This window comes from Synechococcus sp. UW179B, from assembly GCF_900474245.1.
GTDB lineage: Bacteria > Cyanobacteriota > Cyanobacteriia > PCC-6307 > Cyanobiaceae > Synechococcus_C.
The window spans coordinates 1-115,343 of record NZ_UCNZ01000017.1 but is presented as its reverse complement, the minus strand read 5'-3'; the positions used below and the strand labels follow the sequence as shown (position 1 = coordinate 115,343).

The following is a 115,343-nucleotide window of genomic DNA, read 5'->3' as shown; positions in this document are numbered from 1 at the left end:
CATAGGAGGCACCCTGACGCAGAATGTCATCAGCAGTCTCCACCAAACTGAAATCACCTTTAGCATCATTGCTCAAGGCCCAGAACATCATTCCACCCAGATCTTTCGCTTGAACATAAGTCGCTTTTCCAGCGATTGTGGCGGTGGTCTCGATGGAACTCCATTCATCACCGTTGTAAACAAAGGCCGCTTTGCTGTTGTCATCCCAGTAGAGATCTGTCTGCCCCGTGATCACATCCGTCACGATGTCTTTGTAGTCATAAACCCCAGCTTCAAACGATCCTTCAGCCTCTGCACCCGTCCCTGACTGTTGATAGCCAAAGCTGCCGCCATCCTCGACCCCACCCCAAGCCCGGGTATAGGACGGAGCCCCCAAAACCACTTTGCTGAGCTCCACGCCAGCGTCTTCAAAAACAGACACGGCGGTTGTGACGTCGTAATTGTTGGCATCACCCGTCATCGCGGCCTGATGCCCCGTTTGATTCTCCCAACCACCGTGAAAGTCGTAGGTCATCACATTGTAAAAATCAACGTAAGGATCGATACCAGCAAGATTGAGATTGGCAAGCTTTTCTGAGCCACCTGCTGTCGCAATGGAAACCTCATAGTTTCCACCGGTTTGCGATTCAAGTGCATCAAGCTCAGCGCGCAACTGTTCAAGCACTAAGGCAAAGTTTGTCCCATCGTTTGAACTCGATGCATTACCGGGGTCCCCACCACCACCGGGGTATTCCCAATCAAAATCAATAACACTGAAGAACTCGTAGGTCTTGAAAATATCAACCACATCACCAACAAACTGATTGCGCCCACTCTGAGTTGCAAACGCTGTGCTGAACTCATCGGAGAGCGTCCATCCACCCAAGGCAAACCCAAGCTCAACATTTGGGTTGAGCTCCTTGAAACGACGAAGCTGCTCGAAATTGCCTGCATCCTGGGGACCCGCATCATTCCAACCAACGGGATCACTGGTGACCGTGACCGAATCAGCCGATTCACTGATCGTGTAGCGATCGGAGTTGTAAGCAGCGATCAGAACAGGATCAACCGCTGCATACTCCGCTTTGCTGAACGTACGGCTCACTTGATCTGCTGCATCAAACCGCTTCTCTTGCGCTGCATAAGAATCAAACAGCTGAACAGAGCCATCCACTTTCACATCAAAGAAGCTGTAATTGAGATGGGTCATCGCTTGCCCATTCACATCGGACAGATTGATATCGCGCTCATACACACCCCACTCCTCGAAATAGGTGACGATGCGCTTGTCACCACCCCCATTCGGAGCTTGCACATCCAACGAAGCCTCGATGGAGGACACAACCGAGCCATCTGAAATATCAGCAATCCCTGCAGGATCTAAAACATCAACATCAACATCAACAAAATCAAACACCTCAGCAAGGTTGGTGACCTCACCAGCCGCTTGGTAATAAGACGACTGTGAATCGCCTGGATCTAAGGGTGCAGCCCATGATTTAGGAGAGAGCAAGACGTCGTAGCGTCCATCACTACGCAGCTCAGACTGCACATCAAAGTTGCTGACCGATGTGAGCGGTGCATCCATCACAACAGCAACACGCCAGTCGGTGCCGGCAGAACCATTGCCCAGATTGGTCACGGTGATCTCGCCAGCAAAGACGCCAGACCAACCACCGGTGATCGTTGCCGTTACAGAGAGTCCCTGCGAATCTGCCATCACCGGCGATGGCTCGATAACTGGCGATGACTCAACGACTGGCGATAGCTCAGCAATAGGCGCTGCTTGTTCTGGAGCCACAACATCGGCCCCAGACGCAGCAACAAAAAACAGCGCATTGCTGAGCTCGCCTGAATCCGGTAACCCCACGCTGTTGGCATTAAAGGAAAGCTCAACAGACCCACCAGCTGGAATTTCAAGACCCCAGGCGGGAGGCCTAATCAACACCTGATAGACACCACCACCGAGATCGTTCACAGAGGATTCAGCCGACCAACTCTCAAAATCGGGTTGATTGGTCAAGAAACTGAACGACCAATCCTTCAGCGCAACATTCGATACGTTCGAGAGCGTGAGGGTTCCACCCATTCCCCCGGAATAGAGATTGCCAGCAACCGAGGCCTGCAGCTCACCCGAACTCGATGGCATCGGATGGTTGTGCATGGAGTGGTCAGTCATGGACTGAGACGCGTCCATCGCCATCACGGTGGAGTCGAGATTCAGCATCAAACCAGAACGCACCTGATCGCCATCGGTGGAGGCACCACTGGGAGCTTGGGGTGTAAGGAGACCAGCCCGGCTCACCAGGGAAACCTCATCAGCCGTGAAGCCAAAGGGAACCTCAAGGTTGTCCTCCATCACCTGATCGTGATGAAACTCGAGATTGGCGCCGATCAAATCACTGCGCTGAACTCCTAATAAAAAAACGCTTTGATTCGTGGGCTCAAACTGAATCAGCAATCCCTGATCCGTATCAACCACAGAGAGTCGTTCGCGTGTCCCTGTGTAGAGAAAGTTCAGTTTTTGGGTTAGAGGATCAAAGCCATTAATCACCTCTTGAACGCCAAATTGATGGGAACGCACGTACACAGTCCCAGGCTCACGGGAACCGATGCCTTGCTCCCAAGACAGCACCGCACCAATGTCTTGACGAAGATGTTCATTTCCAACAACCCCAAGGTTATCCAGGCTGAGATCGTTCCAACTCAAGCCCTCAAGGGCTTGCACCTGATCTCCCCAGGGATTAACAATCCCCGCCGTGCCGTCAGGCAAGGAACCAAGAATTAAGCCGTGAACAGAAATCTCTCCAAAATCAAGACGATCTGTTGTTGGATTGAAATTAGTGATATCAGATCCTGCAGGGTTGGCTTGATAGGTCACGCCCCCAATAAAGGAATCAGTCATCATTCAGGCTTGAAGAACAGAAATAAGAGCAAACAAACGAAGATTTCGAATCATGCCAGAACTGATACTTGAGGCAGCAAAATAAACACCAGCTCAAATCAAAGCCAGCATCGATACACTCTCAAAAAAGCAGGCAACAAAGAATCAGCCTCCCTGAAGGAAACCAATAATCAATGAATCATCCTTCAAGCACAGAAGGAAAACCAATTCAAAAACACAACCTTTGAACTCCAAAACTACGTTTACAGATCCAAACCCCTCAACCGTGACCCAACCACATAGCGACTATGACCAATTGCATCTGAGCTCAACTCAGAACAATAAAAAGCACATCACCAATGAAGTAAAAATCTTGGAAGCAAGCAAGAGATGAGTCTTCAAAGCCATCACGAACCAGCATCGATTCTGCGGCTTGAGTCTTGACGGAAACCAAACCATTTGGGTTAGTCAACGGCTCCCTTCTTAGAACGAGTCTTTGGAGCAAAGCCTCTGATCTCGTCAAAAGCAAAACAGCCTTCAAAACGAATATGAAAGGATCAAAGAGCTGTCTTAACTTTTTTCGGCTCCGGGAATCGTTTCCCAATTGGTGTGCGTGGCCCACAGGCCCCAGATCGCCATCGCCCGCAGGTAGTGGCAGGCCCGGAATGTATTCACCGCCGTGATCGCTTCTGGGGTGCGGAATTGCAAGCCACCGGCATACACCTGGGTCACCACTGCGGAGCAGATCGCTTCTGCCGTTGGGCCCTCACCCATCAAGCGGTAATAGCTGGCGATTCCAAAGTTGATCCCCGTCCACACCTCCAAAGGATGGGTGCCATTCGGATCCAAGGGCGTGCCATCGCGGCGCAAACCATTGGCTACCCCGAGCGATCCACCTGCAAAGTTGTCAAAACAGGCTTCCTTCACCGCTTTCAAAGTGCTGCGGCTATGGGCCTCACTCACCACAGGCGGCAAATCCAGCAAGCGCGCATAGAAATCACCACAGAGCTGATCGGCCATCACCACGGGAGTACCGCTTTCGGCATCGATGTCGTAGTACTCACCGTTCCAAAGGAGCGTGTCGAAATTGGCCCGTGATTGCTCCAGCCAGCCACTGAAGGTGTGCTGCTCGTCTCCGGTATCGAGCCCCAGCTCCAGCTGCAGCCGTTGGGCCATCGCTAACGCAGCTTCCAACGCCGCGATCCAGAGGGCACCGCAATAGGCACTCACCCCCTTGAGCGGCCAATCATCAAAGGTTTGATCCGGCGCCCCTCCGTTATCGGGCAGGCCATCGTCATTCACATCAAATTGCTTGAGGTAATGGAGGGCCTGCACCGCCGCAGGCCAGCACTCCGCCAGAAAACTAAGGTCTTCTCCGGTAGGAGCCAATTTGAACGTGCGCCACACCTGCAGCACGTAGTCACTGGCGAGGTCTTTCCAGAGATTGCAGTCCTGATAGGCGGTGTAGTTGGTGGCATCAAACGGCACCTCATTCGGTGCCCCCAAATCATGAGGCGTGGCCCCTTTCACCTTGCGATCCGCTTCCACCCGGCCGCGGCCCTGGGTGAAATACCAACCGATCGGCCGTTGCGTGGCATCGGCTGCGGGAATCGCTCGGGCAAAGCTGCGAATCACCGCCTTATCCAGCTCCGGCCAGAGCTGCAATAGCGCAAAGGAGCCGTACAAACGCACATCAAGGCTTTCGTACCAGGCGTAATCGAGGCACTCCAGCACCCCAAAGCGGCCGTAGGGATCCTTGGAGGTGGCGGCCGTCCAGAGGCTGCCGCCGCTGGCGAGGTCGTAGAGCTCATTGAACAGCGCCATGCGCAGCTCCTCGGGGAGCTCCTTGCGCGCCAACACCGGCGCTTGCCAGGCTTCGATTTGCTCGTGCCAAGAGCGCCAATCGCGCAGGGCTTCTGCCGCAATCGCCGCCGCATGGCAGCCATCGGCGCCATAGAAATCGCTGTAACGGCGCAGGTCCCGCACTCCCGTCGCAAAGCTCGTGACCGGCAGATCCCAGCTGATCGCCACCGGAATCTCGCGGGTTTCCCCTGGCGCCAGGATGAGTTTCACGGCGATCGCCGCACTGGCATGCTCTCCCGCCCGGCTGGCGCGATCGTTGTTGCTATCGGGGATCAGCCCATCAGCGGCAAACGGCTGCCAAAGCTCAGCGCCATCACCGCTGGGATCCCAGCGGCTGCAACGCATCAACTCCACACCATCCAGCCTGTCTGGCAGGGCCAAACACCACTGCCCTTCCCCTTCCGCCAGCGGCGTTGAACGCTTGCCATCAAGCAGCACCCCGCTCAGGCCATCAGCATCAATCCAGCGGTTGCTCTGGCCCTCGCCCACTGCAATCGCCGGGGCGTAATTGTGCTCGGGGCTGCCGTCATCACGGAAATGCACCTCCGCCGAGGAATCGGTATTGGTGAACCAGCCCACCGTGTTGCGCCAACTCAGCAGCAGCGACAGCTCCAAGGGCTTGGTGGTGGGATTGGTGAGGGTCCAGCGGAACACCGCCACCGGATAACTGCTGCGTTGGTAATCCCCAGGAAGAATCGGGCTGAACGCCTCGCAACTCACTTCAGCGCGAAACACCCCCTCGTAATGGTTCCAGCTCAGGGGGTAGCGAGCGGCATAAGTGCCGGTGCTGTTCTCCTCCGTACTGGCGGGATACCACTGCCAGCTGCTGAGCGGCTTGCCTGACTCCGGCCTGGAGTCATCGCGCGTTGGCTCTGTGGCCAAGGCATGGACACGCACCTGATCGTCTTGCTTTTCCCACAGCGCAAATTGGCAATCGGGAATGCTTCCGTACCAATGCTCACCGCCATCGAGGTGCCAGAGGTTGAAATCACCCCGGGAACTACGGCCAATGCAACCGGCCCCAAAGCCCCCTAGGGGCATCCCATGCCAGGGGCCGTCGTCGAGATTGCTGGCGTAGCGCACCGTGAACGGGGACGACCAGCCCAAACCAAAGGAGCGGCTCCAGCTGGCTTCTGGTGGTTGCCAACCCTTCCCTGATGAGCCGCGGCTCAGCCGTGAACGCAATGCGGACAGTCCGAGCGGTGCCATGCAGAGGCCGAAAGTGGACCCAGATTGCCAGAGCTGGCCAGAAGAGCCAGGGCCTTGCTAGGAGCAAGACGACTGAACCCTTCACCCCCGCATCCTTCAAAGGGTCATCGACAGCAACCGCCAGCCCCTTTGGCCGTTGACAAAGACCTGATTGAGAACGCGTGAGAACCCAGTGAGAATTGGCAGTCTGAGGGAATGGCAATCGCTTGCTTGCATCCCCTATCTGGGCATCCTCGCCAGCCTGCAGCTGATCGACCCCAGCGTGGCCAACATCGCCTTGGTGAAAGCCAGCGATGCCCTGCAGATGCATGGCGCTGTGTTGGCCCTGGGCGCGAGCGTCTCCACCTTGGCCCAAGCCGCATCGGTGTTGGTGATGGGCTTTTTCGGCGACCGTTTTGGCAGGCGGCGGGTGCTGGCGGCCTCCCTGCTGCTGGCTCTAGTGGGCAATTTGCTTTCGATGCTGGCTGGCGAGCCCGGCCTGTTTCTGCTCGGCCGGGCCCTCACCGGCATCGCCCTCGGCTCGGTGCTCACCGGCACCTTTGCCAGCGTGCGCTTTGTGACACCCGCCGCTGGCGTGAGCGCCGCCCTGGGCCTCTGGAACCTGCTGATCGTGGTGGGTTTCATCAGCGGCTCGCTGATCGGTGGCTGGATGGCCTCGATCCATTGGCGCTTGGCCTTTTTGCTGGTGCCGATCATTTGCAGCGGCAGTCTGCTGCTCTTGCCCGCCCTGCTGCCAGCGATTCCAGGCAATCGCGCTCTCAAGCCCGACCTCCCCGGCCTAGCGAGCATCGCGATCGCAATGGTGCTGTTTTTATTTGGCATCAACCACGCCGCCTTAGGGCTGCGCAGCCCCAGCTTCTGGCTGCCGGCCTGCAGCGGGCTGCTGTTATTTGTGCTGCACATCACGATTGAGCGCCGCAGCCGCCAACCGATTTTTCCGCCCCGGCTCTACCTCCGTGGTTTCTTTGCCGCCGCAGTGATCAACGGGATCGGCTGGAATGTGGCGCAGGCGGTGGTGCAACTGCAAACCAGCAACTTCTGGCAGCTGGTGCAGGGCTACAACACCAGTGCGGTGGCCTTCGCTCAGCTGCCCTTTCTGATCTGCTTTGGCCTGGCGGGGATCTACGCCGGGCGCTGGATGGGTCCGGGCCGGCGCACCTTGGTCTTGATGGCGGGAGGCAGCCTGGCGCTGGTGCTTGGCCTAGCCCTGATGGCGATCGTGCAGGTGCAAACGCCCTATTGGCAGCTGCTGCCGGCGTTGATGCTGGCTGGCCTCGGGCTGGCCTTTGTGGCGGTGCCGCAATCCGCTTTGTTTGTGCAGGAAGCACCGGAAGATTGCTTTGGATCGGTGCTGGCCTTTCGCACCACCAGCGGCCAGCTGGGCTTTGCCTTTGGGCTCGCCGCCAGCGGAACGATGATCAGCGGCTTTGGGTTTCATGATCTCCACAGCCGCATGCAGGCCGCCGGACTGGGCCTGGAGCATCTGCCGCAACTCGATGAGCAGATTCGTCTGTTTTTGCGCAATAGCCCGATTTCGCTTGAGGGATCGGCGTCGCAGCAACTGCTCACACTGCTGCGGGAGTCCTACACCCAGGGACTAGCAGGAACGATGTTGGTTGTGGCGGTGCTCACGGGACTGCTGTTTGCGATCAGCTTGCTGCTGCTGATCATTGGCCGTGAACAACAACTGCTTCATCAAGAGGGTTCCTGAGCGATGCCATCTTCCGCATCGAGCAAGGCATCGAGCGTGACCGCCGTGCGCACCAGGGCTTGATAACGCTGCAACACCCGTCGATTGCGCTCCAACCAGCGCGCGGCATCGACGGGCGCATCGCGGCTGCCTCCACCCACCAACCCGGAGGGATTATCCGCATCCATCAGCTCTAAATCACCCTGTTGGGCCAGGAGGGCCAACAGGATGTCGTGGAGACGTTGACGACGCTCTTTGATCCCATTGGTGCACATTTTCACCACACCGCTCTCGCTGTGGCCATCTTGAAGGGATGGAGGTCATACGCCTCCGCGCACTCACCCTTTTCATGCTTGTTTCCAAACGAAGCAAGGTGCTGACAGCTCTGCTGGCGCTCTGCAGCGGCCTTGCTGCTCCAGCGGTCATCGCCGAGGAGCTCTACACGATCAACACCACCTGCAGCACCCCAACCTCCCAAAACTTTTCCTGCCAGGTGCAGGCCGTGGATGTGGATGATTCCACGGAGTATCGCCATCGCTTTGGATCGCGCACGGTGAGCTACCGCGTGATGGAAGACCCCTATGTCCGCATCGAAGGTCGGGCCCAGGCCGGCGCACCCTGGACATCGGTGAACAACGCCACCATCAATTTCAAAACCGAACAGCTTTGCTTCAACAGCGAGGCCTTTTGCGTCAACAATCCCACCTTCCTGGCCGATGTTCTGACCCAAGGCGGTCATGCCATTCAAGGCCGCACCCGCCTCGGCATGGCCTTTGCAGGCAACGGCCGCGTGGACGTGGCTTGCTTTGACAACGGTTGTGATCGACTCATGGAGGCCATTCAAAAATGACAAACAAAGCCAGAAAGACAGGCCTAGCGGGAGCGATCGGCGTCCTGCTGATGCTGCAACCGGCAGCAGCCCTCTCCGCCTTTGAGCCCAATGGTGGTCTCATCCTTGAGGCAGCACCAACGTCTGCCACAGAAGAGCTCCTGATCAGCCAACGCGGCGGTGGATCGAGAGGCGGTGGTTCCAGAGGTGGCGGCGGCTCCAGAAGTGGTGGTTCTCGCAGCAGTTCTCGCAGCAGTGGTTCCCGCTCCAGCAGTCGCTCCAGTAGTGGCCGCACCGGTTTCAGTTCCTACAGCGGCAGCCGCCAGGGCACGCGCCAATCCACCAGCAGCAACCGCCAAACCACCCGCAGCAGCACGAGCAGCAATCGGCAAAGCGCGCGTACCGGAACCCGTGATCAGCGTCAAACCAGCCGCGGAGACAACCGGGGAACGCGCCAAAACACGCTCAACAGCAACGTTGATTCCCGTCAGCAGGGACGCACGAGCCGCACAGATACACGCCAAAGCGGCCGCAATGATCGGGTAGACAACCGCTCAGAGACCCGCCGCGATGCCGTGAACAACTGGGATCGCTACGGCAATGGTTGGTACAGCGGATCGAGCTGGTACAACAACCGCCCCTGGAACAACGGTTGGTACGGCGGGTCCTATTACAACAACTGGCGTTGGTACCCCGGCCAAGCAGCTGCCTGGGGTCTTGCTGGGATGGCCACCTTTGCCACCATCAACAACCTGGTGAATTCAGCGCAAACCAGCCAAGTGAGCTACATCGAAGTCCCAAACTCCGATTACTCGCTCTACTACCCAAGCGTGACCGCAACTGGGGATGTGGTGAGCTTTGAAGCCGACAACGGTTACGACACCGTGCGCTTCAACGCCAACTGCCGCGATGGCACGCTGAACGGTGGAACACCGCGGAATGCAAACGAGGCCCAATTGCTGAATGCGGCCTGTCAGGTGGCCTTCGGTCAGTAGAAGATCACGCCGGCTCAGCTGAACAAATCCTGCAGGCGTTGTTCAGCTGCCGGTTCCAAGACGACAGGCTCGGCTTGATACGCCTTGCCCTTGGCAATACGCGCCGCAATCGCACCGCCTGCCATGCTCCATCCGCTGATCCCAAGAGCGCCATAAATCCGCTCCAGGGTGATCAGAGGTGACTGCACCAAATCGTCGTAAGCGATTTCCACCAGCTGCCCCTTGGGGATCAAATGCCGCGAGCGCGCGAAAGCCTCTTGTAATTGGTCGTGGGCTGCCGCTGTTTCCTCCACTTGCCGGAGATTTGATGGAGGCTCTTGCAGACCCACCAACTGCACCAGGCGCTGTTTCACTTGCGTTAAGGAACGAACCGAATCGATCGGGCGACGGTGCAAATAGACAAAACGCGCGCGCGGGAACAAACGGAGCAACAAGCCAACCCGAGCGGTGTGGGCTGAATTTTTGATCACCAGGTGCTTCTTACCAGCTCCCTCGTACAACCAAGTGAGCCGGGTGAACTCCAGCAAGTGACGTTCAAAAGCAGCAGAGCTATTGAGCACACTGCGACGGAAATTCCTTAAGTAGTGCTGTGGGAAGGCAATACCCGCCATGTTGGTGTCCATGGTGAGCCGCGCCAAACCCACCTCATCTTCCTGGGGATCCTCTGGGCCCCAAGGAACCGCATCGATCGGTCGCTGCTGCGACATCGTGCGCTTCAACAAAGCTCGCAACAACGGTTTCAGCACCAATGCAGCCTGCGGTGCCACGGTGAGCTGATTGCGAGCAGTGGCGGCACAGGGATCAGCCGCCAACAACTGATGCAGATAGGTGGTGCCACTGCGCCAATGGCCAATCACCACCACCAGGTCATCAGGGCATGCACAGGCCTGAATCGCGCGGCCGTACCAGAGGGTTTGCAACCAGGCAAACGGTTCCACCAGCAAGCCACTGCCCGACAGCAACAGGGCAACTGCGAAACGCTGAGGGGCCACAGCGCCATGCCTTAAACCCGCCAGCAGCGTGGTGGGGCGAACGCATCCACCGGCCACAAGCACGTCAGAAAGGCTGGATACGGACAAGACCACCTCAGAAAAACAACCCAGGTCAGCAAGAATTTGCAGCTAAACGCGGCGGCAACAGACCTGCAGCCAACGCTGAAACCCGATTGTTTCGCAAATCCGCACTTTTGGGAGCAACTCGTCAGGTTTCAGAAAATTTATGCATAATCTGCCTTAATGTTGCGGAGGGCATCGCGTGTTGCAAGTTGCCAGCGCGACGACCAGCCACCTCTCCATCCCCCCATCAACCTCTCCAAGCCTCAGCTGGAGCACAAGTTTCCGTAGCGCCAGCGAGCTAGCAACAGCCCTGTCGAGGCTGGGCAAAAGCTTTGATGTTCTGCAGCTGTCAGCCGGCCCGCTTCAAGGCCACTTTTCGGTGGTTCATCTCAAAGATCTCAGCATCATCAGCATTCAGACCAATCAGCTGCTCCTACTCAATGGTGAGCGCGGATCAGATTCCATCACTTTCAGCCTAGAAACGAGCGGCAATTTCGACGATCATCGAATCTTCTGCCGGGCTATTGAACCACATTCACTCCATGGATTCAAACCTGATCTCAAAGAAAGCCACTTCCAATTAACAGCAGGTTCAACAACCGTTATTGCGATCACATCAGCCAAAAAATTCTGCAGTTTTCTGGAGTGCTACGGAGAGCTTGAATTACTTGACAATCTCTACACGAGCAATTCGCTCCGACTCAATCCTGAACAATACTCCAAGGTTTCAAAACAGCTTCTCTGGTATTTAAACAACCCATTAAATAATGCAGAATTGCGCTCAATGCACACTGGACATATTTTCACGCTAATGCTTGAAGCGTTCAAATCCACAGACGAGGAAAATTTCAAGTCGTTCGAGATAGCACCACGCCAAAAACTTGTTTACGAACTCATCAACTGGGGATTCGAAAACAGCTCCAATCCCGTCAGACTCGATGAGATCAGCAACATTTTATTTAGCTCACGGCGCACCCTCATACAAGGCTGCAAAGAAAATTTCAACATAGGGCCAATGGAGTTGCTGCGCTTAATTCGATTAGAACAAGTAAATTTTCACCTCAGATGCAGTGAATTACGTGCGGCATTAGATTTAAAGAAAGTAGGTGATATTGCTAATCACTTTGGCTTCTCAAGTCGTGGACATTTTTCAGCAGCTTATCAAAACCACTTTGGCGAAACGCCTAGACAAACGCTATCGAAAGCCAACGCTCAACAGGCAATGGATGTCAAAGCCTGAACCTGAGCTTAATGATCGAGTAATGCAGCAATGAAAGCCCATAAAAAAAAGTTCATCAAATCATATCTGCAAAGAAAAAGTTGATACAATAAACAAATCCAAGGGAAACTCTTGCCTACCAGACTCATCAGCCATGCCAGCCTTGGAAGCTCCGCACAGCCGTCGACTGGTTCCAAGAACATTCATAGCCAAATAACTGCATTTCGCTCTGCCAGCGAACTGAAGCAGCTGTTTCAACAGATAGGCAAAGCATTTGATGCCGTTCAAGTTAGCCGTGGGGCCCTAAACGGGCAGTTCACGCAGACCAATTTAGGCAGCATGTGCCTGCTCGAAATCCGCACCAATCAGAGGTTACTTCTGAATGGGGATAGAGGATTGGACTGCATGAGTTTTTGTTTTGAAGCCACTGGGCTGGCCGATGAACACCTAATGTTCAATAAGCCCATTGCGCCCTACTCCCTCAACGGATTTCGCCAGGGACAAAAGGAATCCCATTTCCAGCTCACAGCCAATACAACCACTTATCTGGTAATACTGTCTGTCAGTCGATTCAATGCATTCATCGCCCATTGCGGAGCAGAAGAGCTCATCGAACACCTCGAAGCCAACAATGCATTGCAAACAACGCCTGCAATGCATGAAAAATTTCGCAAAAAACTTCAAACTCTTCTTGTCACTCCAGTCGTTACAACGCAGCAGCAAAGAGAGATAACGAATCATTTATATCGTTCATTCTTGCATGTTCTTCGAGACAAGTCCAATGTGAATTACCTAAGCTATGCTCCATCTGCCCGGCAGGAACTGGTTAGGGAATTTGTCGATTTTGCCTTTAAGAATTCACGCAACGACTGCAACCTTGATCAAATCAGTGAATCACTGTTTGCATCAAGGCGAACCCTGATCCAGGGCACCAAGGAATCCTTGGGGATGGGTCCGATGGAAATAATGAAACGGGTACGGCTCGAACAAGTGAATTGGATCCTGCGATCAACCGAAGCACGTGCGGCCGAAAACTTCAAAACCATCACCCAAGTTGCTCAACACTATGGCTTTCAAAGTCGAGGTCACTTTGCCAAGGCATACCAACACCTGTTTGCAGAAAGCCCAAGTGAGACCTGGCTGAAGTCAACAACTAGCTGATCAAATAACTGATCATTGCCATCGGTCTCATCCATGGGCAACAATTCAAACATCGAAGGATTGATCATGCCGTTTCCTGCCAAATCGACGGTCAGCAAGGCCGGAACGACTGTGCAGGAGTAGACATATGTAGTCCGCTACCCGATCCCAAAAGGCTGCTAGCCACAAGCACTTTGTGCGGACGGTTCTGGGATTCGATGATTTCTACGGATTCCCCGAAGGTGAGGCCTCTCAATATGAGCCGCATTTAGCTCTTCAGCAACATAAAAAGGAACTGGCCTGGCTGAGAAGCAACAGCTACCACTACCAGGACGAGCCAATTGGAGTGATTGCCTTTCTATTGCTGCTGTCTGGGTTTGTATAGGCCCAAGCCATCTCCACCTCCCTACTCAGTCCACCCTCTCTTCCATGTCATTGCTGATATCTCTAACTCTCTTTTTCATCATGGTGTCCCTGGGCCTCAACCTACCCAGCATCCAATTCGGGCTTCTAAAGCGCAGGCCTGCTTTGCTCATTCGCGTGTTGCTTGCCACATGCGTTGCGATGCCACTCGCAGCACTTCTGCTCCTGCAATCTCCCCTGGGAGAGGGTCTTTCACCTGCGATCAAAACAGCCGTGATGCTGATGGCGATCTGCCCAAGCGCTCCGATGATTGCCTTGAAAAGTCGACAACTCGCTGATAACCCTGAATTAGCGACAAGGCTGCAATTTTGGTCAGCGTGTGCAGCAATCATCAGCGTGCCGCTGTGGGTCAGTCAGCTGCCTAGCGAAGCAGGAGAAACCGTCTGGAGTATTCCCAGTCAAGACGTTGCCTTCCAGATCTTTACCGTGCAGTTAATTCCACTTCTGGTAGGCGTGTCACTCCGCCGATGGCGAAGTGAGTGGGCGGAACGCTGGAATTCGCTTGTTCAAAAAATAGCCACTGTGTTGTTGTTAGCCCTCTTAGTCATCATTCTGATCGTGGCTCTACCAAAGGTAACGCCAATGCTTATTGGCAATCTTAGAGGTGCTTTGGTCATGCTCATTCTGACTTGGATCGGACTGGCTTTAGGCCTTGCTGTAGCGGGTAAAAATAGCGTCGAGCGCAGCACTATTCCGCTAGTGCTTTCCATGCGTAATCCAGGCTTAGCGCTATTAATCATTCAACAGATCGCTCCTCAAGCACTTGATCTCAAAGCCGCAGTTGTGGGATACGTGGTTATCACAGCTGTAGGGTCAGCACCCTTCATGAAATGGCGAAAAAGCCTCATTGCAGGCATCACAAATTGAATATTTTTAAATGATTCCCATGCAAATAGATTCAGACAAAGACACTCAAATCGATTTGAAGCCTCATCAATAGTAAATAATGTTCATCAATATGAGGCTCCACCATTGAATCACTGGCTTTTTTCGGGAAGTCGGGTCGGCATCAATCCAGATGCCGTTGAAGGGCGATCCATCAGAGACTTATTACGCACGCTCAGTGGAACATTGACCGGCGTTTTCGGGGTAATCGTAGGTGTCGCCTTAGTGTTGGGCGGTTTAGAAGAAGCGCGAACGCTCTCAAGCCGTCTCACCACCTCGCCAACCATCATTGTTTCTGGAATGTATCAACGAAATCACTCGCATTAATCCAATCAACACACAAAAAAAATGGTGGTGTTTCTCTAAAAAGGAAACATCACCGCTAGGCAATCAGTGATTCATTCAATCAGCTTTTTGCATCACTCGGCTTGGGATAAATCTCAAGCGTGACCTTATCGATCTGGCCGCCGTAGGCGCTATAGCGACGAGGTCCCACCGATTGAATTGTGACCGCAGAGCCACGGTCAAGACCGACATCAGCACCTTCATCAATGGAGAAGCGCGATGCAATCGTCTTCTCCAAACGGCCCTCCGCGACCACATCGCCGTTGAGTTTCAAGCGAACATCAGCACCTTTGCCGGTACCACCACCGTCGTAATCGAGCTCGAAACGAATCTCTGACTTACCAGAGGGTAATGACTTATTGCTCGTGAACGTAAACAGCTCTCCCATATAGTTGTACGTGTAAACAGGCTTGTTGTTTTCAACGTACAACGACCAACCACCAAATCGACCACCCTGCGAAAAAATCACGCCATCTTCATCGCCCCCTTTCACATCAACAAATGCCGTCACACTGTTCGACACGTTCTTCACATTGAGGATCGAGTCCTCAACCATATTCCAGGCATAGGGATACAAATCCATGGAGGTTCGATCACCTAAAAGTGTTGGCCGCCCTGCAACAGAAGGCACAAGACGCTCGAGAAGACGGTCATCCAGTGGCAACACCTGATTCTCAATCGCCTCCTCCATGAACTTCGCCTTTAGGGCCTCAAGACGATCGGGATATTGCGCAGCAAGATCATTCGAAAGGCTGAAATCAACTGTGGTGTCATACAGCTGCCAACCATCATCTGCCGCAACTGTGTTCATTCTCTTCGGCGCCATCCAGGGATACATGATGGTGGTCCGTGCCATCCAACCATTGTGATAGATGCCGCGATTACCAATAATCTCGAAATACTGCGTGTTGTGCCTTTCTTTAGCGCCTGGATTATCGAATGTATAGAGAAGGCTGGTTCCCTGCATTGGGATCTGTGGGATGCCATTGATCATGGTTGGCATCGGCAGATTGGCCGCCTCAAGAATCGTGGGGGCCACATCATTCACATGCGAGAACTGAGTCCGTACACCACCACCTGTATTGATGCGTTCCGGCCAATGAATCACCGTGCCGTTGCGTGTTCCTCCGAAATCACCGGCAACCTGTTTGGAGAGAGCAAAGGGTGAATTAAAGGCGATCGCCCAGCCCATGTGATACATGGGATAGGTCGTCGGTCCGCCCCACTCATCAAGCTTGGCTTCCTGTTCGTCAGGCGTTTCTGGCACACCATTGAGGTAGTGGTTCCAATTCCAATGTCCACTTCGATCGCCTTCAACACTGGCGCCGTTATCACCAGTGATGTAGATCACCAAAGTGTTGTCTAGCTCGCCAAGATCGTCGATCGCCTGGATCAAACGCCCGGCTTCGTAATCGGAGTGCTCAGTAAAGGCAGCAAAAACTTCTGCTTGACGGGCATAGATTCGTTTCTGCTGAGGCGTGAGGCTATCCCATTTGGGAATACTGTCTGGCGCCTTGGCCATCTGAGTGCCTTCAGGAACAATCCCTGCCTTAATTTGATTCTCAAGATTGCGCTCTCGAAGAACATCCCAGCCCTCATCAAACTTGCCTTTGTATTTGGCAATCCACTCGGGACCCACATGATGCGCGGAGTGTGCACCAGCTGAGGAGTAATAGACAAAAAATGGCTTATCAGGCTTGATTGACTTCTGTTGGCGAACCCAACCGATCGCCTGATCGGTCATGTCTTCTGTGAAGTGATACCGATCTTTCCTCGGAGCATCCACAACAGTGACACCGTCGTGAATGGTGGGTTCCCACATATTGTCTTCCGCTCCAACAAAGCCGTAGAACTTTTCGAAGCCCTGCCGCGTTGGCCAACGGGTCTGAGGGCCGGCGGCAGTGGTCTCACGGCCTGGTGTTTCATGCCACTTCCCGAACGCCGCTGTGTTGTAACCATTGAGCCTCAGAATTTCTGCAACTGGCACGGCATAGTCCGGCACCACGGTGGAATTGCCCGCATAACCCGTTGCAATCTCTGGGATCGATCCCGTATTGACCTTGTGGTGATTACGTCCGGATTTCAAAGCCGCCCGAGTCGGCGCACAGAGGGCTGTGGTGTGGAATTTGTTGTAGCGAAGGCCGTTATTGGCCAGCTTTTCCGCCGTCGGCATGTTCACCGCACCGCCAAAGGCGGAGGGTGCTGCGTAGCCCACATCATCGAGAAGAATGATCACCACATTGGGGGCATCGGCTGGTGCCGTCACCTCCCACTGGGGAGGCAATGGCACCTCTGAAGGGAGAACCTTGGTGACCTTTTCAGGCTTTGGCTCGGCAATCGGGAGCTTGGTTCGATTAAAAACTGCTCTGGAGTTTTGATTGGGTGCGGCTTGGCTCAACGATGCTGTTGAAAGAATCAAAACGCCACCACCCAAAGCAACCTGTCGGGAGAGGCGAGTGAAACGGGATCGAACAGACATGACGAAAGGAAATGAAGAGTGCCCAGCCAAGTCCAGCTAGTAAAAATTCACTTGAACAAAACTTGGTGTCATCGAATGGGATCAGAATCACCGCTCGATCAACATCAAATCCCTTCTCCATCCACTGGGATAGGAAGCATTCAAGCTGAATTTGCTTTCTAGGGTCAGCGTCTAGATATTCGCCCGACTTTTTGAGTCAAATCTGCACGAATAGGGCCAGCCTCAGGGCACCCTGGTAATGGGAGAGATCACATCCGCAGGGTGATGGGCTCAGGGTCTGCGTCCTGCCAACCGTTGCTGTCTCGGCAAGAAACCAAAGGTGTTAAGCGGATGCTGAGGGGGCGCCCCTCGGCAATGTCGACCCGCAGCCCGCTATAGCTATCGCGTCCACCTGCGGCTGGCCAGTTCCGCCCGATAAACAGCTCGCTGGTTGCCACCACCTTGCTGTTGCCATCAACGGTTTGTTCCGTCAGCTCCGCACCTTCCCGCCGCTGAGCTCGCAATCCGTAGCCACTGCCGCCACAAATCACCCAGTTGATGTGGCTGTCTGCATGTCCAGTGTCATGGCTGCGAATCACCTCCAAGCAATGGGCGTGGCCGCTGAGCACAAGATCCACGGGGCGAGCCTGTCCCAGATCCTCCCCAAGAGCCAACACAACGGCATCAAAAACATCGCGCAGTTGTCGTCGAATTGCTTTGGTATCGGCCTGACCACATTTTGTTTTCTCGGTGACATAGGCAGGGTGATGCATCGTCAAAATCCTGCCCCTCACCGATCGATCGCGATGGGATCTGATCAAGCCCTCCTTGAGCCATTCCAGTTGCTCATGATCAGCCCATTCGCTTTGTTTGAGCTGATTCATTTGTTTGATTTGACGCTGAAGATCGAAGCATTCCTCCTGGAGCGTCTCCAACTCATCAAACAGTTCATCCCGGTGGTTTTCATCCAGGCTGCTACTCGCCAATCTCCTGTAGACAACGCTTTGACGTTCTTCAAGCGTCCGCAAATCTCTGCGCAAGTTGCGCTGGTTGTTTGTGGCTTGGTCGGACGTGATCAGGGTGTTCGAATCGAGCGCAAACACATCGACACCGGCATGTTGAAAGCGGTAATAGCGATTCGGCAGGCGCGTGTTCACACCAGGCCTGTATCGCAAACATCGATGTCCATCCCAGACGGCGTTGTAATGCAACTTGAGATGGTCTGAAAGTTTGACTGGCGGTATTCGATGGAGAACATCCAAAAAAACGCAGGCATAGGCCTCTCCTTGCCGAGAACCGCGCCATCCCGCGTCGATATCATCGAACCATTGCAAATGGCGACGAAAGGGAAGGGTGAGGCCCGCAATCAAGGCAACAGGCAGCGAGAGGTCGTAGTAGTCGTGATTGCCAAGAACTGGCAGAAATGGCTGATTAAACATCAAGCCTTCTGGGCTGATGGTTTTCCAATCCTTGCCGTGATGAAGCCATTCCCGGTAAGGCCTTAAAAAGTTGGCGCGGTACTGGTCCATAGCGCCTACCAGGTACACCACATCGCCGGTGTGCAGAAGAAAGGCTGCAGCCGATTTATGGGGAAGCAGTCGTTCAGCAATCCGCCTTGGAGGGCTGTGTAAGCGATGACGACCGGTGCCACTATCGCCTAGCACCAAGAAGTGAAAGGCATCATCGATCCCAACGGTGTCATTGCCCTGGTCGATCACAAGTCGGGTCTGATCAATCCCCTGGCGACTCAGTTCCGGATGGTTCCAGCACACGCGAGCGGCCATCTTGCTGATCTTCCGCTGGATGCTGGGATCGCTGGCGAAATTCAAGATTTCAGGGGGATCGGGGCAACCACCTGCAAGGCTCCTGGGTTCACGCTCAACGTGATGGTTTTCGCATCAAGAACTTCACCATCGATCACAAGTTTCTGCACATCATCCAACTCAATCTGTAATTCCTTGGTTCGAAAACAAGCAATGTTGTTGTTGTGATTCGCGCTGCTGCTCATGATCGCTGACCAGGCAAGACTTGAGAGCACAGAAAGGCCACTGATACGGTCCTTCGGAGAAGCAACGATTACCTCGAGCAATCCATCATCCGGAATCACCTCACCGAAACCCTGAGCCATCAGGGAGGTGGCCGGAGCAGCGTTAGCCATCGTGATCGCGCTGGCATCGAGCCGGTATTCCTTTCCGTCAATTTCCATCGTGGCGTGGAAAGGTTGCTGATCCACCAGTTGCCGAGCACCTGAAAAGATGTAGGCCATCGGTCCGAGGATGTTCTTCAATTCACGGCTCGCTTTATCCACCATTCCTGCCTCAAAGCCCAGGCCAGCCAACAAGATCATCGGTTGGTTATTGCACAGTGCAACATCCACCCGACGCAGGTTGCCGAGTAGCAAATTGGTGCAAGCGGCCTTTAATCCCGTAGGAATTCCCAGCGCAACCGAGAAGGCATTGGCGGTGCCACGGGGAATGATGCCAAGGGGAATATTGCTGTTTTGAAGGGCGCTCGCAACGGCACCAACCGTGCCATCGCCGCCCGAGGCAATGATGATCGAATCTCCTTCCCCTTCAGCATCGAAGGCATTGATCTCCTTGATCAAGTCCTTGGCTTGTTCCGCCGGATCTCGATCGGGTCGCGTCTTCCAAATCTGCAGCATGAACTGCGGTTCGAGATGGGCGCGGATTTCGGCCAGTTCCATTTCAGGATCTCCCTGACCGGAAACTGGATTAAAAATCAGATACCCCCGTCGACTCCTTTTAACGCCCTGCATCAGTGCAGATGCCGTGGCTGGATTCAGGGCGATGGGTAGGTCTTGGAGCAGCGCTGCACGAACCAACGGCTCAGACAGCACATCCCTGGCTTGACGTTCAGGTGGAGAAGGGAAGTGGATGAGACCACTGATCTCACCGTTGAGGATCGTGGCGGCCATCGCAATATCTCCGCCTTGGCGAATCGCCCGAGCCTTAACGATCGATAAGCCCTGCAAGGAATGTCGCTTAGCGAGCTCCTGCAGCACGTCTTCTGCGATGAAGAGTGAAAACCCAGATAGCAGTTGGGTGTTGTTGATGATCCACGTCCCAAGAGCTGGGCAGACGTCTAAATCAGCGTTCAGGACAAGGGTTGAGGGCATGGCTTGGTCATGAAGTAAATCGTCTAGCCCTGAAGGAAGCAATGGCTTCCTCCTGTGCGATCAGGGACGCAACGCCTTCTGGTCGAGCGCGCAGTCAACGCCATTGGCGTTTGGATTCAACGTTTGTTGCGCCTTAACTTCTGCTGCTGCTGCTCGTAAATCTGCGCGAAAGACGGGGTTGGCCTGCAATTGGGCCACGGTTGCTGATCCCATCAAAAGACCGGCCTGAACGTCGCTGTGCCAGTGCACATTGCAGACATTTCGGCTTTTGCCGTACTCCCTACCCCTCTGGAGGATTTGATCCTGTCGATTCGGAATGATTTCACTGAGGATCAGAGCCCAGGCCCAACCCACTGAGGTATGGCCAGAGGGATAGGACCAATCGGTGGTGAGTTCCACCTGATCATCAGGTGAGCAAATCGGCTGCTCATTGTTCAAAAACGGTCTTCGTCGCTGGTAATGCTCCTTCGCTTTGTAGGTCGCAAGCCCCGCATCCGTAAGGGTTCGTCGCAGCAGTGTGTAAAGCCTGGGGGTCTCCTCTTCGGAAATACGAATCCCCGACGCGCACGCAAAGATTCCTGCAGCTGCTGGGAAGTGAAGATCGGCATCACGGGCCGCCAATTGCCAACGCGCACCTCCCTGAACAGCAAGAGTCGCCTGCGCAACGGCTTCGTCCAGAGCAAAGGCTGCCGATCCTGGTGAGGGAGGCGGATCAAGCAGTTTCAGGGAATCGGGCCGTGCGTCTTGTGCCAGATATCCCTCCAGCAGACCACGTTTCAATTCCTTCAGAACGGGAGGGGATCCCACGTTGGATTCGCAGTGGGGTGCTGGTTCAGCAGCTTGAACAGGACCGCTAAGGGGGAGCCCCCCGCCAAGCAAAGCCAATATCAACAGACTGATTTCAAGCCGGGGCATCAAAGAACAAGAACTCCCTTAAGAGTTAGCAACTTGCTTCGAGAGCAGCCATTGGAGCGTGTTAATTGAGCACGAATCGGATCAACGCACATCTCAGGCTGAATCAGCTGCACAACGGAATCCCATATGGCAGGTTGCTGTATCGGTCGTTTGTCCCATCAAAGCCGCTGGCCTAAACCGATGGCAGTAGTTCTCAGCACAAAGGAAAGATCCACCTTTGATGATCCGACGCTCCTGCTCACCTTTAGGAACAGGAAACAAGGTGGAGGTCCACTCCCAAACATTGCCGCACATATCAACAAGGCCGTAGCCATTAGCTGGGAACGATCCCACCGGAGACGTCCAGAACCATCCGTCCGTCTGTTCGTTTGTCCAAGGAAAAAGTCCTTGCCAGACATTGGCAAGCCACTGACCATCAGGAGTCATCTCCGCACCCCAGGCATAGTTCTGCTGAACCAGGCCGCCTCTGGCAGCAACCTCCCATTCATCAGCAGTCGGTAAACGTTTGCCAATCCATTGGGCAAAGGCAAGCGTGTCTTCGTAGGCGAGGTGAACCACAGGGTGATCCATCATGTCGGCGATCGTGGAATCGGGTCCCTGGGGATGCCGCCAATCGGCTCCTTCAATCAAGGCCCACCAAGACATCGGTTGATTTCGATCAACCGATGGAGGCGGAGGAATGAAGACCGCTGATTCTGGCTTTTGTTGATCAGGCGGCAGGTTTGGATATAAGACAGGATCGGGCGGCTTTTCTGAGACCGTGACGTATCCAGTCTCAGAAACAAAACGGGCAAACTCAGCGTTGGTAACTGGAGATTTGTCGATCCCGAAAGACTTGATTTGAATGGAACGAACAGGCGCTTCTTCAGGATAAAAAGAATCCGAACCAAGGATGAAATCACCCGATGGAATGACGACCATCCGATCGAACGTATCATTCATAACATCAAGCCAAGAACGAAAGATTGTTAAAAGCAGCCACACTCACCGCCAAGGATGATGGCAAAAGCATCATTCTTGGCATCAGGCATAGGCTGATGAGATCAACCACCCGTAGGGAATAGGAACTGAACCTGGGCGCGCAATGTCCAATCCCCCATAAGAGTTTCACCCGCCACCTCAGGCTTAATCGCGTTGTAATAAGCGCTAAGCGAAGCATTGATTGGCTGCTTTCCAAGCACAAAGACCCTTCCAAAGCCTGCTCCAACAGGAACTGTCCAACCCTTGTTATCCGGAGTATTCCAATTGGCAGTAATAATTGGAGAGCTTGTCAAATACCAACCCTTGGGAAGGTTGTAATTCAAAAAAGGCTGGATGAGCATTTTATTGACATCATTTCTCTTACCATCGCCAGCAAACGACCAAACATTATTAATCAAACCACCAGCAACAATCTTACCTTTGGTGTAAACCAAAACAGCTGATGGGCCAGCACTCCACTTTCCGGAACTAAGCCTGCTGTCGGTCGCCGTTGGAAGCACCACGGTAGGTCCAACACCCACAGTGAAATTACCCTTCAACGTCGGCACGATGAAAACCGAAGGATTGATATCCCCAAGCGCCTGAATCGATTTTCCTTGAGCCCAGGGCTGGGAGATAAAAGGGACAATCGTGCGTGTAACCAGCGTTAGGTCATCGCTCACCTTGAAAGGAACAACAGGCTGCACATTGACAACATTTTGAGTCCGATTGTGCTTGGCCTTGGGATCTAAAAGATTTGGCGCCCATTGTGTATTTGGAGTGCTATTCCATTGAATGGGCAGGCTGATCAAGCTGGCAATCGGATTTTGGGCGGCCTTCGCCAATGACCCCTCCTCCGCAGCGGTCGATTCACCTGGCGTCACCGTGACCGGTTGATTATCTGTACCAGGAGGTTGATCGTCTGTAGATGCTTGAGCGATCTCACTGTGGACTAGAGGTGTGAAATCAAAATCGCTGGGATCCGAGACCAGAAACTGAGCCTTATCTTGCGCTTCAGCAACGGAAGGAGCCAAGAGAGAGGCACATCCAAGCAGCCAAGCCAGGCCAAAACTCCCACGAAAACGCAAGGTCATCAATCCAATTTCAAATCCACTGAGTTTTATTGCATCAAATCAAATCGCCAAGGGCATCATGCAAAAACCAGCACGGATGGGATCAGATTCAGCAGCAGGAACAGAGAGATGCACCTAAATTTCAGCGAATCTCAATGTTATTCGTGACACGCCTTCTCCCCTTAGCTCTCCTCGCACCACTGAGCACGTTGTGCATGGATGCAGTGACGAGACCAATCCAAGCAGCAGATATTGGTGATAACAGTGAAACTCAGATTGAGACCGAGTTGGCAGCAGGCGCCAATGTTGATATCAGCGAAACTGAAGAAATGGCACCCCTCGTGCTCAGTCAAGCAAGTGATGAAGAGACTCAAATCGACCAGGAACAAGACGAGGAAGACAGTTGGCGGGTTTATCTAGATCTTTATGCATTTTTGGTGCCAACGACTTACAGCTCAACCACCATCGACGGCAACAAAAACAACGCGGAGCTTCCTCTGTCGGATGTGATCGATACCCTCGACGAGGCGCTCACCTTTAAAGCCCAGGTTGAATACGGTCGGTTGGGCTTCATGGCGGGTGTTTATCACGGGAGCCTGTCCAGCAGCGGATCCAAATCCTTCTTCAAAGAAACAACGAACCCCCTACGCAATCAGCTGGGACTTCCTTCCGCACTGAGACAACGCACGATTCGCGTCAAGGGAGATCTCGATGTTGACGTCGATGCCAATCAGACCATCGTGGACCTGGCCTTCCGCTATCGGGCAGGAGCCATTCAGAAGCCACGGATGGAAAAAGGAAGCAGCAGCTTCATTGGCCTACTTGGAGCCCGAGTGATCGATGCCAACATCAACACCAGTTGGTCCGCTCGCAGCAATTCCACCGTCTCAGTGGATGGACAACGCTTGAGTCGTGAAAACACGCGCGAATTAGAGAGAGCCTCTAGCGAAAGCTTTGGCAACACCTGGGTGCAACCGCTGATCGGTGCCTTCGGCACGTATGCCATCAGCGAAGACTGGCAGGCCTTTGCCTACCTGGATGCCGGCGGGTTCGGTTTGAGCGGAGAGCAGGATCTGAGCGGAACGGCCCAGGCAGGCATTGCCTACGCCCTGGGAAATTCAGCCCAGATCTCCCTCTCCTATAAGTATTTCGGGCTTGATTACGCCGGAGGCGGTGGAAACGCCTACAGCGTGGATCAAAGCGGCGTGAACTTAGGTCTGCGCTGGTTCTTCGACTGATCGTTGAGGCTGCTCTTGCCGTTCAAGCGCTGAGAGTCTCAGCCACTTGAACGGCTGTGCGCGAGCCACTGGCAATCGCTCCCTCGATGAACCCACGCCAACCCTGGGCATGGTCGCCAGAGGCAAAGAAAAGATGACCTTCTTGGCGTGGTAGTTCGTCGGTGAATCGAGCAACCGTCCCAGGGCGATAGGTGCACCAACTGCCTCTGGAGAGATCGTCACCACCCCAGTCGTGACCAAAGGTGGAGAGCAGCTTGATCCCCGGAATGAATTCCTCCAAAACGAGCTGCCACTCAGCGACCGACTTCTCCAGAGCGTCTGGTTCAAGGCTGAAGCCAGCAAGCACCGAGTGCTTCTCACCACGCTTGTAGGTGAAACTTCCAATCAGGGGTGAATCCGTAGAACGGGACAGGGTCATCACCGCACCGGGGTCGCCTTCCACTTCAAAAAACACCTTGCAGCCACCCCCGACATGCTTGAGCTTCGAGGCAGCTCCACTGCAAACACATCTCATCCTTGGGCACAACTTGATTAAAAAAAGCCCGGGTTTTAACCCGGGCTTTACTCTCATTGAACGGGCTGAAACTGAGGTGGCGTCCAACTACCATCGAAATACGATTCTGTTGGAGAGTAAACGCGAATGGCCACATTCCAACCAGGATAAATATCAAGGTAATTATCCTGATTCTTATCTCCGCCTAGATGAATAACATATTCACCTTTTTCATTGGCCTTCGCAAAAGCACTGTTGATGTTGTACTTTTCACCGGTTGAAAAACCTTTGGCGTCATACACCGTGACGGACCAGAAAGCCCGAGGATCATTCGGCACATCCTTCATCACAAGAGTATGAGGCTCGATGGAGTCAACAATCTTGGGGAAGGGATACACAGCTCCTTGCTTAGGCAATCCACCCCAACCCACGGCAACGCCGAAATTACGCAGCTCATCGCTGATCTCTCCCCTTTTGCCGAATGCATTCTCCGAGGTCACACCCTCAGGTTCACGGCGACTGTTGTAATCAGCACGCAGATCGAGAATCTCCTGCATGTCATAACGATGGTTAGAGATAAATTCACCTTTGTTGGCCTGCTCCAAGCCAATTTGTTTTTGAACAGCAGCGGCAGCTTGCAAATCAGCAGGATCCTGCATGTTCACCTGTGTGCGCACAAATGCGAACACATAGCGACTACCTATGGCCTCCTTCGTTAACTCGTAACGACCGGGCTTATCGCTAACAACCGGAATCCAATGCTCCTCATCCACCACTTCAAGGATTTGGTAGCGGTCTGTTTCAGGCAAGACAACCGTTGCAGGGCTGTCAAGATCCAGCACGGCAAACGAATACAACGTATCGAAATTGGGCCTCAGGATTGTCCGATCCGCTGGATCCATGGCCTGACTGAGGTGCAGAAACTCTCCAACACCCGTGCCACACGTCCCCTTGGCAATCTTGCGAACGTAATCTTCCAGGATCACCTCCGTCTCAGCGACGGCGTAATTGGCCTTGGTCACCGGTGTGACCACAGTGGCTGTGGTCTCAATCGCCGCTTCCGGACAGGCTTTCCCCTGCGTATGCGGATGCACGCCATCGGCTTTGCCCTGGAAGCCAGCCAAAAGGCCAGCCCCTAGAGCAGAAGCCACCACGAGGCTTCTGCCATGACGCTTGAGCGTACGAAACGCCATTGAGATCTCATCCATTTATGTAAGTGATAGCCATGGGTTCAGTTGAAGCCTCAAGCACAACCAGAAAGCTTGATCTTTCATGCACGATTGGGATCATTTAGACGCCCAAGATTGCAAGATTCATGATCAGCGCACCAACTGTGCGCTGATGGATGCCTGCAATCCACAACTCAAGCGATCACTTCACCTGTAGCTCCGGACGCGTCCAGGAGCCATCAAAATAAGCAGGCGTGGGGTTGTAAATCCTCAAGGTTGCATTCCAACCTGGGTAAATACCAAGGTAATTCTCCTGATTGGAGTCACCACCAAAATTCAGCACCACCTCACCTTGATCATTCGCTGTTACGAAGGCACTGTTGACGTTGTAATTGTCACCAACAGGGAAGCCATCCTTGTCGTAAACAGTTAAAGACCAGAATGCATTGCTTCCATTGGGAACATCTTTGAGAGTGAGCGTTTGAGCCTCATCCGAAGACGGGGTGTAGAAGAGGTATACAGCCCCTTCTTTTGGTAATCCACCAATCCCCACAGCAACGCCCATATTGTTTTGCTCGGGAGAAATAACGCCCTTACGGCCATAGAGATTTTCAGACTTCACACCTTGCTCATTCCGTTCTTGATTGTAAGCAGCGCGCAAGGCAAGCATGTCCTCAAGGTTCCATCGATTGGGCTGCACAAAGACACCACGATTCGCCTGGCTCACCTTTAATTTCTTCTGCAAATCCCGAGCCTTGGCAAGGTCTTCTGGATCATTCATATTGACGCCGGTGCGGAACCCTACCAAGGCATTGCGACTGCCAACATTTTCCTTGGTTAATTCATAATCACCAGGGTTCTTATAGACAGATGTATAACCCTGATCATCCACAATCATGGCGCTTTGATAACGACCACCTGTTTCAGGAAGCGTGATTGTGGCCGGATCATTGAGATCCAAAATCAACCATGAATACAAGGTATCGAAATTGATGCGAATCACCGTTCGATCCTTTGGATCTGCTGCTTTGCTGTCGTTCAACAGCACACCCATACCGCCACTGCAGCTTGCCTTGGCAACGTTGGCGATGTACTTGGCAAACACGGTCTGTGTTTCAGCCGCTGCATAGTTTGCCTTCGTGACAGGTACGACCGCATCACTCTGAACAACAACAGCGGGCTCAGGACAGGTGTTCGAGGGCGCAACCGCTTGTGCTTTCGCGGCAGGGAGCACGGCAACAGAGAGCAGTCCAAGGCTCATTGCAGACGTGAAACCAACCAAGCGCCCTGAAATCGAACCAATACCTTGTGCCATGAGCTCTTTCTTTGCTTTCAACGTCCTAATCACGCCGCCATGGTTTGTCCGGCCGTTCACTCGCACAAGTCTTCCACTGAGCACAATCGGGAGCAAACGTCGGGAACGAAAGGACGTTGTGTTGAACCCTGCACAATGACTTGATGATCGATGTGATCGGCACCGACGCCGGTGCTCCCAGCTCGCTCCCACCCGGAGCTCAACGCTTGGTGGAGCAGGCGCACCTGGTGGCAGCCCCCAAACGGTTGCTCCCCGCACTGCAGCAATGGTCTGCGTGCCCAGCAGGCCAGCGTTGCATTGCCAGTGACAATCCCATCGCTCTAAGCGAAGCGTTGCTTGCCCTTGGCAGCGATCAGCGGGCGGTGGTGCTGGCCAGCGGTGATCCGTTGTGGTTCGGCATCGGCCGGATCTTGATCGAGCGCCTGGGACGCGAACGTCTGCGCTTTCATCCAGGCCCCTCGTCCTTGCAACTGGCGTTTGCGCGCCTGGGGCATCCCTGGCAGAACGCAAAGTGGATCAGCTTGCATGGCCGTGACCCGGCGCCCTTAGCGCAGCGATTGCAGCAACGTCCCATCGCCTTGGCCGTGCTCACCGATCCCAGTCGGGGTGGCGTGGACGAGGTCCGCCAAAGCTTGCGCAGCAGCGGCCTGGAATCGGCCTACGCCCTCTGGCTATGCGAATCGCTTGGCCACAGCAGTGAGCGCGTGCAACGGCTCCACCCATCCCAAGCCACGCCTAGCGATTTGCACCCCCTGCATCTGGTGGTGTTGCTTGCGGAAGATCAAGCAGCGCCACCCGCCGATCAACTGCCACTGTTTGGCCTGGAGGATGGTGTGTTTCTGCAACACGCCGACCGACCTGGCTTGATGACCAAACGGGAGGTGAGGATCCAATTGCTCGCTGAGCTCAACCTTCCTGAGCGGGGCGTGCTCTGGGATCTGGGTGCTGGCACCGGCAGCGTTGGCCTCGAAGCGCTGAGGCTGCGGCCTCAATTGCAATTGCTTTGCATTGAGCAGCGCAGCGGTGGGTCCGCATTGATCGCGGCGAACGCCGCACGCCTCGGCGTTCAACCCGCTGCAGTGCTGGAGGGGGATGCCATGGAAGAACTCAGCAATCTCCCGGCAGACTTAGCCGCCCCCGACCGGGTGCTGATTGGTGGCGGTGGCCGCAAACGTCGATCCTTGCTGGAGAGGGTGATCCAGTGCATGGCCCCCAAGGGTGAAGTGGTGATCCCCCTTGCCACGCTCGAAGCCTTGGCGGAGCTGCGACCCGTGCTCGAAGCCGCCGAGTACACGCTGAAAGTGAGTCAGCAGCAAGCCTGGCGAGGCCAACCCCTGGCCGATGGCACCCGGCTTGCCCCCATGAATCCGGTGTTGATCCTCAAGGGAAGCGCTCCTCGGCAGGACTGAGCCTGACGCGATCGAACGAAAAAGGAGCAGAATCATGCCCTTTAAAGGTGGTCAGGATGTCGATTCGAGAAAGCAAACCGCAGGTGTCACCCCTTCGCCTCAAGATCACTTTGTTTATCGCAGGCGTTGGCCCCCTACTCGCTGTTGGGCTGTGGCTCCAATCCAAAGGGTTCTTCAGCTAGGCACGCGACCGTCACCTAGGCGTACCGCTTATGACACCAGGTCGTGTCTAATCAAGGTTTTGCGTTGGGCCAACAGGGGCGATCGGTTCGATCACAACCGCGTCTCCGATCGCAAGGTCCAGGCGCTTAGCCTCCCCTGCCCCTAGCTCAATCACGCCGTCCGCATCAGCCATCGGCCCAAAGCTCTTGCAGGGCAAGGCAGAACAAATGGGCACCTCAGCCTCGATCGCGATCACCTCGCCTTGGTGCACAAACACCATGTCGAGGGGCGCAAGCGTGTTGAGCATCCAAAAGCGCAACGGCCGTGCCGGCTTAAACGGAAACCACATTCCCCTCAGCGGTGGCAAGGCCGGGCGTCGCATCAAACCCAGCCGTTGCTCCTGGGGCTGATCCGCCACTTCCAAGAGCACACAGGTGTTGTCGCGAACGCACCATTGCGCCTCAAGGGGCAATTGCTGGGGGGGAGATACATCCATCAGGAGCTCTTCAGGAAAGGAACGCCATGGTTCAGGCAATAACCACGGCCACGAATGGTGTGAATCAAGCGGGTGTCACCACCCTCTTCGAGCTTCTGCCGCAAATAGCGGATATACACCTCCACCACATTGCTCGACACCCCCTGCTCATCGTTCCAAACCTCGCGCAAGATTTGCTCACGGCTCACCACCTGGCCCCGCTGCTTGAACAGCAAAAGCATCAACGACGATTCGCGCTCCGTTAAGCCGATGGAGCGGGTGCCACGACGCACCAAACCGCTGCTGACGTCAAGCTGCAAATCAGCCACCACGATCACGGAGCAGAGCTCTTCCCTGCGCTTTTGAAGCGAGAGATGGAGACGCACCCGTTGCAAGAGATCGCTCGGAGCACTGCTGGACAACCAGAAATCATCCGCCCCGGAACTGAAGCAGAGCTCTCGCGCCTCAATGCTGTCTTCGCTCACACCCAACAAAATCGGCAGCGCTCCAAACCACTGGCGGAGCTGCCCCACCTGAGGCAGCTGGCCCGGCGACACAATCGCAGCCATCGGCGGCTGGCCAGCCGTCGCAACGGCCCCATCCCCCGACGCCCACTCCAGAGCTGTGTAACCGGAGGCCTCGAGGCGATCCTGGAGGTGCAGGGCCTCAGCACCAACCAACAACAACACCCCCTGATCGTTCATGGACGATCAGGCTTTGCCACATGGGGCAAGCCCCAACCCAACTTGTTGCGCAACACCTGGAAAAACTCATGGTCCGACAGGCGCACAAAGCGCACGGGATGATCACTCCGCCGGATCAACACCCTGTCTTCAGGCCAGACGTAACAGCCAGCACTGCCATCCACCACCATCATCAGCCGCTCAGGCGTGGCCGGAAACACCGTGACCGGTTCCTGATCGCTAAAAACCAGCGCCCGCGAAGCCAGGGAATGGGCAGCGATGGGGGTGAGCTGCAACACCGGACAATCGGGGGTGATCACAGGACCGCCAGCACTCAGGGCATAGGCCGTCGATCCCGTGGGCGTCGACAGGATCACCCCATCGGCAGAGATATCCACGGGCGCATGCCGGCCGATCGCAATTTCGAAATGACACATGCTGGTGAGTGGCTCACGGTGCAACGCCATCTCGTTGAGAGACAAGGCTTCCCAGCGCCTTTGATCACCGCGCATCACACTCACCACCATGTTGGCGCGCTCTTCGATCGTCCAGCGCTCGGTGAGAATCTGCTCGAGCGCCTTGTCGAGATCACCGAGGTAAGCCTCGGCAAGAAAGCCGAGATGACCAGTGTTGATCGTTAAAATCGGCACCCCAATCGGTGCTGTTTGGCGGGCTGCTGACAGCACGGTGCCATCGCCTCCCAACACAATCGCCAGCACCATCGAGGCATCAAATCCCTCCGGCACACAGGCGTTGTACCCGAGCATGCGCAGGTGCTGGTCTGGGTTGGCGAAACCCACCATTCCTCCAGAACTGCTGGCCCGCACCACCTCGTGGCCGGCGAGTTCCAGCCGCTCCTGAATCGTTTGAGCGGTCTCAACGGCAAGTGACTTCCCGTCATTCACGATCAGTCCGACCCTGGGCACCGATCGCGCTTCAAAAGAACGGCATCACTTTATGAGAAAAATCGGCGCCCAGCAGCGTCGGGTTGTTTTTTGAATCCAGACCCTCCCCTCAGCCCCTCCCCTGAGAGCCGGCCCTGCGTAGCGTTTCGTTCACCCCCTGAGGCGAGCCCAAGCGATGCCAAGCAACACCCCGTCCCATGTGGTTGTGATCGGAGCGGGATGGGCTGGCTGGGGCGCCGCCAAATCCCTCTGCCAGGCCGGGGTGCGCGTGACCCTGATCGACGGGGTAAAGGATCCAACCGGCAGCACGCCGCTCACCACCCCAAGCGGCAAACCCTTCGAGGCCGGGACGCGGGGATTTTGGAAGGACTATCCCAACATCAACGCCCTCACGGAAGAGCTCCAGCTCGGCGAGATTTTCACCGAATTCACCACCAGCGCCTTCTGGTCTCCCGATGGCTTAGAAGCCACAGCGCCGGTGTTTGGTGATGGCCCTCAGCTACCCAGCCCTCTGGGCCAGGCCTTCGCCACCTTCAACAACTTCAAGCGGTTGCCGGTCGCCGATCGACTCAGCATCGCCGGGCTGCTGGTCGCCATGCTCGATTTAAACCGCAACGACGCGGTGTACCAGCAGTACGACGGCATCGATGCCCTCACGCTGTTCAAGCAGTTACGGATCAGCGATCGGATGATCAATGAGTTCCTGCGGCCAATCCTGCTGGTGGGGCTGTTCAAGCCACCGGAAGAGCTCTCAGCGGCGGTGACGATGGAGTTGCTGTACTACTACGCCTTGGCACATCAGGATTCTTTTGATGTGCGCTGGATCAAGCGCAAGAGCATCGCAGAGCAACTGTTGGCTCCACTCAGTCAGCGCTTGCGCCACCAACATCATCTGAAAGTCCTCGGCGGAACGTTGGCATCACGCCTGAACGTCTCCCCCAATGGAACATCGGTGACCTCGGTGGAGACCCTCTCGGTCAGCACGGGCCGTAGCGCTGTGATCAAGGCTGTGGATGCCGTGGTGCTGGCGGTGGGCACCAAGGGGATGGGGGCGCTGATGGCCAACTCACCGGAGTGCGCGGCTCTGTCCCCGGAGCTGGTGCAAGCCGGCCATCTCAACGCCATTGATGTGGTGTCCGTGCGCTTGTGGCTTGATCGCAAGGTGCCGGTTGCCGATCCCGCCAATGTGTTGTCGCGTTTTCCGGCCCTTCAAGGATCCGGCGCCACCTTCTTCATGCTGGATCAGCTGCAAGCGGACAGTCAGCAGGAGCTCTGGGGTGCTGATCCCGTGCAAGGGTCTGTGGTTGCAAGCGATTTTTATAACGCCTCGGCGATTGCCGCACAAAGCGATCACGAGATTGTCGATTCCCTGATGCAGGAGTTGTTGCCGATGGTGCAGCCGGCCTTCCGCACAGCCCAGGTGGTGGATCAGGAGGTGCGGCGTTATCCGGGGTCGGTGTCGCTGTTTTCCCCGGGAAGTTTCCAGCAGCGTCCACCCCTGGAAACCTCCGTGGCCTCGATCGTCTGCGCGGGCGACTGGGTGCGAATGGGAGATCGGGAATTCGGCGCCAAAGGGCTCTGCCAGGAGCGTGCCTATGCCTGTGGTTTAGAAGCCGGAAATTCACTGCTCAGACGCGAGATCATCTCCGGAACAACGCCATCTCAGGCCCTTCCACACCCTGTGATCCCGATTCGCGCCGACGAGCCGCAGGTTGTGCTCGGGCGCACCATCAACAAACGCGTGATGGATCAACTGGATCTCTTTGGACTCAAATACCCCTGGCTGATGGGCTTGTCCTGATCGCACTCATCGACGACTCGAGCGCAGCAACGACACGATCAACCAGAGGCCAAACAGAGTGGCCCCAACAAATAACCCCTCGCTGACATCCCTCAGCAGAGGTTGTTGGGCCAAGGTGGCCATCACCGTGGCACTCAGCAACAGCGATGCCACAAGAATCGCCAACGACACCCGTTGCGACATCCGGTCCAAGCTGGCGCGCATGGCGTCAAGCCCCTCCAGCTGAATGGCAAACACCAATTCATCACTGCTAAAGCGCCGCAACAGTTGACTCAACTGCCGCGGAGAATCAATCGTGAGATTGCGTAAATCAAGGCCAAACTGCATCAGCCGTTCTTGAGGCAGCATCACGGCACGGGCCAGGAGCTGGGCCACCAACGGCTGCATCTCCCCGGTGAAACTGAAGGCCGGGTTCAAAGAATTGCCCACCCCTTCCAAGTTGGTGACGGACTTCACAAACAGGCCCAGGGTTCCCGGCACCCGTAACCCAGAGCGATTCGCCAGCTGCAGCAAGGAAGCGAGGAACAGGGCGAAATTCAATTCCTCCAAGGGCTTGGAAAAACTGAGGGCAATCAGCTGATCCAGCTGGCGCTGCAAATGCTGACGATCCACTTTTCCCCCCCGTGCCGGTGGCGCAATTTGCTCCAACACATCGGTTGCACGGGCACCGTCCTGATTGATCAGCGCCAAGACAAGATCCAGCAGGTTGCTGCGCGTGCGCGGATCAAACTGACCCACCATGCCCGCATCCAGCAGGATCACCTTGCCATCGGCGAGCACTTTGAGATTGCCGGGATGGGGATCGGCATGAAAGAACCCATCCACGAAGTATTGCTGCACAAAAGCGCCAAGCAGGGCCGTGGTGGTGGCCACCAAGCCAGGCCCAGCCTCGAGGGCCTCCCGACCTGCAGGGCTGAGGATCGATGCGCCCTCGATCCACTCGAGCACCAAAACGCTGCGGCCCGACAAGGACTTCACCACCTGAGGAAGGCGAATCTGTCCGTTTGGAACAAAATTCGATTCCTCCAAACTGCGCTGCAACCGCAAGGTGTTGGAGGCCTCAATTCTGAAATCGAGCTCGCGCACCAAGGCCTCCAGCACCTGGTCGGCAAGACCGACAAAGTCGTACAAACTGCCGAGAGACGTGGCTGCAGCAAGGGCGGCAATCTTGCGCAGCAAGCGACCGTCTTCTTCCACCTGGGCAGCAATCCCGGGCCGCAAGGCCTTCACCGCCACGGCACCCAGCTCCGGCAAGGTCGCCCTGTACACCTGCCCCACACTTCCAGCCGCAATCGGCGTTTCATCGAAGGTTGAGAAGGCCTCGTCAACAGAGCAGCCCAGCTCTTGCTCCAATTGGGGTTTCAATTGCTCCCAGGGCACAGCCGGAACATCCGCCTGCAATTGGCTCAACGCCGCGATGTAGTCGTCCCCCAGGAGATCGGGGCGTGTGCTCAACAGCTGGCCCAGCTTCACGTAAACGGGGCCCAATTCCGTCAGGATGTTGCACAGCACCGAGGGCAGGGGCAGCCGCGTTTCAGAGGCATCGCCTCGGTTGAGGAGCTGAGAGAGAAACGACCACTCATGGCGGGAGACGATTCGAACGATCTCCAAGGCTCTTGAGGAACCGTCGAACACCGAAAGAACAGACATCGGCGCAGGCTCAGACAACCGTATGGAGTCTCACCGCAATTGCATAGCTCGGCAGCATATTCATCCAGAAAGTGATCGATTCGTAGTAAAGCGGTTTAGTTGTAATCGCCAAAGCCAATCCTCAACAACACCTGAAATAGCGATCGTCCACAGCGATGGCATTGAGCCAAACCATGCAACTATTAGAATTAACAGAAAGTCAAAGAATTGAATATATTACTCAGGGCTAGCAAATTACTTGAAGGCGGGTCCTAAATATACGAAATCCTCAGCGATGTTATTAGCAATGCCGGCGCAAATCCTAATCCTCACCTGGGAGCCACGATGATTAGTACCGCAGGCAATAAAAGCTCTCAAGACACAATATAAAAGCAGGTCTTATTGAGGAAGTGACAGTTTACATCTTTTTTGTAAAGCACTTAGGCTTCAGAATGATTAAACAAAGGCCAGACGCTAAGATAAGGAATAGGAGCAAAAGCAAGATGACCCGGTTTTCCAAAGTCTCGTTCTTGGTGGGATTACTTCTCGCACTCCCCAGTGCAGTACGTTGTGAGCCGCTACTCGCTCGACAAGAAGTCCTCGGCAATGCAGAGGTGATCGCGACAATTGAAGGAGCGATGCCAACGGGCATTGCAGTGGCAGATTCCGGTCGAATTTTTATTAACTACCCGCGATGGGGAGATGACGTCATTCACACAGTGGCAGAGGTCGTAGATGGCATTCCTATCCCGTACCCAAATCGCGCGATTAACAATTACGAGGCTGGCAAAGATCCGAGCAAGCATCTTGTTGCGGCACAGAGTGTCGTGGTCGATTCCTCTGGCCAAAAGCTATGGGTGTTGGATACAGGCACTGTGCAATCGAAATCAGTGGGATTCGGAGGCCCCAAATTAGTAGCGATCGATCTTGCTACAAATGAAGTCGTACAAACCATTTTATTTCCTCCGGACGTCGTCTCTCCAACAACGTATCTCAATGATGTTCGTTTTGACATGAGTCGAGGCGAGAACGGAATCGCATTCATCACAGATTCCTCGCAACAGGGTGGGTTGATTGTGGTGGATCTTGCATCTGGAAAAAGCAAAAGACGTCTAACGGGCCATTCATCTGTGATGTCTGATCCAACATTTGTTCCCATCGTGGAAGGTCAAGCCCTCAGGCTGCGCCCTGAAGATGAAGGGTCAAAACCCTTCGAAGTCGGTTCAGATGGAATTGCCATTAGCCCGGATGGTGAAACGTTGTACTACCGCTCACTCACCAGTCGTCATTTCTATAGCATTCCCATTGATGACCTCATCAATCAGTCGATGAGTGATCAAGAACTAGCTCTAAAAATCCATGATCATGGCCAAATTAGTGGGGCATCGGATGGATTAGAGAGCGACACCTTGGGACGCATTTATCTGACTGATTATGAACATAATGCCATCCACCGTGTTGTACCTGGAGGCGAATTAGAGACCTTAATGGTAGACCCAAGAGCCTTATGGCCAGATACTTTATCACTTGCTAACGATGGCTATTTATACTTCACATCTAATCAGTTGCATCGGCGGGCAATCTTTCATCAAGGAGTAGACAAGCGAGATCAGCCCTATGGCTTGATGCGGATAAAAGTAGATGCGAAGCCTATTCGCTTCTAAATCCAATCCGACATCATATATTTTCCGCGTATCTCCAATACACTTAAAATTCAAACAGTACAGAAAACGGGCTTAAGAGTGCTATTACCTTGATCTCAAAAACTTCATTTCAATCAACATACTAAGCACACAATTAAGATCTACTACCCAACTATTTTTTTCAAAATATCTTTATGATCACTTAGAACCAGATGATCTCAACACAGCATTCGACCTTCATCAACACAAAAATCATCCGTTAATCACCGACAGCAATCCCTGTGTCCTACAAACTTTGGAGCAAAGATAAGATGCGTTGATCCAATGAACAATTGCCTCACGATCAGAAAATAAACCTGCTCTGATTGCGGGCAAAAAATCGAGACAAACAAGTCATCAGGTTTTACGGCAGTAGGGCTAGCGCGTCAATCACCCTCTTCGTTTCGAATCAAAACTGATCGAGAAAGCGCAGATCACTGGTGTAAAGGCGGCGGATGTCATCGATGCCATGACGCACCATGCAAAACCGTTCCACCCCCAAACCGGCAGCAAATCCGCTCCAACGATCGGGATCAAGGCCTAACCCCTCCAACACGGCCGGATCCACCATTCCGCACCCCATCACTTCCAACCAACGCCCTCGCCATTGGACGTCCACCTCCGCAGAGGGTTCTGTGAACGGGAAGTAACTGGCGCGAAAGCGCACCGGTAGGTCGCCAAAGAACGCCTTGAGGAACTGCATCACCGTTCCGCGCAGGTGGCTGAAATCCAAGCCCTCATCAATCGCTAGCACCTCCACCTGATGAAACACAGGCGAATGGGTGGCATCCACCGCATCCCGCCGATACACCCGGCCTGGAGCCACGATGCGCACCGGTGGTGGATTGGTTTCCAGGTGTCGGATCTGCACCGGCGAGGTGTGGGTGCGCAACAACAGGTTGTCCTGCAGATAAAACGTGTCCTGCATGTCTCGCGCAGGGTGCTCGGGCGGAATATTCAAGGCCGTGAAGTTGTGGTGATCCGTCTCCACCTCAGGACCTTCCTCCACCTGATACCCAAGGCCGCAGAACAGATCAACAATCTCCTCCGTGGTGGTGATCAACGGATGCCGGTGCCCCATCGGCACGCCCAGCGGAGCCGCCGTGACATCCAGGGTTTCCGCTGCAATTCTTGTGGCCATCGCAGCACTGTTCACCGCCTCAAGGCGCTCAGACAGCAGCTGCTGCACCAACGTTTTCAGCACATTGGCGCGCTGGCCTACCAACGGCCGTTCATCTCCCGGCAGCTTGCCCATCGCCCCGAGCACGGCTGACAGCCGCCCCTTCTTGCCCAACAGGCCCACCCGAAGCTGCTCGAGGGCAGCGGCATCGGCGGCCGCCTGGATTTCAACCGCCGCCTCCGCCTCGAGGGCATCGAGCTGATCAGTGAGCTGCTGCAGGGAGATCGTGGCGCTCAAGGCATTGGTTTCGCGGCAATGACTGTAGGCAGCCATCACGACTAGGTTCCAACCAACGCTTACCAACCCTTCGGATGGCTCCCCTGCGGATACTGATCAGCAACGACGACGGCGTATTTGCCGACGGCATCCGCACCCTGGCGGCAGCGGCCGCAACGGCCGGGCATGAGGTCACCGTTGTGTGTCCCGACCAGGAGCGATCCGCCACCGGCCACGGCCTCACCCTTCAAACCCCCATCCGTGCCGAACGCGCCGATGAACTGTTTGAGCCTGGAATCAAAGCCTGGGCCTGCAGCGGCACCCCAGCCGATTGCATGAAATTGGCCCTGTTTGAGCTGCTGCCTGAAAAGCCCGATCTGGTGCTTTCGGGGATCAACCACGGCCCCAACCTCGGCACAGATGTGTTTTGCTCCGGAACCGTGGCAGCAGCAATGGAGGGCACGCTGGAGGGCCTGCCGGCGATGGCCGTGAGCAGCGCCTGTTTTCAGTGGAGAGAATTCCAAGCCGCCGCCAACTTGGCCATCGAGGTGGCGGAAGCAGCCCTGGCCGATCGCTGGCCAGAGAATCTCTTGCTCAATCTCAACGTTCCCCCCTGCAAGCCGGAGGCCATGGGGAAACTGAGCTGGACCCGCCTGTCGATCCGCCGCTACGACGAACAGTTCAGTCCACGGGTCGACCCCCGCGGACGCACCTACTACTGGTTGGCCGGTGAAGCGGTCGAAGATTTCGAGTCGGGCGGCGATGGCCCCCGCGACTGGCCCACGGATGTGGCCCAAATTCAAGCCAATGCCCCATCGCTCACCCCCATCCAACCGGAGCTTTTCTGGCGAGGAGGTCTCTCCTCCCTACCCCAACTGCACCTCAATCAGTAGTTCAGCTCGTGCGGTAGATCCTCTGCAGCATCCACAGCGAAAAAATCAAGCCGATCACATGGGCAAACAGCACCTGGGTGTTGCTCAGCACCGAGAGCATTTCCAGGGAGGTGATCGCCATGTTTTCACTCGCCCCTCTGGCACCAATGGCAATGCCTGGCGTCTGCTGCGACGCCTGCACAAACAAGGCCCCGGCGAGGGATTGGTACCCAACAGCAGCGAGCACCAAGCCCAACAGATCCGCCAACAAACTGCGCTTGATCGTGCGGCTCGCCTCCCCCCGACTTGGTCGCGCACCACTATCAAGAGCGCGGCCGAGCCGCACCACCAACCAGCCCTGCCAAAGGCTGAACAGCAACACCAAAAACGACAGCGTGGTGAGCGACAGCCCCGGACCCAATCCCAAGGCTTTATCGGCGTTTCTGCTCAAACTTCCGCCGATGTTGTTGAACGTCAACACCCCCAAAATCACAATCCCAAGCCCGGTTTGGGTCCAAAAGCGGATCCAGGCGGATCGGCGCAAGCCAAGGGCAAGCAGTTGGAGATCGAGCCGATCGGCCATGCGATGTAGGAGGTCTGTCGTCCAAACTTGCCATCAACCACTGATCCGTGCACAACGCCGTTGATTCCTCTCTGCTCCCCACAGCAGGCCAAAACCCCCACCACCCTGGCGTTGGGCAGCTTCGATGGCCTGCATGCGGGCCATCGGCGGGTGATCGCGTCTGTGACCGAAACGGATCACCCTGAGGCCATTCCCACGGTGGTGAGCTTCTGGCCCCATCCACGCGAAGTGCTGCACGGTGAACCCCGCCTGCGCCTCGATCTCCCAGAGGAAAAGCTCGAGCTCCTCGAGCCCCTCGGCATCCAGCAGCTGGTTTTGGTGCCCTTCAATCGCCAACTGGCCCAGCTCAGCGCCGCTGACTTTGTCGAGCAGGTGCTGCTCGGTTGCCTCAAGGCGCGCCAAATTGCCGTGGGGGCCAACTTCCGATTCGGTCGGGGCCGTGAGGGCGACACCGACACCTTGCGGGCCCTAGCGGAAGACGCTGGGGTGCAGGTGTCGGTGTTGCCGATCTTGGAGGATGCCGGCGGACGGATGAGCAGCAGCCGCATTCGCGCAGCGCTCTCGAATGGCGACCTCCAAAGCGCCAGCGAACTGCTCGGCCGTCCTTACCGCTTCCGGGGAACGGTGGTTCGCGGTCGCGGCTTGGGTCGCGATTTGGGCTGGCCCACCGCCAATCTGCAAGTGGATGGGCGCAAATTTTTGCCAGGGCTTGGCGTCTATGCCGCCCGCGCCTGGACACAGCGTGATGGCGAAGGGAGAGATAGCGAAAGAAAGGGCGAAGCCTTACCGGCCGTGATGAATCTCGGCCCCCAGCCCACGGTGGACCCCAACTCGCCTTCCGCCGTTGAGGTGCACCTGCTCGATAGACGCATTGAACTGGTGGGCCAGGAGCTGGTCGTGGAGCCGGTGGAACGGCTGCGCGGACAACAACGCTTTTCAGGCCTCGAGGAGCTCAGTGCACAAATCGGTCAGGACGCCGAAGCAGCTCGTCAACGGCTTCAGGCCCCGGCGGGGTAAGCATTCGAGAGTCCCCAGACGATGAACACACCAATGCCGCCCAGGAGGATGATTCCCCAAACCAACACGTGCATGGTGCTCTCGGATCCGCTGTTGTCCATGGCCGCCGGGGAGCATGCGATCCTTCACAGACTGCCATGGAGCCGATGGTTGTCGAAGCAGACGCCAACCTGCGAGTGGCGCGGCTGATCGATGCCAACCTCGATCGCGCACGGGAAGGGCTGCGTGTCATTGAAGACTGGTGCCGCTTTGGACTCGATCGGGACGATCTCGTCGTGCCGCTCAAAGACTGGAGGCAGCGCCTCGGGCAACAGCATCACGATCGTTACCGCCGGGCCCGCTCCAGCGCCACAGACGTTGCCGCCGGCCTAGGCCATCCCGCTCAAGCGAGTCGTTGCTCTGCCCCAGCGATTGTCAAAGCCAATGCCAGCCGGGTGCAGGAAGCCCTGCGCGTGTTGGAGGAATTTGCTCGCAATCTCGATCCAGACCTGGCCAGCACCGCCGCCGAGATCCGCTACGGGCTCTATGACCTCGAAGTGAGCATTCTCGAAGCCTGCTGGCGTCAACACAGGCAGGAACGCCTCGAGGCCGCCAAGCTTTGCCTGATTACGGATCCCGATCGAGACAACGATCTTGAGCGGTTGCTGCAGGGAGTTGAAGCCGCTCTGCTGGCCGGCGTCAGTCTGGTTCAGTACCGCCGCAAACAGGGCCATGACCAACAACGCCTGCGGGAAGCGCAAGCCCTCAAAGCCCTTTGCAGGCGCTTTGATGCCCTGTTCATCATCAATGACCGCATCGATCTTGCGCTGTTGGTGGATGCCGATGGCGTCCATCTCGGCCAGGACGACCTCCCCCTCTCAGAAGCGAGACAGCTGCTCGGCCCAGAGCGCTTGCTGGGACGCAGCACCCACCGCCTCGAGCACCTGCTCGCGGCCCAGCAAGAGGGCGCTGATTATCTCGGCGTTGGCCCCGTGTTTGCCACCCAGACCAAACGCGATCGCAGCCCAGCCGGCCTGAGCTGGGTGACAGAAGCCAGTCGTCACGCGACCGTGCCCTGGTTTGCCATCGGTGGCATCGATGCGGAAACGATCGGCTCGGTTCGCGCTGCTGGCGCTGAGCGCGTCGCCGTTGTGAGCGCGATCATGGGATCCAATGATCCGGAAGCAGCCAGCCGGACCCTGCTCCAAACCCTCACGTAACCCCCCCCCTTGCTTTGGTGCCATGCAATTCACGGTGAACGGCGAACGGCACAGCCTGGATCCATCCGCCGCAAGGCTGGATCAAGTGATCCAGCAGCTGGGCCATCACCCGCGGCTGGTTGTTGTGGAATACAACGGCTTGATCCTGACGCCGGAACGCTGGGCAGCTCAGCAGGTCCAAGACGGTGACAACCTCGAGATCGTCACCATCGTGGGCGGTGGTTCCTAGAGTTACCGGAGTGTGATATGCCGTCTTGGCCTCCTCCAAACTCCGCCCCCAGGTTGGTCAAATCAGACACTGGCTCTCGGGATTGCTGGTGCCAGTCCTGGTTGTTGGCCTATTGGTCCTTCATCCCCAACCCAGCGAGGCCGCCCGTGGTGGTCGGATCGGGGGTGGCAGCTTCCGTGCCCCGTCCATGCCCAGAAGCGGGGGATACAGCCGTAGCTACGGAGGCGGTGGATATGGCCGCGGCTATGGGGGTGGGATGGGCTTTCCGTTCATCATCCCAATCTTTGGATTTGGCGGAGGCAGCCTCTTTGGCTTGTTAATTCTCATGGCACTCGCGGGTGTGGTGGTAAATGCGGTGCGCAATGGCGGCGGTGGCGGCGGCCCTGCGATCGGTGGGGGTTATCGAGCCCCCCGGGAGCTGTCCACAGGACCCGTATCGATGCTGCAAATGCAGATCGGACTGCTCGCCAGCGCCAAAGCGCTGCAAACCGACCTGCGTCAGCTCGCCGCATCCGCGGACACCAGCACCTCCTCTGGTCTGCAACGGGTGCTGCAGGAAACAACCCTCGCCCTCCTGCGCCAGCCCGAGCTCTGGGTGTACGCCAACGTGGAATCAGGCAGCGTTCCCTTCAACGCTTCAGAGTCGACATTCAACCGTTTGTCGATGACCGAACGCAGCAAGTTGCACGCTGAAATCACCACCAATGTGGGCGGGGTGCGCAATGGCAATGCCGCGGAATTGAGCAGCAGCGGTGATGCCGATGCCACCAACGAATTCATCGTGGTGACGGTGCTCGTAGCAAGCCGCCAAAGCGTGAAGCTCAAGCAAGCCAACAGCGGTGAAGACCTACGCGAAACGCTGCGCATCCTTGGCTCCACATCCTCCTCAGACCTGATGGCTCTTGAGGTGATTTGGCAACCGGATGGGAGCGGCGACGTTCTCAGCGCCGATGAGCTGGTGATGGCCTATCCAAACCTTCAGCACCTCTGAAGTCTGATTTAAGAAAATCTTCCGCCCATTTCGCGACATCAAACAAGCGGTCAGGGTTTCAACTCAATAGGTTTAAATCACTACTCACCGTGTTGAGCCTTGACCTCCACTGCACCACGCTTAGACCCCAGGGCCATGCAGTGGCAGACCAACGGTGAGCTCGATCAAGGTGACCTGATCGAACTGGTTTGCCATCTCCGCAATGTGGAATGCGACCAGCACAGTGATGAGCTGTCACGCTTAGGGCATAAGCACAAGGAACAGCCCTAAACCGTTGTCCCCGCGCTGAAGTAGCTGATCTGGATCAGACGCGTCGTTGCAAAATTCGCAACGCCGCCATGGCGGCGCCGTAACCATTGTCGATATTGACCACCGCAAGGCCTGGAGCACAGCTCGCAAGCATTCCATCGAGAGCGGCCCGGCCCCCCGCACTCACGCCATAGCCCACCGACACGGGAACACCGATCACCGGTTGGGGCAACAGGCCCGCAAGCACGGTGGGTAGGGCTCCTTCCATACCAGCGCAAGCAATCAAAACCGACGACTGCTGAAGTTTCGGGAGTTGATCCAAGAGCCGATGCAACCCGGCAACCCCCACATCCAGCAACAGCTCTGCCTGAATGCCATGCCACTGCAAGGCCAGCTGCGCTTCTGCAGCGACCGGGAGATCGCTGGTGCCGCCACTGAGAACCGTCACGGTCCCAAGCTCCGGTCGCAACGCCGGCGGAGTTCCCGACGTTAAACATCGGGCCCGGGCCTCAAAACGGACAAGCGTTGTGTTGCATCGCTTGAGGACCGCCTCGGCCTTGGCCTCATCCACTCGCGTCACCAGTGCTGGCTGATCCCTGGCCGCAAAGGCTTCAAGAATGGCCACGATCTGGTCCACCGTTTTATGCAGACCCCAGATCGCTTCGCTGATGCCGAGTCGATCGCTCCGCTGCCAGTCGAGGCGGACGTCAGCGCTGCTCATGGGGGCAACAGCTCTCCTTCAAAGACCAGAGGGAAGGGATTATCCATCGCCTGAGGCAGCGCCATGGCGTCGCGCGCGAGCTGCTCAAAACGAGCCTGAACCTCTTCCACCTGGTCGCTGGGGATGGCCTTCCAAGCCTGCCGACTCGACCAGCGAATCAAAAGCGTGCCCTCTTCCGTTTCAGGGTCCCAAAGCAAATCGCGACCGAGAAATCCCGTCTGTTGCGCCAACCAAGGCTCCCAGCTGCCACGCTCCGCCTCCAGCCACGCCTTGCGCCCATGGGAGGGAACAGAGATGCGCAGGTGCTCAATCACCGCAACGTCGTAACCACCCTCTGGATCCGCAAACGCAGCAAACCGCACATCCGCCGTTTGACCCACCAGCACCAAAACAACGCATATCAGGGTGGTGACCCTAATCATTAGCGGCTGGAATCGCTGCGGAAGGCTTGGCATCAAAGCGCCTGCAAAAGGGCCACGGCCTGACATGAGATTCCCTCTTCCCGGCCTTCAGGGCCCAACTGTTCGTTTGTAGTGGCTTTCACACCCACCTGGTCTGGAGCAATCCCAATCCTGAGGGCAATCGCCGATCGCATCGCCTCAATATGGGGCTTGAGCTTGGGCCGCTCGGCGATCAACACCGCGTCCACATTGACCACACCCCAACCGCGTGCCTTCACCAAAGCCACAACCTGCTCCAAGAGCACGAGGCTGTCGGCTCCTTTCCATTGGGGATCACTGGGAGGGAAATATTTGCCAATGTCACCCAAAGACAACGCCCCCAACAGGGCGTCCATGATCGCGTGCACCAACACATCTGCATCGCTGTGACCATCGAGGCCTAGCCCTGCTGGATGCTCCAGCTGCTGACCGCCAAGAATCAGGGGTCGACCCGGCACCAAACGGTGGATGTCGTAGCCGTTACCAATTCGAATAGTAGGAACCGAAGAGGCCATCAAGAGAGTGCAAAACGGGACGAATCAAGCTGACTCAGCCGCATAACAACAGGAGAACAGCTCTGTGAAGGTTGATATTACGAGCAACACAAATTGCGCGAAGCGAACCAAAAGAGACACGAAAGCGATTACAAGAAAATCAAGGCAGCTTCAAACGTTTGAGAAATAGAAATAATACGGGGCGAGGAATCACCGAAACAGCCAACTCGTAATTGAACCAAATAGAAAGACCAGCGAATCAGAGAATCGCTCAAAGATGCGTCAAAGTGCCTCTTCCCCAACGACATCATCTTCCACAGACTACAAAACCGATGATCAACAGGCCAGACGCTGACAAGCAACGAGGAGCCAGAAATTTGGGTTTTCAGAATCCGGTTGGCATAAGAAATAGCGCCTCATTGCTGTATTTCATCTGCAACTCCTAATGAATCAACAAAAGGTGCTGATACCAGCTGGCAACAATCCTCCCTTCTGCAAATGAGGACTCACTAGCTTACCAATTAGCGTGGAATCAGGGAGAAAGCGAAATTAAATTCTATCAATGTTTAAAACAGCATTAGCTCTTTTGGCCATGCAGACACTTCGCCAGTTTAATTCTAAAAAAAGAAACAAGCTAACGCTGAATCCGCAATCGATAGTACTGAAGAGAACTTTGTCACATTAAAAATCTGACATTGCCGCTAGGCCTTCATAAGACCCATGAAGCGGATGATCATGATGCTGCCTACCTTCAGCATAATAAAGCTTTTCAATAAGAAGATCGGGCAATTTTTCATCCCCGAAGATCAAATCCAGCACAAGCCTGATTGGGGAGCGATTTTGATTCAGTTGTTTCTTTGCTGTGGATTCGATTACCTCCAGATCACCCTTCGAAAGATTGAGCTCCTGAATGAGTTCTTGGTAAACTCGTCGCTCATCAGAGTTGATCTTGCTGCGATCACGGGGCTGCATTGAAACAGCAGCAACGAGATAGGCCACTCGTGCAGCAAGACAACGATTCTCATGGCTTGATAACGCCCCAGCAATCTCCTTGATACTGAGCGATGAACTTTTAATAGGGAAAGCAAGTTCATTCTCAATCGTATTGGCAAATATCTGCTCAGGCAGGCTGAGAATCAGTTGCTCTTCTTCTTTTGAAATATTTCCATCACTTAAGGCAATTAATTTAGCAATTTCAAGCAACGCTCTGATTGCTTCCTTCGACATCCTGCTGTCAGTCATCACCGTAGCCCAAGCACACTTCCTTCAACAATTGATAGCACGCGACTATTTCAGCCAACACAGCCAAGCGTCTATTTAGAATAATATTTCATAGAAGCTTCCGTCAATCTGCACGACCAAGAAGCAAGAGTTCCTCTTTACAGTAGCAAATACTGAGAAAGACTATTAATCTATTCCATTATTGGATACATTAAGATTATGAACCTCTCGACAGAATTTGGGATCAATAAAAAAGAAGTTTTCTCGCCTTGAGAATGTCCTCTAGCGCGCACAGCATGCCCACAAACAGACAGCCCCCTCCAAGCAGCTTTGTCCATTCCTCTAAATGATGCATAATCGGAATCAATCCGTCAACCAGTCCAAACCCTTTACTGTCGCAAAAGACCATCAAAACCGAAAGCAAAAAAGCGGATTTAGCGTAATTTATAAATCTTGAAGAAAAGGCAAAATAGCTCCTTTTCAAGAGAATAAAAGTCATGCCCAACAACCCGTACGCTCCAACAAGAATGTCATCAATCCGGTCACTCAACCGAGTCTCCTCCCATCCAAATAGTGAGTGAATCAATTTATCGAATCGTTCGTGATACATAAATGCATCATCCATTGCTAGAAAAGCACATCCAAAGGCAAGGACAACCCACACAGAAACTGCGGAGAAATTCAGAGAATTTTTCTGAAAAAATATAGCTATTGCAATAATCGAACCAACCATAGAGCACAAAGCTAATTGCAAAGTAGAGACATCAGTGACTACAGATTTTTCTCCATACGAAGTGGCCGTAAGCAGAACCACAGCAAGAAAAACAATATAGGAAGTCAAGGCAACAAATTTTATTTTTTTAGCATGCATATTCAAAAAAACTCAAATGCCAGATCGTGCAAATCATATGATATCGCACAGTTGATGCATTGTAGCTCAGGCCGGCAATGAAATAACAAGGAGATTGATCACTGGTAGAATTGATTCATAATCATTCCCAGAAAAATTCCTTCCATTTAACTGAAAAGCGAGCGCAGGTTTCCCCTTTCAGTGAGTCTCGGGAGGAGACATACGGAGATTTTTTGTAACTGATACTTGATGAGACGAAGAGCGATCCTCCGGCAAGAGTCCAAAGAGCGAGCGCTTTTCAATTCAGCAATTAACTTCTGACAGTGATTCAGACACTTCAGAGCGGCGAATAAAATGCCGGCTTCCCCTCCAGAGCCGCGCGGCCTGGACTACTGTTATCTCGTGAGAGTGCATTAATCAAAGTGCGTCGTAACGACTGATCCGTGCGAATCAACGCAAAGAGAATGTATTGGCCTTAGCAGCTAATTTGTTGGCGCGTTTTGACAGGCCTTGGGTTTGGGAGCTAGGCCTGCATGCATTTGGGTAGTGAGCCCTAGATGAGCGCCCACTCTCCAAGTGCAAGGAGGGGGCGACGAATACTGGGTCTAGATTGCTTGGCTAATTCTTGTACTAGTTGAACGACGATCGGTTGAGCTACTGATAAGGAACTCGATAGAGCTTCCTTTCAGTGAAGGCCTCCATGAAGAGAGGCCGCCCCTCCCAGATAGGAAAGACGGCCTAACTCGCTCGTTTATGCATATCGCAGACCATTAATCAGTGAATCTGTATCGCGGAAGCCTGAACCTCGTATCGAAAACAGTGAACTGAAAGAGTGGTGCGAAGCGACTGTCTGCAGGATCACCTGGGGCCGGGGCTCTAGGTGTGGGGTCGTTTTCTCCTTGGGGCACCTAGGACGGTGCAGTTGGAGCATCGATTGGCGTGGCGCGCAAGGCATTGCCTACCAAAGGAACAACCCACGTCTTGTTGAGACTGTTGGAGCAGGGACCTGAAGTCAGCTTGCTTCTGCTGATAACTCAGGTGGAGTGTCGTCTGTCAAAGCGCCTCCGATCTCGATGCCCATAGTTTGCGGCAGCCGTGCAGCGTTGCCATCGGTGTAAAGGCGCATTGCCTTCACAGCAGAAACCACCGAAATTAGGAATGGCGTGCCTCATCAGCAGGGGGCGGTGGATTTTGAACCTGCTGCCAACGGCTCCATAGATCTGGCCGACGCTCCTGGGTGCGCTGCTCGCGCTGCTGCTGACGCCACAGCGCAACGGCACCATGATCCCCGCTGCGCAGCACATCAGGCACGGTCATGCCACGGAAATCCGCCGGGCGGGTGTAATGCGAATGCTCAAGCAACAGATCGCTATGACTTTCCTCCACTAAGGATTCCGGCGTTCCCACCGTGCCTGGCAGCAAGCGCACCACCCCATTGATGATCGTCATCGCCGGGAGTTCACCGCCCGTGAGCACGAAATCCCCGATGGACACCTCCTCATCAGCCAAGGAACGAATCCGTTCATCAAACCCTTCGTAGTGCCCACAGAGAAACACCAACTGGTCGTAATCCTTGGACCAGCGCTGTAAATCAACCTGACGCAATGGTTGCCCCTGGGGGGACATCAACAGCACCCGCCGTCGTGGGCAAACCGGTACCGACTCAAAGGCCGCAAACACTGGTTCCGGCTTTAGAACCATGCCGGCCCCACCCCCATAAGGCAGATCGTCCACCTTGCGGTAACGGTCGATGGCGTAATCGCGAGGATTGTGAAGGTGCAGCTCCGCAATCTCGGCCCCAAAGGCACGACCGATCACCCCAACCTCCAGCAATGGCGCAAAGGCCTGCGGCGCCAAGCTGATCACATCGAGGCGATAGGGAGCCATCAGATCTCAGCTCTGCGGACGACTGACGCGCCTTATCTCCGAGCAAAAACTGCCCTGCCTGGGCTGGCCATCCTCACCAACCGCCGTGGTGCTGCGCAGGCGCAAATTGGGTTTGGTGAACCAAATACGCTCCAGCACCTGGTCGCCATTCTTGGCTTGGACGCGGAGCTCGAGACTGGCATCAGGAAGCAGCTGCCAACGCCCGGTCTGCTCGGTGCCGCCTGCCTCGATCGCAAGACACCCATCGGCTTGAAACGCGAGGGTGCTCTTGCCACCCTCGGCGGGCGTCACGTCCAAACAGGGCACGCCAGAGGCCACGGAAGCCGACACCTCAACCTCGCCCCGTTCACTGCTATGCCATTCCTGCTCGGAGGCATTGATCAGAAAGCGGCTACGCAAGCTCATCCAACGGCCCACGCAGAGGGCAAGAAAACCGTCGAGATCTGACGGAGGGAACGGAGTTTGATCGCTCATGCTTTGCATCTTCGCAGGCGCAGCAACCAGCACTTAATCGCCCACGTATCCCAACTCCGCCAGTCGGGCCGGCTTGCTTCGCCAATCGGGAACCACTTTCACGAACAGCTCCAAATACACCGGACCATCGATCAAGGTCTGCATCTGCAAGCGAGCGCCCTGGCCGATCGTTTTGAGCATGGCTCCCCCTTTGCCAATCAGGATTCCCTTCTGGCTTTTGCGCTCCACCAACACCGTTGCCAACACGGCCGTTCGCCCAGAGCCCTTGCCCTTGGCAGGCATCTCCTCAATCCGATCAATGCTCACGGCAACGCTGTGGGGCACCTCTTCGCGCGTATTCAGCAACACCTGTTCACGGATCAGCTCTCCCATCAGCAAACGTTCGGGCTGATCGCTCACCATGTCCGATGGATACAGCTGGGGCCCCTCGGGCATCAACGAACTGATCGCTTTCACCAACTCGGGGCAGCCGTCTCCGCTGAGAGCACTACAACGATGCAGCGGCCAATCGGTGTCAGCCAATAGCTCTCGATAGGCCGCATCGGCCGCATCCTTCTGCTCCAGTGGGACCAGATCCCACTTATTAAGCAGGACCTGCACCGGCAAGGATTGCTGACGCAGCAGTTGGACGATGAAGGCATCACCCCGTCCTGGGGCCTCGTTTCCCTCCAGCAAGAGCAGCACCTGATCCACCTCTCCAATCGCTGAGCGAGCACTGCGAACAAGCCGCTCCCCCAGGAGGTGATGGGGCTTATGTATGCCGGGCGTATCCACCAGAATCAGCTGGGCTTCATCGGTTGTGAGGATCGCGCGCAGCCGATTGCGGGTGGTTTGAGCCACGGGCGAGGTGATCGCAATCTTGTCGCCGATGAGCTGGTTCACCAGCGTGGACTTCCCCACATTGGGCCGGCCGATCAGGGCCACAAAACCAGAGCGAAATCCCTCAGGCGTACTGCTTGTGAACGAACGAGAGGAAGACTCAACCATGGGTTAAGTCTGCGCTTTCATCAGCTGATTGCTGGGGTTTGGTTTCTGCGGTGTGGAGTTGCTCGCTGATGTCACGGGAGAGATCAGCCTCAAGAAACTCTTTGGTTTCTGGAAGCGCCAACCGGAGATTCGATTGAAAGTCCAGTTCAACGTTCAACGAATCCGCTTTCACATCCAAGACATGACCACCGCTGCCGTGATCGTCGGATAAAAAATGAAAGTGATACCCAGGGATGTTCAAGCTGGTGGTGTGCGCAGGGCTCCAAAACCCCACCAACGTTCCAGACACCTTTTCCAGGCGGACCATGGTTTGGTTTTTTGAAGCCTCGAGTAGGCCCATCCCTTCAGGCACCCTCGACACCGATCGCATTTCCACCTGTTCAAACAAGCCTTGGATCTTGATCGCCACGAACAAGTTGGCGCCAGGGCGAACCGGATCGATGCGGCCGCCGAGATCCTCAATGCTGCCGATGTCAGAGACACGCATCTGATGCTCAGCCTGAAAATGGGTCGCCACCCAAAAAGGAATGGCCTCCTCAGGCGGGGCCTGGATCAGGCTGCCATCGGCCCTCGCCTGCCAACAGACGCCATCGAGAAGAACCCCCTCGCCATCGAGTTGTTCAAAGGTGCCCAGACCAAAGTCGCCGTGGTCGATCAGGTCTTTCACCAGCAGGGCACCCCCAAAAACCCCTTCCACAACAGCGGTGGAAGTGGAGAGCTGCCAAAGGGTGTGATGGTCGAGGTCGAGGTAATCGGCCAACGCTTTGCGAACCACGGCGCTCAGCGTCTCGCCGCTTTGCTGACAATGACGCTGCAACGCCTGCCAATGCCCAGCAGGCAGCCTGAGATTCAGATCATGACCTTGTTGCTCTTCCACTCTTCATCAACGGCTTGTCCTTACTTTGGCGAGAAGGAACGTCTGCACAAGCCTTGTCTTCCTAATCTGCTGGGAGCTCTCACCTCCGCACCATGACTGATCAGGACTCGACTGTTCCGTCAGAAACAGAGCCACACGTTTCGGATTCCGTGCCAGCGCCCAGCTTTCAACAAGCGATGGAGATCGCCGCTGTCTGGCTCCAGCAATGGGATCAAGAAGAAATCAGTGATGAAGTGATTGCCGATCGGGTCGGGGAGCTTGTGGCCAGTCGCGATGGAGCGCGGGGCTTTTTTGTGGTCAGCCTGGCTGGAGACAGTGCCCTGATGGATCGATTGCCTGAAGCCCTTGTGGGCAAACTGCGTTCCTGTGGTGAAGGAGTGGTGGATCTCACCGCTCGCAATCTCGCCATGAGTGCCGCGATGGTGGTGCACCACCGCAAGCAATCGGATGACTTGCAAGCTGCAGGTTCGGAGCGCGTCAACCTGCGCTGCACCGAGTTGTTACGCCAACTCGAACCCCACAGCGTCAAGGCACGCTTAGAAACCTTGTTGGCAGCAGCAAGCCACGATCAAGGACAGGATGTGGCTTTTCTCGATCGCTGGGGATACGACGCAAACCAGAAGAAAGCGATTGCACGGGCGATTGAAGCGGTCGCCGACTAAGTCGTGACGTTCAAATGCGTGACGTTTAAATGCGTGACGTTTAAATCAGAACAAGAAAGACATTTGCATCCCGAACACCAACGCATCCGGCACCGAACCCGTCCCTGAAGGATTGAACACCCATTGAAGGTTTGGCTGAAGGGTCACGTTGTCACCTAAAGCAACCTGATACCCCAATTCAACAATTGATTCCCAGACCTGATCTGTCGGCACCGATGGACTCCAGCTGGCATGGGAGAAGCCCAGCACCACCGTGTCATCGGGGCGATTCCGAAATAATCCTTTCCCAACCCAACCACCGGCATAAAACATCGGAATCTGCTGCACATCGGAATTCAATCCAAGCGATGCATTCGCCCAAAGCTGTCCGTCCAACACCAAGTTGTTGAGGGTCATGGGCACAGACACCAGTCCATAAACGCCATTGTTGTCCTTAGAGATTTGGAGCGGATCCTTCACAAGAGGAAAATCCCATCGCCCTAACCAACCACCCAACTGCAGCCCGGGGGTCGGGAGGCCCGACACATAATCGAAATCCTTCTCATCTTCAGGAACACTTTCTAAATGACCATTTTCTAATTTCTTAACGGGAATGGAGGATCGCTTTGCAAAGGGAATATCAACCTGTAGAAACTGAGCAAGACCATTGGCAGACGGTGAAATCTGCAAGTCAGCACCATGATATCCAGGCTCAAATCCTTTCGGATTCATTTGATAAATTCCATAGCGCAAGGTATGACGCTCCTTATCACCTAAATGGAGCACCGCTCCATACTGATTAGCGGGATAAGCCGCCACGGGGAGTGAATTAGGGACACCCCAGATTTGGCCACAAAAGCCATTATTGCTGTAGTAACAGAGCAGCGGTGATGAAGCAAAGTCATCAAATGTTGCCATTTTTCCAAGCTTTACTTTGAGCAAGCCTGGTTCGCTTTGATTGCGCTCAACCCAAAGACCAGCGAGTCGGAACGTTTGCCCATAGCCAAAAATTTGCTGAACAGACTGCGCATTCGGGATCTTTTCAGACAGGCTTGTACCGGAACGTTGAGACGCATTGATCACCAACTTCCATGCATCAAATTCATCCCATTCAGATTCTGGACGACGAAACCCAGAGGAAAAGCTTGTGTTTAAAGAAAGATTGTGCGTGTAGGTAGCGCTCTGCTGCAAACCTCCGAAAGGATTGCCATTGATTTCATTGACATATCCCAACGAAATCGAAACCCAGTCAGGGAGATCCAACCAGTGATGCAACAACGGTTGAGGCCTCACTTGCCAGACTTCATCCGTGGAGTTTTTAGGCTCTTCCGCCCAGAAAAGCTGAGGTTCCAGTGGAGACAGCAGTGCCAAGGCAGCCACAAGAAACGCTCTGCCACAACCTGTGAAACCACGCAAAGCCAAGGGAACCCTCATCCAAAAGACAAAACCGGTCAGACCATATCCTCCAGTTCCCGGCCCTTGGTTTCCCGCACCATGAATAGAACAAAGAAAAACGAAATCGCCGCAGCCGTGGCATATAGGCCATAGGCCAGAGAGGGTCCTGACGACTCAAGGAAGACAGGGAAGGTGGTGGAGATCACAAAATTGGCCAACCAATTCACGGTGGCAGACAAACCCAGGGCGAGGGCACGAATGCGGTTATTGAACATCTCTCCCAAGAGGACCCACATCACCGGTCCCCAAGAGAAGCCAAAAGCAAAGACGAAAACATTGGCTGAAATCAAGGCCACCCATGAGGAAGCCCCTGAAAGCACAGGCGCACCATTCACGATCGGAGCTCCAGCAAAAGCCCAACTCATCAGCCCCAAGCTGATCGTGATCACGACGGACCCCATTAACAACAGGGGACGACGCCCCAATCGATCAATCGTGAGGATCGCCAGGAATGTCGTCACGACATTCGTGACTGAAGTGATCACCGTGATAATCAAGCTATCTGTGGTACTGAAACCCACCGACTTCCACAAGGCGCTTGAGTAATAAAAGATGACATTAATTCCCACAAACTGCTGAAACATCGCCAACAATATCCCTGTCCAAATAATCGGTAAAAACAATGTTCGCCTGGAAAAAAGATCAGCAATGGAGCTCCCTTCATGGTTGCCAAGACTGAACTGAATCCGATCAATGACTGGCTGTGTTGGCTCACCCAGGGTTTTGCAAATCACCACACGGGCCTGCTCAATTCGACCTTTTTGCACCAGATAGCGAGGACTTTCTGGTATCTGCAACACCAAGGCTCCATAAATCACTGCAGGAACCAGCTCTGAGATCAACATCCATCTCCACGCCGCCATCGGCCCCAAATTCGACAGGGGGTTCTGATCCGGAGTGGCAAGGACCAATAAATAGTCACTGAGAAGCGCGATAAAAATCCCCAGCACAATCGCCAATTGCTGCAAAGAGCCCGTGCGGCCCCGCATCTCCGCTGGAGAAATCTCAGCGATGTAGGCCGGCGCAAGCACACTCGCAAAACCCACCGCCACACCGCCAATCACGCGCCATGCCACCAGATCAATCAATCGGGGCGCCAAGGCAGAGCCCAGGGCACTCACCACAAACAAAATCGCCGCAAGCCACATGCTTCGGCGACGTCCAATCCCATCCGCCAGCCAACCAGCACCCAAAGCACCGGCTGCAGACCCCAGCAGTGCTGACGACACGGCAAGTCCAAGATTCACCGCCGACGCATTAAAGGTGGACTGAATGGCAGACACCGCCCCATTGATCACGGCCGTGTCATAACCAAACAAAAAGCCGCCTAAGGCGGCAGCAATGGCGATTCGCAGAATGAATTGGACCCGTGGATTCCCTTGATGATTCCCTTGATCATTTGGCGTTAGCTCGGCACTGCTGTTGCGCATGAATGGCCTCGCCAAGCTCGAACTCTCAATAGAGCAAAGGGGCGTTCCCGGCGCCTTGATTCCTTACAGGCCGACACACACTGTCCATAAAAAATCCCGGACGAAGCCGGGATGAAACAAACAGCGTGAAATGACCCTTGATCAGTCAAGGCCAATCAGTCGCGACGACCACCACCCTGAAGAGCAATGATCAGGCGCAAGATGAAGATGAACAGGTTGATATAAGTGAGATACATTCCCAACGCACCTGCCAGATACTGATCATCGCGATAGGTGCGAGGCATCGTGTAGAAGTCCACGAAGGCCATTCCCACAAACAACACGGTTCCGAAACCGGCAATTAACAATTCAAAGCCCGAACCTCCGAAGCCACCTCCGGTGAAAAGGCCTCCAACCACCTGAACCACCATGGCGATGATCAGACCAATCAGACCAATGCCAACGACTCCAGTGAGTGCCTGGCCAACGCTGTCGCTCATGCGACGGCCGACGACTGAAGCAATTACAAAGGTAATGCCAGTGGCTAACGCCGCGCTTCCAACTGCTGTAACTCCAGCCAAGGCATTACCAGGATTAGCAGCTCCAACAACAGCGACGGCTTGAAGGACTAAACCCGTAAGGGTGAAACCCGTGAGCAAACTGAACGTGGCAAGTAAGGGGAGAGCAGTTGAATTATTCCCTTTTTTTGCCGCATTTTGTGCAACAAAAAAGAGGATGAACCAGGGGATGATCGCAACCAACGAGAGAGTTTGAAATGCCTGGATCCCCATAGCGCTCAAGGTGGACATACCACCAAGAACACCTGCGGCGGTGAGAACCATGCCGCCGCCTACATAAGGCAGGGCTTTATTGACAACATTGGGGCCAACAAGAGCACTGGATTGTGCCTCGCGGATGGCCTCTTGAAAATTACTGCTGGCTGGCATGCCTTTCACTGAAGACTCCCTATATCTTGCCAGCGAGAAAAGGGAATGGCCTGCTGCAGAAGTGTGGATCCCCCTATCAATTCCAAACAGGTGGAACAAACAACGTGCCGTTGTTGATCCCTACTCAGGGCCCTCGAGCGGGCTCAAATCAGCGCCTCTTTGTGGGTGAGATTGTTCATCAAAGCTGGCATAGGCCTCCACCACGCGTTGCACCAACGGGTGGCGCACCACATCAGCCGCGGTGAGATGGCAAACGGCAACACCAGGCACCCCATCCATCACCTGGGCCGCTTCCACCAAGCCACTCAACTGCCCAGACGGTAAATCCTGCTGCGTGACATCACCTGTCACCACCATGCGTGAGCGCTCCCCTAAACGCGTGAGCACCATCCGCATCTGGGCCGGTGTGGTGTTTTGAGCCTCATCAAGAATCACAAACGCGCCGGCGAGGGTGCGGCCTCGCATATAGGCCAAAGGAGCCACTTCGATCACACCTCTCTCGAGTAGAGAGGTGGTTTTTTCGGGTCCAAGCAGGGCATGCAGGGAGTCGTAGAGGGGCCTGAGATAGGGGTCAATTTTTTGCTGCAAGTCGCCAGGAAGAAAGCCAAGCCGCTCACCGGCCTCAACCGCTGGCCGGGTCAGAATCAAGCGCTCAACCTTGCGCTCCGTGAGCATGCGCACGGCCAACACGGCGGCGAGAAACGTTTTTCCCGTACCAGCTGGACCGAGCGCAAAGGTGAGGTCGTGGCGCTCCATCGCATCCACGTACTTCTTCTGACGCAAGGTGCGCGGACGCAGAAGGTTGCCCTTTTGGTTTCGGGCAAGCACCTGATCGCCCATCGCGACGTGATCCTCGCCTTGGCCCGTGTTTAAAGCACCGAGAGCCGACTGCAAATCAATCTGAGACACCGCCTGGCCGTCCTGCCAAATCGGGCGGACCAACTCAACCACCGCAGCGGCGCGTTCGATCTGGACGAGATGGCCAGACATTTCAAGTTGAAGACCCCGCATCACAAGGGACGCACCGGTGAGTGCCTCCAATTGATGCAGGGTCTGTTCAGCCGATCCTGCTAACGCGAGAGCGGCTTCAGAGTGAGGTAGATCAAGGACGAAGCGACCTGTTGCGGCAGCTTCGGGCATGGGTTTGATCAGCTTTCGGTTGATTCGGTAGCTGAATCATCAGCTTCACTGGCCGCTGCTGCCTCTGCAGCCTTGGCTTCTGCCGCATCTTTGGCAGCCTGCTTCACAGCCGCTTCGCGAGCAGCAGCTTGCTTCAACTTGCCGATGGTCTCAGCAGGTCGCACAGACTTTTCGAGCAGTCCGCCCTTCTCGAGCAAGAAGCGAACGGCATCGGTGGGCTGAGCACCCTGGCTGAGGCGCACGCGAAGAGCCTCGGCGTCTAGACGAGTCTCCTTGGTGCGTGGGTTGTAAAAACCCAGCTCCTGCAGGGGGCGGCCATCTCGGCGTGACGTGCTGTTGCAGGCCACGAGGCGGAAACTCGCTTCCCGCTTCTTACCGAACCGCTTCAGGCGGAGCTTGATCATCGTGGCGCTTGCTTAATGGTGGAATTCAGCGCAGCAAAAAGTTGCCCTGAGCTACCAACTTACCGTGCCGTTGACTCAAAGCTGACCAAACCCCTTCTTCTTCTTGTAGGGGCGCTGCCGGCGGGGAGCTGCTCCAGGCTGCCCAGCGGGCATTCCACCACCCATGCCAGGCATTCCAGGCATGCCCGGCATGCCTGGCATCCCTCCACCCATTCCGGGAAAACCACCTCCACCCATTCCTGGCATTCCGGGCATCCCGCCCCCTTTGGTCATCTGCTGCATCACCCCGCGCATCTTTTGGAAATCAGCCAGCACTTTGTCGACATCAGCCGCTTGATAGCCACAGCCGGAGGCAATCCGTCGGCGCCTTGAGGGCTGAGCGGCCAGCAACTCGGGCTGCGTGCGTTCCGCCTCTGTCATCGAACCGATCATCGCTTCGATTTTCTTGAGCTGCTGCTCTCCCTGCTTGAGCATGCCATCGTCGATTTTGTTCATTCCCGGGATCATTTTCATCAGCCCCCCCAGGGAGCCCATGCGCTTGATCAAGCGCATTTGCTGCACGAAGTCGGAAAAATCAAACGACGCCTCCTGCAGCTTTTTCTGCATTTTTTCAACGTCTGCGAGTTCAACCTCTTTCTGCGCCTTCTCCACCAGCGTGAGCACATCCCCCATCCCGAGGATGCGACTCGCCATCCGCTCAGGGTGGAAAGGCTGGAGAGCCTCCACTTTTTCGCCCGTGCCGATGAATTTGATCGGCTGACCGCTCACCTTGCGAATCGATAGCGCCGCACCACCGCGGGAATCACCATCGAGCTTGGTGAGCACGGCGCCGGTGATCCCCACCTGATCATGGAAGGCGCGGGTGAGCTCGGCCGCCTCCTGGCCGATCATCGAATCCACCACCAACAGCACCTCATCGGGCTGCACGGCGCTGCGAATCCGGACCATCTCCTCCATCATCTCGGAGTCGATTTGCAGACGGCCAGCGGTATCGACCAAGAGGGTGTCGTACCCCTCCTGTTTCGCCTTCGCCAAGCCGGCCGCAGCGATGTCCTCAGGCTTGGCCTCAATCCCAAGACTGAAGACATCCACACCGATCTGACCGCCGAGGGTCTTCAACTGCTCAATGGCAGCAGGGCGGTACACATCCGCCCCCACCATCAGGGCCTTGCGTCCCTGATCCTTTAAATGAAGCCCCAACTTGGCCGTCGCCGTGGTTTTGCCTGCCCCCTGCAAGCCAGCCATCAACACCACCGTGGGCGCTTGGTCGGCCTTCGCGAGCGGAGCATTGCCGCCGCCCATCACGTCGACCAGCTGCTCATGCACAACCTGAATGAACTTCTGGTCGGGTGTTACACCACGAACAACCTCAGCACCAACTGCTTTCTCGCGGACTTCGGAGACAAAATCCTTGACCACCGGCAGACTCACGTCCGCATCAAGAAGCGCCCGACGGACCTCCTTCAGCGCCCCCTCCACATTCGTTTCGGAGATGGAGTCCTGGCCTCTCAGACCTTTGACGGCATCTTCAAAACGGGCTGAAAGCTCGTCAAACATGGAGGGCGTCCGCGCAGCACTTCAACCAACTGTAAAAGTCCTGCTTCTTGGATGAAAGTGCAGGGTTGAAAGTGAAGGGCTGAAAGGAAAGGGTTAGCCAGGGATGTAGGCCTGCAAACGCCAGCCCTCAGGATCTCGGCCAAGGATGTACGTCACCGGCAAGTTGCCTGCTGGAGTCTCATCCACCACTTCCCCCTGATCGTTCATGGTCTGATCGCGATAGGTGAGTTGTGCCCTCACTTCAATGCGAGATGGCGTTGAACTCACCGTCTGAATCGAGGTGATCGACGCTTGAACCTTTTGGACGAGGCCATCCCTTGATAAGGCGGCTTGCTGATCACGCACGCGACCGACAAGCACAGGACGGGCCACCTCTGCAAGAGATTCCGTACCCCCCTCTTGGAGCAACGCCGTCGCTTTGAGATCCAGCCATGCCTGGAGGAGAGCTTGCAACTGAACCTCACTGGGAGTTTTCACATCCAGGGGCGCCATCAGCGCATTGGCCTTAGGGGTCTCCTGCTTGAGGGTGGCCTTCGGCTGAGAAGACAGCGCATCAGAAGACAGCGCATCAGCGGTGGGAGTTGCTGTTGGGCTGGATGCCGTCTCCTGCTGGGCCTCCCGCCTCAGCCCCACCAGGCTGAATCCCACCACCACGAGAACCGCAACCACCCCGGAGCCGATCAACACAGAACGCCTGGATTCGGGCAATGAGGGCCTCTTCATCGACAGCCGAGAAAGCGAGAGCTGGGGCAGAGACAGCCGAGACATGGACAGTCGTGACATCGACAGCCGGGACATCGACAAACGCGACAGGGACGGACGGCGGAGCTTCAGGTTTGTCCAGGCCGCGGGAATCATCCGGCGCAACCCACGCCCCCTTGTCTCCTCCCCCCCGGGATTGGCGCTGTCCTCAGAGAAGGGTTCCGCCTCCCCGAGTGAAAGGGGCATGGTGCCCTCAGGATCCAGCCCGAGTGGAGGGAGATTGCCAAAGTTCCAATCCGTGTCTGCGTCCGTTGCGGCAGGCGGATCGGGCGTAAGGGGGCTTCTCCCCTCCTTGCGCTCAAGGCGTTCCACATAGGCCTGCACATCGCGATCGGCAAACCACGCCTCCAGGTCAACAACCTGGGCATCCACATCGCGATAGCCGGGGAGGACATCCCGGCCAAGCCAACTGCGGCAGTAATCGAACAGGGCCGCGAGATCGTCACTGGGGTGGTTCTCCAGCCATTCCTGCAACTCCACATCCGGACTGGCATGCACGTGCTCCAACGCCCGCTCCACATCACCGAGCAGGAGATCCATGCAACCCAGCATTGGATTGAGATCTAACCCCACGAGAACCAGGGCTTGAAGTTTTCCGCGTGCGTCCTGAACCCGCTCAGGCTTGCGTTGGGAAAATCCAGCGGCTGCCAAGGCCATCACGGAAAGGAAACTGGCATCAGAGGAGCCAAACCGCTCCCAACGTCCATACAAATCAACTTGCTCTTGAACCGTGAGAAAGCGTCGAATCTGCTGAAAAAACAACTCAAAACTGCCCTGGTCCATGCCAGACGTTGTGAATTCAGCAGCACCCCCCTCCAGGCCACCGCGATTTTGGACAAAGGTTTCCAACATCACCAGTCCCTCTTGCCGGGCTGATTGCTCCGCCAGATCACGGCTCAGCAGATCCAAAATTCGATAAGGAGTGAGCTGCTCTAAGTCCGTTTCAAGCCGCCGCCTTTGATCGGGAAGCTTGCCCATGCGCTGGAGCAACTGCAGTCCCTCGGTGAGAAGCCCGGCGGCGGATTCATAGCGGCGCTGCTCCTGGTCTTGGCGAGCTGCATCACGGCAAGACAAGGCCGCCAATAGGGCCAGGTCCGATTCTCGACCACTACCCAGGGCAGGTGCCTGCGGGGGTTGCAGCACCTGGCGGGTGAGCTGAAAGGTTTCGTGCGGGGCGTGGGCCTCCCAGAGCAACATCAAACCGGCAACCTCACGGCTGGAAGGCATTTCCAGACCCGCCGTCTCTTCGGGATGCTCACGACTCAATTTGAGCAAGGTGCTCTCGTAGTCCTGCCGTCGCGCCGCATCGCTTAAGAGGTCGGCAGAGAGCCTCAACAATTCAGCCCTCTGCATGAGGACCTCATGGGTGAAGCCCTGATCGGGGCAGCGATCAAGACGCAACTGCAGCGTCCGCAACACCGACTCTGTTTCGGCTGAAGGGCTCACCCCCAACAGGCGGAAATGATCGATGGGCAATTCCACCAGCGTTGCGCTCATTAGCAGAGAAACTTTAGGCAGCGAAAGGGGTTTTGCCCATTGCCTCAACACGGCCCCTTAAAGTTCGTCTCAAATAGGTGGTGCCATGAGTCAGGACATCGCAGTAGGCGCAGCGGCAGGCATCGATCAAAAGCTTGCCAATGGGGCATCCCCGATGGGAGCGCACGCCGAGCGCTTGTCGTCTCTGGTGACGACCAAAAGAGCCAGCGTGGACCGCGAGACGGGCCTGAGGCTCTACCGGGACATGACCCTGGGTCGCCGTTTTGAGGACAAGTGCGCGGAGATGTACTACCGCGGCAAGATGTTTGGTTTCGTTCACCTCTATAACGGCCAAGAAGCGGTGAGTACAGGCGTGATCGGCGCCATGAAGCGTCAGCACGATTGGTTTTGCAGCACCTACCGCGATCACGTGCATGCCTTGAGCGCAGGCGTCCCAGCCCGCGAGGTGATGAGTGAGCTCTTTGGCAAAGAAACCGGCTGCAGCAAAGGGCGTGGCGGCTCGATGCACCTGTTTTCCAAAGCCCATCACCTCTTGGGCGGCTTTGCCTTTATCGGCGAGGGAATTCCCGTGGCCCTAGGCGCTGCCTTCACCAGCCGCTACAAGCGTGATGCCATGGGTGATTCCAGTAGCGACTCCGTCACTGCAGCCTTTTTCGGAGATGGAACCTGCAACAACGGGCAATTCTTTGAATGCCTAAACATGGCCCAGCTTTGGAAGCTGCCGATCTTGTTTGTGGTGGAGAACAACAAATGGGCGATCGGCATGGCCCATGACCGCGCCACCAGCGATCCAGAAATCTGGCGCAAAGCGGCTGCCTTCGGCATGGCTGGAGAAGAGGTAGATGGTATGGATGTGCTCGCCGTTCGGGCCGCTGCAGAACGGGCCATCGAACGGGCGCGGGCTGGGGAAGGGCCAACCGTTCTCGAATGCCTCACCTATCGCTTTAGGGGCCACTCATTGGCCGACCCTGATGAGCTCCGCGCCGAGGAGGAAAAGCAATTCTGGGCCAAGCGCGATCCGCTCAAAGCCTTCGAACGCGATCTTGTTGGCGAAGGATTGGTGAGCGCTGATGAACTTCGTGCGATCGAAAAAGAGATCGATGCTGAGGTTCAGGACTGCGTGGAGTTTGCCCTCAATGCCCCCGAGCCCGATAGCTCAGAACTGACGCGTTACATCTGGGCCGAAGACTGAAAACTGATCCCAGTGGCCCTAAAGACCATGCAATCGCGCCTGGTCGGCAGCAGCACGAAACACCAGTGAATGACGCCTCACCAGAGGGTCAAGATCGTCGTAGCCACCGCCAATCACGCTGGCGACTGGGATCTGTCGCCTTAGGCAGGCATCAAACACGAGGTGATCGCGTTGCAATAGGCCCATATCGGACAAGCAAAGCCTTCCGAGGCGATCGTCTCGATGCGGATCCACTCCAGCGTTGTAGAGCACCAGCTCAGGTTTGAAGCGGTCGAGAAGTGAGGGCAGTGCCTCACCAACGGCAGCCAAATACCCCTGATCCTCAACGCCATCCTCGAAGGGCAGATCGCAATCACTGCATTGCTTCCGGGCTGGGAAGTTAGAGGCAGCATGAGCAGAAAAGGTGAAAACCCGTGGGTCATCGGCAAAGATCAACGCCGTGGCATCGCCTTGATGCACATCCAGATCCACGATCATCAAGCGCGCCAGGCGCCCCTCATCCAGCAGGACCCTTACTGACACAGCAAAGTCATTAAAGATGCAAAAGCCACTGCCGTAATCGGGAAAGGCATGGTGCGTGCCACCCGCGAGATGGCACGACACACCATGCTCAAGAGCCAATCGGGCCGTGAGCAATGTTCCGCCCACAGCTAACCAGGTGCGTTGCACCAACGGTGTGGTGGCCGGAAGACCAATCCTGCGTTGCGCTTGACGATCAAGGGTGCCGCGCGCAAAGGCCTCGTGATAGCGGCGCTGATGAACTGTTTCGAGCCAGCGGCGAGGAATCGGAAGAGGAGCGTGAATCTGATTGGATTCGGCTAAGCCCAAAGCGTTGAGAGCCGAAAACAACATCTTGAACTTCGCCATCGGGAAGCGATGGCTCGAAGGCAGAGGTGCGCTGTAGGCCTGGTGATAAACGAGGGGGATAGCCACTAACTTTCAATTCTTCTCAATATTTTTTGATTGAAATCAAACAACCGTATCAACCAACTGTGTTGTAGCTAAGAGTGGATGAAGATAGCTTGATTGGCTGCCTGATGCGCACTCTTCTCTTCGTAGCACTGAGCCTATCGTCGATCGCCTCAACGATGACTGCAGATGCTTCGATGCAGGCACAAGTTCAGAGCTACGCAGAGATGGTTTGCGGGACAAATCTGAAAACAGGCAATGCTGAAAAACCTTCAGCGAAGAAGCGCTGTATCTCTGGGTTAATGAAGCTAGGCAAAAATGCTTTTAAACTCGCTGCACCAAGCATCCAAAAATGCAAGCAAGAAACTAATTTCTTTTCACGCATTAAAGGACACACAACAGATAGAGCCGGGATCAAGCAAGCAGCTAGGGAGCATGGACAGGAAATCAAAACCATGTCTAAGACCCCTCACCATCTCGACAGTCCGAGACTTGAAAAGCTAGGGGAAGCAATCCAACAAGTCCTTGGACAAAGATCTATTCTTTGGTCCAATAACTCTAAAACCTGGGGATGCAAAGGCAGAAGCTTATATGGATATTACCGAATTAAAAACGAATTAATCGTGATGTGCCAGGGGTTTCACAATGGTGATCTTGTTGAATTAATTGACACCCTTAAGCACGAAGGATGGCATGCAGTGCAACACCGCTGCCGCAATAGAGCGCCTTATCTTGATGATCAGCAAATCGCAGAACGCCTTCCACAAAGTGATGCCATCAATGTACACAACTATCACCCGAAACAACGACGATTGGAAAGCGAGGCAAGGGTGATGGCAAAAATCAATGATGCCCAGTGGATTCAATTAGTGAAAGATCAATGCAAAGGGAAAGAGAAAAGACCATATAAGCCTGATCTAGGCTTTCCCTACTCAACATTTTAAACACCAAAAGAAGCGAGCAAAATCAATACAATCGACATTAATAGAATATCAGCAATCAATGAACACCTATAAAAATCATGAAGTGAACGAATCAACGATCTGCTCTTTAAAGAGCCGGATGGTCACGACTTTGTCCAGCCCTTCATGGGCGCAGCTTGAGCAGACAGCCGTTTTTACACGTTTGAAATGCAGAGGGATGGGAACAGGCGTTGAGCAGATGCGACAGGGGAGTTGATCTCTCATGACAAGAACATTTTCTTTCAGCTGAACTTTGAAATCCACATTCCTTCGATGAGGTCGTCATCTAGATCACAGTGCTGACGCACGAACTCCTCAGCCTCACTCCTGCTGGGCTCTATCTCTAGTCGCCTGTTCGCCAGCATCAACAAATTGGAAGCCAAGTGGCTAACGAGAGAGTCTCTCGATTCGGCATACCCATCAGCATTGCTGGGTTTCATGCCATTTTGGTATTCCTGTTTGATCTGGAACCGCAGGTTCCTGTCAAAGACAAGCTCTGAAGCTTCACGCCAAGCCGCGGTGCTTTTGCTGGCAGCACGTCGCTGTCTGAATTGATCAATCAGATATGCAAGAGCTGCCGAAAAGACAAGACACGCAAGAGCACTCATCAGATCCCAGTATTACCACCAATGTGATCAACTGCTTGATCAGTGTCAGTCTTGAAGGACTGCTCCAGATGCTCGACAGAGCGCTCAAATACATCCTTTCGGCGCTGTAGATTTAGCTCCTGCTGATGGGTGACATCATCCATTTGTTGCTGACCACCATTCATCATTTCCGTATAAGTGAGCGCTCTGGGCTTTCTGGGCTGATTGGGTTCGTTCAAATGCTTCTTAGAGATACGAGTCAGGAATGTCTGAAAGAATATTCCTTGATGAATGGATCCGGAAACACTCCCGCAGGTACTGATGCCTGAATAAGTAGCCAAAGAGACTCTCTCAAAATCCCCTCTTAAAGCCCCTACACCCTTAAAAGATCGCCTTCGATAGGGCGATAGCGGTTAGCCCTGAAACCGGGTGAGACAAAGAAAGCATTCCAACACTGAGTTGCATCGACCCAGTTTTGGAACTCATCAAACAATCAAAACGTCGGAGACATCCGACGGGTGAGATTGCGCAGCTTGCGCAGCGACTTCAATTCCACCTGACGGACGCGTTCACGCGAGACATCGAGCAAACGACCAATTTGAGCCAGGGTGTGACGCTCGTTGCCGTTTAAACCAAATCGCAACGTAAGCACGTGTTGCTCCTGCTCACTGAGATGGCTCAACCAGCGACCAAGTTGCTCGTGGTGAATGCGCTGCTCAACCTTGTCGAGTGGCTCCTCTGCAGAAGAATCAGCAATCAGATCGCCAAGGAAGCTGCGGCCATCCTCTCCATTCACAGGAGCATCCAGACTGCTGGTGGTGAGTGCCTGCCGAAGCAGGGAGTCGAGCTCTTCCACAGGCATGTCCAGCGCTTCCGAAATCTCGAGGCGGCTAGGCATCGCACCAAGCTTGTGGGCAAGGTCCAAACTCACTTTGCGGATGGTGGTGAGACGTTCGCTCAAGTGCACCGGCAAGCGAATGGTGCGGGACTGACAAGCAATCGCCCGGGTCATGCTTTGGCGAATCCACCAAAAGGCGTAAGTAGAAAATTTGTAGCCGCGGGTGGGGTCAAATTTCTCAACCGCCCGTTCCAAGCCCAGAGATCCCTCTTGGATGAGATCGAGAAGCTCAAGGCCTTTGCCTTGATATTTCTTCGCGACACTCACCACCAAACGGAGGTTCGCTTTCATCATCCGCTGTTTGGCGCGCTGGCCAACGCGAATCATGCGCCGATCCTTGGAGCTGAACTCTTCGCTGTCAGCAGAGACCGAACCGTCCTGCGTCAGCTCCATGAACTTCTGAACCTGGTTGCCAAGCTCGATTTCTTCAGCCGCCGTTAGCAGGGGTATTCGGCCGATGGTCGCCAAATACCAACTAATCGGATCACTGCTTCTGCGTCTCTGAGTCTCGGAGGTCCGAGCTGTTGAGGAAACCATGGCAACTCGTCTCTTGGGCGTGGAGAGACTTTCCTATGAAAAAACGATAAACCCAAATGTTTTCAGCAACCCTTCAGATTCGTGAAAGGAAAACGACACATTTGCGCGTTTTGAATTGTGTGCATTTTAAGACTTCATCAATTTTTTAATAATTAATTTCCGCAAATCCGCCGGGTGAGCTCAGCAAGGGTTTTCGCAATTTCACTGGCATCACTGGCGTTTTCAGTGGTTCGTGACGCCTCGGCATGCAGCAAAGCAGCGGCGGCAAGAACTTGTCCCTGCGGCTGATTTCCACAAGCCCCGTAGCGCGCCCCCCAGCCAAGAGCAAATCCAGCCAACAGATCTCCCAAGCCCGTACGAGCCACCTGCACCGATGTATCAACCAGTTGATGCACCACACCCTTCGGATCGGCAATGACCGAGTGGGCACCCTTGAGCAACACAACGGCTCCGCTCTCTGCTGCGGCCCCTTGGGCGCTCTCCAGCGGTTCCCGCCCCCTGAAATCAGGAAACAGCCTTTCAAATTCACTCTGATGCGGGGTAATCCAGGTTGGAAACGCACGCTGGCAAAGCCAGCGCCAGCCTTGCTTTGAAGCGGCCAAGGCATTGAGCCCATCGGCATCCAGCACAAGCAGTCCTTCGAAGGACAGCAAGGGCTCTGCCCAGGCCTCCCACGGCGCGCTGAACCCTCCAATCCCAGGCCCCAGCAACAGCGCATCCAAACGGGACAGATCTGCCTGAGCCAGCCATGGTCCCCAAGCCAATCCTCCCGATGCGGTCGCTGGCAACCCAGCCGAGAGCACCAACTCGGGAATCCATTGCCAGATGCGCTCGGCCACGGCCTCTGGCAACGCAGCTTTCAGGCTTCCCACACCACTTGCCATGGCCCCTTGTGCGGCCAGGAGTGCTGCGCCGCGATAGCGCTCGCTGCCGGCGAGCAGCATGACGCAGCCACGCTGATACTTCATTGCCGTTGGCGGGTCTTGAGGAACCGGCAAAGTCGCTAGATCTTTTGCCATCACCCGCAAGACAACAGGTCCCGCCAGTGAATCGATCAACTGGTGAGGAACGCCAGGATCCAAGCGATGCAAACAACCCACGTTGGCGAGGGCTGCGTCCTGTACCAACCCGCGTTTCACCAGACCCACGCACAACGTGTCGGAAGCCACCGCCCCACCTCCGGCCTGCATCCGTCCGTGATTGGAATGCATCCCTGCAGGCACATCCAGACTGATCATCCGACCGGGCTGAACACGCTCGCGTTCGCCGAGCAAAAGCGCCAAGCCTTTAGGAAGAGGCCGATGTTGTCCCAACCCAAACAGAGCTTCCACCCAGAGAGCGGAATCCTCCGGATCCGGATCCGTCTCCAGAACCGTTGCCCCAAGCCACTCGAGATGACGCCAATGCTCTTGGGTGAGCGCTTGCCGAATCGGCAGAGGGGCCCACAGCCTCACCTCCACTCCGGCATGCATCAGCCGTCTTGCTACCACCAACCCATCACCACCGTTGTGGCCGGGTCCCACCAACACCAACACGCCCTGCTCCAGACGCTTCCGGCGCTGAAGACACCAATCAGCCATCGCCTGACCGACGGCCTCCATCAAGGCAGCAACGGGCAAACCACTCGTCAGCCATTCCTGCTCCAAGGCCAGCATTTGCTCTGCACTGACAAGCCAGTGCTCCGCATCAAAAGGAGGCCAGACCAAGCCAAAAACACCCGGGCCCTCACTATGGAGTCAGACAGCGATGCCCGCCCATGTCGGCCGAGGCCAAGATGACGACCCTCACAGCAACCCCAGCCGGTGCCGAGGCCCTAGAGCGATTGCGCCAATGGCCCGGTGAGCATCGTGTGGCCGTCGGCCTTTCGGGTGGTGTAGACAGCTCCCTCACCGCAGCCCTGATGGTGGAGGCCGGCTGGGAGGTGGAGGGCCTCACGCTCTGGCTGATGAGTGGGAAAGGAGCGTGTTGCGCCGAAGGCTTGGTGGATGCTGCCGGAATCTGTGAACAGCTCGGCGTGCCCCACCACGTGGTGGATTCAAGAGACACCTTCGTTCGTGAAATCGTTCAAGGCTTGGTTGACGGCTACCGGGCTGGCATCACACCTCTGCCCTGCTCCAAGTGCAACCGGTCGGTGAAATTCGGACCGATGCTCGCCTGGGCCGAACGGGAACGCCATCTCCCCAGGATCGCCACTGGCCATTACGCCCGCATCCGTCTGGACGGAGACGACGGTCGCTGGAAGCTGCTGCGAGGCCTGGACAGCCGCAAAGACCAGAGTTACTTCCTCTATGACCTCCCCCAGAACGTTTTGGCGCGCGTGGTCTTTCCACTCGGCGAACTCACCAAGGCCGACACCCGTCTTGAGGCAGCCCGCCACGGATTACGCACGGCAGACAAGCCAGAAAGTCAGGACCTCTGCCTGGCCGATCACCACGGGTCCATGCGCGCTTTCCTCGATGCCTACCTTCCCCCACGGGACGGTGAAATCGTGCTGCAAGACGGAACGGTGGTTGGACAGCACGACGGCATCGAACACTTCACCATCGGCCAGCGCAAGGGATTAGGCATTGCCTGGAGTGAGCCGCTCCACGTGGTGAAACTCGATGCCGCCATGAACCAGGTGGTCGTCGCCACGAGGGCAGAAGCCGGTCGTACTGGCTGCGAGGTGGGCGCTGTGAATTGGGTCTCAATCGCCCCGCCCCCACTCGGTTCAGCCATGGAGGTGGAGGTGCAAGTGCGTTATCGCAGCGAACCCGTGGCGGCCTATCTCACCTGTATCGAAGCCAATGCCGCCGATCGGGCCGGAGAGCGCCCTCATCGCTGCAAGCTCAGCTTTCGAGAGCCACAGTTTTCGATCACTCCTGGTCAAGGGGCGGTGTTTTACGACGGCGAGGTCGTGCTGGGCGGAGGCCTGATCGACTCGCCGATCTGACCAACAGCAGCGACGACACGCCGACCATCAACCACAGAGGCGCCTCTCCCCAGCGCACGTATCCCGTCAAACCCTTGCGAGGTTGCAACGGCACCAGCAAAAGACCTGGATCAAACGCGGCCAGGCGTTCTGCGATCTGACCGTCAGCTCGAATCATGGCCGTTGGCCCTGTATTCGCCGTTGACAAGAGCGGTCTGGCCGATTCCAAACTGCGCAGCTGGGCCAAAGCCAAATACTGCTGCTGAAGGAGGCTTGGGTAGGGGTCCAGGTTGGCTGCCGCAAGGATCCACTCCGCCCCCTCAGCAACGGCGCGAGCCAAGGCCGCTCCGTTGCTGATCTCGTAGCAGATGGCCACAGCAGCGGGTGGACCGCCCCAGCGCCAAAGCCGGGAGGGCTCACCCGCCTCCAGGCCACCGATGGCAGAGAGGCCGCTGAGACCTGGCCAGGCCGGCACCCACTCCCCCAATGGCACCAAGCGATGCTTATCAAGCGAGGACACCGGAGTGGTGCCGCCAGCCTCCACCAAAACCATGGCGCTGTGCTGACGTCCCCGCGACCAGCGAAACCCTCCACTCATCAGTGGAATCGGGGCCGGTGCCATCAGGGAACCATGAAGTGGCAACGTGCCCTCAGGTGCCATCAGCCAGTCCGCACCAGCGGCATCGGCCTCTTGAAGCGCCGCTTGAAGCCGTTTGGGCAGATCCCGTTGGCGTTGCGCAGAAAATTTTTCGCGGGTGGGAATCGCCGGTTGCCAGAGCCCAACGCTGAATTCGGCTCGATCGGATTCAGCGCCCAGCCTGACTGGGTTCTGCAGCAGCCAGGCCCCCAGCCCATGCAGAACCAACAGGCTCAGCAAGCCGCCCGCCAGCAGTCTCGGCCAACCCGACTCACGCCGGGACAGCGTCAGCAAACGCCACAGCCACCAGCCGAGCAGCAATTGCAGGGCCGCCAGTCCGCCCTCACCGATCCAGCGACTCAGGGCAGCCAACGGGGGGTCGGCCGGGAGCACGCTGCCACCGACACCGATCCAAAACACAGGACTTTGCGATAGGGCCACTTCCACCAATCCCCACACAGCCGCGGCCAAGACGGCATCGGTGAAGCTGCCTCGCGAGGGCAGGCGATTCACAAGGGCACTCCAACAGGCCAATAGCAGCGCTGCCAGTAGGGCGCAGGCCAACCAGATCCCAACCGCCACCGGCAGGCTGAGCCAAGCGGGAACACCGATCCACATCAGGGGGTGTAACGCCAGCAACCAGCGGTGACTCACCAGGACAGCCACTCCACCCCAGATCGCCGAGGCGAGAGAACTGCGGGACGCAGCCCAGAGCAGCGCCAGGGCCGGCAGCATCCACCAAGGGCCCGACAGGGTGAGGGCAACCCCTGCAAGCAGTCCCCCCAACAGCCCCTGCAGAAGCACCAGGGATCGGTCATTGCCCATGGTCAGTGGCGGGAGATCAAGCCATCCTGAATCGGAATGCACCCGTACGGCTATGGATACCGCTAATCCCCTGCAACAGCTCCTTCTTCGCGGGCTCGGCACCACCACCCTGGTTGCCGATCGGCTCCGTTACGTCACCCAGGAATGGGTCAGCAGCGGCCGCCTTGATTCAACCCATGCCTCGGCCTTAGTGGACGATGTGCTGAAGGCTTTGCGCGGCGAAACCCCAGAACTCGAACAGCAGATGGGCCGCAACCTTGAACGCAACCGAGACCACATCATTCAAGACCTCGGCTTAGCCAGTCAGCGAGAACTGGATGAGCTGCGGGGACGAATCGATCGCCTTGAGCAGCAGTTGCGCCAAAAAGAGCGCGAGGAATGAACTGCCAGACTTGGATTCAATCGAGCAAAAATCTGTGCGCGAGATCTTGATCAGCACCGCTGTGTTTGTGTCCTTTCTGATGGTGGCGTTCATCAGTCAACTGGTGTCGCCTTCCACGGTGATCGCGGCAACGCCATCCACCATGGCCAGCAGCAATGCGACGAATGTCCAAGCGGCTGTCGTTCAGGCCGTGGCCAATCCGATGGAACTCGACCCCGACAACCCCAACCCCACCTTGTTTGCGATGGCTCCCGATACCAACATCGCTGATGCCTCAGCGCTCGGCGGACCGATGGAAGCCGAGAAGCCTCAAGTCACCGCGAGTGGCCTGAAAATCACCGACCTCGTTGTAGGCACTGGTGATGTGGCGAGCTCGGGACAGAACGTGGTGGTGAACTACCGCGGCACTCTCGAAGACGGCACACAATTTGATGCCAGCTACGACCGCGGCACCCCGTTTGAGTTTCCGCTGGGGGCCGGCCGGGTGATTAAGGGTTGGGATGAGGGCGTCCAAGGCATGAAAGTGGGCGGAAAGCGCAAGCTGGTCATTCCCCCCGATCTCGGCTACGGCAAGCGTGGTGCAGGCCGCGTGATTCCTCCGAACGCAACCCTGATTTTTGAAGTCGAGCTACTGGACATCAAAAGGTGAGCCATTGGACGGTGATCCATAGGTAGGCTTGTCGAACCGAAAATTCTGTTTCAAACCGGATGCTTCGCTCGGCTCTATCAGCGTTCGTTCGCTCCTTGCCCGCCTCCACCGTTGAAGCCCACTGCGACGGACCCTGCGGCGTCTATGACCCTGCTTCAGCTCGTGTCGCCGCTGAAGCAGTGCTCTCGATGACCAAAAAGCTCAAAGCGTTGGAAGCCCCTGCTGCTGGAAATGCGGCAGCTCTTGCCACCTACAACAACACCTTCTCCCGCTTCGTTGCCATCAAGGAAGAAGAGGCACAGAAGACCAAGAAAGAACTCTTGATCCTTTGGACCGACTACTTCAAGCCTGAGCACCTGGCGACATTCCCCGACCTTCACGACACCTTCTGGAAAGCAGCAAAGCTCTGCAGCGCCTGCAAGGTGCACATCGATCAAGGCAAGGCTGAGGAGTTGATGGCCGCTGTTGAGAAAATCCACGGCATGTTCTGGCAGTCCAAAGGCCGCACGGACGCTTGGGTCACCGCCTCCTGAGTCGGGTTCTGAGCTTTTCATCAGACTTTCAACAACCCCTGGCAGCAGTTGGTCTTCTCGACCTACTGCTGCTTTTTTGTGGGCGTCGACGGGTGATGCAAGTAGAGGGATATTCGATGTGGCCAACGCTGAAGCCCAAGGACCGCGTCATCGTGCGGCCCCTCGATCAGCACGCAGCCTTCCCCGCCATCGGTGCCATCGTCGTTTGCCTTCATCCGCAGCAGCCTTCACGCCAGGTGATCAAACGCTTGCACGCTGTGGAGGACACCCAGCTCACCATCCTTGGTGACTGCCCAGACGCCAGCACAGACAGCCGGCAATGGGGACGTGTTTCTAAGGAATACTTGGTCGGAGAAGTGGTGGCACTCGTGACCACAGCATCAGAACAAGACCGCTGATGTTTTTTGGAGCCAAATCGCTCCGGTCACGATCGACAGCCCGCCGGTGCAGCCCACCAAAAGCGGCAGGAAACGGGCGCTGCTCCGCATCGTGAGCATGGAGAGTGAGCTCACCACAGCGAGCATGGCGCCCATCGATCCGCACAAATAGGCCAGCAAATACAGAATCGCCCCATGAACCGGCAAGGCAAGCGCTGGGATCACGGCCAACAGATGCCCGGCACCCGCCAGTCCATGGAGCAATCCAAGGCCCGATGCCGCATGCGCATGGCGGCGATGGTTGTTCTGACCGCGGAGGTGCACATGAAGATGGCGATGCAAGGCCGAACCATCGTGGTGATGGTCATGGGTGTGCAACTCCAAGCCAAACGCGGTTCGAATCGCAAGAGCGCCAATCACAAGCAACGAGACCCCCACTAAAAATTCAGCCCATGCCGACATGCTTTCGACGTGGATCAGATCTTTAAAAAAAATCGCAACAACGCCGAGCAACACCACTCCAAGGGAATGACCTCCGCCCCAAGCCATTCCTGACTTCACGGCCTGCAACGGACGCCTCAGCGAAAAGGGGGCCATCGCGACCAGATGATCAGCACCACCAACCACGTGCACAGCACCTGCCGCGAAGCCCGTCAGAACACTGATCAGCAAGTCGTGACCCCAAGATCTAGCAATTCTGCCAGACGGAGATCGGGGGCAACCGATTCACGGATGGCTAGTGCTGATTCAACCATGGATCAAGGCTTGGAGTGCTGCCTCCACATCCGCTTGGCGCATCAGGGCTTCACCCACCAAAACAGCCTGGGCTCCAGCGGTTTGAACCCGATCGAGATCAGCGCGATGGAACAGTCCCGATTCACTTACCAACAAGATCCGCTGCTCCGCCAGTTGCGCAGAGAACTGAGCCGTAAGCGTTTCGGTGGTCGCCAAATCGGTTTCAAAACTGGCGAGATCCCGATTGTTGATTCCGATCAAAGGGAATCCACCTAGGGCCAGCACCCGCTGCAACTCTTCCGCGTCATGCACCTCCACCAAAACCGTGAGACCAAGGGCTGCGGCCACCTTGGAGAAGTAGGCCAGATCTTGATCGGACAGGATCGCTGCAATCAGAAGGGCAGCATCGGCTCCCGCCGCCCGCGCCTGATACAGCTGATAAGGGCTAAGGATGAAGTCCTTACAAAGCAGGGGCAGGTCCACGGCATCGCGCACCTCAATCAACACATTGAAACCACCCTGAAAGAAGGCTTTATCGGTGAGCACCGAAAGACAGCTCGCTCCACCGGCTGCATAAGCCTTGGCAATCGCCACTGGATCGAAATCCTCTCGAATCACACCTTTGCTGGGACTGGCTTTTTTCACCTCAGCAATCACGGCAGGCGTGACGGCTGCAGTCCTTAAAGCGGCCAGGAAATCACGGGCTGGAGGCAATTCAGCCACCTTGCGGCGCAACTGCTCCAAGGGCATGCGCTCACGGGCAATAGCGATCTCGCGATCTTTCTCCCAGACGATTTTTTCCAGGATGTTGCGAGGTTCGCCGTCCTGATCAGGAACGGCGTACTCCAGATGCGCCACTTGCACCTTGGGATTGGGCGGACGACGACGGATCTCCATCACTCAGGCCCCCACCGCTGAAGCCGCCTGCTTGTAGGCCACTTCCACCACTTCACTCAGCGTTGGATGCGTGTGCACCTCATTGGCGAGTTGGGTCACGCTTTGACGGCGGGACACCGCATTCGCAATCTCCTGGATCAAATCAGCGGCATGCAAACCGTAGATATGCGCCCCCAGGACCTCCCCGCTGGTTTTGTTGAACAGCAACTTCATCAGGCCATCACTTTCCAATTCGGCAAGCGCTTTGGAATTGGCTTTGAAATAGCTGCGAACCGTGCCCAGCTCAAAGCCTTCCTCTCCTGCAAGCTCCTTGGCATCGGCTTCCGATAAGCCCACAGAACTGATCTCAGGGTGCGTGAAGGTCGCGGCCGGGATGCTGCGGTAATCAATTTGCCTGGGATGACCAAGAATGTTGTCGACAGCCACCGAGCCTTGTGCAGCGGCCGTGTGAGCGAGCATCAACTTGCCGGTGACATCACCAACGGCCCAGAGGTGGGCCTGCGGAGCACCGTTCACCAACACGCGCATGCTGTCGTCCACGGGAATAAATCCCCGATTGGTCTCCACTCCCACGGATTCGAGGTTGAGATGCTTGCTGCTGGGCACACGCCCTGTCGCCACGAGCACCGCATCCACTTCCAAGGTCTCAACCGGCTCTCTGGTTTTCATATCAACCAGCTCAATTTGCACGGGGGATCCGGGTTGAATCGATTTCGCCAAAACCCCAGAGCGCGCATCAATATCGCGGCCATCGATCAATTTGCGGGCTGCAATCTTGGCGATATCAGGGTCAAAGGTGGGCATCACCCGATCCAAGGCCTCGATCATCGTGACTTCACAGCCCAAAGCTGTGTAGACATCGGCAAATTCCAGTCCGATATAGCCACTCCCAATAATGGCAATCCAACGCGGCAGCCATTCCAGATTGACCGCCTCGTCGCTGGTGAACACGCTGCGCCCATCCGTTTCGATGCCCGGGGGGACAAACGGATCCGAGCCCGTAGCCAAGATCACATCCCGTGCCGTTAAGACCCGGTCCACCCCGCTGAGCTCACGCACCCCAACGCGTTGAGGTCCCTCAAGCCGACCTTGACCACGAAGGATCGTGACCCCTGCCCTCTCCAAGGTTTTGGTGAGATTGGCCCGAATCGTGGCCACCAATTGATTGGCGTGATCAGCAATCTTCTTGCGCTCAAAACGCACGGGAGCCGCATGGATGCCAAACCCTGCGAGATGCTCAGCATCCGCCAGCTCGCGCACGCGACCACTGGCTGCCAACAGGGCTTTTGAGGGGACACAGCCACGGTTCACGCAGGTGCCTCCCATGTCGCGGGATTCAAGGACGGCCACTTTGAGGCCATGATCGGCTGCATGTTTGGCTGCATCAAAGCCGCCATATCCGGCGCCAATGACAATCACATCGAAGTCGAAACTGGCGTCGCTCACCCGATCTTCTGCGTTGAAGGCGTCATTCTCGCCCGTCGCCTCTCCAAAAGCAGAGGGACCGCAGCAGCCGCCACATTGAGAGATTCCACAGCGGCGCTGTGGGGCAGGGTCACACCAGCGGAGCAGCAGTCCTGTAACAACGGGTCCAGACCGGCTCCTTCGTTGCCGAGCAGGAGCACCGTGGGCAGCGTCCAGTCCAGCTCCCAGTAGGGCTGAACGCGTCGGTCTGCCGCCGCATCTGGCACCAAAGTGGCCACGATTTGAAGTCCTGCATCGCGCGCTTGCTTCAGGCGTTCCGCGAGTTGAACGACGCCTTCCGTCGGATCAGGGCCAAAGCGCTCGACCGGCAAGCTCAAGATTGCACCAGCCGAGGATCGCACCACCTTTGGGGCCAAAGGATCAGCACCGGAGGCACACCAAACCTGCTGGATGTCGGCGGCCCGTGCGGTGCGCAGCAGGGTTCCGAGGTTGCCTGGATCCTGAATGCGATCCAGCGCAAGCACAAACTCGGGAGCAGCTACTGCTGAAGGCAAGCAAGACAACGGCAGCAAACAGGCCACACCATCCGGCTGAACCGTGGTTAAGCCCGCTTGCAGGGCTTCAGCACTCATCCGCTGCACACGCACAGATCCCGGCAAAGCGCGAATCAAGCTGGCATGGGTGTTCAACCAAGCGGGAGTGGCCACAACATCAAGGACAACAGAATCCGGCCAAACATGGGTCCGAAGTTCTTGTATTTGATGCGTTCCCTCCAGCAAGACAACACCATGTTCATCTCTCCCTGAACGGGAGGACAACGAACGAAGTCTTCGCACCAAAGGATTGCGGCGACTTGTGATCAGCTCCTCTGACTGATCGTCAAAAGACACGGAATCAGAAGCTGGTGTGCTTACGCACCTTCATTCCATCGTGAAGATTCAGATCATTGCCGTTGAGGTCAATGCCTTGAACCGCAGCGATCTCTCCCTTAATCCCTTCAGCCGCCAAATTCTCAACCAACTTCTTAATGACTTGGTCTTCCACCGTGGATTGATCCACAGAATCTGGAGTCAAAAGTTCGATGAACTTGCCAACTTTGGAAGCCACTACCTCCGATGAGTTGGAGATCTTGAGCACAATCATGAAGGAGTTGGGAGTCCTGACCCAATCACGTTAATGCGGTTAGGGAGACTTGAACTCCCACGTCCGAAGACACATGTACCTGAAACATGCGCGTCTACCAATTCCGCCACAACCGCTGGCGTCACAAACGTGACCTGATGACCATACGACATCAGCTTTGGAGTGACAGACACGATCTGGGCTCTACAGAACCAGTTTGAGGGCCGGCCGTCTAGACGGTCTCATCCTTGATGGTCAAGATGGTCGTGAATTTAGTAACCACGGGCATGAAGGCAGCGGCTCTTGCGTCTCAAGACATTCTCAAGCCGCACCTCGTGATCGATGGTGGAGAAAAGTTGAGTGGAGAGCTCCGCGTCAGCGGTGCGAAAAATTCAGCTCTCGTGCTGATGACCGCTTCACTCCTCACCGAAGAGCCCCTCACCCTCCGCAACGTTCCCCCGCTCACCGATATCGGCGGAATGACGGACATTCTCTCTTCCCTGGGCGTGAACGTTCAACGCAGCGGAGAGGTGGTGCATCTTCATGCCAATCAAATGATGGGAGCAGAGCCTCCCTACGAATTGGTGAACGGCCTACGCGCCAGCTTTTTTGCGATCGGCCCACTTCTCGCCCGCATGGGACATGCGCGGGTGCCCTTGCCAGGGGGATGCCGCATTGGTGCGCGTCCCGTTGTGGAACACATCCGTGGGTTGAAGGCCCTAGGTGCGGTGGTGAACGTGGAGCACGGCATCATTGCCGCCTCGATCCCAGGCGTGGAACAACGCCTTAAAGGGGCTGAGATTGTTTTGGATTGCCCCAGCGTGGGCGCGACAGAAACGATTTTGATGGCCGCAGCCTTGGCGAAAGGCACGAGCGTGATTTCCAATGCTGCTCAAGAACCAGAGGTTCAGGATCTCGCCAACTTGCTGATTGCCATGGGGGCCAAGATCAGCGGAGCGGGCGGACCCACCATCACCGTGGAAGGTGTGGATCAACTCCACGGTTGCGAATACACGGTGATTCCCGACCGCATTGAGGCCGGAACCTTCCTGCTCGCTGCTGCCATCACCCGCTCAAAACTGAGAGTGGCTCCTGTCATCCCCGACCATCTCAGTGCCGTTCTGCAAAAGCTGCGCGACTGCGGCTGCAAACTCGACATCGATGACGAAGGGATCACGATCACACCCGGCGACATCCGGGGCATCGACATCACCACCCAACCGTTCCCTGGTTTTCCCACCGATCTACAAGCACCGTTCATGGCCTTACTGGCCACAGCACAGGGAACCAGTGTGATTACGGAGAAGATCTACGAGAACCGTATGCAGCACGTCGCAGAGCTGCAGCGCATGGGTGCCTCCATCAGGGTTCAAAGCAACACCGCCGTGGTGGAAGGGGTCTCAACTCTCAGCGGCGCTCCAGTGAATGGAACCGATCTCAGAGCTTCAGCCGCCATGGTGTTGGCAGCGCTCGTGGCGAAGGGGACGTCTCAAGTGAGCGGACTCGAGCACCTCGACCGTGGGTATGCCGATATCGAAGCCAAGCTGGGCCGGGCTGGAGCCAAATTGACCAGGCGCTCATAGGGCCTAGGGGCAAAACGTGTAGGGTATTAAGAGTCCTCAATCCCTTGAAGGACCTTGAGCGTCAGAAGACGCGAACTAGCAGGTGTGGCGGAATTGGTAGACGCACCGCACTCAAAATGCGGCGGGGCAACCCTTGTCGGTTCAAGTCCGACCACCTGTATGAATGAAGCGGTCAGCTTCAATAGAAGCGCGAAGGCCACGGGTCAACCGTCGGGCGAAATGGTAAAAACTCCCCCCCAAACCACTGGCATCACTGATCCGCCTCCCACTGCTGTGATGGGGACCTACAACCGCTACCCGCTCACCCTGGTGCGTGGGAAAGGCTGTTGGGTCAGTGACCACAAAGGCGATCGCTACCTCGATGCCGTCGCTGGAATTGCCACCTGCACCCTCGGCCATAGCAACCGCGCCATGCGCCGGGCATTGAAGGATCAGCTCAGCCGCCTGCAGCACGTCTCCAATCTTTATCAGATTCCTGAGCAGGAAGAGCTAGCCCGCTGGCTTGTGAACAACAGCTGCGCCGACAGTGTGTTCTTCTGCAATTCCGGGGCGGAAGCCAATGAAGCCGCCATCAAATTGGCACGCAAGCATGGCCATCAACGGCGGGGGATCGAGCGGCCCGTCATCCTCACGGCGGCAGCAAGCTTCCATGGCCGCACGTTGGCAGCGGTAAGCGCCACTGGACAACCTCGCTACCACGTGGGGTTTGAGCCGATGGTGGAGGGATTTGAGACCTTTACCTACAACGACATCCAGAGCTTTGAACAGCTTCTAAACCGCCTGGAGGCCCATGGCCCACGGGTTTGCGCTGTGCTGATCGAACCGCTCCAAGGCGAGGGCGGTGTGAATCCTGGCGATCCCGATGTCTTCGGTGCGATTCGTCGCCACTGCGATGAACGCAACATCCTGTTGATCTTTGACGAAGTTCAAGTGGGAATGGGTCGTAGCGGCCGGCTCTGGGGCTACGAGCAACTGAATGTCCAACCCGATGTGATCACCTTGGCGAAGGGGCTCGGAGGTGGCCATGCGATCGGGGCCCTGCTGACCAGCCAACACGCCGACCTGTTCGCACCTGGAGATCACGCCAGCACGTTTGGAGGCAACCCCTTTGCTTGTCGCGCTGGCCTCACCGTCGCCCGCGAATTGGAACGGAGGCAGCTGCTGCGCAACGTGTCAGAACGGGGCGAGCAATTAAGCGCAGGACTCCACCAGCTCATTCAACGCTTTCCTCAACAACTCCAGGACGCCCGAGGGTGGGGCTTGCTGCAGGGTTTGGTCCTACGGGAAGACTGCGATCTCACTGCTGCTGACGTTGTCAAAGCAGCGTTAGCTCAAAAACTGTTGCTCGTTCCAGCTGGAGCGAAAGTGGTGCGGATGGTTCCTCCCCTCGTGATCGATCGCCGGGAGGTGAAGGCGCTGCTCTCCCGCCTGGAACGCACGCTGGAACTCTTGAACGCGTGACCCGCTCCAAGGCTGATCCCAACACTGATCCCATCGATGAGTTAGCGGACCTGATCTCCCCCTTTGAGCAGCGGGGCATGGATCTATCCCTTGAGCGAATGCAGAGGGCACTTGCTGATCTAGCCAACCCCTGCGCTGATGTTCCCGCCGTTCAGGTGGTGGGCACCAATGGCAAAGGCTCGATCGCCTGCATGATTCACAGCGGCCTGACAGCAGCAGGTCTGAACTCTGGCCTCACCACCTCTCCCCATCTGATCAGTTGGTGTGAGCGGATTTGCATCAACAAGCAGCCGATCGAACTCCCCCAACTGCGCCAACGTTTAAAACAACTCCAAGCGTTGGCGCGCCAGCACAACCTGACCCCGTTCGAGCAGCTGATCACCGCGGCCTTGGTCCACTTTGAAGCCAACGCACTCGATTGGCTCGTCCTGGAAGCAGGTCTTGGAGGGCGGCTGGATGCCACAACGGCCCATCCCAATCGACCTCTGATCGCCATTGGCTCGATCGGCATGGATCACTGCGAGCATCTCGGACACTCCTTAACGGCAATCAGCAGCGAAAAAGCAGCGGTGATCGGCCCTGGGGCCCACGTAGTCAGTGCCCCTCAACACGAGGCGGTCGCCCAGGTCTTGGAGGCACGCAGCCAAGAGATGGGCGCAACCCTGGAGTGGGTAGAGCCCCTCTCCGAGGAGTGGGAACTAGGGCTGGCTGGATACCTGCAACGGCGAAACGGAGCCGTGGCCCGTGCAGCACTGCGACGCATGAATGCGCTTGGCAGCTCGATTTCAGAGGAGCAGATCCGGCGGGGGCTGGCCCAAGCCCGTTGGCCTGGTCGGCTTCAAACGCTGCAGTGGAAGCACCACTCTGTACGTGTAGATGGGGCCCACAACCCCGATGCCGCTCAGCAGCTCGCGCGCGAGCGCAGTGGCTGGAGCCCGCCAGGGCAGAAGCAGATCTGGATTCTTGGCATTCAACGCCACAAGGAAGCTCCAGAGATGCTCAACCTGTTGTTGGAGCCAGACGATGAAGCCTGGATCGTGCCGGTGCCAGGGCATGTGAGCTGGACAGCCGACACGTTGAGCGAGATCTGCCCAAGGCATGCGCAGCAACTGAGGAGCGCCTCAAGCGTGGAGGACGTGCTGATCAGCCTGTCGAAGAAGACTGCAGACAGGCCGATGCCAACGCCTGTGATTGCAGGCTCCTTGTATTTGATTGGCGCGTTGTTGGCGGAAGGGGTGCTGAAAGAGCCCTAGAGGTTCAGGGCTCGCTTCAGAACGAACGGAGGAACGGCAGAGTGAGGTCAGCTTTCGATGCACCCGTCATGCGCCACCAGATTCTGGGCTCCCTCTTCGCGCTAGCTCTCCTGGCGCTCATGACAGCTCTGCCTTTCCCCGTGATCGCTCTCGACACCTCCACCGGTGTGGGGCTTCAGGATCGAGCGCTCTTTCAAGAGCGGGTGGATTACACCCTGACCAACCAGAGCGGCGGTGACTTCCACGGGCAAAACCTCGTCAACACATCCTTCGCCGGTGCGACGGGCAGGGGTGCTGATTTCAGCGACGCCAATCTCCAGGGAACAATCTTTACGCAAGCGGAATTCCCAGAAGCCAATTTCCATGGCGCCAATCTCAGTGATGCACTGATGGATCGTGCCGATTTCTCCAAAACGGATCTTCGCGATGCCTTGCTCCAGGGCGTGATTGCTGCCGGGAGCAGCTTTGCCGGCGCAGACATCGAAGGGGCTGATTTCACCGATGCCTTGTTGGATCGGGAAGATCAGCGCCGCCTCTGTCAGGACGCTGATGGCGTCAATCCCAGCAGCGGTGTCGCCACCCGCGACAGCCTGGACTGCTGATCATGCGGGAAAACCACCAAGCTTCCCCGGGTTGAGCAAGCCATCAGGATCGTGGCGATGCTTCGCTGCGACCTGATCGCCATCAATCACACCCAGGCCGCCTCCCTCCACGGTGATCACATGGGGGTTGAACACAAAGGCCCCCTGGGCCAGACAGTCATCGATTAAGTCCTGAAGAGCCTGTGCCCCTCTCCAGTAGACCAACGGCAGAGCCGCCAATCGAAAGGCCCCCTGCTGACGCACGGCCTCGAGATGCCACACGAGATCATCTCCCCAGCGCTTCTGGAGCGCCTGCATACAGCCCAGTTCAGGCTGGGGTAAAAGCATCTGCAGATAGGTCCAATTCGGATCGTGATTGCGCAGATGCAGGGTTGTGTGATTCCAGCTCAACTCCCGCAGACCATTGCCCTGATGGTCGTCCTCTTGGCCAAGCACGTGCATCTCCGCCTGCACAGAGTGCGCCAGGCGTTCAATCGTGCTCACTCCATCGGGGGCGACTAACAACAGCAGCCGGTGCTGTCCGCGCGGGGAACCACTCCACGAGGGCAGATGCTCAACGATGGACGACTGCAACACAGTGCAGAGGTTCAACTCAACGGCCGCTCGACCGCAACGCTGGGCCAGCTCCACCGCCGTCGTCCAGTCGGCACAATCCACCACAACTTCCTGCCACGCCACCCGCGCCGCCGAGGAGAGGGTGAGCGCCGTGATGATGCCATTGGTGCCGTAGGCGTGATTCAAGGCTTCCGCCTCCGCGGCTTCCAGTTGCAACAGCCGTGGCGAGGCCTCCATCGTCACCACCTCCAGGCCGAGGAGGTGGCCAGGATCGCGCAAAAATCCCCAGCGCACCGAACCGATCCCCCCGGATCCGCCGCCGATAAAGCCGCCGATCGTGGCACTGCGCCAGGTGCTTGGAAACAGCCTTAACTGCCGGCCATGAACGGCCAAAGCGCGGTCGAGGTCACGCATCAAACAACCGCATTCCACCGTCACCACACCCGAAACCGGATCGATGGAACGCACCTCGCGCAAGGCATCCATCAAGAGCACCACGCCCCCTTTCAGGGGCACGCTTTGGCCGTAATTCCCCGTGCCCGCTCCCCGCAAGGTCAACGGCACGCCATGGCGATGGCACGCCGCGGCCACCGCTTGCACCGCCTGCACGGAAGCCGCACTGGCAACAAGATCGGCGCGGCATTGGCTGAGCTGTTCCCGCAGCACCGGTGAGTAGTCGTAGGCGTCGCGGGAATAGCGATCTAAATCCGCTGGGCTGATCAGCAAGCTGAGATCGGCAATGGCTGCCAGCTCGTGGTGCAAAGCATCGAAACCCATGGCGATTCAGAACTGGCTTGGAATGAGAGAGGGGCTGTTGCTCAAGAAAACTGCTGTGGTGGAGGGTGGTGAATTGTCCTTAGCTTCAATCCTGCACCCACACCCCACGCACCAACAGCCGGCGCTGCGGAGGTGCCGCCAAGGCTTCGGCCCAGCTTTGAACGGGGAGCTGCATCGCATCAGCAGGGGCACCCGCCCGGATCACCCCATCCCACTCCATCTGCATCAATCGAGCTGCCGCCGTTGTGAAGGGCGAAAGCCCCAAGCGCTCCCAAGGCGCCAACTGGGCCTGGGCCAAGCTCGCTGCGATCAACGCCAAGGGGTCGAAGTTGCCAGCCGGGAACCATGGATCCTGCACGTTGTCACCGCCGACAGCCACACACACACCCGCCCGCTGCAACTGACGAATCGGAGCCAATGGTCGCCGAAGAGGCGTTGCGAAATCCTGCCGACCCAATAACCAGCCATTGGTCAGGGGGAGAGCCACCACTTGAACGTTGTGATGCGCCATCCGTTCAGCAAGCCGCTGCAAGGTAGGAGCTCTTAGGAGCGACAGGCTGCTGGCATGGCTACAGGTGATCGGCACGGAAACGGTCATCCGCTTGAGCACGCGCATCAGCTGAAACAAGCCGGCAGCCGGCTCAGAACTGGCTTCATCGATATGCAAATCCACCCCGCATCCATGCCGATCAGCAAGCGCCAAGAGGTTGCGGAGTGCCTGGCGAGGCGCACGCCCCGAGCAGGGGGGGCTGATCACACCACCCAGCAAGCCACCGGCCGCCGCCACCCGAGCCGCCAGCTGTTTCCCTTCTGTGCTACCCCAATGCTCCACCGGAACCAGCGCCACCGGCTGAACCGTGACCCGGTCTTGCCAACGGGACGCTCCTTCAAGAATGGCGTCCCAGCTGCACTCAGCTCCAGGCCCAAGGCTATCGATGTGGGTGCGCACAGCGCGCAGACCATGGCGCCAAACCAATGACATGGCGCGCTCAAAGCGCTCTTGAACCACCTCCAGGGTTCGGCTCTGATGTTCCCTGAGGTTGGCCGCCATCGCTCCGGCGTAGGTGCCACTGAGGTTGGGGTAGCCGCTCCAGCTAAACGCTTTATCAAGGTGTGCATGCGGTTCCAGCAGACGGGGAAGCAACATCCCCTCCGGTTCCGCTGAGCCGTCAACAAGCGGCTGCACTTGCACAATCCGCCCTTCATGCCAGGACACCTGCAAGGGACACAGGCCATCGGCGCGCGTGATCGGTGCTGGCGTCCCAACCCCCTCATGATCCAGTTCGACCAGTCCCCTTGGAATCCAGGCACGGAGCGTGCCATCTCCAAAACGAGGAATCATTCGATCTTGCCGTCATCACTGCTGGAGTGCAGGATGACAAATTGCCCGGCGATTCCGAGGGTCGTGACCGAATACTCAGGAAGTCGCAAGGTGGGGAGCAAGTCCTGTCCACCAAGCTCAGTGGTGTAGACGCTGGCCAGGCCAAGGTTGAGACGACGGCTGAATTGACCCGCAAGCTCCGCCAACGCCGGCTCCTGATCACGAATCAAGCGGGGGCAATCTTTCACCCAAAGCTGCAGCACCATCGGCAGTGCACCACCACATAACTCGTCGCTGATCACGGAGACGAGTTGAGCTCCTGCATAGCTCTTGAACTCTTCTGAAGAGGGGTTGGAAAGGGCGAGTGCCACGCCAGAGGCGGCGAATGCGAGAACGGCTGCCACTGCATTGGCCGATGGCTTGCGGAAAGGGCCGATGAGCGTCTCCAGAAGGGTTTGGGTGAATTGGTAGATTCTTACCCGACACGGCGGGTGTCGCCAAGTGGTTAAGGCAGCGGCTTGTGGTGCCGCCATCCGGGGGTTCGAATCCCCTCATCCGCCCTCAACGCTTCAAAAACACCTTGAGCAGGCCGTCCGCCTGATGGCGGATGGGATCGTCGCAGGGAAGGCCAAGGGCCTGTTCACACGCGTAGATCGATCTCTGCGCCTCCTCTGGCGATAACTCAGCTGTATTGAGAGCAACGGCTTGGACTTTCGGTGGGGGGCCTGAGCCTCGCGGGCGGGCGACCGCCGCCAACGACTCACAAAGGCTGATGCACTCCTTCAACGGGGGCAGGAGCACCTCAGGCAAACGCCCGATCGTGGACTGATCCGCCCGATGCACCATCAGCAAGGCCGTTGGCTGACTGCCGCGCATCAAGGGAAGCGTGGCACTCGAGCCTGGGTGACACAGGGAACCTTGCCCTTCCACCACCAATAAATCCTGTGCTGACAACCCCAACCCGGCTTCAAGAACAGCCGCTTCCACCGCACCGGCCGCATAGTCGACCCGCACCGCATCCAAAGGCACACCCCGACCGCTGATCAAAATTCCAGCCTGACCCGTTCCCACAAAACGGCACTCCAGCATCTGGCGTTCTGCCGCCGATTGAAGGGCCAAACAGGCACTCATCTTTCCCACCGCCATATCGGTTCCCACGGCTAAAACGCGCTGGCAGGAGAGCGCGGCAGCTCGTGCCTGACCCACCTGCAGGCTGGGGGGCTCCTGGCGTAAATCCCAGATCCATTGGCCGGCATGACAGGCCGCCTTGAAGTCCGGATCCTCTGCCAACTGCGTGTGCAAACCACTGGCCAGGCTTAACCCGGCCTGCAGCGCGGCCAAGGCATCCCGTCGCACCGGGTCGGGCAACACTCCACCGGAGGGAGCCAAGCCCACCACGGCAACCGCGGGGCGATAAGGCAAGGCCGCAGCCAGGTCGCGCACAATCGGCACCTTGCGCGCAATGCCTGTGATCTCCTCAAGGGAGCCGTTGGCATGGTCAGGATCAATGACCGCTGCGATCGGCCCCCGTCGATGTCGCAACATGGCAAGGCCTGTCTTGCCTGTGAGGGACGACAGACCACCGTGCTGAAGAAGCAGCACAGGCAACTGTTCAAACCCCTCAGGACAGTGCTGATTCACGCCAATTCCGTTGCCATGACGACCAGAGTTGAGCAGAACTTTATTCAGAACGTTGAGCTGAACAAAGCTGCCAACTCTTGCTTACGCCTTTAGCAAGACTTTGCAGCAACAACGCACAAGTGAGGGGTTTAAAACGCGGCTTTAAGAGCAGGTTTAAGAGCAGGTTTAAGAGGACGTGCTTGTTGTCATGAGGCGCGGCTGATCCCCAACCCAGCCGCCTTTGGCGCTCGCAGTTGATCTCCTACGAGGTCGAGCCCCTGATAGGGGTCATCCACAAGATTGAGATGGCTGTCGAGATCGGGCCAGCGGATCAAGGGCAGCAGCTGGGCGGCCGCCCCATTGAGCAAAACGCTGTCGGAATAACAGCCAATCATCAGATCCAGATCCAAGCGCTGAGCCACCTGAGCCATCAGCCACGCCTCACTGAGCCCGCCACTTTTCAACAACTTGAGATTCACCCCATCCACGTGGGGGGCAAGGCGCAACAGATCCTGTAAGTCCCAACAGCTTTCATCGGCCACAAGGGCCATGGCGCAATGGGGCTTGAGCGCCGCAAAAGCAGCCGTATCTCGATCGGGGTCGCGCACGGCCGCCATCGGCTGCTCCAGCAACACCACCCCTGCCTGGTGCAGGGATGTCTGCATCGCCTTTGCCTGATCGAGAGTCCAGCCCCCGTTGGCATCCACTTGAAGCTCCATCGGCTGCTGCTGCTGTTGGGCCTGCTCCTGCAGGGCCTGGGCCACGGCCTCCAACAACGCTCGATCGTGATCGCAGCCATCAGCACTGCCAAGTTTGAGCTTGATGCGTGTTGCCGGTAGCTGCCGCCACCAACGATGAAGGCGGCTGAGGACCGCGTCGACCGAACCAAGCCCCAAGGTCACGCTGGTGGCCACAGGACGATGGCCATCGAGACCGAACAGGCGCCAAACCGGTTGTTCGAGCCGTTGGCCCCACCAATCCCAAAGGGCGAGATCCACCGCACAACGGGCCGGGGGCGACAACGGCTGCAGCAAAGGAGCGAGTTGCTGGCGATCAGCAGGGTCCACATCGCCCAGTTTTGGCAGCAAAGCCTCAAGCTCCAAGGCCAGCTGATCGGTGCTGAAGGCCCGATGCCCCGTATCAAATCCCCCCGTTTCGCCGCGGCCGCTATAGCCATCCATGCTGAAGGTGAGCTCGAGGTGCTCCACCTGGGCTGTGGTTCCGCGGCTAATCGCGAGCGGTACCGCTTTGGTGAGAGAAAAGCGCCGAAGAGACCAGCCCATCGCTCGAATACGCCAATCCCCAAGCTGGCACAAGCTGGCCGTGGCCCACACTAAAAGAAGATTTCACCGTCGTCGGTCTCCAGGATCGCCACCCGCTTTGGCCCTCTCCAGTCCCGTCAGCCCCAGTCTTGCCAAGACCCCTGCATCCTCCACTCAGGACGAGCTGCAACGCGGTAGCTACTGGATCACCACGTTTGGCTGCCAGATGAACAAGGCCGATTCTGAGCGGATGGCAGGAATCCTGGAAACCATGGGCTACCAGGAAGCCGATGCAGAACTGGACGCCGACCTCGTTCTGTACAACACCTGCACCATTCGCGACAACGCCGAACAGAAGGTGTACAGCTACTTAGGTCGTCAAGCCATCCGCAAGCGGACCAATCCGAATCTCACCTTGATCGTGGCTGGCTGCGTCGCGCAACAAGAGGGCGAATCCCTGCTGCGCCGAGTGCCAGAGCTGGATTTGGTCATGGGACCCCAGCATGCCAACCGCCTAGAGACCCTGCTCACGCAAGTCCAGACGGGACAACAGGTGGTCGCGACCGAAGAGCATCACATCCTTGAAGACCTCACCACCGCCAGGCGCGACAGCAGCACCTGCGCTTGGGTGAATGTGATTTATGGCTGTAACGAACGTTGCACCTATTGCGTGGTGCCCTCGGTGCGTGGCAAGGAGCAATCCCGGCTTCCGAACTCGATCATTTTGGAGATGGAGGGCTTGGCCGCTCGTGGGTTCAAAGAGATCACCCTGCTCGGCCAAAACATCGATGCCTATGGCCGCGATCTACCGGGCATCACCGCCGAGGGCCGTCGCCAACACACCCTCACGGATCTCCTCTACCAGGTGCACGACGTGGAGGGCATCGAACGCCTGCGCTTTGCCACGAGTCACCCGAGGTATTTCACCGAGCGCTTGATTGATGCCTGTGCTGATCTGCCGAAAGTATGCGAACACTTTCATATCCCCTTTCAAAGCGGTGATAACGAGCTTCTAAAAGCGATGGCCCGGGGGTACACCGTTGAGCGTTACCGGCGCATCATTGATCGCATTCGCGAACGCATGCCCGATGCCGCCATCAGTGCGGATGTGATCGTGGCGTTCCCCGGAGAAACCGATGCGCAATACAGACGCACCCTGGCGTTAATTGAAGAAATTGGCTTCGACCAAGTGAACACAGCCGCCTATTCACCAAGACCCAACACACCAGCGGCGGACTGGAACAACCAGCTCTCGGAAGACGTCAAAGTGGCACGTCTTCAAGAGATCAATGCGCTTGTGGAATCCACGGCAAAAGAGCGGAACGCTCGCTACGCCGGTCGGATCGAGCAAGTGCTGGCCGAGGGAATCAATCCCAAAGATCCCAGCCAACTGATGGGGCGGACGCGCACCAACAGGCTGACCTTTTTCTCAGCTGAATCCGCCAATGGCATCACGCATCGTGCAGGAGATCTGGTCGATGTCCGCATCGATCAAGTTCGCTCGTTCTCCCTCACTGGCACACCGGTGAGCAACTGATACCTTTCGGGTTCATTTGTTGAATAAACGGCCACACCATGCCCTCGTCTCCCCTTCGCATTGGTGTGGTGTTCGGAGGAGCATCCGGTGAGCATGCCGTGTCGATTCGCTCGGCCATCACGGTGATCAACGCCCTTCAAGCGGGGAGAAATCGAGATCACTTTGAGGTGGTTCCGCTGTACATCGATCAGGCGGGACGTTGGTGGCCCGAGCGCATTGCCCTCAGCGTTCTTGAGCAAAAGCAAGCACCTGCAGAGGAAAGCCTTCCCCAGCCCCTACCGCCAGCGGGCTTCCGTTCCCTGCCGATCGGCAACGATCGCGTGGATGTTTGGTACCCGGTGCTGCATGGTCCCAATGGAGAAGACGGCACCGTGCAAGGGTTGTTCACCCTGATGGGGCAGCCCTATGTGGGCTCCGGCGTGCTCGGTTCAGCCGTTGGAATGGACAAACTTGCGATGAAAGCCGCTTTCGCCGCCGCAGGCCTCCCCCAAGTCCCCTACGTGGGTCTGAACGCTGCAGACCTCCATCACCCTGAACAGCAAAACAAGTTGGTCGCCAGGATCGAAGCGGAATTGGGATATCCGTGTTTTGTCAAACCAGCAAACATGGGCTCATCGGTAGGGATCAGCAAAGCCCGTGATCGAGACCAACTGCTTGCAGGCTTGCGGGAAGCGGCACGCCATGACAGCCGACTCGTCGTGGAGCGTGGCGTCTCCGCTCGCGAGTTGGAATGCGCCGTCCTCGGACGGCAACAGCTCAAGGCTTCCGTGGTGGGCGAAATCAGCTTTGAGGCCGATTGGTATGACTACGACACCAAATACACCGAGGGCTGCAGCCAAACGCTGATTCCAGCCCCACTTCCCGACCAGGTGAGCGCTCAAATTCAAGCGATTGCCCTGCAAGCCTGTAGGGCTGTCCACGCCTATGGATTGGCACGCGTGGATGTTTTTTACGACGAACGCACCGGTGAGGTCTGGCTCAACGAGATCAACACCCTGCCTGGATTCACCTCCCAAAGCATGTACCCCATGCTTTGGGAGGCCAGTGGTGTCGCTTTACCCGACCTAGTGGCCCAGCTGGTCCACACAGCGCGAGAATGAATCAACATCCAGACAAGCGATGATTGAAGGTCTGCTCTGGCTTCCGCTGCTCGTCGCCTTTGTGCTGCTTGTAGCACTGGGGTGGCTTGAGCGCCGTCGTCAAAATCTGTTCCGAACCTGGAGCGAAGGGTCGGAGTTAGCCAAACTTGATGGCTGCGGCGCAGCACTTCTCAAGGATGGAGAACTGCGCTGGAGCAGCTTCAGTGCTGGATCTTTTCAAGAGGAGGGGCACTTTGTGATCAAGGGCCTTGAATTGGTCGAATTAATGGCCTTGGCCTCAGGGGAGGCCCCGCTGGCCAGCGAATCGCAAGGACGCTGCCGTCTCAGGCTGATTGGGGATGGTCGTCAGCTCGACGTGCCTTTTGCAGATGCCGATCGTGCCCGACGTTGGATGGATCAGCTCATGTCTCGAGCACGCTGCGACTTGTGAGCCCAGACGCTTCCAGAAAGAAAGGCTTCAAGCTCGGCAAACGCAACAGCCAAGGCCCTCTCCCCCCTGGCGTGGAACGGCGTCGAAGGCTGCGTCAGGAGCGCCGGCAGGAACGCCTGATTCAATTGTGGAGACTTGTTTTTTTTCTCCTCACCTCCACGGGATTGAGTTGGTTATTGCTGACCCTGGGCTGGAGCCTGCGATCCGCTACTCAAATCCAGATCAGCGGAAGCGCGCGGATGAACGAAAACGTGGTGGTGAAGGCTGCAGGCCTCTCCTTTCCGCAATCACTGCTAAGCCTTGAGCCGCGTCAGATCGAGACCAAATTGATGCAGGAGCTGCCCGTGCAGGAGGTGTCCGTTCAACGGCGTCTTCTCCCTCCAGGCCTCGACATCCAACTCGTTGAACGCCGACCCATCGCGGCTGCCACCCGCGTGGGCCCCGATGGAATCGAGCGAGGAATGGTGGACCTGGAGGCTCAGTGGATGCCGATGGACATGGCCAGGCAGGGAGAGAAGCCTGCAAGCGCTGTGATAGTCGAAGGCTGGATTTCCAATCGACGGGCCGTCATCGCCCGCATCCTTCAACAACGAGACCAACTCGGTCGACCACTGAAAACAATTGTTGTAGAGCCCGCCGGTGGCGTCAGTCTGCGCATTGAGACCCTTGGCCTTGTTTATCTCGGCGCCAATGACGCCCTCTTAGATCAGCAATTCAAAACCATTGCCCAACTCACGCAAAGCCTTCCTCCCAGCCTGGGCGGCGTTGCCAGCGAAGGGCTGGATCTCAGTGACCCAAGCCAACCTGAACTGAAGTTACGGCCGAAGCCCAAACCTGCAGCTCCGTAAAAAGTCAGCGTTCGTTGACCTGATCGGGCCAAAAATGATGGTGACAATCAAGTTCCTGTATCGCTTTTGTCGGCAAAAGCGATACACAGCACCATAATGCAACCGATTACAGCGGTTCAAGCTCGGATAATGGAGATTGTGAGCAGTGAGATGTCCTCAGCCATGAATCCAGAGGGCATCTCGCCTAGCCAATCAGCCCGCATCGAAGTGATCGGTGTTGGAGGGGGTGGCAGCAACGCTGTTAATCGCATGATTTTGAGCGATCTGGAAGGGGTTGCTTACCGGGTCTTAAACACCGATGCACAAGCGCTGATTCAATCGGCTGCTGACAACCGGGTCCAGCTGGGCCAAACCCTTACCCGCGGTCTTGGAGCGGGCGGAAATCCAAGCATTGGCCAAAAAGCGGCGGAAGAGTCGCGCGCTGATCTTCAACAGGCGCTCCAAGGCGCAGATCTGGTCTTCATCGCTGCGGGGATGGGTGGAGGCACCGGAACTGGGGCGGCTCCGGTGGTTGCAGAAGTTGCCAAAGAAAGCGGTGCTCTCACCGTTGGCATCGTCACGAAACCCTTCAGTTTCGAAGGTCGCCGCAGGATGCGTCAGGCCGATGAAGGCATCGCCCGCCTTGCAGAACACGTGGACACCTTGATCGTGATCCCCAACGATCGGCTTCGCGATGCCATCGCTGGAGCCCCCCTTCAGGAAGCGTTCCGCAGCGCCGATGACGTTCTGCGCATGGGAGTGAAGGGAATCAGCGACATCATTACCCTTCCTGGCCTTGTCAACGTTGACTTTGCTGACGTTCGCTCCGTCATGACCGAAGCCGGCACCGCCCTACTCGGGATCGGTGTGGGCTCAGGCCGATCACGGGCGGTTGAAGCGGCACAAACCGCGATTAATAGCCCCTTGCTCGAGGCCGCGCGCATCGATGGTGCCAATGGCTGCGTGATCAACATCAGCGGTGGCCGGGACATGACCCTGGAGGACATGACCACCGCATCTGAGGTGATTTACGACGTCGTGGATCCAGAAGCCAACATCATTGTTGGTGCTGTGGTGGATGAACGCCTCGAGGGAGAGATCCACGTGACCGTGATTGCCACAGGCTTTGAAGACGGCAACCCTTACCGCTCAGAGCGCAGCACGCTTCGCCCCGCTGTTTCAGCCTTCGAGCCCAGGACACCGACCAACATCGCCCCTGAAAGCGGAGCACGGATCCCCGATTTCCTCAGGCAGCGTCAACAACGCCAGAGCGACAGTTAAAGGTTGGTGACCCGGAGTCCACGCCTGCCCAGAGCATCCCGTGTGGCTGCTCCCTTCCGGTTCTGACCAGGTTTGGGCGTCTGGACCGCATGGATCCGAATCGATGTCATGTTAGCAATGAACCTCTTTCACGGCGGAAGGGCGGATGCGCCCAGCTGAATTGATTCGCTTCAAGCAATCAGGGAGAGCGATCACGATGCTCACCGCCTGGGATGGCCTCAGTGCTGCCCTGGTGGAAGAAGCCGGCGCCGACGTGGTCTTGGTGGGTGATTCGCTTGCGATGGTGGTTCTAGGCCATGCCACCACCCTTCCGGTCACGCTGGAACAGATGCTGCATCACAGCCAGGCCGTATGCCGCGGCCTCAACAAACCTCTTGCCGAGCGCCCGCTGGTGGTGTGCGATCTGCCATTTCTGAGTTATCAGTGCGGCCTCGATCGCGCCGTCGCCGCTGCAGGCACCATCCTCAAAGAGTCGGATGCCGCCGCCGTCAAGCTTGAAGGCGGCGAACCAGAGGTGGTTGCCGTTGTCGATCGCCTCGTGCGTATGGGCATCCCCGTCATGGGCCATCTCGGACTCACGCCTCAGGCGGTGCATCGACTCGGCTACCGACGTCAAGCCATCGATCCGCGCAGCCAGGACAAACTGCAGCGCCAAGCACAAGCTCTAGAGGACGCCGGTTGTTTTTCACTGGTGGTGGAGCATGTCCCCTCCGAACTCGCCGGTCGGTTGCGACGCAACTTGTCGATCCCGGTGATCGGCATCGGCGCCGGATCCGATTGCGACGGACAGGTCAGCGTGACCGCGGACCTGCTGGGACTGACGCCAAGCCAGCCACCCTTCAGCCCGGCCCGGATGCAAGGCCGTGAACTCAGCATCAGTGCTCTCAAAAGCTGGCTGACGGAGCAACGGGATCAGGGAGCAACTCCCACCACTCCACCACCTCCACAAGCACCTGATTGCTAACGGCCATTCCCTCGGGATCGCTGAGGCGCCAACGGCGGCCAAAACGTTCCATCAGACCCCTCTCTAAGAAGGGTTGCCAGCGCGCTTCTAGGTCAGGTAAGTCACGGCTGCAACGACGTTCGTTCCAGCCGCAGCGTCTCGCAAGCTCCCACAGGTTGACGCCTTCGTGGCAGCGCAGCCCCACCAGCAGCCGATCGTCCAGTGGCAAGCTCTCGGCTGACCCTCGAATCAAACTCGAATCCAGTTTTGGACCCTGCTCCTTCAACCAGGAGGCATAGGCCTCTCGGGTGCGAGGACGGGCCATCCGCTCCCCCCAGGGAGCACTGGTCGCGCCTAGTCCAAAGGCCCACCATCCCGCACCACTCCAGTACACGCGGTTGTGCCTGGAGGCATGCCCTGGCCAAGCGAAATTTGAGATTTCATAGCGGCAGTAACCGGCGCGGCGCAGCCTGCTGGTGGTGAAGGCGATCCGGTCGGCGGCAGCATCTTCCTCAGGGATCGCCAGCTCGCCTCGCTTCTCGCGCCAAGCAAACACCGTGCCTGGCTCCACGCTGAGGTCGTAGATCGATAGGTGGGGGGCCTGCAGCACAACGGCCTGCTCCAGCTGCGCCTCCCATTCCTGATCCCCTTGGTCTGGAAGGTTTCGGATCAGATCCAAGCTCCAGCTCTGCAATCCACCAGCCTGCAAACACTCTTGGAGCCAATGGCAGGCCTCAAGCAAATCCTTTCGGCGATGTCGGCGCCCCAGGGCCGCGAGCCTGACATCGTCAAAACTTTGCCCTCCCAAGCTCACGCGGGTCACGCCCGCAGCGACCAGGGCGTGAAGATCCCTGCGCTCAAACGTGGCTGGATCCATCTCAAGGGTGATTTCGGCACCGTCCTGGAAGCCAAAGCGGCCTCTGAGCTGCTGCAGCAACGCTGCAAGTTGATCGGGCCTCAACAGGGATGGCGTACCACCGCCGACATACACGGTGGCCAGTGGAGGTCCTGGGGGAGAGAGGTGGATCTCTGCGCTGAGCTGCGCCAGGTAGGTCTCGATCGAACCGCTACCAGACCCTCCATCCGCATCAGCCCGATCGCCGAGGGGCACCACCGCGAAGTCGCAATAAAAACAACGCCGATGGCAAAAAGGAATGTGTAAATAGGCGCTGCGAGGTGCAGATGCGGTCATCTGCGCAGGCAGAGCGACGGAAGATGATGCATGCTGCCTTCATACGGAGTGAACGGCCACGACCGATTGCCATGGTTGAAGTTCTCATCCTGGTCCTATTTCTGATCTCCGGTGGAGCCACCGGCTGGATGGGAGTTCATCTCCTTCCACAAGAGATGCTGGACGATGTCACCGATGTCCAACGGGTGCGCCTCGGGCTCACCGGCCTTGGCGCGGCCATAGGCCTCGTAGCAGGCCTCGTTTTTAAGCGGCTGCGTCTGCAACTCATGCAGCAGGTGCGCACGATGCCCACCGATTTGTTGATCAGTCGATCGGTGGGACTGATTCTTGGTCTGCTGGTCGCCAACCTGTTGCTAGCGCCCATCCTGCTGCTCCCACTCGCCGGTGGCGTAACGCTGGTCAAACCGCTGGCTGCGGTGCTCAGCAATGTGTTTTTTGGCGTTCTGGGATACAACCTCGCCGAGGTGCACGGACGCACGCTTCTGCGTCTGTTCAACCCCACCAGCACGGAAGCGCTGTTGGTCGCAGACGGTGTGCTCACCCCTGCAACCCCGAAGATCCTCGATACCAGCGTGATCATTGATGGGCGAATCCGCGGCATGTTGGCCTGCGGTTTGCTGGAAGGTCAGGCCATCGTTGCTCAAACGGTGATCGACGAGATGCAGCAATTGGCCGACTCCACCAACTTGGAGAAGCGAGCCAAGGGACGTCGTGGCCTGAAACTTCTGCGCGATCTACGCGACACCTACGGCCGTCGACTGGTGATCAACAGCACCCGTTATGAAGGAACGGGCACCGACGATCGCCTTCTTCTGCTCGCAGGCGACACGGGCGGCACGCTTGTGACCGCCGACTTCAACCTGGCCCAGGTCGCCGAAGTGAAGGAGATCAAGGTGATGAATCTGAGCGAATTGGTGATCGCCCTACGCCCTGAGGTGCAGCCCGGAGATGAGCTGTTGCTCAAGATCGTGCGAGAAGGCAAAGAGGAGAGTCAGGGAGTGGGCTACCTCGAAGACGGAACGATGGTGGTGGTTGAGGAGGGCCGGAGCCTGATCGGATCCCGTCAACCCGTTGTGGTGACCGGTGCACTGCAGACCCCAACAGGGCGCATGGTGTTTGCTCGCCGTGACAAAAACGGTGCACGAAACAACCGCAGCAGCAAGAGCAGCAAGGGCAAGGCTGCACGCACGGACAGCGCTGAGGAGCAGCCATCCTCGTGACCCCGCTAGGCTCCCTCCACGACAGGGATGCTCAGAGGAATGACCACATCAGCGCCTTATTACGGCGACTCAGGCGTGATGCGCACACCCCCGCCTGACCTGCCCTCTTTGATGCTCAAAGAGCGGATTGTGTATCTGGGCCTTCCGCTGTTTTCAGACGGAGACACCAAGCGTCAGCTCGGCTTGGACGTGACCGAGCTGATCATTGCCCAGCTCCTCTTTTTGGAGTTCGACAACCCAGACAAGCCGATTTATTTCTATATCAACTCCACGGGTACAAGTTGGTATTCGGGCGAGTCGATTGGCTTCGAGACAGAAGCCTTTGCCATCTGCGACACGCTTCGCTACGTGAAGCCACCGGTGCACACGATTTGCATCGGTCAGGCGATGGGAACGGCTGCCGTCATCCTTTCCGCTGGCACCAAAGGGCAAAGAGCGGCCCTACCCCATGCCTCGATTGTGTTGCATCAGCCCCGCAGCGGCGCGCGCGGCCAGGCCACGGACATTCAGATCCGCGCCAAAGAGGTGCTGCATAACAAGCGGGCCATGCTCGAAATCCTTTCGACCAACACCGGTCGCAGCGTGGAAGAACTCTCCGCCGATTCAGACAGAATGAGTTATCTCACCCCTCAAGAAGCCGTGTCCTACGGCCTGATTGACAGGGTTCTCGATAGCCGCAAGGACCTACCTGCAGCGGTGGGTTAAGGACTCATCCAGCATCAACCGCGCCTGTCATTGAAAACACAACGCTGTTGAACCAGCCGTGGTTGTCTAAACAGACCATTTTTTTTACTTCAACCCTTCCTAGGACCCATGCCGATCGGTACCCCCAGCGTTCCCTACCGCCTCCCCGGCAGCCAAATGGAGCGCTGGGTCGACATCTACACCCGTCTTGGCGTTGAGAGGATTTTGTTCCTCGGCTCTGATGTGAATGACGGGGTTGCGAACAGCCTCGTTGCCCAGATGCTGTATCTCGATTCCGAAGACAGCAGCAAGCCCATCTACCTGTACATCAACTCCCCAGGTGGATCGGTCACCGCTGGCTTGGCGATCTACGACACCATGCAATACGTGAAGAGTGACGTCGTCACCATCTGCGTCGGGCTGGCCGCATCGATGGGTGCCTTCCTGCTGACGGCAGGCACGAAAGGCAAGCGCCTGGCCTTGCCCCATAGCCGGATCATGATCCACCAGCCTCTTGGGGGAACGGCGCAACGACAGGCAAGCGATATCGAAATCGAAGCCAGGGAAATCTTGCGGATGAAGGAAATGCTCAACCGCTCCATGGCCGATATGACAGGGCAGAGTTTTGAAAAAATCGAGAAAGACACTGACAGGGACTATTTCCTGAGTGCGGAAGAGGCCAAGGATTACGGCTTGATCGATCGGGTGATTTCCCACCCCAACGAAGCTTGAGGGTCAATCCGGCCCATCCGTAAACTTCAGTATTGTCTTCAGCAGGTTCAGACCGGATGGCTCAGCTTTTCTATGACTCAGACGCCGATCTCTCGCTGCTGAGCGGCAAGACGGTAGCCATCATCGGTTATGGATCCCAGGGCCATGCCCACGCCCTGAACCTCAAGGACAGTGGCATCAATGTGGTGGTTGGTCTTTATGACGGCAGCCGCTCAGCCGAGAAAGCCAAAGCCGACGGCCTCGAAGTGCTGAGCGTGGCGGATGCATCCGCCAAGGCCGACTGGATCATGGTGCTGCTGCCCGACGAGTTTCAGAAAGAGGTGTATGAGAAAGAGATTGCCCCTCACCTCAGTGCTGGCAAGGTTTTAAGTTTTGCTCACGGCTTCAACATTCGCTTTGAGCTGATCAAGCCACCGGCCGATGTGGACGTGTTGATGATCGCTCCGAAAGGGCCCGGTCACACCGTGCGCTGGGAGTATCAGAACGGTCAGGGGGTTCCTGCCCTGTTCGCCATCGAACAGGACGCTTCCGGGAATGCGCGTGGCCTGGCCATGGCCTACGCCAAAGGCATTGGCGGCACCCGCGCGGGCATCCTCGAAACCAACTTCAAGGAAGAAACCGAAACCGACCTGTTTGGAGAGCAAGCGGTTCTCTGCGGTGGCCTCTCGGAACTGGTCAAAGCTGGATTCGAGACCCTTGTGGAAGCCGGCTATCAGCCTGAGCTCGCTTATTTCGAGTGCCTGCACGAAGTGAAGTTGATCGTCGACCTGATGGTGAAGGGCGGTCTCTCCTCCATGCGCGACTCGATCTCGAATACGGCGGAATACGGGGACTACGTCAGTGGCCCGCGTCTGATCACCGCTGACACCAAAGCGGAGATGAAAAAGATCCTCTCCGACATTCAAGACGGAACCTTTGCCAAGAACTTCGTTGCGGAATGCGCAGCCGGCAAGCCTGAGATGAACAAAGTTCGCGCGCGTGATGCCGAGCATCCAATCGAGAAAGTTGGCAAGGGACTGCGCTCGATGTTCAGCTGGCTGAAGACGGCCTGAGCGATCCCTTTCTGCTGGTGATCGTCGCCGCAGGCCTTGACCTGTTGGTCGGCGATCCCCGCTGGAGCCCTCATCCAGTGGTCGCCATGGGGCGCGTGATCACTGGACTTCGCCACTGGGTCGAACGCGGGGCCGGAGACCGGCCCTTGCCACTGCGCGCCGGTGGGGCCCTGATCACGCTGGTTTTGGTGGTGGGCAGCGGCGGAACGGGCTGGCTGCTGGAACGGCTGATCTTGCCCCAGTCTCCGTTGCCCCATCCCTTGGCGGCAATGTTGCTGGTTCTTGCCCTGGCGAGTGCTCTGGCAGCTCGCAGCCTTCGTGACAGCGTGCTGGCCGTCCTTCATGCCCTCCCGGACCTCCCCTCGGCCAGGGATCGCCTCAGTTGGATTGTGGGCCGTGATGTGAGCCAATTGGATCAAGACGACATCCTCCGGGCCAGCGCGGAAACAGCCAGTGAAAATTCAGTGGATGGACTGTTTGCCCCGCTGTTTTGGATGTTGATCGGAGCTGGCCTCTGGCAGGCGGGCTTCAGCCAAGGTCCAGGCCCCCTGGCCTTGGCGTGGGCGTTCAAAGCCAGCAGCACCCTTGATTCGATGCTTGGGTACAAGCATGGACGCTTGCGCTGGCTCGGGACTGCTGGGGCCAGGCTCGACGACCTATTGACCTGGTTGCCCTGCCGGTTGGTGCTGATCACGCTTCCGCTTGTGAGCTTGCCCTGGACCCAGTGGCCAACAACAGTGCGGGCCGCCACCGCCGATGGGAGACCTGATCCCTCCCCCAACGCAGGACTCTCAGAATCAATTTTTGCCCAGTGCGCCGATGTGCAGATGGGAGGGCTCAATCGCTACGGCAACACTTGGATCAGCAAACCAGTGCTTTCTCCCCAATCAGGCAAGGCCACGGCTGAAGGCGTGCACAAGCTGCTGAACCTAAGCCTCAAACTTGAAGCGTCCTGGTTGGTGGCTGCAGCTGGCTGGTCGTTGCTTCAGTAAGCACCACGGTCCATGGGAAGCAGAAGCACTCCAAACGTGCGCAGGATGATCGCCAAATCCAGAAGGAAAGAGCGGCCTCTCGAGTAAGCCAAATCGAGCCTCACCCGCTTGGGGTAGCTGAGATTGTTCCGGCCACTCACCTGCCACAACCCCGTTAAACCAGGCCGCACAGCCAACACTTCATCCATGAAGGGGCCGTAGCGCTCAATTTCCTTGTCCACAATCGGCCGTGGTCCTACCACGCTCATCTCCCCTCGGAGGACATTAAGGAACTGAGGGAGTTCATCCAGGCTGGAACGCCTTAAGAAACGGCCGATCGGAGTGATGCGAGGGTCTTGGCGGAGCTTGAAATCTCGCTCAAATTCAGCGCGCATTTCTGGTGACTCAGCCAACACGCGTTGCAAAACAGCGTCGGCATCCGCACGCATGGTGCGGAATTTGATGCATCCAAAATGGCGGTATCGACGACCAACACGCTTCTGCACATAAAACACAGGTCCGGGCGAACTCAAGCTCACCAGGGCCGCGATCAACAAAAAAGCTGGTGATCCAAGCCCTAAGGCCAGCAACGAGAAAGCAATATCACCACTTCGCTTGAGTGAGCGTCCCAACCGGCTCTGCTTACGAACCAGTGCCACGGATGTGAGCACCGAGGGAGGGGCTGACAACAACTCGAGATGCCGCTTCGTCGCACGCCGACTCAGGCTGGATCCACCGGCCTGAAGCGACGTTCGACGCAGACTGACTTGCATCAAGTGTCCCTCGAGTCTCAACCTACTGAACCGCAACAGGGCACAACCAAAAGGCTGAAAGGGCCACTCACCGCAACGGCACAGGAACAACTGCTGCTTCCCGACCTACGAAGCAGCGAGCCGAAACCAGCAGATAACAGCATTTGCTGACAGAAACAGGTCAAGAAGTCTCTCAGCCAATTGCAGCACAGAGCAAAAATTCCGAAGCTGGGGCATGACTTCCACCGACACATCTATTAGCACCCTTCTCGAAGAAGCTCTCCAAGAACCCACGATTGGAGACACAGGGAGCTTTCGGTGGCACGCCACGGCGATTGGAATCGCGGCGCTGTGGATCGACGCGTCACCGCCTTCCACTCCACCGTTTGAGAAGGCTTTAAAGGAAGGGTTGGAGATTGGCTTGGATCTAAGCCGAGAAGAACGTGAATTTCATCAAGTCAGCGAAGGACTTGTTCTTCTTTTTCACTCCTAATCTCCTCACCAAGCAAAGAAATTATCAAGAAAACCCTGCCCAAAGCACATAAGCAATCAAATCACTTGAACAAACATCTGCTCACCGTTGCTAAATACTGGCTTGGAGGATTCACAGCTTTTATGCTTCTATTTTACGCGATCATTTCCATCAAATAACAAAACCATTGACCAGCACCCATCCAAAGAATTCAAAGCGCATCTCAATCACTGAAATCAAATCCTTGAAAAATTAATTGCTTTTTAATATTGCGCCATTCCAAAGGGGATGCGACAAGATCGCCATCAATTCATCGAGAAGTCTCGTCTGAGCTTCGTTTGTCCATCCACGATCAATAACCTGAATTAAATATTCATGCTGGACACCATCACCGCGCTGGCGAGAGCAAACGATGACGACATCATCATAAGAAATTGGAAAATCAGCCGTTAAAACATGCCCAAGAACGCCTTCTGAGATGAATAATAAAAAATCACATACAACCTGGCTCAAATACTCCTCTCCCTCAGCAAGATCTCCGCAGGCAATCATCTGCTCTTTCGTCTGTGGGGTGTAAGTGACAAACGAGAAAAAGAATGGGGCAGTCGTTTTCTGCAAATACAAACCTTTGAATGGTCGATCCATCTTCACCACGCCTTGAATGGCATTTTCTCTTCAGTCCTTAGAGACAATCAAAAAAATGTAATCAATGATCGACCCTCCTGACAGAGACAAAATCAAAAGAGTACCTCTGATTAAGGCGAACCTTGAAGGCACTTTAGTCCTTACAAATCAAGGGCTCAAACCTTTAATCCCCGACGAACGATATCAATCCCAAACCGCAGCGACTTTTAGGATTAGAACGTTCAGCTCACAAGGGCCAGAGGAACAAATAGATCCTTGAAGCCTTCTCGATGATTAAAACGGAGAGGGTGGGATTCGAACCCACGAGGGTGTTACCCCTACACGATTTCGAGTCGTGCGCATTCAACCGGGCTCTGCCACCTCTCCAAACGCTTCACCAGCGTGATCCCATCTTAAAGCGCCACGGCCTGATTGCTTAAGACGATGGAGCTGCGCATTCACGCGCAACTGCCAAAGCCTGTCTTGGCCTGGCAGAGGACGCAACATCAAACCAGGGCTTTGCAGACGTTGACCTTGAAGCAAGGGAGGTTGGCCTTGATGCTCCGCCCGCAAGGTATGGGCCAAAGGCATCCAACAACTGATGTGATCACTCGCCACTGGGTCCATCACCACCAGCCAATCCAAGCGGCGGTGTCCGTAACCCTGCGCAAGCTGCTGAGCCAACTGGCAACTAAGCAAATCGCCATGACTGCTCATCAGTGCAGCACGCCCTTGATGACGAGCCAGTAGCCACTGCCTTCCCCACTGCTGCACCAACACCACCTCATCGCTGAGCTGAACACCCGCCTGCAACAGCGTGGCCAAGAGAAAAAGAGGAAACGCTCTCCAGCGCCAGCGTTGCAGTGCGGGCAAGGCCCAAGGGAGAAAAGCCAGCACAACAACCAACACAACCCAAGGCTGCGGATGTCCCGTCAGCAGCTGGGCATGGGGCCAGGCGCTCATCCACCCCACCAAAGCGATCAACAACGCTGCCAACTGCTGCACCGGCCAAACCAACACCGGCATCACGAGTGCAGCGATTGCCGTTGGCAGCACCAACGTCAGCAATGCCAAGGTCATCGCCGCAAGGGTGAGCGGTGCCAGCAGAGGTGCAGCCATCAGGTTGCTCATTAGCGAGTACAAAGGAACAGAGCCAAAATGCAGGATCTGCAAGGGAAGGGTCCAAAGCAGCGCCGCCATCGGCACCGATAGGGCAGGGGCCAGAACCGTTATCCACCTCTGCGGACAACGCTGAGAACCATGCTGGAGAAGCCACTGCTCTAAGGGCTGCGCACTGAGCACTAAACCCGCTGTTGCAGCAGCACTGAGCTGGAAGCCAATGGAACGTGCCCAGGCAGGGTTCAGCACCAGCATCACCACCAAGGTGCTGAGCAGCACGCCCAAGGGTTGGACGCGAGAGCCCCGTTCCCGGATCAAGAGCGCAGCAGCGCCCATCAACACGGCACGAACCACGGATGGCTGCCCGCCCGCCAGCGCAAGAAACACAGCCATCGCGCCCACTCCAGCCGCCAATCGCAAGGGCATGCAACCCCTGCGCGTCAGGGCAAGTGTGGCTCCCAACAACACGGAAAGATGAAATCCGGAAGCGGCCAAGGCGTGGGATAAACCCGCAACACGAAAAGCCTCTCGCAACTCCGAGCTGAGCTCAACGTGGGCTCCGCCCAGCACCAGCGCCGCCAACAGACCACCTGAATGCTCTCCTGCTAGCTCTTGAAAGCGAGCCGCGATCTGACGCCGCCGATCAGCCAGGGGGGTGTGATCTTGATGGATCAGCTCCACTGTCTTGGTACGGAATTGGGTCCAACAGCCACGAGCCGCCAACCGTTCCGCCGGGTTGGGAAGCAAGGGATGGGTTGCGACAGCAGGCATCACGAGCTGACCCTGAGCCCTCACCCAGGAACCTTTGCGCACCAACTGAGGGCAGGGATCCACCACCAACTCCGTGCGACCATCGCGTACCTGCCCCGCCAAATGGTGCACCTGCAGCAGGGCTTGGCAGCGACCCCGGCGAACAGGTGCATCAGCCAGAGCACGGCCTTCAATCACCAGCTGCTGCGCATCTGAACCGCTTGGCACAAGCTGCAGCGGATCCAGGGGGGTGGGCGTGGCCACTTGCCCTATTGAGGAGCGCAGCAACAAGCCACACAACACGACCACAAGAACAAACAGCTTCCAACCTGAAAGCGCAAACCGGCGGCAGATCAGCAGCACAGCCGCAGCCAGCCCAACCAAGACCACACACCAGTGCTGAATCCCCTGGGGAAAGGCCGCCCCCAGTTGGGTGGCAAGCATCAAAAGAACCAGCCAAAGAGCAACGTTCATCCACGCTGTGCGATCAAGCTGGTTGAAGCATTCCCCTAAAAAACAAAAGCAAAAATCCAGTCAGAGCGAGCTAGAGAAACAATCCACTATCTATGTGTTTTGACTCACTAAAGCCACAACACATAGCTTGAAAATATATTCAAGCTTCGAATCAATACCGCTTCATTGATGCAATCAGAGCAAGCTCAATGATCAACCGCCGCGGCCACTTTTGACTGCAGCAAAGGGAACCCCAGGGCCTCCCGTTCTGCTAACCAAGCCTCCGCCACTTTTCGGGCCAAATTGCGAATCCGTCCAATTGTGGCAGTCCGTTCCGTCACCGAAATCACGCCACGAGCTTCCAGGAGATTGAAGGTGTGGCTGCACTTCAGAACAAAGTCGAGAGCAGGAGCTGGCAAGTTGTGTTCAATCAGATCCGTGGCTTCTGCCTCATAAATGGCAAACAACTGCTTGAGACGATCAGGGTTGGATGCCTCAAAATTAAATTGACATTGCCCCTTCTCGAAAGGAAGCCAAATATCTCCATAGCTGCGTTCAGCATTCCAGCTCAAATCCCAGATGCTTTCCACATCCTGTAAGTACATCGCTAGGCGCTCCAAGCCATAGGTGATCTCAATCGATACAGGCTTGCAGTCGATGCCGCCACATTGCTGGAAGTACGTGAACTGGGTGACCTCCATACCGTCTAACCACACCTCCCAGCCCACACCCCAAGCGCCAAGTGTTGGCGACTCCCAGTTGTCCTCCACAAAACGAATGTCGTGATCGGCAGCGCAAATCCCTAGGGCCGCAAGGGAGGCCAGATAGGTTTCCTGGATGCCATCGGGAGAGGGCTTAATCAGCACCTGATATTGGAAATAGTGCTGCGCCCGATTGGGGTTATCGCCATAACGACCATCGGTGGGACGACGGCAAGGTTCTGGATAAGCAACAGCCCAAGGCTCTGGTCCAATCGCCCGAAGCACCGTATGCGGGCTCATGGTTCCAGCACCTTTTTCTGTGTCATAGGGCTGCAACAACACACAACCCTGCTCACCCCAAAAGCGATTCAGCGTGCTGATGATGTCCTGGAAGTGCACTGGCCTTGCTGCGACTTGGATTTGCCCTTGCGGGAAGTTGGACGGTCGTTAGACACGAAGCACAATAGTGTTGCTGCGTTAGACACGTCAGTACTTCTGTCTAAGCGAGTTAGACAGAAGTACTGACAATTCTCTCAACCAACGCGTTTGTCCAACCCTCAGAAGCGCCCAGGAGAAGAACAGACAAACTACCTAAACAGATTCAAAGCGAGAAAACCCAAGGAGTGTTCACACGGAGACAAAACCAATAGAAGCCTTTTGCTCACTGCCGAACAGACACAAAACTCAACAGACGAAGCGACACGCAAGGAATCAGACGATACGAAGAGCGTCAGGACTGATTAACAACAAACGAAAGGAACTAAAAGGATTCAAAAAAATTAAAACCACATATAAAGATCAAAAAAAGATAGATGTATATTATGGAGCAATTAAATACACCACTTAGGGAGTAAACCTGCTCAGAGATTTTTCCATTTCTCAAATAAGCTCAACATCGATAAGATGTTTGCGGAAGCGCCAACTTAAAAAGAGAATGAGAAGGGCAGGCTGCATACAAGTATATCAATGACGCTTTACGATGGCAAAATACTTTCAATACATTTCATATTTTTTCTAATAATAGCAATACTGATCTACTTGACAAGTGGCCCTAACGGCTTAGTCAAGGATTTACAAGAATAACAATGGTGAAGCATCGGCATCTCCAAAAAGCTGTTGCTCCGTAAACTCCCCCCTGAGAAAAACAACTTTATCGGTGTCACTGGCAAGAACAAAAGTCGCACCACCAAAGGCAAAGACGCTGTAATCGTCATCCGACTGAAAAACAAGCTTATCCTGGCCATCCGTAAAGTCGTTTATTGTTAAATAGCCATTCGCATTGAGCGGATCGATGTAGAAGCTGTCCTCACCATCTCCCCCGCTAGCAAAATCAAATCCACCCTTGTATAAGTACTTGTCGTTCCCGTCACCTCCATGCCAGGTGTCATCGCTTTGATCACCGACATACAAATCTGGACCCGATAAACCTGTGATGTAGTCGCGACTCTGATTTTCAAGCGAATCAAGGTAGGAAGGCCTTCCACCAATTGCAGTCGTTGTTAGCCCAAATACATCGGCCTTTCGAAGGCTTTTGCCGGACGCACTAGCAAGATCCTCTGAACCTCCGAACGATTGCCATATATACCTATAAGCATTTTCATCCGACTCTGTCAGATCAGATCCCATGGGATTAATTCTATTGTAGCTCATGATTGAGTCCTTATAATTATAGGCAGAGTTATAGCCATCGCCTGCATGCGAACCCGTGTACTCAGATGCCAGGTCGTATGGATGACTGAAGCCAATTGTATGACCCATCTCATGAACAATGGTATTTTTAATTGTGGCCGAGCCAGTGAGGCCTTCAGCACCACCACTGTTGTAAAAGATATTCCTCCATTTGCCGCCGATGCCATTAGTAGCGTCAGTGGACATCCCCAGCAAAGTACCACCTTCTGGCAGGACAACCTCCTTTGAATAATAAAAGGAAATTGTCGCAAGATCATCATCATTAACTTCCTCGAATCTTACCGTCCCTCCCGTTAATGCTTCGTATTCGGCCATTGTCTGTCGAATAAATTCGACAATATCTTCTCCAGGCGTGATTGTAAGCTGATTAGAAAATGGGTTGGTCTCGGTGGGATCTCCATTGAACGGAAGGTTTCCGCCTCTATCAATAAAGAATGTGAGGGTGTTGTTATCTGCACCGAACTGGTAGAGCATATCCCTCGCCCACGCCTGAAATTCTTTCGCGCCAGCAGCCTCGGAACTAGTAAGCGCGCGTGGATCGGTATTAGACAGACGCTTTATCTCAGCAAAACTTATATCAGGGTAGAGTTCGAGTGTTTCTGCAACTGAACTAAGCGATATTCCATGCATTTCGTTGGCAGAGACACCCTTACCATTCAGCTCCAACCAGTTATGAGCATCCTGAAGAGAAATGTGCGACATGATTGAATTTACCGATCATCAATAAGGTAAATTCAATAAACACAAACCTCCCGGGTTGTCAATCATTTCTTAATTTTTGCGTCTCCAAATGTCACTGCTCATTGCGGAGTAGCCACTAGAATTTGTCCTAAAATGCATACCAAGCAGGGACCTAGTGTGGGCGATTGGACTTGCTCACAGGGTTCTGCGCTATCGCAAACTTTAAAACACATACCGAACGATTGCGAGACGGGCCAGCATTGCAGAGAACTTGTGGAGGTAAAAGGCTAGTCGAGCACAGGCTTCTGGCCTGAAGACGGAAGCACGCTTTCGCCACAGACTGATTTAGTAGCGACTCGCTCACCATTTCGTCATACTTCCGCTTGCTCCAAAGCCAAAGTGAAAAGGCGAAAGCAAGGCGCATTGAGAGGGGTTGAGAGCCCTCTCATTTTTTATGGCGCCAGGGCAGCGAAACCACGACGCCTGTTAACGACGCCTGATCACGATGGAACCTTTTCACTCAGTCACGATCAGGATCCCTGAGCCATCCCTCTGAATGCAACCAATCAGAACTTTTCAGGGCTTTAACGCAAACGGCCCCTTTTCCTCTTTCCAATTCAGCAAAGGATCAAACTTAGGAATCAGACTTAGGAATCAGTGAGTTCTTAATAACGAAACTGTTGAAAGGCCTTAATGGGTATCGACTTTTTATCACTAGGGCGACTCACAACGGCATCACGAGCAACATCGAGCTCAATGCATTCGAAAGACTGCAACTCCTGATCGTCGCTGCATTCACGACGCTGATATTCAACTTTTTTCAATTCCTGATCTTTTACGATCTTTTTCCGGGGGATCTTGGCATCATCTCCAGCGATGACTTTACGCGGACCAAACGAACACAGCTCTTTCGCTAGATCAGTCTCAGCTTTCTCGAGACAATCACTATATTCAGCCTCAATTCTTTGCCTCATCGACTGATTATTTTGAGACTTCAATCTCTTCTTTTCAAGGGCCGTTAGAGGCACCGTGCGCCGAACCGTGGCAAGCGTCTCCACAAAATAAACGCCTCCAAGGGAGATCCACTCATTCGCCGCATTCTCAGCTTCCTGCTTAGATTGAAAGATGGATTGATCAATCTCGTCGGGCGTAGGAATTGTGCGCTTAGCGTTGGAGTAAAAAATACCCGCATAAACCAGCATCCCAACCAAGCCACTGCCAACAACAGCGATGAACAACGCGAGCGTGGAGGGCCCTTTCAATCAATAACAAGCAAGCATTAAAAATCTAGCAGGCATCAGCCAGGCAAGAAGAATCAATGATCTAAGCAAAAAACAAAGATCCCAATTCAATGGATTCAGATCAGAACAAAGCCAAAGATTGAGGCCCAGATCCAATCTTCCTCAAGGATCTACCCCTTCGCGAAGCAGCGATCCAGGTGAGCGACCGCATGCTGATGCCGGGAGCGCGAACGCGACACGCTGGGGCTAATGATCCCCAACCAAAAGCGCCCGTCTCCCTGGACAACCAACACGGGCTTGCTCGCCCGCTTTCCTTGGGACTTGAGCAGCGACAGGCTGAGCTTGTCCGCGACCTCTGCACCTCGCGGCTTTGATCGCAGCCTGGCCAGCACAGGATTCACCTGAGCCACAGGAAGAAAGGTGGCCTCTTGGCTCTCAGTCACCAGGATCATCCCGTCTAGCCATGCCACCTCCACCAAGAGATCTTCAATCGAAGCCAGCAAGGAGGGGAGGGGGAAGGCCAAACGGACAGCTCCGTTTCTTAATGTTTTCTTCCTAATCCCTTTTTGGGCTCACCGCGCAAGGGCCTCAACAGGCCTCAACCATCCTTAACGAATTCAATCAACGAATTAAGAGCAGCACACCCATCTGTCCGCCGACCAAAGGTCGATGCTGTGCAGCGGTGAAACCAGCGGCAACAGCCTCCCGCTCCTGCTCCTCTCCCGTGAGGAATTGCTCCACGCTCGTTTCCAGATAGGCGTACTGATCGGCAAGCCCCATGCCAGCGGCGACAGGGACCACCACCCGGCGCAGGTAGGTGCGCTGAAAAGCAGCTGCTGCACTGCCTTGTGGCAACCGATTGAAGTCCAAAACAGCGGCGCGCCCGCCAGGCTTCAGCAGCCTTGCCATCTCCTGAAAACCCAACAACGGGTCCGCCAGGTTGCGCAACCCATACGCCATCACCACCCCATCGAAGTCCTGATCCGGCAACCCGGTTTCCAGCGCATCCGCTTGGATCCATTGCACCGGCAACCAGGGCTCGCGGCCTGCGCGTTCCGCCGCCAGCAACAGCGGTGCAGCGGCGGCATCCAACCCCAAAACCGAGCCCTCCGGCCTCAACTTGCGTGCCAAAGCAAGGGCGAGATCCCCCGTTCCACAACAAAGATCAAGCCAACGCTCAGGCGATTGCGGGCTCAGCCAGGACAGGAGTTGACGCTTCCACTGCCTGTGCAGCCCCAAACTGAGCAGATCATTCAGGCGGTCGTAACGGGGAGCAACGGCGTTAAACAACGCCTCCACCGCAGCTGGGTCACGAGGTTTCACAAGCAGCTCAAACCAGCAGTCCGTTCAACGTCATCACCATCACCGTGGCCAAACCAACGGCAGCTGAACACACCAAGCAGCCCGCGAGCATCAACGAAAATTCCTGTTGATCGATCGCCGCTTGCATCAATTGCAGGGCCCAGGCCAGCAACGCAATCACCACCGCAACCAAAAGGATCCCCACAGGCAAGGCCTGATGACGGGTCATAAATGGCAAACCACCCAGCAACAATCGCCCCTCTAAGTCTCCCCAATTTAAGGCGCCAGCTCAGGCTCCAAGGGCCTGATCAGCAAACCGCGTCCCTGCAAATCCAGCTTGATTTGCTCAACGCTGAGAACACCGTCATGGAGGAGTGAGGCCAACAAGGCCGCCGATGCCTGGCCGCCCTCTGGCCCGGCATCGAGGGCGGCAGCGATGTGATCCATGCACCCCGCCCCACCCGAGGCGATCACTGGAACTGCAACGGCCTGAGCCACCGCCCTGGTAAGCGCCAAGTCGTAACCCGCTTGGGTTCCGTCTCCATCCATTGAAGTGAGCAGGATCTCCCCCGCCCCAAGGTCCGCAACCCGACGGGCCCAGGCCACCGCATCCAATCCGGTGTTTTCGCGGCCGCCTTTCACATAGACATCCCAGCCCCCGCTCGAGCGGCGCCTCGCATCAATCGCCACAACAATGCACTGACAGCCGAAACGCTCAGCCCCCTCAGACACCAGTTCAGGGCGGCGAACAGCCGAAGAATTCAGGCTCACCTTGTCGGCACCGGCACGCAGCAGTTCCGTGATGCCCTCCACGGAAGCGATTCCGCCCCCCACCGTGAAGGGGATCGTCACACTCGCAGCCGTACGACGCACGAGGTCCACCAAGGTGGCGCGTCCCTCATGGCTGGCCGCAATGTCAAGGAACACCAGTTCATCGGCTCCGGCCTCGCTGTAACGACAGGCCAATTCCACCGGATCGCCTGCGTCACGCAGGCCCACAAAATTGACACCTTTCACCACCCGGCCGTTGGCCACGTCGAGGCAGGGAATCAAACGAAGAGCGACCATGTCAATTGAAAAGAGGCTGTTAGTGTTGCGGCCACTTCTCAAGCCTCGCAGGCCATGTCACAGCAGACGTCAGTCACGATCGACATCGGCTCGAAAGTCCGGGTCACCCGGGTCCGTGATCGCATTTCCGGTGCGCTGGTGGAATTGCTCAAGAAAGACGCCATCGGCACCGTGGTTGATTTCCGCACTGTCGATGGGAAAGGAATCGGCGTGGTCGTTCAGCTCAGTGATGGCTCAACCAGCTGGTTCTTCGAAGACGAAATCGCTCCCGGCTGAGGATTGACCTAGTGAGTGACGCCCGTCAGCTGCTCGGCATGAAAGGTGCCAGTGGCACCTCCAACATTTGGAAGCTGCGCTTGCAGCTGATGAAACCAGTCACCTGGATCCCCTTGATCTGGGGGGTGGTGTGTGGTGCTGCCGCTAGTGGCAATTACGAATGGCGTTTTGACCATGTAGCCGCTGCGCTGGCCTGCATGGTGATGAGTGGCCCTCTTCTCGCGGGCTACACCCAAACCATCAACGACTACTACGACCGCGAGATCGATGCGATCAACGAGCCCTACCGACCGATCCCTTCGGGTGCGATCAGCCTCGGCCAAGTGAAGGTTCAGATCTGGGGCCTCTTGATCGCCGGCTTAGCGGTGTCTTGGGGTTTGGACGTTTGGGCTGGACACAGCACCCCCGTGCTGTTCCTGCTCGCCCTTGGCGGCTCGTTTGTGAGCTTTATCTATTCAGCTCCTCCCCTCAAACTGAAACAGAACGGTTGGTTGGGCAATTACGCCCTTGGGGCCAGTTACATCGCCCTTCCCTGGTGGGCGGGTCAGGCCCTATTTGGCCAACTCACCTGGGCGACGGCACTGCTCACGCTTGCCTACAGCCTCGCCGGCTTGGGAATTGCCGTGGTCAACGACTTCAAAAGTGTGGAAGGTGATCGCGCTCTCGGCCTTCAGTCACTCCCTGTTGCATTTGGGATTGGGCCCGCAAGCTGGATCAGTGCTGGGATGATCGACCTCTTCCAGCTCTTGATGGTTGCAGTTCTGATCGCAATCGGGCAGCATTTTGCAGCCGTCCTGCTGGTGTTGTTGATCGTGCCTCAGATCACTTTTCAAGACATCTGGCTGCTTCGCGACCCCGTTGAATTCGACGTGAAATATCAAGCCAGTGCCCAGCCCTTTCTCGTGCTTGGAATGCTGGTCACAGCGTTGGCGATCGGCCACAGTCCCCTGACGCAGGGAATGTGAATCGCACCCGTCGTCACTGGCTCCTGATCGCGGGTGTCGCCGCTGCAATTGGCAGTGGTGCTGCCCTCGGGCAGGCCGCCATCACACGCGCGATTGATGCGACCCTGCCAGATGCCAGAGGGGTCAATCTCTTCAATCGGCCTGGCACGATCACGCTCCTCTCGAGCAACGGCAAGGTGATCCAAAAACTCGGGCCAGCCACCCGGGAAAAGATCAAACCAGGGCAAATGCCCCAGCTGGTGATGCAATCGTTCATCGCAGCGGAAGACCGTCGCTTCTTTGAGCATGACGGCGTTGATCTCTGGGGGATCGGACGGGCCGTTGTCACGAATTTGAAGCAGGGCTCGGTGCGCGAAGGAGCAAGCACGATCACCCAGCAACTGGCCCGCACGGTGTTCTTGAGCCAGGACCGGACGGTGACGCGCAAACTCAAGGAAGCAGCGCTGGCCTACAAGCTCGAGCGTCAACTGAGCAAGGAGCAGATCCTCGAGCAATACCTCAATTTTGTGTATCTCGGATCCAGCGCCTATGGCGTCTCCGATGCGGCTTGGGTGTATTTCTCCAAGCAACCGGAGGAACTGACCCTCCCAGAAGCGGCTCTCATCGCTGGCATGCCACCAGCCCCCTCGCTCTACTCCCCGCTGGTGAACCCCGAGATTGCCCTGCAAAGGCGCAGCATCGTGATCAGCCGCATGGAGCAGGAAGGATTCATCACCTCCGGCGAAGCGGAAGCAGCTCGCAACAGCCCACTGGCCCTCAAGCCCGCGATCCCGAAGTACTACAACAGCACCGCTCCCTACTTCACAACCTGGGTCGCCCAACAGTTGCCCACCTTGCTCACCCCAGAACAACTGGAAGTGGGAGGCCTCAAGATTCGCACCAGCCTGAATCTCGATTGGCAGCGCAAAGCCCAGAAGGTGGTGCGTGAAATCGCTCCGAATGGAACAGAAGGTGTGATCGTTTCGATCGCCCCTGGCACCGGATTAGTGCGGGTGATGGTGGGAGGAAAAAACTTTTATTCCAGCCAGTTCAACCGCGCCACCCAGGCCCTGAGATCACCGGGGTCCACCTTCAAACTGTTTCCCTACAGCGCAGCGATTAATGCGGGCGTTAAAGCAGAAGACATCTTCCTGGACAAACCGCGCTGCTGGAACGGTTACTGCCCCAAAAACTTTGGCAAAAAATACTTTGGCAACATCTCTCTCGCCGACGCCTTAAAGAATTCGCTCAACACGGTTGCGGTGCAATTGCAAGACAAGGTTGGCTTTGACCCGATTATTGCGATGGCCAACAATCTCGGCATTGGCAACCAGCGACCTCTCGGCCGCTATTACCCGATGGCCATCGGTGCCTATGAGCAAACCGTTCTGGACATGACGGCTGCCTATTCCGCCGTCACCAATCGCGGTGTGTACGTGAAGCCCACGGCCTTTGAAGAGATCCGAGGTCCTGGAGGCGATGTGCTTTGGAGCCGCAGGCTCGATGGCGATCGCGGCAAGCGTGCCATGGATAGCGACGTTGCAGACACCATGAATTGGATGCTGCAGCGGGTGGTGAGCGGCGGCACTGGAGTGGCAGCCAAGCTTGATGATCGCCCTGTGGCAGGAAAAACGGGAACCTCGGAGGGGGGGCGCGATCTCTGGTTCATCGGCTCAATTCCCCAACTCACCACGGCCGTTTGGTTTGGTCACGACAACAACGCGGAGACCAAGAGCAACAGTGGCGAATCCGCATGGGCCTGGAAACAATTCATGAATCAAATTAAGTCGGAATTTCCGGCACAGAAGTTTCCCGCCAAGCCCAACGTTGTGCGGCCGGTTCTTCAACGACCTGGCAAAAAGAAAGCGAGCAACCCCAATCAACCGAACCCTGGAGACGGGCCTCTTCCCGATCGTGATCTGTTTGGTGAAATGGATGATCCATCCAATGACAACGCAGCCACTCCGAAACCCGCACCTACTCCGCGGTACGTGAGCCCATCTGGAGGCCCCCCGGTGGATGAATTCTTTAGGCCTTTACCGGTGCAGTGACAACGAAGGAAAGACAATAAGAACGCAGATTTGGGAGGGACTGAGCGAATCAAGAGAGGGCGAAAGCTCAAAGTCACCGCTTCTTTCTTATCAATTCAATCAACAGAACAAACGCGGAAATTAAAATTAATACTAACCAGCGACAGCGAATGACCTAAAATACCAAGACCAAAATCGTGGACACAAATCATCGCCTTATTTCAATCACCGCAGCCGCAAGCATAACGATAAAATTTACACTTTTCTCATTTAAAGGGCACATATCAGCCACACACACAATTGCTTTCAATTAGTCGATCATGTTATTTTTCTTGCTTCTCTCATTTTTTTCACTTTCAAATAGCTCTGTGGCTGCCGAGCAAGTACGTCCTGATTGTTCACAGCCTCAGACGTCTGGCACTGCATCGACATTTTGCGATCAGGTCAGAGCAGATTCGATCACGAGGGAAGTTCGATCAAAGTTTGGCGCATCAACCTCGAAACAATGGAATAATGCAGTTCAGTCTGCATGCCAGGAGATCTATCAACCTTGGCTGCACACGACAGGCTGGAAAAGCGGCGAAGCAAATTGCTCTTCTCGCCTCAATAAAGCCCTTCTCAAGGAATTGAATTCAATACAACGACCGAATCACTAGGGCTACTAACAAGTGTCAACAACAAGAACAATAGTACAGCCATTCTCAACACCAAGAATGAATCAATGCTCTTGAATCAGTTGACATGATTTACCTCTAGCCATCCTATAGGGATCAGCCTGCTTCAACTCTTTAATGCGATAGGCATTGTTTCGCTGTCAAAAAGAAAGGGCATAGATCTTCAGGGAGAGCTTGTAACGCATCCACAACAGCACGGTCCGCAACAAGGGAAACTTTGCACCTAGGCCCAAATGAATAGTGCTGTTTTATTTGACCGATCATTTATTCAATAGAAATAAAAAAAATGTCAATCTAATTGATCCAGTCAGTGACGTTTCTATTGACCCGGTGCAGTGATCACCGCGGTGTAAAACCCATCCCCTCCTTCTGGGTCTGGCCAACGCTGCTGCTCAGACTCCAACTGAAAATCAGCATGCTCCTGAAGCAGCTTGTTGACTTGCGCAAGATTCTCGGCGGGATGAATCGTGCAAGTTGCGTACACCAATCGACCACCAGGAGCGAGCAAGGGCAGCATCGCCGCCAGCAATTGCGTTTGCAGCGGCAACAGCTCCTCCACCGTGACAGGCGTGACGCGCCAACGGGCATCGGGATGACGGGACAAGGTCCCCAGTCCCGAGCAGGGAACATCGAGCAGGATGCGATGAAAGAAACCGCGCCATTCCGGCTGTTGCGCAAGGAGGTTGGTCGCATCCGCTGCCAGAGCATGGATCGAACCGCAGCCCAAGCGTGCCGCGTTGGCAGCCACTCGCTTTAAGCGACCAGCGGAGCGATCCACCGCCCAGATCTCACCGACATCCCCCATCAGCTCCGCCAGGTGGGTTGCCTTACCTCCAGGAGCGGCACAAGCATCAAGAATTCGATCTCCAGGCTGAGGCAGTAACAGCGGAGCAACACCCTGTGCAGATCGATCCTGCACGCTCCAATGCCCCTGATCAAAACCAGGCCAACGTCGCAAATCTCCCGCAGGCGCAAGCACCTGCAAGCCATCTGGGCAACCATCGATCGGTTTTGTCGGCACCCCCGCCTCGGCTAATTCAGCCACCACCACGTCAGGCGTGCTGCACAAGCGATTCACGCGCAGATCCAAGGGGGGCACTTGATTACAGGCGACAGCCACACGCTCGGCCTGGTCTGGACCAGACCAGCTCAACAAGCTTTCAGCAAACCAAAGAGGAAGGGAGTGGCACAACGCCAGACGTTGGGCGGGTGGCTCAGGCACAGGCAGGGTCTCGCCGGCTTCCTTGGCGCGAAGGGCGGAGCGAAGCACACCATTTACTACCGGCGACAGCTTGGAGAGCCGGTGGCGCTTGGCGAGCTCAACAGTGGTGTCCACCGCTGCAGCAGCCGGGATGCGCTGCATCCGCAGCACTTGATAGAGGCCGAGATGCAACAGCCAACGCAACCGTGGCGGTTGTTTATGGGCTGGAACTTTGCCGAGACGATCCAGCCAACCATCCAGCCATTGACGCCAGCGAATGCATCCGTAGGCCAGCTCAGTGGCCAGGCCGCGATCCGCTGGAGACAGGGGATTTTGACGAACAGCCCTCTCTAGGGCCACATCGGCATAGGCACCCGCAGCTACGGCCTCCAGCACCTCCCAGGCCAAACGACGCGCCGGTAAACCAATTTTGGCGCCGTTGACTTCAGGCTCACTCACGGGCAATGGCGAATTGGTGGATCTCTAGAGCTAGCGCCTCGAGGTCAGGCATCCAAAGAAATCTCTTCAAAGGGAGCCGGCCTTCTGCATCCACAGGGATTGCCTCTGCGATCAAAAGCTGACGCTGCATCCAATCGGACCCCTCGCGACTCAGGCTCATCGAAATCCGTCCTTTGGCATTGACAACCCGCTGCCATGGCACCTCAGTCGGCAACGTCAGCCGGCGCAAAGCCCATCCCACCTGACGAGCACAGCCCCAGGCCCCGATCCAGTCAGCCACCTGGCCATAGGTGGCCACATGGCCATGGGGAATCAAGCTGACCGCATGCCAAACCAGCTCATCGAAGCTCCTATCGCTGCTGAGAAGAATCAATACTCGTAATGTCCCGCCATTGAGCGCTTCGCAATCAACAGTTTGATGCACCCCTTCAAGTCAATTTCCAACTCCTGGGTGGGAGCCTCTCGTATCGCGATTGCCTTCGGAATTGTTGCCGCCACAGTGCTTGAACCAGCGAAGGCTGAATTGGAGCAGCTCGAGATATCGACCAAGACCACTGAGCTGAACATCAACGGAGTGTCTGACTACTCCGCCAGCTCTGCATCGAACA

108 protein-coding genes, 4 tRNA genes and 1 other RNA gene (1 of these 113 running past the window's edge) are annotated in these 115,343 nt (G+C 56.3%); 45 read left to right on the top strand and 68 right to left on the bottom strand.

Annotated features, from left to right (window positions below):
- From DXY38_RS07235 to DXY38_RS07225, 3 genes are all read right to left on the bottom strand, one after another.
- Positions 1-2,884, bottom strand: partial view of a glycosyl hydrolase family 18 protein gene (locus tag DXY38_RS07235; RefSeq protein WP_115071054.1) — the 5' portion only. 89 nt of this gene lie to the left of the window's left edge; the window shows 2,884 of its 2,973 coding nt (coding positions 1-2,884); the start codon lies at positions 2,882-2,884; its stop codon lies off the left edge, out of view.
- Positions 2,885-3,191: 307 nt separating this feature from the next.
- Positions 3,192-3,404, bottom strand: a complete 213-nt coding sequence (locus tag DXY38_RS13880) for a hypothetical protein (RefSeq protein WP_115071053.1) — start codon at positions 3,402-3,404, stop codon at positions 3,192-3,194.
- A gap of 29 nt (positions 3,405-3,433) precedes the next feature.
- On the bottom strand, positions 3,434-5,935 hold the full coding sequence (locus DXY38_RS07225; protein WP_115071052.1) for a GH116 family glycosyl hydrolase: 2,502 nt from the start codon (positions 5,933-5,935) through the stop codon (positions 3,434-3,436).
- Between the two features lie 172 nt (positions 5,936-6,107).
- Here DXY38_RS07225 and DXY38_RS07220 point away from each other — a divergent pair, with 172 nt between their 5' ends.
- Complete coding sequence (locus DXY38_RS07220) at positions 6,108-7,646, top strand: MFS transporter (RefSeq protein ID WP_115071051.1); 1,539 nt, start codon at positions 6,108-6,110, stop codon at positions 7,644-7,646.
- On the opposite strand, the gene DXY38_RS07215 is transcribed toward DXY38_RS07220, so the two are convergent.
- Positions 7,631-7,900: a hypothetical protein gene (locus tag DXY38_RS07215; RefSeq protein ID WP_115071050.1), complete on the bottom strand. Its 270-nt coding sequence runs from the start codon at positions 7,898-7,900 to the stop codon at positions 7,631-7,633. The two genes, DXY38_RS07220 and DXY38_RS07215, sit on opposite strands and share 16 nt — an antisense overlap.
- A gap of 38 nt (positions 7,901-7,938) precedes the next feature.
- Between DXY38_RS07215 and DXY38_RS07210 the strand changes: the two genes are divergently transcribed.
- Together DXY38_RS07210 and DXY38_RS07205 are read left to right on the top strand one after the other, a co-directional pair.
- Positions 7,939-8,475 carry a hypothetical protein gene (locus DXY38_RS07210; RefSeq protein ID WP_244279043.1) on the top strand — a complete coding sequence of 179 codons (537 nt, stop codon included), beginning with the start codon at positions 7,939-7,941 and terminating at the stop codon, positions 8,473-8,475.
- Positions 8,472-9,449, top strand: a complete 978-nt coding sequence (locus DXY38_RS07205; RefSeq protein ID WP_115071049.1) for a hypothetical protein — start codon at positions 8,472-8,474, stop codon at positions 9,447-9,449. Before DXY38_RS07210 ends, DXY38_RS07205 begins: the two co-directional genes overlap by 4 nt.
- Positions 9,450-9,463: 14 nt before the next feature.
- Here the strand turns inward: DXY38_RS07205 and DXY38_RS07200 are convergent, their stop codons facing one another.
- The gene (locus DXY38_RS07200) at positions 9,464-10,534 is read right to left on the bottom strand and encodes a sulfotransferase (RefSeq protein WP_115071048.1); all 1,071 of its coding nucleotides are present in this window, start codon (positions 10,532-10,534) and stop codon (positions 9,464-9,466) included.
- A gap of 169 nt (positions 10,535-10,703) precedes the next feature.
- Between DXY38_RS07200 and DXY38_RS07195 the strand changes: the two genes are divergently transcribed.
- From DXY38_RS07195 to DXY38_RS07180, 3 genes are all read left to right on the top strand, one after another.
- Positions 10,704-11,744: a helix-turn-helix transcriptional regulator gene (locus DXY38_RS07195; RefSeq protein WP_115071047.1), complete on the top strand. Its 1,041-nt coding sequence runs from the start codon at positions 10,704-10,706 to the stop codon at positions 11,742-11,744.
- 111 nt (positions 11,745-11,855) lie between these two features.
- Positions 11,856-12,884: a helix-turn-helix transcriptional regulator gene (locus tag DXY38_RS07190; RefSeq protein WP_115071046.1), complete on the top strand. Its 1,029-nt coding sequence runs from the start codon at positions 11,856-11,858 to the stop codon at positions 12,882-12,884.
- Between the two features lie 408 nt (positions 12,885-13,292).
- Complete coding sequence (locus tag DXY38_RS07180) at positions 13,293-14,153, top strand: bile acid:sodium symporter family protein (RefSeq protein WP_115071044.1); 861 nt, start codon at positions 13,293-13,295, stop codon at positions 14,151-14,153.
- Between the two features lie 424 nt (positions 14,154-14,577).
- Here DXY38_RS07180 and DXY38_RS07170 read toward each other — a convergent pair whose 3' ends face one another.
- From DXY38_RS07170 to DXY38_RS07145, 6 genes are all read right to left on the bottom strand, one after another.
- Positions 14,578-16,995, bottom strand: coding sequence for an arylsulfatase (locus DXY38_RS07170; protein ID WP_115071042.1), 2,418 nt, complete (start codon positions 16,993-16,995; stop codon positions 14,578-14,580).
- Positions 16,996-17,243: 248 nt separating this feature from the next.
- A complete protein-coding gene (locus DXY38_RS07165) occupies positions 17,244-18,758 on the bottom strand; it encodes a metallophosphoesterase (protein ID WP_115071081.1) in 1,515 nt (504 codons plus the stop codon).
- A gap of 41 nt (positions 18,759-18,799) precedes the next feature.
- Positions 18,800-20,110, bottom strand: a complete 1,311-nt coding sequence (locus tag DXY38_RS07160; protein ID WP_115071041.1) for a diacylglycerol kinase family protein — start codon at positions 20,108-20,110, stop codon at positions 18,800-18,802.
- Positions 20,111-20,170: 60 nt separating this feature from the next.
- On the bottom strand, positions 20,171-21,025 hold the full coding sequence (locus DXY38_RS07155; RefSeq protein ID WP_115071040.1) for a phosphatase PAP2 family protein: 855 nt from the start codon (positions 21,023-21,025) through the stop codon (positions 20,171-20,173).
- A 93-nt stretch (positions 21,026-21,118) separates the two neighbouring features.
- Positions 21,119-21,967: a formylglycine-generating enzyme family protein gene (locus DXY38_RS07150; RefSeq protein ID WP_115071039.1), complete on the bottom strand. Its 849-nt coding sequence runs from the start codon at positions 21,965-21,967 to the stop codon at positions 21,119-21,121.
- A gap of 101 nt (positions 21,968-22,068) precedes the next feature.
- On the bottom strand, positions 22,069-23,079 hold the full coding sequence (locus DXY38_RS07145) for a neuromedin U (protein WP_115071038.1): 1,011 nt from the start codon (positions 23,077-23,079) through the stop codon (positions 22,069-22,071).
- 143 nt (positions 23,080-23,222) lie between these two features.
- Here DXY38_RS07145 and DXY38_RS07140 point away from each other — a divergent pair, with 143 nt between their 5' ends.
- Positions 23,223-24,296, top strand: a complete 1,074-nt coding sequence (locus DXY38_RS07140; protein ID WP_244279041.1) for an outer membrane protein — start codon at positions 23,223-23,225, stop codon at positions 24,294-24,296.
- 22 nt (positions 24,297-24,318) lie between these two features.
- On the opposite strand, the gene DXY38_RS07135 is transcribed toward DXY38_RS07140, so the two are convergent.
- The 3 genes from DXY38_RS07135 to DXY38_RS07125 all read right to left on the bottom strand — a co-directional run bounded on the left by DXY38_RS07135 (position 24,319) and on the right by DXY38_RS07125 (position 27,357).
- The gene (locus DXY38_RS07135; protein WP_244279040.1) at positions 24,319-24,810 is read right to left on the bottom strand and encodes an FAD-dependent oxidoreductase; all 492 of its coding nucleotides are present in this window, start codon (positions 24,808-24,810) and stop codon (positions 24,319-24,321) included.
- Between the two features lie 53 nt (positions 24,811-24,863).
- Entirely contained in the window at positions 24,864-25,982 is a 1,119-nt protein-coding gene (locus tag DXY38_RS07130; RefSeq protein ID WP_115071079.1) for a DUF1254 domain-containing protein, read from the bottom strand.
- Positions 25,983-26,160: 178 nt separating this feature from the next.
- Positions 26,161-27,357 (bottom strand): DUF1254 domain-containing protein, encoded by a 1,197-nt coding sequence (locus DXY38_RS07125; protein ID WP_115071078.1) that lies wholly within the window; start codon positions 27,355-27,357, stop codon positions 26,161-26,163.
- A gap of 59 nt (positions 27,358-27,416) precedes the next feature.
- Here DXY38_RS07125 and cbiE point away from each other — a divergent pair, with 59 nt between their 5' ends.
- Positions 27,417-28,682, top strand: a complete 1,266-nt coding sequence (gene cbiE / locus DXY38_RS07120; RefSeq protein ID WP_115071037.1) for a precorrin-6y C5,15-methyltransferase (decarboxylating) subunit CbiE — start codon at positions 27,417-27,419, stop codon at positions 28,680-28,682.
- A 229-nt stretch (positions 28,683-28,911) separates the two neighbouring features.
- On the opposite strand, the gene DXY38_RS07115 is transcribed toward cbiE, so the two are convergent.
- From DXY38_RS07115 to DXY38_RS07105, 3 genes are read right to left on the bottom strand one after another with little or no spacing between them, the layout of a single operon-like run.
- Positions 28,912-29,340: a DUF192 domain-containing protein gene (locus tag DXY38_RS07115; RefSeq protein ID WP_115071036.1), complete on the bottom strand. Its 429-nt coding sequence runs from the start codon at positions 29,338-29,340 to the stop codon at positions 28,912-28,914.
- On the bottom strand, positions 29,340-30,023 hold the full coding sequence (locus tag DXY38_RS07110) for a response regulator transcription factor (RefSeq protein ID WP_115071035.1): 684 nt from the start codon (positions 30,021-30,023) through the stop codon (positions 29,340-29,342). Before DXY38_RS07110 ends, DXY38_RS07115 begins: the two co-directional genes overlap by 1 nt.
- The gene (locus DXY38_RS07105) at positions 30,020-30,928 is read right to left on the bottom strand and encodes an NAD(+) kinase (protein WP_006855068.1); all 909 of its coding nucleotides are present in this window, start codon (positions 30,926-30,928) and stop codon (positions 30,020-30,022) included. Before DXY38_RS07105 ends, DXY38_RS07110 begins: the two co-directional genes overlap by 4 nt.
- A gap of 154 nt (positions 30,929-31,082) precedes the next feature.
- Here DXY38_RS07105 and DXY38_RS07100 point away from each other — a divergent pair, with 154 nt between their 5' ends.
- Entirely contained in the window at positions 31,083-32,708 is a 1,626-nt protein-coding gene (locus DXY38_RS07100; RefSeq protein ID WP_115071034.1) for an FAD-dependent oxidoreductase, read from the top strand.
- A gap of 6 nt (positions 32,709-32,714) precedes the next feature.
- Here the strand turns inward: DXY38_RS07100 and DXY38_RS07095 are convergent, their stop codons facing one another.
- On the bottom strand, positions 32,715-34,358 hold the full coding sequence (locus DXY38_RS07095) for an AarF/ABC1/UbiB kinase family protein (RefSeq protein ID WP_115071033.1): 1,644 nt from the start codon (positions 34,356-34,358) through the stop codon (positions 32,715-32,717).
- A gap of 482 nt (positions 34,359-34,840) precedes the next feature.
- On the opposite strand from DXY38_RS07095, the gene DXY38_RS07090 reads away from it, so the two are divergent.
- A complete protein-coding gene (locus DXY38_RS07090) occupies positions 34,841-36,001 on the top strand; it encodes an L-dopachrome tautomerase-related protein (protein ID WP_115071077.1) in 1,161 nt (386 codons plus the stop codon).
- A 427-nt stretch (positions 36,002-36,428) separates the two neighbouring features.
- Here the strand turns inward: DXY38_RS07090 and pheS are convergent, their stop codons facing one another.
- A complete protein-coding gene (gene pheS / locus DXY38_RS07085) occupies positions 36,429-37,436 on the bottom strand; it encodes a phenylalanine--tRNA ligase subunit alpha (protein ID WP_115071076.1) in 1,008 nt (335 codons plus the stop codon).
- Between the two features lie 74 nt (positions 37,437-37,510).
- Between pheS and surE the strand changes: the two genes are divergently transcribed.
- A complete protein-coding gene (gene surE / locus DXY38_RS07080; protein ID WP_115071032.1) occupies positions 37,511-38,308 on the top strand; it encodes a 5'/3'-nucleotidase SurE in 798 nt (265 codons plus the stop codon).
- Position 38,309: 1 nt separating this feature from the next.
- Here surE and DXY38_RS07075 read toward each other — a convergent pair whose 3' ends face one another.
- Positions 38,310-38,870 (bottom strand): DUF3611 family protein, encoded by a 561-nt coding sequence (locus tag DXY38_RS07075; protein ID WP_115071031.1) that lies wholly within the window; start codon positions 38,868-38,870, stop codon positions 38,310-38,312.
- Positions 38,871-38,930: 60 nt separating this feature from the next.
- On the opposite strand from DXY38_RS07075, the gene DXY38_RS07070 reads away from it, so the two are divergent.
- The 5 genes from DXY38_RS07070 (at position 38,931) to DXY38_RS13670 (ending at position 42,576) form a co-directional block, all read left to right on the top strand.
- Positions 38,931-39,887 (top strand): bifunctional riboflavin kinase/FAD synthetase, encoded by a 957-nt coding sequence (locus DXY38_RS07070; protein WP_115071030.1) that lies wholly within the window; start codon positions 38,931-38,933, stop codon positions 39,885-39,887.
- A gap of 137 nt (positions 39,888-40,024) precedes the next feature.
- Positions 40,025-41,086 (top strand): thiamine phosphate synthase, encoded by a 1,062-nt coding sequence (locus DXY38_RS07065; RefSeq protein WP_115071029.1) that lies wholly within the window; start codon positions 40,025-40,027, stop codon positions 41,084-41,086.
- A gap of 22 nt (positions 41,087-41,108) precedes the next feature.
- Entirely contained in the window at positions 41,109-41,315 is a 207-nt protein-coding gene (gene thiS, locus DXY38_RS07060) for a sulfur carrier protein ThiS (protein WP_006855057.1), read from the top strand.
- Between the two features lie 25 nt (positions 41,316-41,340).
- Positions 41,341-42,306: a DUF1517 domain-containing protein gene (locus tag DXY38_RS07055; protein WP_115071028.1), complete on the top strand. Its 966-nt coding sequence runs from the start codon at positions 41,341-41,343 to the stop codon at positions 42,304-42,306.
- A gap of 99 nt (positions 42,307-42,405) precedes the next feature.
- The gene (locus DXY38_RS13670) at positions 42,406-42,576 is read left to right on the top strand and encodes a hypothetical protein (RefSeq protein ID WP_170952879.1); all 171 of its coding nucleotides are present in this window, start codon (positions 42,406-42,408) and stop codon (positions 42,574-42,576) included.
- A gap of 34 nt (positions 42,577-42,610) precedes the next feature.
- Here the strand turns inward: DXY38_RS13670 and larB are convergent, their stop codons facing one another.
- The 9 genes from larB to budA all read right to left on the bottom strand — a co-directional run bounded on the left by larB (position 42,611) and on the right by budA (position 50,506).
- Positions 42,611-43,276, bottom strand: coding sequence for a nickel pincer cofactor biosynthesis protein LarB (gene larB, locus DXY38_RS07050; protein ID WP_115071027.1), 666 nt, complete (start codon positions 43,274-43,276; stop codon positions 42,611-42,613).
- Positions 43,273-43,731, bottom strand: coding sequence for a TIGR03792 family protein (locus DXY38_RS07045; RefSeq protein WP_115071026.1), 459 nt, complete (start codon positions 43,729-43,731; stop codon positions 43,273-43,275). Before DXY38_RS07045 ends, larB begins: the two co-directional genes overlap by 4 nt.
- A complete protein-coding gene (gene ispF, locus DXY38_RS07040) occupies positions 43,731-44,231 on the bottom strand; it encodes a 2-C-methyl-D-erythritol 2,4-cyclodiphosphate synthase (RefSeq protein WP_115071025.1) in 501 nt (166 codons plus the stop codon). The genes DXY38_RS07045 and ispF overlap by 1 nt, the downstream gene beginning before the upstream one ends.
- Positions 44,232-44,891: 660 nt before the next feature.
- Positions 44,892-45,452, bottom strand: coding sequence for a TerB family tellurite resistance protein (locus DXY38_RS07035; RefSeq protein ID WP_115071024.1), 561 nt, complete (start codon positions 45,450-45,452; stop codon positions 44,892-44,894).
- A 223-nt stretch (positions 45,453-45,675) separates the two neighbouring features.
- Complete coding sequence (locus DXY38_RS07030; protein ID WP_136988043.1) at positions 45,676-46,308, bottom strand: hypothetical protein; 633 nt, start codon at positions 46,306-46,308, stop codon at positions 45,676-45,678.
- A gap of 1,125 nt (positions 46,309-47,433) precedes the next feature.
- Positions 47,434-48,168: a tRNA (guanosine(37)-N1)-methyltransferase TrmD gene (trmD, locus tag DXY38_RS07025; RefSeq protein WP_115071022.1), complete on the bottom strand. Its 735-nt coding sequence runs from the start codon at positions 48,166-48,168 to the stop codon at positions 47,434-47,436.
- A 6-nt stretch (positions 48,169-48,174) separates the two neighbouring features.
- On the bottom strand, positions 48,175-48,651 hold the full coding sequence (locus DXY38_RS07020; protein WP_006854582.1) for a phycobiliprotein lyase: 477 nt from the start codon (positions 48,649-48,651) through the stop codon (positions 48,175-48,177).
- A 24-nt stretch (positions 48,652-48,675) separates the two neighbouring features.
- Complete coding sequence (gene era, locus DXY38_RS07015) at positions 48,676-49,629, bottom strand: GTPase Era (protein WP_115071021.1); 954 nt, start codon at positions 49,627-49,629, stop codon at positions 48,676-48,678.
- Positions 49,622-50,506 (bottom strand): acetolactate decarboxylase, encoded by an 885-nt coding sequence (gene budA / locus DXY38_RS07010; protein ID WP_115071020.1) that lies wholly within the window; start codon positions 50,504-50,506, stop codon positions 49,622-49,624. Before budA ends, era begins: the two co-directional genes overlap by 8 nt.
- 92 nt (positions 50,507-50,598) lie before the next feature.
- Here budA and DXY38_RS07005 point away from each other — a divergent pair, with 92 nt between their 5' ends.
- Positions 50,599-51,168, top strand: coding sequence for a hypothetical protein (locus tag DXY38_RS07005; RefSeq protein WP_115071019.1), 570 nt, complete (start codon positions 50,599-50,601; stop codon positions 51,166-51,168).
- A gap of 45 nt (positions 51,169-51,213) precedes the next feature.
- On the opposite strand, the gene DXY38_RS07000 is transcribed toward DXY38_RS07005, so the two are convergent.
- The 7 genes from DXY38_RS07000 to DXY38_RS06970 form a co-directional block, all read right to left on the bottom strand.
- Entirely contained in the window at positions 51,214-52,581 is a 1,368-nt protein-coding gene (locus tag DXY38_RS07000) for a carbohydrate porin (RefSeq protein WP_115071018.1), read from the bottom strand.
- 17 nt (positions 52,582-52,598) lie between these two features.
- Complete coding sequence (locus DXY38_RS06995) at positions 52,599-54,032, bottom strand: sugar porter family MFS transporter (RefSeq protein WP_115071017.1); 1,434 nt, start codon at positions 54,030-54,032, stop codon at positions 52,599-52,601.
- 155 nt (positions 54,033-54,187) lie between these two features.
- The gene (locus tag DXY38_RS06990) at positions 54,188-54,958 is read right to left on the bottom strand and encodes a Bax inhibitor-1 family protein (protein ID WP_115071016.1); all 771 of its coding nucleotides are present in this window, start codon (positions 54,956-54,958) and stop codon (positions 54,188-54,190) included.
- Between the two features lie 120 nt (positions 54,959-55,078).
- The gene (locus DXY38_RS06985) at positions 55,079-56,098 is read right to left on the bottom strand and encodes a PhoH family protein (RefSeq protein ID WP_115071015.1); all 1,020 of its coding nucleotides are present in this window, start codon (positions 56,096-56,098) and stop codon (positions 55,079-55,081) included.
- An 8-nt stretch (positions 56,099-56,106) separates the two neighbouring features.
- Positions 56,107-56,502: a 30S ribosomal protein S16 gene (gene rpsP / locus DXY38_RS06980; protein WP_006854593.1), complete on the bottom strand. Its 396-nt coding sequence runs from the start codon at positions 56,500-56,502 to the stop codon at positions 56,107-56,109.
- A gap of 75 nt (positions 56,503-56,577) precedes the next feature.
- A complete protein-coding gene (gene ffh, locus DXY38_RS06975; protein WP_115071014.1) occupies positions 56,578-58,059 on the bottom strand; it encodes a signal recognition particle protein in 1,482 nt (493 codons plus the stop codon).
- A 93-nt stretch (positions 58,060-58,152) separates the two neighbouring features.
- A complete protein-coding gene (locus DXY38_RS06970; protein ID WP_170952883.1) occupies positions 58,153-60,318 on the bottom strand; it encodes an ARC6/PARC6 family protein in 2,166 nt (721 codons plus the stop codon).
- A gap of 85 nt (positions 60,319-60,403) precedes the next feature.
- Here DXY38_RS06970 and pdhA point away from each other — a divergent pair, with 85 nt between their 5' ends.
- The gene (pdhA, locus tag DXY38_RS06965; protein WP_006854596.1) at positions 60,404-61,510 is read left to right on the top strand and encodes a pyruvate dehydrogenase (acetyl-transferring) E1 component subunit alpha; all 1,107 of its coding nucleotides are present in this window, start codon (positions 60,404-60,406) and stop codon (positions 61,508-61,510) included.
- An 18-nt stretch (positions 61,511-61,528) separates the two neighbouring features.
- Here pdhA and DXY38_RS06960 read toward each other — a convergent pair whose 3' ends face one another.
- Positions 61,529-62,443, bottom strand: coding sequence for a histone deacetylase (locus tag DXY38_RS06960; RefSeq protein WP_115071012.1), 915 nt, complete (start codon positions 62,441-62,443; stop codon positions 61,529-61,531).
- Positions 62,444-62,547: 104 nt separating this feature from the next.
- Between DXY38_RS06960 and DXY38_RS06955 the strand changes: the two genes are divergently transcribed.
- Entirely contained in the window at positions 62,548-63,363 is an 816-nt protein-coding gene (locus tag DXY38_RS06955) for a hypothetical protein (RefSeq protein WP_115071011.1), read from the top strand.
- A gap of 260 nt (positions 63,364-63,623) precedes the next feature.
- On the opposite strand, the gene DXY38_RS06950 is transcribed toward DXY38_RS06955, so the two are convergent.
- The 4 genes from DXY38_RS06950 to DXY38_RS06935 all read right to left on the bottom strand — a co-directional run bounded on the left by DXY38_RS06950 (position 63,624) and on the right by DXY38_RS06935 (position 67,109).
- Entirely contained in the window at positions 63,624-63,989 is a 366-nt protein-coding gene (locus tag DXY38_RS06950) for a hypothetical protein (protein ID WP_115071010.1), read from the bottom strand.
- Positions 63,989-64,207, bottom strand: coding sequence for a hypothetical protein (locus DXY38_RS06945; RefSeq protein ID WP_115071009.1), 219 nt, complete (start codon positions 64,205-64,207; stop codon positions 63,989-63,991). The genes DXY38_RS06950 and DXY38_RS06945 overlap by 1 nt, the downstream gene beginning before the upstream one ends.
- A 254-nt stretch (positions 64,208-64,461) precedes the next feature.
- The gene (locus tag DXY38_RS06940) at positions 64,462-65,403 is read right to left on the bottom strand and encodes an RNA polymerase sigma factor, RpoD/SigA family (RefSeq protein WP_006854601.1); all 942 of its coding nucleotides are present in this window, start codon (positions 65,401-65,403) and stop codon (positions 64,462-64,464) included.
- Positions 65,404-65,555: 152 nt separating this feature from the next.
- The gene (locus DXY38_RS06935; RefSeq protein WP_371410997.1) at positions 65,556-67,109 is read right to left on the bottom strand and encodes an NAD(P)H-hydrate dehydratase; all 1,554 of its coding nucleotides are present in this window, start codon (positions 67,107-67,109) and stop codon (positions 65,556-65,558) included.
- A gap of 50 nt (positions 67,110-67,159) precedes the next feature.
- Between DXY38_RS06935 and mnmA the strand changes: the two genes are divergently transcribed.
- Positions 67,160-68,335: a tRNA 2-thiouridine(34) synthase MnmA gene (gene mnmA / locus DXY38_RS06930; RefSeq protein WP_371410996.1), complete on the top strand. Its 1,176-nt coding sequence runs from the start codon at positions 67,160-67,162 to the stop codon at positions 68,333-68,335.
- Here the strand turns inward: mnmA and DXY38_RS06925 are convergent.
- Positions 68,259-69,776, bottom strand: a complete 1,518-nt coding sequence (locus tag DXY38_RS06925) for an apolipoprotein N-acyltransferase (protein ID WP_115071008.1) — start codon at positions 69,774-69,776, stop codon at positions 68,259-68,261. The two genes, mnmA and DXY38_RS06925, sit on opposite strands and share 77 nt — an antisense overlap.
- A 52-nt stretch (positions 69,777-69,828) precedes the next feature.
- On the opposite strand from DXY38_RS06925, the gene DXY38_RS06920 reads away from it, so the two are divergent.
- From DXY38_RS06920 to sodX, 4 genes are read left to right on the top strand one after another with little or no spacing between them, the layout of a single operon-like run.
- Positions 69,829-70,158 carry a phasin family protein gene (locus DXY38_RS06920; RefSeq protein ID WP_006854605.1) on the top strand — a complete coding sequence of 110 codons (330 nt, stop codon included), beginning with the start codon at positions 69,829-69,831 and terminating at the stop codon, positions 70,156-70,158.
- A gap of 34 nt (positions 70,159-70,192) precedes the next feature.
- Complete coding sequence (locus tag DXY38_RS06915) at positions 70,193-70,807, top strand: FKBP-type peptidyl-prolyl cis-trans isomerase (RefSeq protein WP_115071073.1); 615 nt, start codon at positions 70,193-70,195, stop codon at positions 70,805-70,807.
- A 59-nt stretch (positions 70,808-70,866) separates the two neighbouring features.
- Positions 70,867-71,340, top strand: a complete 474-nt coding sequence (gene sodN / locus DXY38_RS06910; protein ID WP_115071007.1) for a superoxide dismutase, Ni — start codon at positions 70,867-70,869, stop codon at positions 71,338-71,340.
- A complete protein-coding gene (sodX, locus tag DXY38_RS06905) occupies positions 71,322-71,738 on the top strand; it encodes a nickel-type superoxide dismutase maturation protease (protein ID WP_244279039.1) in 417 nt (138 codons plus the stop codon). Before sodN ends, sodX begins: the two co-directional genes overlap by 19 nt.
- On the opposite strand, the gene DXY38_RS06900 is transcribed toward sodX, so the two are convergent.
- From DXY38_RS06900 to DXY38_RS06875, 6 genes are all read right to left on the bottom strand, one after another.
- Positions 71,721-72,389, bottom strand: a complete 669-nt coding sequence (locus tag DXY38_RS06900; protein ID WP_115071006.1) for a hydantoin utilization protein A — start codon at positions 72,387-72,389, stop codon at positions 71,721-71,723. The genes sodX and DXY38_RS06900 overlap by 18 nt on opposite strands.
- A 75-nt stretch (positions 72,390-72,464) precedes the next feature.
- Entirely contained in the window at positions 72,465-73,349 is an 885-nt protein-coding gene (trpC, locus tag DXY38_RS06895) for an indole-3-glycerol phosphate synthase TrpC (protein WP_115071005.1), read from the bottom strand.
- Between the two features lie 3 nt (positions 73,350-73,352).
- Positions 73,353-74,795 carry a dihydrolipoyl dehydrogenase gene (lpdA, locus tag DXY38_RS06890; protein ID WP_006854611.1) on the bottom strand — a complete coding sequence of 481 codons (1,443 nt, stop codon included), beginning with the start codon at positions 74,793-74,795 and terminating at the stop codon, positions 73,353-73,355.
- Positions 74,792-75,664 (bottom strand): RNA methyltransferase, encoded by an 873-nt coding sequence (locus tag DXY38_RS06885; RefSeq protein WP_170952881.1) that lies wholly within the window; start codon positions 75,662-75,664, stop codon positions 74,792-74,794. The genes lpdA and DXY38_RS06885 overlap by 4 nt, the downstream gene beginning before the upstream one ends.
- Positions 75,665-75,668: 4 nt before the next feature.
- Positions 75,669-75,917, bottom strand: coding sequence for a hypothetical protein (locus tag DXY38_RS06880; RefSeq protein ID WP_006854613.1), 249 nt, complete (start codon positions 75,915-75,917; stop codon positions 75,669-75,671).
- 34 nt (positions 75,918-75,951) lie between these two features.
- A tRNA-Leu gene (locus DXY38_RS06875) sits at positions 75,952-76,033 on the bottom strand.
- Between the two features lie 150 nt (positions 76,034-76,183).
- On the opposite strand from DXY38_RS06875, the gene murA reads away from it, so the two are divergent.
- From murA to DXY38_RS06850, 5 genes are all read left to right on the top strand, one after another.
- Positions 76,184-77,479, top strand: a complete 1,296-nt coding sequence (gene murA, locus DXY38_RS06870; protein ID WP_115071070.1) for a UDP-N-acetylglucosamine 1-carboxyvinyltransferase — start codon at positions 76,184-76,186, stop codon at positions 77,477-77,479.
- 78 nt (positions 77,480-77,557) lie between these two features.
- A tRNA-Leu gene (locus tag DXY38_RS06865) sits at positions 77,558-77,639 on the top strand.
- Positions 77,640-77,698: 59 nt separating this feature from the next.
- Positions 77,699-78,940, top strand: a complete 1,242-nt coding sequence (locus DXY38_RS06860) for an aspartate aminotransferase family protein (RefSeq protein WP_115071069.1) — start codon at positions 77,699-77,701, stop codon at positions 78,938-78,940.
- Complete coding sequence (locus DXY38_RS06855) at positions 78,937-80,193, top strand: folylpolyglutamate synthase/dihydrofolate synthase family protein (RefSeq protein WP_115071004.1); 1,257 nt, start codon at positions 78,937-78,939, stop codon at positions 80,191-80,193. Before DXY38_RS06860 ends, DXY38_RS06855 begins: the two co-directional genes overlap by 4 nt.
- A gap of 68 nt (positions 80,194-80,261) precedes the next feature.
- On the top strand, positions 80,262-80,795 hold the full coding sequence (locus tag DXY38_RS06850; protein ID WP_006854617.1) for a pentapeptide repeat-containing protein: 534 nt from the start codon (positions 80,262-80,264) through the stop codon (positions 80,793-80,795).
- Here the strand turns inward: DXY38_RS06850 and DXY38_RS06845 are convergent, their stop codons facing one another.
- The 3 genes from DXY38_RS06845 to DXY38_RS06835 all read right to left on the bottom strand — a co-directional run bounded on the left by DXY38_RS06845 (position 80,796) and on the right by DXY38_RS06835 (position 83,852).
- A complete protein-coding gene (locus DXY38_RS06845) occupies positions 80,796-82,127 on the bottom strand; it encodes an FAD-binding oxidoreductase (RefSeq protein WP_115071003.1) in 1,332 nt (443 codons plus the stop codon). It lies immediately after the preceding gene.
- Between the two features lie 85 nt (positions 82,128-82,212).
- A complete protein-coding gene (locus DXY38_RS06840; protein WP_115071002.1) occupies positions 82,213-83,469 on the bottom strand; it encodes an amidohydrolase family protein in 1,257 nt (418 codons plus the stop codon).
- Positions 83,466-83,852: a DUF4359 domain-containing protein gene (locus DXY38_RS06835; RefSeq protein WP_006854620.1), complete on the bottom strand. Its 387-nt coding sequence runs from the start codon at positions 83,850-83,852 to the stop codon at positions 83,466-83,468. The genes DXY38_RS06840 and DXY38_RS06835 overlap by 4 nt, the downstream gene beginning before the upstream one ends.
- Positions 83,853-83,935: 83 nt before the next feature.
- Here DXY38_RS06835 and DXY38_RS06830 point away from each other — a divergent pair.
- Positions 83,936-84,008: transfer RNA gene (locus DXY38_RS06830), tRNA-His, on the top strand.
- A 1-nt stretch (position 84,009) separates the two neighbouring features.
- On the opposite strand, the gene DXY38_RS06825 is transcribed toward DXY38_RS06830, so the two are convergent.
- Positions 84,010-85,089: a DUF1611 domain-containing protein gene (locus tag DXY38_RS06825; protein ID WP_115071000.1), complete on the bottom strand. Its 1,080-nt coding sequence runs from the start codon at positions 85,087-85,089 to the stop codon at positions 84,010-84,012.
- A gap of 185 nt (positions 85,090-85,274) precedes the next feature.
- On the bottom strand, positions 85,275-86,351 hold the full coding sequence (locus DXY38_RS06820; protein WP_115071068.1) for an enolase C-terminal domain-like protein: 1,077 nt from the start codon (positions 86,349-86,351) through the stop codon (positions 85,275-85,277).
- Positions 86,352-86,514: 163 nt separating this feature from the next.
- Between DXY38_RS06820 and miaB the strand changes: the two genes are divergently transcribed.
- From miaB to ftsZ, 5 genes are all read left to right on the top strand, one after another.
- Entirely contained in the window at positions 86,515-87,867 is a 1,353-nt protein-coding gene (gene miaB / locus DXY38_RS06815; RefSeq protein WP_115071067.1) for a tRNA (N6-isopentenyl adenosine(37)-C2)-methylthiotransferase MiaB, read from the top strand.
- A 38-nt stretch (positions 87,868-87,905) separates the two neighbouring features.
- On the top strand, positions 87,906-88,967 hold the full coding sequence (locus DXY38_RS06810; RefSeq protein ID WP_115070999.1) for a D-alanine--D-alanine ligase family protein: 1,062 nt from the start codon (positions 87,906-87,908) through the stop codon (positions 88,965-88,967).
- Between the two features lie 19 nt (positions 88,968-88,986).
- The gene (locus tag DXY38_RS06805; RefSeq protein ID WP_006854625.1) at positions 88,987-89,397 is read left to right on the top strand and encodes a hypothetical protein; all 411 of its coding nucleotides are present in this window, start codon (positions 88,987-88,989) and stop codon (positions 89,395-89,397) included.
- On the top strand, positions 89,394-90,245 hold the full coding sequence (locus DXY38_RS06800; RefSeq protein WP_115070998.1) for a cell division protein FtsQ/DivIB: 852 nt from the start codon (positions 89,394-89,396) through the stop codon (positions 90,243-90,245). The genes DXY38_RS06805 and DXY38_RS06800 overlap by 4 nt, the downstream gene beginning before the upstream one ends.
- Positions 90,246-90,395: 150 nt before the next feature.
- Entirely contained in the window at positions 90,396-91,505 is a 1,110-nt protein-coding gene (gene ftsZ, locus DXY38_RS06795; RefSeq protein WP_244279038.1) for a cell division protein FtsZ, read from the top strand.
- A 5-nt stretch (positions 91,506-91,510) separates the two neighbouring features.
- Here the strand turns inward: ftsZ and ffs are convergent.
- Positions 91,511-91,607, bottom strand: an RNA gene (gene ffs, locus DXY38_RS06790) — signal recognition particle sRNA small type.
- 43 nt (positions 91,608-91,650) lie between these two features.
- Between ffs and panB the strand changes: the two genes are divergently transcribed.
- A complete protein-coding gene (gene panB / locus DXY38_RS06785; protein ID WP_115070996.1) occupies positions 91,651-92,469 on the top strand; it encodes a 3-methyl-2-oxobutanoate hydroxymethyltransferase in 819 nt (272 codons plus the stop codon).
- Here the strand turns inward: panB and hemW are convergent.
- Entirely contained in the window at positions 92,390-93,640 is a 1,251-nt protein-coding gene (hemW, locus tag DXY38_RS06780) for a radical SAM family heme chaperone HemW (protein ID WP_115070995.1), read from the bottom strand. The two genes, panB and hemW, sit on opposite strands and share 80 nt — an antisense overlap.
- 71 nt (positions 93,641-93,711) lie before the next feature.
- Here hemW and DXY38_RS06775 point away from each other — a divergent pair, with 71 nt between their 5' ends.
- The 5 genes from DXY38_RS06775 to cbiB all read left to right on the top strand — a co-directional run bounded on the left by DXY38_RS06775 (position 93,712) and on the right by cbiB (position 98,320).
- Complete coding sequence (locus DXY38_RS06775) at positions 93,712-94,860, top strand: PIN/TRAM domain-containing protein (protein ID WP_115070994.1); 1,149 nt, start codon at positions 93,712-93,714, stop codon at positions 94,858-94,860.
- Positions 94,861-94,899: 39 nt separating this feature from the next.
- Entirely contained in the window at positions 94,900-95,565 is a 666-nt protein-coding gene (locus DXY38_RS06770; protein ID WP_038014693.1) for an ATP-dependent Clp protease proteolytic subunit, read from the top strand.
- Between the two features lie 108 nt (positions 95,566-95,673).
- Complete coding sequence (locus DXY38_RS06765; protein WP_006854632.1) at positions 95,674-96,276, top strand: ATP-dependent Clp protease proteolytic subunit; 603 nt, start codon at positions 95,674-95,676, stop codon at positions 96,274-96,276.
- 56 nt (positions 96,277-96,332) lie between these two features.
- Positions 96,333-97,328, top strand: coding sequence for a ketol-acid reductoisomerase (gene ilvC / locus DXY38_RS06760; protein WP_115070993.1), 996 nt, complete (start codon positions 96,333-96,335; stop codon positions 97,326-97,328).
- Between the two features lie 17 nt (positions 97,329-97,345).
- Complete coding sequence (cbiB, locus tag DXY38_RS06755; protein ID WP_115070992.1) at positions 97,346-98,320, top strand: adenosylcobinamide-phosphate synthase CbiB; 975 nt, start codon at positions 97,346-97,348, stop codon at positions 98,318-98,320.
- Here the strand turns inward: cbiB and DXY38_RS06750 are convergent.
- Positions 98,314-99,072, bottom strand: a complete 759-nt coding sequence (locus tag DXY38_RS06750; protein WP_115070991.1) for a sugar transferase — start codon at positions 99,070-99,072, stop codon at positions 98,314-98,316. The genes cbiB and DXY38_RS06750 overlap by 7 nt on opposite strands.
- Before the next feature lie 214 nt (positions 99,073-99,286).
- Here DXY38_RS06750 and DXY38_RS06745 point away from each other — a divergent pair, with 214 nt between their 5' ends.
- Complete coding sequence (locus DXY38_RS06745; protein ID WP_115070990.1) at positions 99,287-99,544, top strand: hypothetical protein; 258 nt, start codon at positions 99,287-99,289, stop codon at positions 99,542-99,544.
- Between the two features lie 231 nt (positions 99,545-99,775).
- Here DXY38_RS06745 and DXY38_RS06740 read toward each other — a convergent pair whose 3' ends face one another.
- The 10 genes from DXY38_RS06740 to hisF form a co-directional block, all read right to left on the bottom strand.
- Positions 99,776-100,168 carry a hypothetical protein gene (locus tag DXY38_RS06740; RefSeq protein WP_115070989.1) on the bottom strand — a complete coding sequence of 131 codons (393 nt, stop codon included), beginning with the start codon at positions 100,166-100,168 and terminating at the stop codon, positions 99,776-99,778.
- A 279-nt stretch (positions 100,169-100,447) separates the two neighbouring features.
- Positions 100,448-100,534 (bottom strand) — tRNA-Ser (locus DXY38_RS06735).
- Positions 100,511-102,490: a ComEC/Rec2 family competence protein gene (locus tag DXY38_RS06730; protein ID WP_115070988.1), complete on the bottom strand. Its 1,980-nt coding sequence runs from the start codon at positions 102,488-102,490 to the stop codon at positions 100,511-100,513. The genes DXY38_RS06735 and DXY38_RS06730 overlap by 24 nt, the downstream gene beginning before the upstream one ends.
- A 185-nt stretch (positions 102,491-102,675) precedes the next feature.
- A complete protein-coding gene (glyQ, locus tag DXY38_RS06725; protein WP_006854665.1) occupies positions 102,676-103,569 on the bottom strand; it encodes a glycine--tRNA ligase subunit alpha in 894 nt (297 codons plus the stop codon).
- 672 nt (positions 103,570-104,241) lie between these two features.
- Entirely contained in the window at positions 104,242-105,561 is a 1,320-nt protein-coding gene (locus tag DXY38_RS06720) for a hypothetical protein (RefSeq protein ID WP_115070987.1), read from the bottom strand.
- A 644-nt stretch (positions 105,562-106,205) separates the two neighbouring features.
- Positions 106,206-106,778, bottom strand: coding sequence for a hypothetical protein (locus tag DXY38_RS06715; protein WP_244279037.1), 573 nt, complete (start codon positions 106,776-106,778; stop codon positions 106,206-106,208).
- Positions 106,779-106,951: 173 nt separating this feature from the next.
- A complete protein-coding gene (locus tag DXY38_RS06710; RefSeq protein ID WP_038014773.1) occupies positions 106,952-107,305 on the bottom strand; it encodes a hypothetical protein in 354 nt (117 codons plus the stop codon).
- Positions 107,306-107,402: 97 nt separating this feature from the next.
- Positions 107,403-108,104 (bottom strand): bifunctional demethylmenaquinone methyltransferase/2-methoxy-6-polyprenyl-1,4-benzoquinol methylase UbiE, encoded by a 702-nt coding sequence (gene ubiE / locus DXY38_RS06705; RefSeq protein ID WP_115070986.1) that lies wholly within the window; start codon positions 108,102-108,104, stop codon positions 107,403-107,405.
- A 7-nt stretch (positions 108,105-108,111) separates the two neighbouring features.
- The gene (locus tag DXY38_RS06700; RefSeq protein WP_038014775.1) at positions 108,112-108,312 is read right to left on the bottom strand and encodes a hypothetical protein; all 201 of its coding nucleotides are present in this window, start codon (positions 108,310-108,312) and stop codon (positions 108,112-108,114) included.
- Between the two features lie 47 nt (positions 108,313-108,359).
- Complete coding sequence (hisF, locus tag DXY38_RS06695; RefSeq protein ID WP_115070985.1) at positions 108,360-109,151, bottom strand: imidazole glycerol phosphate synthase subunit HisF; 792 nt, start codon at positions 109,149-109,151, stop codon at positions 108,360-108,362.
- Between the two features lie 54 nt (positions 109,152-109,205).
- Here hisF and DXY38_RS06690 point away from each other — a divergent pair, with 54 nt between their 5' ends.
- The 3 genes from DXY38_RS06690 to DXY38_RS06680 are packed head-to-tail and all read left to right on the top strand — an operon-like array spanning position 109,206 to position 112,422.
- Positions 109,206-109,427: a DUF2862 domain-containing protein gene (locus tag DXY38_RS06690; RefSeq protein WP_006854671.1), complete on the top strand. Its 222-nt coding sequence runs from the start codon at positions 109,206-109,208 to the stop codon at positions 109,425-109,427.
- Between the two features lie 11 nt (positions 109,428-109,438).
- Entirely contained in the window at positions 109,439-110,392 is a 954-nt protein-coding gene (gene chlG / locus DXY38_RS06685; protein ID WP_115070984.1) for a chlorophyll synthase ChlG, read from the top strand.
- Positions 110,389-112,422, top strand: coding sequence for a transglycosylase domain-containing protein (locus tag DXY38_RS06680; RefSeq protein WP_115070983.1), 2,034 nt, complete (start codon positions 110,389-110,391; stop codon positions 112,420-112,422). Before chlG ends, DXY38_RS06680 begins: the two co-directional genes overlap by 4 nt.
- 972 nt (positions 112,423-113,394) lie before the next feature.
- Here DXY38_RS06680 and DXY38_RS06675 read toward each other — a convergent pair.
- On the bottom strand, positions 113,395-114,735 hold the full coding sequence (locus tag DXY38_RS06675; RefSeq protein ID WP_244279036.1) for a 16S rRNA (cytosine(967)-C(5))-methyltransferase: 1,341 nt from the start codon (positions 114,733-114,735) through the stop codon (positions 113,395-113,397).
- Positions 114,728-115,108, bottom strand: coding sequence for an MGMT family protein (locus tag DXY38_RS06670; protein WP_170952886.1), 381 nt, complete (start codon positions 115,106-115,108; stop codon positions 114,728-114,730). The genes DXY38_RS06675 and DXY38_RS06670 overlap by 8 nt, the downstream gene beginning before the upstream one ends.
- Positions 115,109-115,343 lie beyond the last annotated feature (235 nt).

Excerpts from the sequence above, each read along its gene's own strand:
- DXY38_RS07225 (WP_115071052.1), bottom strand. The coding sequence starts at position 5,935 with ATGGCACCGCTCGGACTGTCCGCATTGCGTTCACGGCTGAGCCGCGGC.
- DXY38_RS07215 (WP_115071050.1), bottom strand. The coding sequence starts at position 7,900 with ATGTGCACCAATGGGATCAAAGAGCGTCGTCAACGTCTCCACGACATC.
- DXY38_RS07210 (WP_244279043.1), top strand. The coding sequence starts at position 7,939 with ATGGAGGTCATACGCCTCCGCGCACTCACCCTTTTCATGCTTGTTTCC.
- DXY38_RS07205 (WP_115071049.1), top strand. The coding sequence starts at position 8,472 with ATGACAAACAAAGCCAGAAAGACAGGCCTAGCGGGAGCGATCGGCGTC.
- DXY38_RS07180 (WP_115071044.1), top strand. The coding sequence starts at position 13,293 with ATGTCATTGCTGATATCTCTAACTCTCTTTTTCATCATGGTGTCCCTG.
- DXY38_RS07170 (WP_115071042.1), bottom strand. The coding sequence starts at position 16,995 with ATGTCTGTTCGATCCCGTTTCACTCGCCTCTCCCGACAGGTTGCTTTG.
- DXY38_RS07165 (WP_115071081.1), bottom strand. The coding sequence starts at position 18,758 with ATGGCCGCTCGCGTGTGCTGGAACCATCCGGAACTGAGTCGCCAGGGG.
- DXY38_RS07160 (WP_115071041.1), bottom strand. The coding sequence starts at position 20,110 with ATGCCCTCAACCCTTGTCCTGAACGCTGATTTAGACGTCTGCCCAGCT.
- DXY38_RS07155 (WP_115071040.1), bottom strand. The coding sequence starts at position 21,025 with ATGCCCCGGCTTGAAATCAGTCTGTTGATATTGGCTTTGCTTGGCGGG.
- DXY38_RS07150 (WP_115071039.1), bottom strand. The coding sequence starts at position 21,967 with ATGAATGATACGTTCGATCGGATGGTCGTCATTCCATCGGGTGATTTC.
- DXY38_RS07145 (WP_115071038.1), bottom strand. The coding sequence starts at position 23,079 with ATGACCTTGCGTTTTCGTGGGAGTTTTGGCCTGGCTTGGCTGCTTGGA.
- DXY38_RS07135 (WP_244279040.1), bottom strand. The coding sequence starts at position 24,810 with ATGAGATGTGTTTGCAGTGGAGCTGCCTCGAAGCTCAAGCATGTCGGG.
- DXY38_RS07130 (WP_115071079.1), bottom strand. The coding sequence starts at position 25,982 with ATGGCGTTTCGTACGCTCAAGCGTCATGGCAGAAGCCTCGTGGTGGCT.
- cbiE (WP_115071037.1), top strand. The coding sequence starts at position 27,417 with ATGATCGATGTGATCGGCACCGACGCCGGTGCTCCCAGCTCGCTCCCA.
- DXY38_RS07115 (WP_115071036.1), bottom strand. The coding sequence starts at position 29,340 with ATGGATGTATCTCCCCCCCAGCAATTGCCCCTTGAGGCGCAATGGTGC.
- DXY38_RS07110 (WP_115071035.1), bottom strand. The coding sequence starts at position 30,023 with ATGAACGATCAGGGGGTGTTGTTGTTGGTTGGTGCTGAGGCCCTGCAC.
- DXY38_RS07100 (WP_115071034.1), top strand. The coding sequence starts at position 31,083 with ATGCCAAGCAACACCCCGTCCCATGTGGTTGTGATCGGAGCGGGATGG.
- DXY38_RS07095 (WP_115071033.1), bottom strand. The coding sequence starts at position 34,358 with ATGTCTGTTCTTTCGGTGTTCGACGGTTCCTCAAGAGCCTTGGAGATC.
- DXY38_RS07090 (WP_115071077.1), top strand. The coding sequence starts at position 34,841 with ATGACCCGGTTTTCCAAAGTCTCGTTCTTGGTGGGATTACTTCTCGCA.
- surE (WP_115071032.1), top strand. The coding sequence starts at position 37,511 with ATGGCTCCCCTGCGGATACTGATCAGCAACGACGACGGCGTATTTGCC.
- DXY38_RS07075 (WP_115071031.1), bottom strand. The coding sequence starts at position 38,870 with ATGGCCGATCGGCTCGATCTCCAACTGCTTGCCCTTGGCTTGCGCCGA.
- DXY38_RS07065 (WP_115071029.1), top strand. The coding sequence starts at position 40,025 with ATGGAGCCGATGGTTGTCGAAGCAGACGCCAACCTGCGAGTGGCGCGG.
- thiS (WP_006855057.1), top strand. The coding sequence starts at position 41,109 with ATGCAATTCACGGTGAACGGCGAACGGCACAGCCTGGATCCATCCGCC.
- larB (WP_115071027.1), bottom strand. The coding sequence starts at position 43,276 with ATGAGCAGCGCTGACGTCCGCCTCGACTGGCAGCGGAGCGATCGACTC.
- DXY38_RS07045 (WP_115071026.1), bottom strand. The coding sequence starts at position 43,731 with ATGCCAAGCCTTCCGCAGCGATTCCAGCCGCTAATGATTAGGGTCACC.
- ispF (WP_115071025.1), bottom strand. The coding sequence starts at position 44,231 with ATGGCCTCTTCGGTTCCTACTATTCGAATTGGTAACGGCTACGACATC.
- DXY38_RS07035 (WP_115071024.1), bottom strand. The coding sequence starts at position 45,452 with ATGACTGACAGCAGGATGTCGAAGGAAGCAATCAGAGCGTTGCTTGAA.
- trmD (WP_115071022.1), bottom strand. The coding sequence starts at position 48,168 with ATGGCTCCCTATCGCCTCGATGTGATCAGCTTGGCGCCGCAGGCCTTT.
- DXY38_RS07020 (WP_006854582.1), bottom strand. The coding sequence starts at position 48,651 with ATGCAAAGCATGAGCGATCAAACTCCGTTCCCTCCGTCAGATCTCGAC.
- era (WP_115071021.1), bottom strand. The coding sequence starts at position 49,629 with ATGGTTGAGTCTTCCTCTCGTTCGTTCACAAGCAGTACGCCTGAGGGA.
- DXY38_RS07005 (WP_115071019.1), top strand. The coding sequence starts at position 50,599 with ATGACTGATCAGGACTCGACTGTTCCGTCAGAAACAGAGCCACACGTT.
- DXY38_RS07000 (WP_115071018.1), bottom strand. The coding sequence starts at position 52,581 with ATGAGGGTTCCCTTGGCTTTGCGTGGTTTCACAGGTTGTGGCAGAGCG.
- DXY38_RS06995 (WP_115071017.1), bottom strand. The coding sequence starts at position 54,032 with ATGCGCAACAGCAGTGCCGAGCTAACGCCAAATGATCAAGGGAATCAT.
- DXY38_RS06990 (WP_115071016.1), bottom strand. The coding sequence starts at position 54,958 with ATGCCAGCCAGCAGTAATTTTCAAGAGGCCATCCGCGAGGCACAATCC.
- DXY38_RS06985 (WP_115071015.1), bottom strand. The coding sequence starts at position 56,098 with ATGCCCGAAGCTGCCGCAACAGGTCGCTTCGTCCTTGATCTACCTCAC.
- rpsP (WP_006854593.1), bottom strand. The coding sequence starts at position 56,502 with ATGATCAAGCTCCGCCTGAAGCGGTTCGGTAAGAAGCGGGAAGCGAGT.
- ffh (WP_115071014.1), bottom strand. The coding sequence starts at position 58,059 with ATGTTTGACGAGCTTTCAGCCCGTTTTGAAGATGCCGTCAAAGGTCTG.
- DXY38_RS06970 (WP_170952883.1), bottom strand. The coding sequence starts at position 60,318 with ATGAGCGCAACGCTGGTGGAATTGCCCATCGATCATTTCCGCCTGTTG.
- pdhA (WP_006854596.1), top strand. The coding sequence starts at position 60,404 with ATGAGTCAGGACATCGCAGTAGGCGCAGCGGCAGGCATCGATCAAAAG.
- DXY38_RS06955 (WP_115071011.1), top strand. The coding sequence starts at position 62,548 with ATGCGCACTCTTCTCTTCGTAGCACTGAGCCTATCGTCGATCGCCTCA.
- DXY38_RS06950 (WP_115071010.1), bottom strand. The coding sequence starts at position 63,989 with ATGAGTGCTCTTGCGTGTCTTGTCTTTTCGGCAGCTCTTGCATATCTG.
- DXY38_RS06940 (WP_006854601.1), bottom strand. The coding sequence starts at position 65,403 with ATGGTTTCCTCAACAGCTCGGACCTCCGAGACTCAGAGACGCAGAAGC.
- mnmA (WP_371410996.1), top strand. The coding sequence starts at position 67,160 with ATGTCGGCCGAGGCCAAGATGACGACCCTCACAGCAACCCCAGCCGGT.
- DXY38_RS06925 (WP_115071008.1), bottom strand. The coding sequence starts at position 69,776 with ATGGGCAATGACCGATCCCTGGTGCTTCTGCAGGGGCTGTTGGGGGGA.
- DXY38_RS06920 (WP_006854605.1), top strand. The coding sequence starts at position 69,829 with ATGGATACCGCTAATCCCCTGCAACAGCTCCTTCTTCGCGGGCTCGGC.
- sodN (WP_115071007.1), top strand. The coding sequence starts at position 70,867 with ATGCTTCGCTCGGCTCTATCAGCGTTCGTTCGCTCCTTGCCCGCCTCC.
- trpC (WP_115071005.1), bottom strand. The coding sequence starts at position 73,349 with ATGGAGATCCGTCGTCGTCCGCCCAATCCCAAGGTGCAAGTGGCGCAT.
- DXY38_RS06880 (WP_006854613.1), bottom strand. The coding sequence starts at position 75,917 with ATGATTGTGCTCAAGATCTCCAACTCATCGGAGGTAGTGGCTTCCAAA.
- murA (WP_115071070.1), top strand. The coding sequence starts at position 76,184 with ATGAAGGCAGCGGCTCTTGCGTCTCAAGACATTCTCAAGCCGCACCTC.
- DXY38_RS06860 (WP_115071069.1), top strand. The coding sequence starts at position 77,699 with ATGGTAAAAACTCCCCCCCAAACCACTGGCATCACTGATCCGCCTCCC.
- DXY38_RS06850 (WP_006854617.1), top strand. The coding sequence starts at position 80,262 with ATGCGCCACCAGATTCTGGGCTCCCTCTTCGCGCTAGCTCTCCTGGCG.
- DXY38_RS06845 (WP_115071003.1), bottom strand. The coding sequence starts at position 82,127 with ATGGGTTTCGATGCTTTGCACCACGAGCTGGCAGCCATTGCCGATCTC.
- DXY38_RS06840 (WP_115071002.1), bottom strand. The coding sequence starts at position 83,469 with ATGATTCCTCGTTTTGGAGATGGCACGCTCCGTGCCTGGATTCCAAGG.
- DXY38_RS06820 (WP_115071068.1), bottom strand. The coding sequence starts at position 86,351 with ATGGGCTGGTCTCTTCGGCGCTTTTCTCTCACCAAAGCGGTACCGCTC.
- DXY38_RS06810 (WP_115070999.1), top strand. The coding sequence starts at position 87,906 with ATGCCCTCGTCTCCCCTTCGCATTGGTGTGGTGTTCGGAGGAGCATCC.
- DXY38_RS06805 (WP_006854625.1), top strand. The coding sequence starts at position 88,987 with ATGATTGAAGGTCTGCTCTGGCTTCCGCTGCTCGTCGCCTTTGTGCTG.
- ftsZ (WP_244279038.1), top strand. The coding sequence starts at position 90,396 with ATGTCCTCAGCCATGAATCCAGAGGGCATCTCGCCTAGCCAATCAGCC.
- panB (WP_115070996.1), top strand. The coding sequence starts at position 91,651 with ATGCGCCCAGCTGAATTGATTCGCTTCAAGCAATCAGGGAGAGCGATC.
- hemW (WP_115070995.1), bottom strand. The coding sequence starts at position 93,640 with ATGACCGCATCTGCACCTCGCAGCGCCTATTTACACATTCCTTTTTGC.
- DXY38_RS06775 (WP_115070994.1), top strand. The coding sequence starts at position 93,712 with ATGGTTGAAGTTCTCATCCTGGTCCTATTTCTGATCTCCGGTGGAGCC.
- DXY38_RS06770 (WP_038014693.1), top strand. The coding sequence starts at position 94,900 with ATGACCACATCAGCGCCTTATTACGGCGACTCAGGCGTGATGCGCACA.
- DXY38_RS06765 (WP_006854632.1), top strand. The coding sequence starts at position 95,674 with ATGCCGATCGGTACCCCCAGCGTTCCCTACCGCCTCCCCGGCAGCCAA.
- ilvC (WP_115070993.1), top strand. The coding sequence starts at position 96,333 with ATGGCTCAGCTTTTCTATGACTCAGACGCCGATCTCTCGCTGCTGAGC.
- DXY38_RS06750 (WP_115070991.1), bottom strand. The coding sequence starts at position 99,072 with ATGCAAGTCAGTCTGCGTCGAACGTCGCTTCAGGCCGGTGGATCCAGC.
- DXY38_RS06745 (WP_115070990.1), top strand. The coding sequence starts at position 99,287 with ATGACTTCCACCGACACATCTATTAGCACCCTTCTCGAAGAAGCTCTC.
- DXY38_RS06740 (WP_115070989.1), bottom strand. The coding sequence starts at position 100,168 with ATGGATCGACCATTCAAAGGTTTGTATTTGCAGAAAACGACTGCCCCA.
- DXY38_RS06730 (WP_115070988.1), bottom strand. The coding sequence starts at position 102,490 with ATGAACGTTGCTCTTTGGCTGGTTCTTTTGATGCTTGCCACCCAACTG.
- DXY38_RS06720 (WP_115070987.1), bottom strand. The coding sequence starts at position 105,561 with ATGTCGCACATTTCTCTTCAGGATGCTCATAACTGGTTGGAGCTGAAT.
- DXY38_RS06700 (WP_038014775.1), bottom strand. The coding sequence starts at position 108,312 with ATGACCCGTCATCAGGCCTTGCCTGTGGGGATCCTTTTGGTTGCGGTG.
- hisF (WP_115070985.1), bottom strand. The coding sequence starts at position 109,151 with ATGGTCGCTCTTCGTTTGATTCCCTGCCTCGACGTGGCCAACGGCCGG.
- DXY38_RS06690 (WP_006854671.1), top strand. The coding sequence starts at position 109,206 with ATGTCACAGCAGACGTCAGTCACGATCGACATCGGCTCGAAAGTCCGG.